The sequence below is a fragment of the Cohaesibacter marisflavi genome (assembly GCF_900115225.1).
GTDB classification, from domain to species: Bacteria; Pseudomonadota; Alphaproteobacteria; order Rhizobiales; family Cohaesibacteraceae; genus Cohaesibacter; species Cohaesibacter marisflavi.
Genome location: NZ_FOVR01000001.1, coordinates 688,487 through 769,667, shown reverse-complemented (window position 1 = coordinate 769,667; position 81,181 = coordinate 688,487). Strand labels below are relative to the sequence as shown.

The window sequence follows — 81,181 nt, the reverse complement described above, 5'->3', positions numbered from 1 at the left end:
AACGCGGTCTGAAAAGGCCGCGTTAAACAGCTAAAGGGTGGGGCAATTTTAAATGCTGAAGGCGGGTCAGTTTTGAATGATTATTGACAAGCTTGGTCTGACCGATGACTGGCAACATATGGCAGACAGCACGATCATCCGGGGCCATTCACAGGCTGCTGGCGCAAAAGGGGGACTCGCAAGGAGGGTTTTGGTCGATCGCGCGGTGGTTTTACGAGCAAGATCCATGCACGATCTGACGGTCAGGGCCGCCCTCTTGGCTTCCTGCTGACAGGAGGCGAGGTGTCCGACTACAAGATGTTCGAACCGCTGTTGGATCTGCCTCTTGCCAGGCCGAGACGGTTTCTCGCCGACAAGGGGTATGATGGCGACAGCGTCAGAGAGGCTCGGCTGTTCAAGGGCGTCAACCCGGTCATTCCGCCGAAGGCCGATGATCAAATGCAATTTCAACGCCTATCGGCAGAGGAACCGGATCGAGCGCATGTTCAACAGGCTCAAGCAATTCCGCCGCATCGCAACCCGCTATGACAAGACGGCCATATCCTTCATGGGATTTCTATGCCTCGCGGCCGTCAAGCTCTGGCTGCCCTCTTTTGTCATCACTGCCTAGAAGCCATGTATTTCACTCACAGTTCGTTGCGGATGGAGTGAAATTGTCTCCAACGCTGCCTTATTACGCGAAAGCAGAGAGCTAAACGGGGAAAGCGGCTTTTTCTCTTCGAAAGAGCGGTTACTCACAAAGCCCGGAGATTCAGCTGTTTTATAGGGGGACAAAAAGGGGTAAAGGAATTACACAATTCCAAAAGATACAATATTTTCAATCACTTAAAAGGAAAAATGGCGGAGAGGAAGGGATTCGAACCCTCGAGACAGTTACCCGCCTACGCCCTTAGCAGGGGCGCGCCTTCAGCCACTCGGCCACCTCTCCGCGGACCTGTTTAAAGATCATGGGGTGTTGAATCAATGGCTATTTTGTCATGAGAATGACATTTCCACATAAGCCTCGAAAAGTTTCCGGCTTGCTAGGCACAAGAGCACGGTACAATCGCTTTTGCGTTTTCTCTCGATTGATCAATCATTTGAACAATATGCGATTTGTGCGCAGCTTCAGCTCGCCCCGCTCCTCTTATGAAAAATTCTAATCAATGGAGTGCCTTAATCCATCAGAACGCTGTTGAGATAGTGTTCAAACACCGGATATCCATCACGCTCATAATCGAAGTCGCCAAAAGGCAACAGAGCCATATTTATCATGCCAATGAGAATATAGAGAAAGCCCATGGCGGCGTGGTCCGGATTAACACCTTGCTTCAAGTTGCCCGCTTCGCCCAGCTTTTTATAGGCACAGCAAAGCACCTGCTCATAGAGTTTGTATTTATCAGACAGGAACTCGACCAATTCCTTGTCCTTATCCGATATCTCCATGTTGTGCATGATGATGAAGAACGCGCGACCAACAATGTTGTTGTCTTCGAACAGTTCAAGCAGGCTGTTGATTTGTTGGCGGAATGCCTCAGCAGGTTTGTCTTGGGGCAAATTGAGCAAGGTATCCTTAATGGGCTCGAAGAAGGGCAAGGCCTGCTCTTCCCAAATTGCCTGAATGACTTCAGACTTACTCGAGAAATGCCCGTAGAAAGCCCCGCGTGTTACCCCTGCCCTCTCTGCAATTTCATTTAATGTCGTCGCCGTAAAGCCTTGGCTCCGGAACAACTCTGCTGCCGCTTCTATCAGGGCTTGATAGGTCTTTTCCTTGTCAGCTTTTGTTTTTCTCGCCACTCTCTTTATCCACCAGCAATAGAATATTTATCATGTCACCTCCCTTCTCGGGGGAGATAGCAGGTATCTCATAATATTTCTACTTTACATTTATTCATACACGTATGTATGTTTACTGCGAACAAACGCGCTCGATCAATGCGCAATAAGTTGCCATTCACACTTTCTCGGTTCGGCTCATGTCAAAACACTTCATGCTGATTGGCCTGATGGCTCTTTTGCTATCCGGATGTAATGAATCCTTCTTCAATTCTGCAGATGCCAATGAAAATGGCACTGAAGATCCTTCCGCACGTCCGGCCAAGATTGCAACAGCGCAGCGTGTTGCCCTTAGTTTGCCCAAATCATTCCCAGGTGTGACCACGGCGTCGCGCAAGGCGATCCTTTCCTTTCGTGTCGACGGGCAGATCGAGGATTTTCCCGTGCATGCCGGGCAGACCTTGAAAAAGGGAGAGCTCATTGCCCGGCTTGATGATGAGCCTTATCGGACAGTGGTTGACTCACGACAAGCGGCTTTCGATCTGGCCAAGATCAATCTGGAGCGGACAAAGAAGCTTTTCGAGCAGAAGCATGTAGCCAAGTCTACGCTTGATTCCGCAGAGACAAATTTCAAATCGGCACGATCTGCCCTCAAGGCAGCAAGGGACAATGTGAAATACACCCGACTTGAAGCGCCCTTCGAAGGCCTTGTCGCCAAGACATATGTCGAGCGCTATCAAACCATTGCGGCAGGCACACAGATTGCTCAGTTCCTTGGTACCAAGAATATCGATGTCGAATTCAATGTTCCTGAAAAGCTGTTTTTGCGGTTCAACCCTCGCAAGCTCGAGGTGAAGCCAACGCTGCAGATCGAGTTTGACGCCCTTCCGGGCAAGAACTTTACCGCGACCTACAAGGAAATCGATACAATTCCTGATCCTGTGACCCGCTCCTATCAGGTAACTGTCACCATGCCACGCCCCGATGACCTGACCGTCTTTCCCGGCATGAGCGTAACAGCAAGTCTCAATCTGGCGAGCCTGCTGGCCCATAGTGATGATGGCGGTGTTCTGGTGCCACTCGAATCTGTATTTGATGAAGATGGCAAGCGCTGGGTCTGGAAGCTGAACGATCAAAACGAAGCCCACAAGAGCGAAGTCAAAGTCTATGGCATTCAGGATGGACAATTGCGCATCTCTGAAGGGCTTGAAGACGGAGACCGCGTCATAGCTATTGGTGTCTCCTATGTCTCCGAGGGCATGAAGGTTAGAAAATTCAAGAAAGAAGGCGGGCTGTAAGCCCCTCTCCTTTTCGGAACGCGAACGGGTGTGCCGCATGCCCCCGTTCAGGCTGAACGCCTAATTTTTGCAGGTATGAGGGGAAGCCCATTTCCCGACGTGCGCATTGTTTGCAGGACGAGAGTAATGACACTCACAGACTACGCCATCAAGAATAAGGTTGTCAGTTGGATGATGACCATCCTGCTTCTCGCTGGGGGAATTTATGCCTATATGCATCTTGGGCGCCTTGAAGACCCTGAATTCACGATCAAGGAAGCCGTTATTGCAACGGCCTATCCCGGCGCGTCTTCGTATGAAGTAGAAGAGGAAATAACGCTGCCGATCGAAACGGCCCTGCAACAGTTGCCTTATGTCGATCATATCACCTCCATCTCATCTGCGGGCCTTAGTCAGGTGACCGTTGAAATGAAGGACAAATATCGGGACGCCGCACTGAAGCAAATCTGGGATGAAATGCGGCGTAAAATCAACGATATGAGTGCTGACTTGCCAACGGGCTCCTACCCCCCTGTCATCAACGATGATTTCGGCGATGTCTATGGCATCTATATGGCTGTGACCGGTGATGGATATAGCCATCAGGAGCTGAGCGACTATGTCGACTTCCTGCGGCGCGAGCTGGTGTTGGTTGATGGTGTGGGCAAGGTTGTCATCGGCGGCACCTTGCAGAAACAGATCATTCTGGAGATCAGCAGGTCCAAGCTCGCGGCACACAATCTCTCGGTTGCCTCGCTTCAGGCCCTTTTACAAAACCAGAATGTGGTCACCAATGCAGGGAGCATTAAAGTCGGTAGCGAATATATCCGCATCAGTTCGACCGGCGACTACAGCACCGTGGATCAAATGAAGGATATCCTTCTGGGACAGGCCGGAGACGATGTTGTCTATCTCTCAGACATTGCAGATGTGAAGGTCGACTATGCCGACCCGCCGTCTCATGTTTACCGTTTCAATGGCAGTCCGGCCATGACGATCGGCATTTCGTTTGCCGAAGGGGTGAATGTGACGGAAGTTGGCGACAATGTTTCCCAAAGGCTTAAAGAGCTGGAAAACAGCCAGCCTCTGGGCGTCGACCTTCATATGATCTACAATCAGCCGCAACAGGTGACGACATCCATTGATGACTTCCTGGTCAATCTGGGCATGTCGATTGTCATCGTTATCGTTGTTCTTCTCGTGACGATGGGGTTGCGGTCCGGCATTCTGATGAGCGCGATCCTGCTCTTGACCATCTGCGGCACCCTGATGGTCATGGAGCTGATCGGTATGCCGTTGCATCGCGTGTCTCTTGGCTCAATGATCCTCGCCCTCGGCATGCTGGTAGATAACGCCATTGTCATTACAGACGGCATTCTCGTCGGGCTCAAGCAGGGCCTTAGCAAGGTCAAGGCGTCTCACCGGATTGTCACTCAAACCGTTTGGCCCCTGTTTGGTGCCACAGCCATTTCCATCGTCGCCTTTGCCCCGATCGGGCTTTCGCCAGATAAGACGGGAGAATATGCAGGCTCCCTTTTCTGGGTGCTGATGATATCGCTCACCATCTCTTGGATTCTGGCCATGACGCTTACGCCGTTCCTTGCGTCCGTCATGTTTTCGGAGACCAAGGTTCGCCAAGAAAGCAACGAGAATGGTGAGCGCGAAGAGATTGATCCTTACAAAGGCTTTATCTACCAGATCTATAAATCCTTCCTCCTTTTATCCTTGCGTTGGCGATGGGGCACCATGGCCGTCATGGTCGGCTGTATGGCCGCCGCGATCTATGGATTCGGATTTGTCGGGCATTCTTTCTTCCCGACATCCAAACTCCCCATGCTCACGGTGGACTACTGGTTGCCGCAAGGGTCAGATATCCGCGCAACGATCAAAGACATGGATCGTCTTGAAGGGATTTTGCAGAAGAATGACAAGATCAAACAGGTAACCACCACCATTGGTGGCGGCGCAGAGCGTTTCATGCTGACCTACAGGGCGGAACGCACCTATGCCAACTATGGCCAATTCATTATCGAAGTGAAGAATTTTGAGGAGCTGCCCGATCTGCGCCGTTGGGTCGACAAGACCTTGAAGGAAAACGCCCCTTATGCCTTCGTCAAAACGGGACGCTTTGAACTGGGAACGGCAGCGGGGTCTAAAATCGAGGCACGCATAACAGGCTCTGATCCTGCGGTCTTGCGCGAATTGGCGAGCAAGGTCATCAATGTCTATCGCTCTGACCCGGACGCCATCAATATCCGGCAAGACTGGCAGGAGCGCACCAAGGTTCTGCGACCTCAATTTGCAGAAGCCGAGGCGCGCCGTCTGGGCATTACCAAGGCGGACATAGACCGCGCAATCCTCTTGAATGTTCATGGCTTGCCCATTGCTCAGGTGCGCAATGGTTCAGACATCCTGCCTGTTGTCTTGCGCCCGCCGCTTAATGAACGCAACAGCGTTGATCAGCTTGGGGATATTCAGGTTTACAGCTCGGTGCTGCAAAAATATGTAAGCATTGATCAGGTGGTCCATTCAATCGATCTGGACTGGGAAGATCCGCTTGTCATGCGCCGCAACCGCAAGCGCACCATTCAGGTTTGGGCAGATGCAGATCCATACTCGGAGACGTCCAGCCTTGATCTTTTTGATCGTATGGATGGTAAAGTGGAAGCCATTGAAATGCCCCAAGGCTATGAGCTGACATGGGGTGGTGAATATGAAAACCAATCCAAGGCAACCAGCGCTGTCTTTGCCAATGTACCATTAGGCGTGCTGGTGATGTTTGCCATCACTGTCATGCTCTTTAATTCATTCAAGCAGACGCTCGTGGTGTGGCTCACTGTACCCCTTGCCATTATCGGGGTAACTGCAGGCCTCTTGATCTTCAATCTGCCTTTCAGTTTCACCGCCCTCATCGGTTTCCTCTCCCTCTCGGGTATGTTGCTGAAAAATGGCATTGTGCTGATTGAGGAGATCAAGCGACTAAACGAAGAGGACGAAATCAGCATCCATGACGCAATAACGCGTGCTGCCGTTTCGCGCCTGCGCCCTGTGACCATGGCGGCGCTCACAACCGTTCTTGGCCTTATCCCGTTGGTTACAGACATCTTTTTCAATTCTCTCGCCGTCACCATCATGTTCGGTTTGGCAACTGCAACGGTTCTGACATTGATCGTGGTACCTGTGTTGTTTGCGATCTTCTATGGTATCAAATTCAAGCGAGGTGAGACGATCTAGGGCCTTGTGCCCTGCCACTCTTTTTGCACCACAAGTCCGGCGCTAATAGCCGAAAAACCCCATTCAAGACTGGTTCTCCAGTCTTGAAATAACCCGGACCCCACCAGACCCACAAAGCCGGGTTATTCCAGACGGAACACCCATTCCGCCAGGAGAAATCGCCCCCGTGATGCTATTGCGTTATTGGGGGCGACGGTCTGTCTTCCATTACCTTTTGTAAATAGCATCCCTGCAAAGTCGAGCCATGCAATTTTGAGTGGTCTGCTGAAGCAACTATCCCGGTGCATTTTCATGCCTTGATGGGTTAGTCAGTGGCCGTCCTCGCAAAGGTCCAGCATGTGATACAATACGAGAACACAGACAGCATTCGAATTCAAATTTCTATTATATGCCCAATTAACCGTTGGGTTTGGCTCGCGGCATTCACCCGGCTCTGATCGATTAAGCTTTGCCAGAGTGGCCAAACACATTTATTGCAACAGGCACCAAGCAGAGACCAGACATGATCGACAGCCCCTCCTCACAAGACCATATTCGGCTCAGACACCGGCATCTGGAAAAAATTGCCATGGCAGCGCTCAATGTCGGCTGCATGCTCATGGAATCAGGCGCCAAGGCCGAGGTTGTGCGCAACGGCATCGAAATGGTGGTCAAGGGGCTGGGCGCAGAAACCATAGCGGTGCGTATCGGGTATGCCTCCATCAGCCTGACGGTCCGTGATGGCGGCGATGTTGGAAACACCATCTCACGGCTGTTGCAAGTGGGCCATCATGGCGTCAACCTTCAACTCAACAACGCTGCCCGCGCCCTCGCCGTGCGCGCCTCACAGGGTTCTCTTACGCCCGAGGCAATTGTTGAGGAAGTGGCGGGACTGAGGAAAAAGACTCCCAAGCATCATTGGGTGACTGTTGCACTTGCCACCGGCCTTGCCTGCGCTTCCTTTGGTCAATTACTCGGAACAGACGCGACGGCGTTTCTGCCCATTTGGTTTGCGGGCTTCATCGGCCAGACGATCCGGCATTTCATGGTGCTTAACAAGCAGAATGTGTTTGCCATGGTCACGATCGTCGCCTTTGTGTCTTCGGCAATTGGTGGCCTGATATCGCAGCTGGTTGGCAGCGTAACACCAGAGATGGCGATGTTTTCTTCGGTGCTGTTGCTCGTCCCCGGCGTTCCGTCAATGAATGCGCAAACCGACATCATGGAAGGCTCGCCAACGCTGGGGAGCGCGCGCGCACTGACAGTCTTCATGGTTCTCATTTTTCTGACGGTAGGCGTCGCCCTCTCCCGCTATATTCTCATGCGGTTCGGTGCCTATGACCAGTTGCTCAACCACGGTATTGTGCATCATATCCTGTTTGGTGGCATTGCCGCTGCAGGATTCGGTATTCTGTTCAACTTCAGTTGGCGGACCGTTGGCTGGACGGCAATTGGCGGCGGCATAGCCCTTGCTGTGCGCACATTGGGACTGGATGCGCAATGGGGATTGGCCATGTCCTCCACGATGGCTGCAGCGGCCGTTACGGTCTATGTGCGCCTGCTGTATCTATTGCCGGTCTATGTGCCTACCGGGGGCAGCATGCTCGCCATCGCTGGCTGCATTCCGATGATTCCGGGAAGCGGAGCAGCCCACGGGATCGTCGGCCTGATGACCTTTGCCAGCCAACACGACAATTATGACGTTGCACTGCTTGGCAGCTCAGTCGCTTCCATGCTGAGTGTTGTTTTCACCATTGGCGGCATTGCGGCAGCGATTACCCTGATCAACGAAATCATCAAACGCCCAAGTTTCCCGACGCTCTAGGGGAAGCCCGCCCGCCTGTCTACAAGTCCAATCCATGAGAGGAAGCGCAAAGTCTGGTTTGTCTTTGCGCTTTTTCTTTATCTGGCTTCAGAGAGGATTCTAGCAAAAGTCGACATTGCCCTTCTGATCGCCCTTCACGCATCCAATACAAAAAAGGCCCGCTCGAAGCGGGCCTTTTCGAATAGCAAAGCGAAACGCGGTATTAGCGTTTGGAGAACTGGAAGGAACGGCGAGCTTTTGCACGACCGTATTTCTTACGTTCAACAACACGGGAGTCGCGAGTAAGGAAGCCACCTTTTTTCAGGACACCGCGAAGCTCTGGTTCGTAGTAGGTCAGAGCCTTGGAGATGCCGTGGCGGATAGCGCCAGCCTGACCGGACAGACCACCACCGGAAACGGTGCAGATGATGTCATACTGACCATCACGGTCAGCAGCAACGATTGGCTGCTTGAGAACCATCTGCAGAACCGGACGACCAAAATAGACGTTGAAGTCTTTTTTGTTTACGGTGATTTTGCCAGAGCCTGGTTTAACCCAAACACGAGCAACTGCGTCTTTACGTTTACCGGTAGCATAGGCACGGCCATGAGCGTCGAGCTTCTGGACATGAACCGGAGCGGTTTCTTCAGCTTCTACGCCAACAGCGGAGCCGAGGTCTTCAAGAGACTGTACTGTATCGCTCATTTATTGACCCTCACATTCTTGGCGCTCAGTGCCTTAACATCCAGCACTTCTGGAGACTGGGCTTCATGGGGATGTGCTGCTCCTGCATAAACACGCAGGTTAGACAGCTGTACGCGAGACAGCGGGCCGCCTGGCAGCATGCGCTGCACGGCTTTCTGGATCACACGCTCAGGGAATTTCCCCTCGATGATCTGGCGAGCGGTACGCTCTTTGATGCCGCCCGGATGACCGGTGTGCCAGTAGTATTTTTTGTTTTCGTATTTACGGCCGGTCAGCTTAACCTTCTCGGCGTTGATTACGATAACATTATCACCGCAATCCATATGCGGGGTGAAGGTTGCTTTGTGCTTGCCGCGCAGACGCATTGCGATCAGCGCTGCAAGGCGACCAAGCACCAGGTCTTCCGCATCGATCAGAATCCATTTCTTTTCGATGTTGGAAGGATTTGCAGAAAAAGTTTTCATTGCACTTCCGTATTTCGGTGTCATGTGACAACGTGAAACGGCGACCGTTCTCAGGCCGCCGCAATGTCTGGCGCTCCTTTTATAGCAACCCTTGTTTTTGTCAAGCCAATTTGTTTAAAATTCATTAATAAAAACAATGCGATATTTTTGCGGTATATAATTACCACAAAAAATACATCTATTTTTGGCACCCAAGGTCCGCTTTTCACCTTGGCCGCCCTTTCACCAATGACTGTCCAAATAAAACCGCCCAACAAAGCCAATTGCGGGCGGTTTGTCGATTACACCTTAACTGCATGCAGCGTTGGGCCAAGATGGCCTGTTTGCCTACAGCGTGCAAACCGTGTCATGCAAGCCAGTATCTTCATGGTGATAGTCTGGCCGGGGTGTTTTGGCGGCGCCATTGATGGTTCCGACAAATTTGGCGTCGGCCACCTTCATGCGCTTCCAGCCCAAGTCGCCAGTACGCGATCCTCCGGATGTCTGATAGACATACATCAGTTCATTGCCGCGCAAGGTTTTGCCAACAGCATGAACCTCAACATTTCTGTCATAGCCATGATAGTTGATTTTGAGGACATCGTGATTCTTGAGGGCTTCGCATGCATATTTGCTTTCCATAACGTACCTCCTCGCTGACCATTGCGTTACGCCTTCATTATTCCGAATCTGAGAATTCCTGTAAATTCTCAAATAGTTCGTCATAGCCTTTAAAGCCTCCAATCTGCCAGCTATGCGCTCTATTGACCCTCGCTTGCCGGTTATACGCCTTCTAAGGGCCACTTCATCCAATTGTCAGTTTCGCGCAAAAGACGACGCATACCGGCCAAGCTTGACTTGCTGTTCAAATAGCGGGCATGGTCGCAGAAGCAAATAAAATCAAGTGAGTCCCGGGAGGCCAAAATGACCACAGGAGCCACCAATCAGGAAGATGCGCTATTGACCGAACAGGTCGGCCCTGTGCGACGCCTGATCATGAATCGTCCCAAAAGCCGCAATGCGCTTTCGGAAGAGATGATCGCTGCATTGAGCGCAGCGCTTGATGAAGCAGACTCCGACACTCAAACACGTGTCATCGTTCTTGCCGCCAACGGACCGGTATACTCCGCCGGACACGATCTCAAAGAACTTAATTCCCATCGTAATGATGCGGATAAAGGCGAAGCCTTTTTCAGCCGGATTTTCACGGACTGCTCAGCGTTGATGCAGAAAATCCAGACAGTCTCAAAAATCGTCATCGCAGAAATCCAGGGCACCGCCACAGCGGCTGGCTGCCAGCTGGTTGCCAGTTGCGACCTAGCCATCACTGTCAACGAAGCCGATTTCGGTACGCCGGGCATTAATATCGGATTATTCTGCACCGGTCCTGGGGTTGCCCTCACCCGCTCTGTTCCACGCAAACAGGCAATGGAGCTTCTGGTGACGGGTGAAATGATCGACGCCCACACCGCCAAAGCCTATGGCATTGTCAATCGCGTTGTACCGAAGGACTATTTGCGGATCGTCGTCGACAAATATGCGATAGAGATTGCAGGCAAATCTGCCGAAGCCCTGACCTTTGGCAAGCAAGCTGTCTATCGGCAAGACGAAATGCCCCTGGCCGATGCCTATACACTCGCGACGGATGTGATGACGAATAATCTGCTCGCAGATGATGCGATAGAAGGCGTCAATGCCTTTATTGAAAAGCGAAAGCCCGACTGGCCCAGCCTTAAATAGGAGCATTCCATGGACCATAGCGACTATACCGCAGACTATCTCAAGGACATCCTCTCTTCGGTCAAGCGCATCGCCCTAGTTGGCGCCAGCGACAAACCGGAACGTGCCAGCTATCGGGTTATGAGCTTTCTGCTTGATCATGACTATGACGTAATTCCGGTTAATCCGGGCAAGGAAGGTCAGGAAATTCTGGGCCAACGCGTGGTCGCCCGTCTTTCCGATATAGACGGCCCGATCGACATGGTGGATGTGTTCCGCAATTCCGAGGCAGCAGGCGGAGTAACGGATGAAGCCATTGCCGTTGGAGCCAAGGTAGTCTGGATGCAACTCAATGTGTTCAACGCCGCGGCTGCCAAGCGAGCAGAGGATGCCGGGCTCAAGGTGGTCATGGATCGCTGCCCGAAAATTGAACATCCAAGCGTGATGTTCAATTAGCCAGCACATGAACTGCGATAATTGAATTTGAGCGACGGAGCAATCTGTCGCTCTTCCTATTTGTGCGCTCAATTTTACGCACTCGCCGCACATTTTGACGCCCGGCGGAAGGTCGGACAGCTCAACTACAAATTAGCAAATAAAATCAAGCATATAAAATCCCTGATTGGTTCCCTTTCATATTTCATTTTTACCGCCATCATTAGAAACCTCGTTCAACAATCGAGCAAAATTTAAAACGATATTTTCCACTTTCAAATGGCGCGGCGGGTTGTGCTGGTCTAGAGTTGCCACACACTTCAATCTTGAAGATACATTGACTTTTTATTGGCAAAGCACGTCGCGAGATAAGCCCGCACGCTCTGCACTGATTTATGAAGAGGACGATTATGAGCGAAGAAACAGCCCTCGGCTTTTCCACTCTTGCCATTCACGCTGGCGCTGACGCCGACCCGACCACTGGCGCACGCACCACGCCGATCTACCAGACGACATCCTATCAGTTTCGCGATACCGAGCATGCAGCCAATCTGTTTGCGCTGAAGGAATTCGGCAATATTTATACGCGTCTGACCAACCCGACGACCGCTGTGCTTGATGAACGCATCGCTGCGCTGGAAGGCGGCTCAGCGGGTGTTGCCGTTGCTTCGGGCCATGCAGCGCAGTTTGTTACATTCCATTCCCTGATGGGACCAGGTGACAACATTGTCGCTGCCAACAAGCTCTATGGCGGTACGTTCAACCAGTTCAACCACACCTTCAAAAGTTTTGACTGGCATGCCAAATGGTCTGATGCACTTGATCCGGAAGCAGCGCGCGGCCTGATTGATGAAAAGACCAAAGCCATTTATATCGAAAGCCTCGCCAACCCTGGTGGGGTGATCTGCGATATCGAGGGCTTTGCCAAAGTCGCCAAGGATGCCGGCATTCCGCTGATTGTTGATAACACGATGGCAACTCCTTATCTGTGCCGGCCTATTGAACATGGTGCCAACATTGTTCTGCACTCCATGACCAAATTCATTGGTGGTCACGGTAACTCCATGGGCGGGATGATCGTCGATGGCGGTAACTTCGACTGGTCGCAGTCTCACAAGTTCCCGATGGTCAACACCCCGCGCGCGGAATATAACGGCGTCAATTTCTACGAATCCTTTGGCCCGATGGCTTTCGCCATCACCTGCCGCGCTCTTGGTTTGCGCGATCTGGGCCCGACCCTGTCGCCATTCAACGCCTTCCAGATCCTGACTGGTGTTGAAACCCTGCCCCTGCGCATGGATCGCCACTGCGAAAACGCTCTCACCGTCGCCAAATGGCTTGAGAGCAACGACAAGGTGAGCTGGGTTTCCTATGCAGGTCTTGAGTCCAGCCCGCATAAGGCTGCACAAGAGAAATATCTGCCAAAGGGTGCAGGGTCCGTCTTCACATTCGGCCTCAAGGGCGGCTATGATGCAGGTGTGAAGTTCATCACCAGCCTCAAACTGCTCAGCCATGTTGCCAATATCGGCGATACGCGTTCTCTAGCCATCCACCCGGCATCGACCACTCACAGTCAGTTGACCGATGAGCAGAAGACCGCAGCGGGTGCGGCTCCGGATACAGTCCGCCTGTCAATCGGCATTGAAGATGTAAAAGACATCATCGCCGATCTCGAACAGGCAATGGCTTGAATGTGAATTGAAATCATCTCGAAAGGCCGGGACAGTCCCGGCCTTTTTTGTGTCCGCCATGCTCTGACCATATCAACCCGTTTATCCTCTCTGATAGTCCTTGCCAGCCTCAAGAGGTGTGCATAGGTTTGATATTTGGAATATATCCATTGCTAGGTCAGACGAATGAATTTTGATGAACGTTACACACTCGCCATTGCTGAACTGAAACGCACAACCATTGTGGAAGGAAACTATGCGCCGCCGCTGCATCGGTTTTTGCGCGGCCGTGGTGTCAGAATAAAGCCGCCACACTATAACAGTATCGGCATGAATATAATCACCACCGGAGCCCCTTTTGCCGTGCTCTGGGGCGCGATCATGTGGTTCATTCTCTGGCAAAGCCAAAAACTGACACCCTTCATGGCCATCGGCGCTGCGCTTGTTGCGGGCACCATCTTCGGGCTATTCATGGCGCTCTATTATCGCTGGTCATTCAACCAGAATGCGCTGACCAAATGGGACCAGTTGGAGCCTACGCCGGAACTGGTGGCGCCAAAGGAAGAGGACAAGGAGGACGCACCGGAAGCGCCCTCACCCAAGCCTGAAACGGATGGCACTCCGTAAAGAAGGGCGCCAGTGCTGCCGCCCGTTCATTTCACAGCCAATGCTTTGATCGGGTCAATATTTCCGGGCATTATCGTATAAATCGCGCATTACAAGGGTCGCAGACCCCAATACAAGCATTGCTCCGGCCTGATGTAACAAGGCAAGAGAGAAAGGCACGGCAAACAGCAAGGTGGTGATGCCGATGATAACCTGAAATGCCAGCAGAACCGCAAGAATGTTGACTGGCAGCATTATGTCGCCTTTGAAGGGATCGCGCCTGAGACGGAACCATAGCAAGAGACATATCACAGCGACCAGATAGGCCATCATGCGGTGATTGAACTGGATGGTGGCATGATCCTCAAATATGGAATGCCAGACGGACCCCGTGTCATAGATCTTCTCGGGTATGATACCGCCATCCATCAATGGCCATGTGTTGTAAATCAAGCCTGCATGAGTGCCTGCCACCAGCGCGCCAAGAAAGATCTGCACCATGATGCAGACGGTCAATATCCCCATCAACCAGACGTGACGATCCGCACTGACACATTCGGGCATCTTCTGTCCGGTTCTATAGCCGCGTGCGACCCATAACAGCGCAAAGAATATGATTGATGCGAGGATCAGATGGGTAGCGAGACGATATTGGCTGACGTCGACGCGATCCACCAGCCCTGACGCAACCATCCACCAGCCGACAAAGCCCTGCAATCCGCCCAAGCCAAGCAACACGAGCAACCGTGGCTTAAGTGATGCGGTCACCCTTCCGGAAAGCCAGAAATAGAGCATGGGAACAAAAAAAGCCACGCCGATAAAGCGCCCCAGCTGGCGATGCCCCCATTCCCACCAGAAAATATTCTTGAAATCATCCAGCGTCATTCCCTTGTTAACATGCTCATATTCAGGAATCTGCTGATATTTGAGAAACTCCTCGTTCCATTCTTCAACTGACATGGGCGGGATGGCGCCATGGATGGGTTTCCATTCGGTAATGGAAAGCCCCGAGTCTGTGAGACGAGTAATACCGCCCACCACGACCATAAGGAAAACGAGAAAGGCGACACAATAGAGCCAGAACCGCACCATATGCCGAGATCTGCTGGCCTTGTCTTCCTCCTTGTCGACATAATAGATTGCGCTTTCCAAAGCCGCTTCATTCCTCACCATCGGATGCCTCAATTCTCTCTAGATAGTCCACCTCGAGACATAAGCATCTCTGCTTGCGCACGTCGGGTCAAGGCAACTGAGGGCTAAACTGTTTGAAATTTGCGCTTCTCTACCAAGATAAGGGCCGTTCTAATTCCATAGTCGGATCAAGGAGATGGCTTTTTTGCTTTTCACGGACCAATTGCTAAGCTATTAGGACACAAAACCGCAGACCAATGGAGCAACCATGAGCCAACGCACTCGGAAATTCTTCGGCATGATCATGCTTGTTGCCTGGGTTATTCTCTATGCCGCAGTTGGCATGACCATTGGCGCGGCAGTTGTCGCCAACGCCACGCCCCTCGCTCAAATCCTGTTTTTCCTGATTACCGGCCTTATCTGGATTGTGCCCGCAGGGTTGATCATACGCTGGATGGAAAAACAGGTCTAAAAACCGGCATGTAAGAGGCCTATGGCTGAACCAACACGCTATTCAGCCGCTTGCAACAAATTATCCGGCTCATCTGCATTGTCATCGCTATCGCTAAACTCAAGATCCGTCACGATGAGGCTGTCAGCGAAGCCAAGATGTCCAACGGCCTCATGCAGCTGGGCAACTTCGCTTTCGGCGATTTCGGGCACGATAACAAAGGCTAGTGCATCGGGAACAGACGCAAAACCGCGAAGAATACTGACATCTTCGCACGCAGTTCCCAAGTCGAGCATGACGATGTCATAAGCAGCCTCAAGTGCAATTAGCAGCGCATGAAACTCCGAAGAGAGCAAATCACTGCGATTGAGAGTACGACTACCCGCATGGATGCATTTTGCCTTCCCGGTCCATTCTTCATCGATAAAATCTGAAAAACTGCCATTGCCATCCAGTAGATCGGCAATCCCGCAAGCCTTCGGCCCGTCGCCGTCGATTGCTTGCGACTGAGCGGATATCAGATCGACATAAGCAACGGAGCGTTCTTTAACCAGTCGATTGGCCAGAGCCGATCCCCTCGCTCCCCAGGCTTGATCCTGCGCCATCAGAACGATGCGTGCGTGGGTGACATCACTGAGCTGTTCAGCAACCAGATCGAAGATGATGGCTGCGCGGCGGCCGGTCCCCTGCTCTACTGACAAGGTATCAAGCTTATTGGCAACTTGCCTTGTCTGAACCATGTGGATGTCAGCGCTTGGCATAATGGGCAAATCGGCTGGGGCCGGAAATGACAGACGGATTTCTTGTGGTAAGTCAGCCCCATCAGCCAAACGGGCCGAACCTCTTTCCGTATTCTTTTTAAAGCGTGAGAAGACAGCGCTTCCTATCAAGCCAAACAGAAACACCGTAGCAGCCCCAAATAGAGCCCAAAGGAAGGCTGCCTTTGAAACAGGTGTGTAGGCTGTTGTCGCCCTGACCAGAACGCGCGCCGCGGGGGGCAGCAAATCGAGCGTAGACAGGGTTTTCAGCTCGGCCTGCCTCACACGAAGCCGCTCGACCATCTGTTTGCGACCCTTTTGCTCCATGCTGGACAAATCACCGGCATTTGCCTTTTGCTCCCCCTCACTCTTTCCGGTTTGTTTCAAACGGGACGACAGGGCCTCGATCTGTCCGTTCAGCTTATCAATTGAAACATTGAGTTCCTGATGACGCTTTTTCGAGAGCAAATCAATATAGGCTTCAGCAAGGCTGTTGGCGATTTTGGCAGCGGCGTCGGCTCTTGGCGCTTTCATGGAAATTGTAATTACACGTCTAGGGGCCAAACGCTCGACACTAAGAGACTGTTGAACACGGTCTATAACGGCCTCTCTGGCAGAAACCGAGAAAGAGCCAACACGAAGCATCATCCCGAGTGTCTGCAATGTTCCACTGGCAGCAAAGCTCTTGTCTTCGGTCAGATGCAATTGATCGACGATGGTCGACAAAATTTGTGGGCTTTTCAGATCTCTAATCAGCTTGTCAGCCAATTCGGTTTGGCTGTCCGTTCCCTTATAAAGAGATGCAGAATCGACCACAGAGGGGAAATACTGTTCTTGTGGCGCCAGCAGCAGAATGCGCGCTTCGGACTGGTATTCTTCAGGCTGGTAAGCTTTATAGGCGAATAAAACCGCTCCAATGGCGAGGGAAGCCAGCGTCAATCGTAAAAAGACCCGTGGAGATAATCTCAATGCCGCAATAGATTTGCGGGCGTTGCTCCCTGCTCTTTTATCGCCAATGCGGTTCTCACATTCCATCGCCATATCAGCCCCCTTATGCTGAGCCTATTGGGACAAATTATAGTAACCACTTTATTAACGAGAGACGTTTTACCTTTTCCCTTGATGCAATCTGAGCTGGCGCGCATAAACATCGGGCACAATTACCGGAAATTTACGCGACATTAACCATAACAACATTTGAATAAAACCGAGTTAGTCAAGCGAGTCGAACCATGTTTCGTTTTTTGGTCATTCTGGTTATAGCCCTGACGGTCAGTAGCTGTTCAAGCTATCGGCCCGCCGGTGATGCATTTCATAAATCCCTCGTCGGGCCATATGAGCTTGATGCCGGCGACCGGATACGCGTAACCGTGTTCAATCAGGAAGATCTCAATAAAGAATATCTTGTCGATCAGGCTGGCTATGTTTCCATCCCACTCATCGGCAATGTGGCGGCTCGCGGAAAGCAAACCAGTGAACTCGCCAAGATCATCGCAGGCAAGCTCGCCAACGGCTATGTACGCAACCCCGACGTTTCGGTAGAAATCGCGCAGTATCGACCCTTTTTCATCATGGGCGAAGTCAATTCTGCTGGTCAGTATTCCTATGTGAGTGGCATGACAGTACAGACCGCGATCGCCATCGCAGGCGGCTTCACGCCAAGAGCCCAGCAGCGTTATGTCGACATTACCCGCCAATTGAACGGAAAGATCCTGACTGGACATGTGCGCCTGACGTCCCCTGTTCGCCCGGGAGATACAATTTACATTCGAGAGCGCATCTTCTGATTTTTAATTCCAGCCTTAAAGTTGCGTTATACTTCTAGGTTTCATTTGCTATAAAGCACTTCTTTAACGATAATATCCAAAACCAACTGGCAAAGTTTTTCTCGGTTCAACCATTAAAACTTAGTCAGACTTTGTTTGCTATATCCTTGGTTGGGACAATAATTTTAAATGTGGGTGACCCAGAATGCAGCCTCTTGATCCGAGGACAGCCTTCACTTCACGCGCCGTACTAGATGCCAATGAGCCAATTGTCGACAAGAACAAAGATGCTCATATTACGGATCTGGCTCGCGAAGTGGCTGCCGAGTTCTCTGAAACCACTTACGCACCAGGAATCGTTCGTGGTCTGTTTCAGCTAGCAGATTTTGTCGTTCTGGCTCTTCTCGGCATCATATCGACCTCTATGATGGGCGGTGCGATTGTCGCTGGCATGAGTTTTCCTGTACTGCTCTCAGTGGCAGGCGCAATCATGTTTAGCCTGTTTCTGCTTTCGGTTGATGGCTATTCCATTCTCGATATGAATCATCTGGCGCCCCAAATTGGCCGAACCATCGGTGCGTGGACGATGGTGATTGTGTTGTTCCTTCTTATTTTCTACCTCTCGGAAACTCCCATCGACGCCAATCGTGGCTGGCTGGGTGTCTGGTTCATTTCAGGCATCGCGACCGTGTCAGTGATGCGTGCGGTTGAGTCCCTACTTGTGCGCATATGGCAACAGGATGGACGATTGGAACGCCGTGCGGTGATCGTTGGCGGGGGGGATCCAGCTGCTGAGATCATTACCTCACTGGAAACGCAGGAAAATAACGATATCCGCATCTGCGGTATTTTTGATGATCGGGATGATGAGCGTTCGCCCCCCATAGTTGCCGGTTATCCGAAACTTGGTACGGTGGACGATCTTGTCGAGTTTTCGCGCCTTTGCAAAATCGACATGTTAATCGTTACCATTCCGGTTTCTGCCGAGAAGCGCGTTTTGCAGATGTTGCACAAACTCTGGATATTGCCGCTTGATATCCATCTTAGCGCCCATATGAACAAGATGCAGTTTCGCCGGCGCACCTACTCCTATGTGGGCAATCTGCCTACGGTTCCGGTATTCGCCAAACCCATAGCCAACTGGGGCGGCCTTCTGAAAAGAGTGAGCGATGTAGTGATCGCCGGAATTTCGATTGCCCTTCTTTCTCCGATTTTGATTGGCACGGCCATCGCCATCAAGCTGGACAGCGAAGGCCCCATCATTTTTCGCCAAAAGCGCCTCGGATTCAACAATGAAGAGGTCGTGATTTTCAAGTTCCGCTCCCTCTACCATTCACAGAGTGATCAGAACGCACAGAAATCTGTAACCAAGAATGATAGCCGCGTTACCAAGGTAGGGCGTTTCATTCGGAAGACCTCCATTGATGAGTTGCCACAATTGTTCAATGTGATTCTTGGATCATTGTCTTTGGTGGGCCCTCGCCCTCATGTGCCACGGCAACAAACCAATGAACGCCTGTTTGAGGAAGTGGCCGATGGATACATGGCGCGCCATAAGGTCAAGCCCGGCATTACAGGCTGGGCACAGATCCATGGCTGGCGCGGGGAAATCGATGACGATGAAAAGCTCAAGCAACGCGTCGAGCATGACATCTATTATATCGAGAACTGGTCTCTTGCCCTTGATCTCTACATTCTGGCTGTCACGCCCCTCAAGCTGTTCAATCAAGAGGGCGCCTATTAGGACACAAGACAGGTTGGCGCCCTCACCAGTGCCAACGGCAACAAACTAATCTATCGGTAAATCAGCGCTTTATCCGCTTTCTTACCCTTAAGACATATTTTGTGAACGCTCTTTTTCTCGAAAGCTTGAGGATAATGTGCATCTGGCGATCTCAAACATTGCAAGATGATGACAGAGCCATTATAAAGCCTCTTGTCGGAGCGTAGCGCAGCCTGGTAGCGCACTTCGCTGGGGGTGAAGGGGTCGTAGGTTCGAATCCTATCGCTCCGACCAATTATCCTTCCCCACAGTATTTCCCAAACGATAATTCTATCTGCTTTTTGAATGCAGCAATAAGCCCCGTCGGCTTTCATACCGCGGCTTTGCTGATGTTTGGTATTCAGTCCTTATTGCAGGGCAACTGATTGTCATATTCATGCAATACGGCCTTTATAGAAATCTCCATAACTGACACAGAGGAATCACTCACCTCTTCTGCTACGCTTGTTAACAGAACGTGAGAGAGTGATAAAATGTTGTCGACCGAATTTGTTGCATGATTACACCAGAACGTCGTGACCACTGACCGTGCATGACGTATTTGATGGCCCTGTCGGATGGTGGGGCCATTTTTTTATCTAGCATACAGCCACACGCAAAACTCGTTACAATTTTAGCTTTTCAAGTAGCACTACATTAAAAGCTGACAGATATAATCACGTTATGATTCCAGCTTTGAACATATCAACTGCCGGCATGCTTGCCGCTTCTGACCGTCTTGAGGATATCGCATACGGGATAGCCAATCCTGTTGCTGATAACGCAGCTCAACCGGCGACGCCGACGAGTCGGCAAGTCAGACCAGAAGAGTCCATAGCACCGGTGTCAGCAGCACCAGAGCTGGATCCGGCGCGTCTTGTAGAGTTGATAGAAACAGAGGCGGCATTCAACGCCAGCGCTTTGGCCACAAAGTCGGTAGCCAGTGCCTCGCAAGAGCTGATGGACGCACTGCGTTAGACTTTCCTAAAATTACAATTTTGCGAGCATAATCAGATCAGTCTGACAATGCCTGATCCAAGATCCGTTTGCACTCCAGCAGCTCAAAGAGCGTTGATTGCAAGCGTCTTATTTCGTCTCGGGATAAGGATTGCTGTGTCATAGCAGCCAGTTCTTGATCACTTGCCTCTGAACGCCCCCCCATGAAGCGCGAAAAGAAGCCCGACTTCTGCTCTTCTTGCAATGCCCTTAAACGCGCTTCCTCTACTGAGAGACTGGCGCTCCTCCCACCTTGCAAAAATTGAGGATCGCCAGAACGAAGATCTGGCGGCAAAGGCTGATTGTCTTCTTGAGCATTCACCCCAGGAGCCATGGCTGGCGCAACAGGCTGGCGACCGACGGTTCTGTCTTCTGGAGCCGCGACTGGTTGCATGTGTGGAATGTCCTGTCCGTGCGCTGAAGTCTGCCGTGGCGCGGAGCTTGGCATGGAGTGCGGCGCAACGCGGCCTTGGCCTTGACGGCCTTGCGCACCTTGAGGAGCGGGGTTGCTATAGGCAGCGGCTCCTGGTGCGGGTGCGGGGTCAGGGGTGACGCCCCTTTCGCTACGAGGCACCATTTTTGCCGCCTGCGGCATCTGAGATGGATGGGGCGCGGCCACACGGGGACCTGCTGCAGTATGCTCGCTTCCGGTAACATCAGAATTTACATCGCCCAAATTGTTCCTAGCCAACGCTTCTGGAGTTGCCTGATACCCTCCCGCCGTAGCCCGATCAATCGCCTGAGCCGATTGCTGAGGCTGCATGGCCTGAGCATGATCAATAGGATGAGCAATCGGCTGGGGTTTGCTAGAGGCTGCTGGTGGCTGATTTTGCAGTGGCACTTGAGTTGCAGGATGCGGCGGCTGATACATATCCTGCGCAGGATAGACATCCGGCTTTAGTACTTGCTGGGGCGCTTGTTGAGGCGCTTGCGTGGGCACCCGATTTTGCGGCTGAGCGGTAGGTTCCGGAGAGCCAGTTTCTGCAGGGTTTGCAGCTTGCTGTTCTGTGGTTGCTTGAGAAGTTTGAGCTTCTTCCGCGGCGGCGTCGACCGTGTCGATAACGTGGCGCACCCCCTGCTCTTTCAGGATCTTCTGCACGCCTTTAATGGTATAGCCCTCATCATAAAGCAGATGACGGATACCACGAAGCAGGTCAATGTCGTCGGGGCGATAATAGCGGCGACCACCACCGCGTTTCATAGGCTTTATCTGGGAAAAGCGCGTTTCCCAAAAACGCAAGACATGCTGAGGCAAATCGAGATCCTGAGCGACCTCGCTAATTGTTCTGAAAGCGTCAGCACTCTTCCGCAAGACATCCACCTGTCACACATTTCGCCTCGATATGCCGAAAAGCATAAAACAGCCGGGCCCGAGTGCATATAAGACTCGAGCCTGTTTCCATCAGCCATTTGCCGAGACGATTTTATCAGCTACACACCAGCTCGCACGAGAAAGCGATCTTTTTAAGATGCCTCAGGAGCCAAAGAGTCGTTGATTTTCTTTTTCAGAACGTTGGATGGTTTGAACACCATCACGCGCCGAGGAGAAATCGGAACTTCCTGTCCGGTTTTCGGATTACGACCGATGCGCTCGTTCTTATCTCTTACGAAAAAGGTTCCGAAAGAAGAAAGCTTGACCTGTTGTCCTTCAACAAGGCAATTGCTCATTTCATCCAGTACCATCTCGACAAGCTCTGCAGATTCCGTGCGCGACAGTCCTACCTTCTGATAGACCGCTTCGCACAAATCTGCGCGCGTTACCGTTTTGCCCCCCATGTCGCAAACCTCTCTCTGAAAAGATCTATATGACTCATACCGTTGAAGCAGGGTATTTCCGTAATTGACTTCCGTCAACTGTAAGACTGCGCATTAATTTTCTCATTTGCCGAATAAATCAAAACAATCATATGCGCGTTGAATGCCACTCATACAGAATCATAAGTCAAAGGCCCTTTGAAGCAACTTATTATCAAAGCTATCTACAAAAAAACGCCCCTAACATAGTCTAGTTGTTGGAAAAATCGCTAATAAGGTGTTGTCGCATAGTAAAGCGCTGACACTTTTAGCAAAAACAAGCAAAGCATTGTCAAAAATACGAACTCAGCGCAAAATCCGCCCAATTGGTGAATGTTGCGCCGATCCGTTGAAACAAAAGCAGACTACCAGCGCAGCAGGACAGAGCCCCAGGTAAAGCCTCCGCCCATTGCTTCGAGCAAGATCACATCCCCCTTTTTGAGGCGGCCATCCTTGGCTGCGGTATCAAGCGCCAGAGGAATGGAGGCAGCTGACGTATTGCCATGAAGATTAACTGTCATCACGACCTTTTCCGGCGCGATATTCAGTTTACGGGCACTGGCATCAATAATACGCTTGTTTGCCTGATGAGGCACGAACCAGTCCAGATCATCAGCGGTCATACCGGTTGCCTTGAACGCATCAGTGATGACGTCCGTGATCATGCCAACCGCATGTTTGAAGACTTCCTTGCCTTCCATGCGCAAGTGACCGGTGGTCTGAGTGGTCGATGGTCCACCATCAACAAAGAGCTTTTCCTTGTGACGACCATCAGAGCGCAGATGGCTGGTCAGAATGCCGCGATCAGAAATTTCGCCTTCCCCTTCTTCGGCTTTGAGAATGACGGCGCCAGCGCCGTCACCAAAGAGCACGCAGGTCGTGCGATCTTCAAAGTCGAGAATGCGAGAGAAAGTTTCGGCACCGATCACCAGAGCCGTTTTGGCTTTGCCACAGCGCAGATACATGTCGGCGGTCGATAGTGCAAAGACGAAACCCGAACACACGGCCTGCAGATCAAAAGCGGCACCATGATGGATCTCCAGCATATTCTGGATCGCAACCGATGTTGCCGGGAAAGTATTATCCGGAGTGGCCGTTGCACAGATGATCAAGTCAATTTCTTGCGCATCGATACCGGCGCTCTTGATCGCTTCTATAGCGGCCTTGTAGCCCAGCTCAGAGGTAAACTCCCCCTCTTCAGCGATGTGGCGCTGTTCAATGCCTGTCCTTTGCCGAATCCATTCGTCAGACGTATCAACGAACTTGGCCAGATCTTCATTGGTTACGATTTTCTTGGGCAGATAGGATCCGGATCCTACGATAACAGACCTTGTGACGCTCACTTATGCGTTCTCCTCGTCAGGCACTACTCGGTTCTTGTGATAAACAGACAGATCCTGTTCGATTTTTTCGGTCAAACCATTTTTGACCATGTCATAGCCAAGGCTGATGGCTGAGGCGAAGCCTTCACCATCCGTCCCCCCGTGGCTCTTGATGACAATGCCATTGAGGCCGAGAAATACGCCGCCGTTGACTTTGCGCGGGTCCATTTTCTCACGCAAGCGCTGAAAAGCGGAGCGGGCAAACAGATAGCCGATCTTGGCCATCAGAGTACGGCTCATGGCGGAATGCAAATATTCAGCCAGCTGCTTGGCAGTGCCTTCTGCAGTTTTCAGGGCAATATTGCCAGCAAAGCCCTCGGTCACCACCACATCCACTGCGCCGGTACCAAGGTCGTTGCCTTCAACAAAGCCTTTATATTTGAATTGCGGGAATTCGAAATCGCGCAGCATGCGGCCAGCTTCCTTGACTTCATCAAGGCCTTTGACATCTTCTTCGCCGATATTGAGCAAACCGATGGTTGGCTGTTCGATACCGAACAAAGCGCGGGCCATGGCGCCACCCAAAAGGGCAAAATCCACCAGCTGCTGAGCATCGGCGCCAATCGTGGCCCCCACATCCAGAACGACGCTTTCGCCGCGCAATGTGGGCCAGATGGCCGCAATGGCCGGCCGCTCGATATCGGCCATGGTGCGCAGACAGAATTTGGACATTGCCATCAGAGCACCGGTGTTGCCGGCAGAAATGCAAACCTGAGACTGGTTATCCCGCGCGGCCTCGATTGACCGCCACATGCTGGATTTGCCACGTCCGCGGCGCAAAGCCTGACTGGGGCGTTCGTCCATCTGAATAACGACTTCACAATGATGCAGCGTGCTTGCTTGCTTTACGCGAGGATAATCATCCAGCAAACTTTCCATAATTTCCTGATCACCATAAAGATGATAGCGCACGTCAGGATGACGTACCAATGCAAGGTCTGCACCTTCAAGGATGACAGCAGGACCATTGTCCCCGCCCATGACATCCAGCGAAATGTTAATGACTTCAGACATTACAGATATCTCTATCCCGCCTTCTTCTTCATCCAGTCTGTTAATTTGTAACCGGATTTGGTCCAGCCCAATAAGCGACTACAGAGTTTGGCTCGACTATTATTGTTGTTGGGACAATATCCAAATTCTGCCAAGAAACAACCGCATTATTTGGAAATCGCCCTCATCAAGCCCGCTCTACTCGTCTTTTGGCTTAGGTTCTTTGAGAACAGCCAGAGCAGCGAAGGGGTTTTCAGATCCATCAAAGGCGGCTTTGTCCTCTATATGCCCGGAAAATTCGACACCGGGCGCACGAGGATAGTCGTCAAGACTCAGAGCAAAAAACTCCTCGGCATATTCGCCGACGTCGATTTCCTCACCTTCGAACTCTTCTGGCGGGTCTTCCCCTTCCGGATCAATCACCATTTCGCTCATTGTGGCATTTTCAATCGCGCGTTTGGCAAATTCCGAGCCTTTGGGCACCAGCGTGATTCTGAAAGGTTCGTCGATCTGCTCCACGACAGGCGCCAGCGTCACGACACAGGACTGCTCCACCTCTCCGCGCACGTGCCCTTCGATCTGCACTCCGCGCTTTTTCCATGGCGAAACCTTTGCTTCAATAGAAAAGGCATTGACGGCCAGAATACCGAGACGGGTGCGCAATTCATTGAGGGCTTCTGCGTCGGCGGATCCCTTGACCATTTCGCCAAGGCTTTTCAACCGAGCGACATTTATTGGCAGGGAGATCACTGGGGCGCGCGGGGCCAGTACAGGATCAGTAGATTTTTTCGACATAATGGCGTTTTCTTCTTTGTGCTCGAACGCGCGATCATGCGTTCGATTGAATGTGCAGTGAGCGATCGCCAAAAACGTGGGTCGAGTGGCCAGTATTTGCGACACGCTTCGTCCAGCTCCGAAACAAAGCCCTTTGCAAACTGACTGGTCAGTGCGCTTGAAATGGCCCGATTTCGGGAAAATTCAGCTCACCTTTACTGAAATCTTCCATAGACTGCAATTTTAATTTTTCATCGCAGGCAAGGATATAACGGGCCAATCCGGCAGCTTCTGGGCAAGGCTTGCTTTCTTCACCGTATATGTTGCGTGAGAGAGCAATTGCGAGGGCTTCCACTCCTTGGTCTCGTGCCTTGTCATAGGCTTCAGCATGCCCATAGAAAGACTGGGCCATCTTCTTGATCTTCTTGGGCACGGAAAGGTCGCCCACCCCCTGCTCCCTCAGGGAATCATCCATATCTTGGAAGAAACGCCCAAAAACGGCCTGAGACAGCTCCCTATTCTCCGCTGTTTCGCTTTTCATGCGATAGAAAAACACATAAGCGTGCAAAACAATCATTTCAAACCGGCCTGTGACGGAATCCTCGACAGCATAGCTAAGATAGAATTCTGGCTGCCTCGCCGCCGCCACGATTTGCCGATAAAGATCATCGGCGATTTCTTCTCTCTTTTGGGCTTTGCTTTTGAACAGGTTGAAGATCATCGGGTCATTTCCGTTGGCGGTTTTGCGATTGGCGAGATGAAGCATTCTATAAGGGAAGACAAGTTATCCGGCCAAAAGAGCGGACAGACTGTTTGCACAATGCTTTAAATCACTCTTGAGCATTTCACAATGATTGCATTTTTTGTGTAAACGAGATACCGACTAAAGGAAATATGGTTGAAAAGGCAGAGATACTTTCGTGTGATTTGAAATGTATCTCGACTTGGTTCTTTTGGTACCGCGCGGGTGATTACGCCTGCAGCAGTGTGTGGACCATCAATTACGAGGAGTAGCACCTTCAATGCGCAATGATCGCCCAGTTTCGAATGGCCACAATACTCATCTGGTTAAAACCCTGCTTTCTCCGGCAAGAGCAGCAGGAATGGCTGCTTGCCTCTGCACGGTCCTGCTATCAGGCTGCTTTACCGAAACGACGTCCATTCACGGATTTGTTCCCACCGAATACACTCTGGATCAGATTGCCGAAGGCGCCAGCCGTGAGCAGGTTCTGCTGACCTTGGGCACCCCTTCCACGACGGCTGATTTCGGCGGTGAGGTATTCTACTATATTTCCCAAACGCGCAAGCAGCCGGTTGCCTTCATGCGTTCGCGCCCTGTCGACCAGACTGTGGTTGCCGTTTATTTCGACGACGAACAGCGCGTTGCGCGCACGGCTCGCTATGGTCTGAAAGATGGCAAGTTGTTCGACTTCTCCCGTCAGGTCACGCCAACAGGTGGCAAGGATACCCAGTTCCTCAGCCGTCTTGTTGAAGGCATTGGCGCTGGTATCGGCGAATAGGAAAGCATTTTACGCAAAATAGGTTCCAAAGGGTCTGGCCTCACAAGGTCAGGCCTTTTCTTTTGCCTTGTTGCGGTTTGGGTTCCTTAAGGTGGATACCTTAAAAATGCTCGTAAGAAGCACCTTTGGAGAGAGCCATTTCATGTCCACTCTCATCGAGCAGACACACGCCCTTCCCTTCTGCAACCCTGCCAATTCTGGTGACAGGCACATCCAGTGCAGAGGCCGCCGCCCGGATGGCCTCTCGATCTTTACGACGTGCGCAAAAGAGAAGTTCGTAATCATCGCCCCCCGTCAGAGCCACATCTCTGGAAGCCGAGGTTACATCCAGCATCGCTTTGGCAGACAGAGAGAGTGGCACGGCTGCATCGTCCAGATGCAACGCGCAATCGGCCGCGGACGCCATTTTCGCAGCGTCTCCCATCAAGCCATCGGAGATATCCATAGATGCCGTGGCGAACTGGCGTATCAGGGCGAGACCTTGCAAGCGTGGTTGAGGCAGTAGGAAGCGGTTGATGAGAACAGCTTTGTCCTCTTCACCGATTTCAGGATAGTCCTCAGGCTCGCGGCGCAGCAACAACCCCAGAGCGCTATCCCCTATGGTGCCGGTGACATAGACATCCTCGTCAGGCTTGGCATTGCGGCGCAAGATGGTGCGCCCCTTGGGCACTTCGCCAAAAGCGGTGATGGAAAGGGTCAGCCGTTCAGGGCTCTTGACCGTATCCCCGCCAATCAGCGGAAAATCAAAGGCCTGCTGGTCTTCACCAAGCCCTTTACAAAAGCGGGAAAGCCAGTCTTCCGTCCAGTCTGAAGGCAAACCAAGTCCCAGCAGGTATCCGACAGGTTTGGCCCCTTTCGAAGCCAGGTCGGAAAGATTGACACGCAATGCCTTTTTGGCAATCAGCTCTGGTGCGTCATCGGCAAAAAAATGCACATTTGCGACCAGCATGTCCTTTGTAAGAACAAGCTGCTGATCGGACGCCAGATTGAGAAAAGCGGCATCATCACTGAGACCAAAAGACATATCCGGGTGACACAAGGGCGCAAAATACTGTTTGATCAGCGCGCTCTCACCAAGGCGCACCTGTCCTTCGGCATTGGCCATTGATCACTCCCGGAATGCTTACTGGGTCTTTGCCCTGACTTCATCCTTGCGGATATTGCGCGCCAGAGCATCAAGCACACCGTTGACCATGCGCGGCTCATCCCCTTCAAAGAAGGCTTTGGCCACGTCGATATATTCTGACAGGATCACCGGTGCAGGAACATCCTTGCGGAACATGACCTCATAAAGACCACAGCGCAGGATCGCGCGCATGGTTTGATCGATGCGCGCCAAGGGCCAGCCCTTTTGCAAGGCGCTGTTGATGAGTGGATCCAGTGTTCTCTGTTCGCGCACAACACCACTCACGATATCCCTGAAATAGGCATAGTCCGCTGGCAGATAGAGTTCTTCATCGACTTCTTTACCAAGACGGTAAAGCTCGAACTCCTGCAAAACTTCGGTCAAAGGTGTCCCACCGACATCCATCTGGTAGAGGGCCTGAACGGCCCCCAGCCTGGCAGAGCCACGCTTGTTTGCGGTACGGACAGATTTTTCCTGTTCACTCATTCTTCTATTCCGAATTTCTCGCGTAGCTCAATCATGGTCAATGCAGCACGAGCTGCAGCACCACCTTTATCTTTTTCTTCAACACGCGCACGCGCCCAAGCCTGCTGGCCATTTTCGACGGTCTGGATGCCGTTACCGACGGCCACGCAGCCCTCAACAGCCAACCCCATGATAGCGCGAGCGCTCTCATTGGCGACGATATCGTAATGGGTCGTTTCACCTCGGATCACGACGCCAAGAGCAACATACCCGTCATAATCGGAATAGCCATCTTCAACAGCGGCCATCGCCATTGACAAAGCGGCAGGAATTTCCAGCACGCCGGGAACTGCAACGCGCTCGTAAGTCGCACCAGCTTCCTCTAGAGCCTCGACAGCTCCGCGGACCAGTTCATCGGCAAGATCTTCGTAAAACCGGGCCTCGATGATTAGAATATTGGGGGTTTCCTTAGTCATGATTTCCATCCGAAGTCTTGGGGCATGGGGCGGCATAAGCCGAAGGGTTGCCTGTCAAACCATGTCCGCTCGCAGTTGTCCAGCATTTTGTGCAGAATTCACCGGCCAACATCGGACCAGACGCATCATACGTCAAGCCTATATCGTATTGACCTCGAATTTTTTTCGATAATTGCTGAAAAGGCAGAAATCCAACAGACAGACATTGCGGGTCCAGCGCTAAAGCGCTGGTCCAAGAAGCATTGGCGAGCCATCAGTGAATCGCTCAAATCTGAAGCGCGAGATGTCGTGGGTCGGCTTGTTGCCCAGCACCAGATCCTTGACGACCATCGCCGCCCCCGGCCCGAAACCGAACCCGTGGCCGCTAAAGCCTGTCGCAATCACAAGGCCGGGCAGTTTCTCGATCGTGTCGATCAACGGAACGACATCCGGCAGGGCATCCACCATGCCTGCCCAGGCATCTATGATCTGGGGTGATCCGACACCCGGAAAGCGGTTCTCAAAGGCATAGACGGCCCTCTGAACATATTTCATGTTAGGTTGAGGCTCCAGCACACGACATCTCTCAAACGGTGTCTGCTGGTCTGCTGACCAAGACCGCTTGGTGGTCCATGCATCGGGGAAACCTTTGGGCGCCCAGGGAGTGAGGAATGTATGGTCCCAACTTTCCTTCAGAAGCGGAATATATTTAAAGAAATTCCTGAAGGCGTCCGGCCCAACGAAGAAATCATTGCCATCACATACAGCTAGCGTATAACCGCCATCCTTGCGGCGGCGCAGAGCAAAATCTTCATCGGCACTGTTATGCTCAGTGAAGTTGGGCATCGGCGCCGTTTGCATGGCCGTGAGACTCACCGACAGCTGCGGAAAACTTATCCCGTGATTGCGCGCAAACAGCAAAGACCATGCGCCAGCAGCCAGCACGACATGATCGCATTTTACAAGACCCTGCTCGGTATGCAATCCGGTCACGCGCCCCGCTTCAATCTCAAGCGAACGCGCGGCGCAATTCTCGATGATGGTTACGCCTTCCTGATGGGCCAATTTGGCGATAGCCGGTATGGCTTCCCATGGCTCAGCGCGGGCGTCATCAAGCGTAGACGTACCGCCAACCCATTGGTTATTGGATACACCGCCAAAGATATTGGAAACCTCTTTGCTGCCGAGACGCACGGAATTTACCCCATACTTCTCGGCAATGGACATCCAGTCTTCCAGACCCTTCAACTCCTCCTGACTGGAGGCGAGATAATTGATCGGAGTGGTGACGAAACCGGTTGCGCCATCTACCTCGGCATCGGCTTCTTTCCAGAGCCGCAAGGCCTCTATTGCGATGGGAACCTCGGCCTCATCGCGCTCATGCTGACGAATCCAGCCCCAGTTACGGGACGACTGCTCGCCCGATACTCGCCCCTTTTCGAGCACGCAAACTTTCTTGCCAGCACGCGCCAGATATAGAGCCGCAAAGATACCCACGACACCTGCCCCGATGATGGCGACATCAACAGCTTCAGGTAGCGGATCAGAAAAAAGAATTGGCGTGGTGATGCTGATTTTCTCGACCATGATTGTTTCCTTTATGTGGCGAGAAGGGAGCCCAGACAGGCTCCCCAATTAGACTCAGCAATCTAATATCAGAATTCTAGGATGGCGTATATTCATTCAGTCGTGCGACATAACGAGCCATCATATCCACCTCAAGATTGATCTTGTCGCCCACTGTTTTCTCTTTCCATGCTGTGTTGGAAAGCGTGTGGGGAATAAGGAAGATTGTGAAGTCATCCCCTTCCACATCATTGACCGTCAGAGAGGTACCATCAAGGCAAACAGACCCTTTAGGCGGAATAAAGCGAGCCAATTGACCTGGTGCCCTGAGCTTAAAGAAAACGCTGTCTGGATGCTCTTGCCGTTCTACCACTTCAGCCACACCATCAACATGACCGAGCACAAGATGACCGCCCAGTTCATCTCCCATTTTAAGGGACCGCTCCAGATTGATTGCAGACCCTTCTGACCAGCTGGACGCATTGGTCAGATCAAGGGTTTCACGGGCCGACTCGACCGAAAAATAGTTGCGCGCTTCGTCCAGAGAACCAGCTTCAACAACAGTATGGCATACACCGTTGCAAGCGATGGAAGCACCCAGAGCGATTGTCTCGGGGTCAAAATGAGTCGCAATCTTCACCCGCTGCCCCGCAGGAATAGTCTCCTGCTTCATTACTTCGCCAACGTCCGTGATAATGCCGGTAAACATAGCTGCTAATCTCCGTATAAAGCGTCCAAACTTTGAGGGCGAACAAACCTCTTCAGCTTATCCTGCCCCATATTGCAATTCTCTTCCAGAATGAAACCGGCCGATGACAAAGCTTTTTCCGGCAAACCATGCAGCGCTTCAAGGCCATTCAGGCCGATCAACTCAGAGCCTTGGTAGAGGAAAAATTCATCGACGAACCCGGATTTGAGCATTTCATCTGCGAGTTTTGCGCCGCATTCAGCAAAAACTGTATTGATGCCCCGCTCCGCTATGGCTTCAAGGGCCATCTTCAGATCAACATGACCCTCTGGCGTGGCATCGACGCGGAGAATGACGCAGCCTCGGGCCTCTAGCACCTTTGCTTTATCACTGGGCATTTGCCCGGTCGTCACGATCCAGACGGGCGTCTCTTTAGCCGATTGCACAAGAATCGTTTCAACGGGCAAACGCCCCTTGCTATCCAGAACGACGCGCACGGGGGATCGCTTCTCCAACCCCGGTAAGCGCACCGTTAAAGCGGGATTGTCAATCAGCACGGTATCGCAACCAACCAATATTGCATCAGCCCGCGCGCGCAAAGCGTAGGTACGGGATTTGGCCTGCGGCCCGGTAACAGGATAGTTCCCCTGCCCCTTGATGCCGATCATGCCATCACGAGAAAAAGCCATCTTGGCCTGCAGCCATGGCCTATTGCGGACGGTGCGAGAGAGAAAACCGGTCAGGTCGCGATGCGCCCGATCCTGCATGAGCCCAACATCGACAGCGATTCCGGCATTGCGTAGTTTCTCAAAGCCACGGCCAGCCACACGCCTATCCGGATCGGGATGTGCACAGACAACGCGTGCAATACCGGCTTCAATCAAGGCATCAGCGCATGGGCTGGATTTTCCGGTGTGAGAGCATGGCTCCAGAGTGACATAGGCCGTGGCCTCCCTTGCGCGTTCTCCTGCCTCGGCCAAAGCCACACGCTCCGCATGAGGACGCCCGCCTTCTTGCGTCCATCCGCGCCCGACAATTTCCATGCGCCCAGAATTATTGCGGGCAATCACGCACCCAACGGCCGGATTTTCGGCAGTCGCTCCGGCACAGCGGCGCCCAAGACGCAAAGCCAGATCCATCAGTTGTTCATCAGAGAATGTGTGCAAGAGAGTGTGCATACAATGCCGATCGGTTTGAGGTGGCACAAACGATCCAGACCGCGTCATCCCGTTATTCTGCTACTCGGAGAGATCATCATCCTCGGGGCGAGCGGACGACATTTCGGTCAGCATATCAGAAAAGTCTTTTGCTTCACGGAAATTCTTATAGACGGAAGCAAAGCGAATATAAGCGATTTCATCCAGTCCCTTAAGGCCTACCATCACCAGATTGCCGATATGTTCTGCCGGGACTTCTGCATCGCCCGCGCTTTCAAGCTGCCGCACGATGCCAGAGACCATACGCTCGACCTTTTCGTCTTCTACCGGACGTTTACGAAGGGAAACCTGAACAGAGCGCATCAGCTTGTCACGATCAAAGGGCACTTTACGCCCCGTGCGTTTGATAACAGACAGTTCACGAAGCTGGATACGCTCGAAGGTAGTGAAGCGTCCGCCGCAGCCTGCGCAAAAGCGTCGACGGCGGATCGCCGTATTGTCTTCTGTAGGACGAGAATCCTTGACCTGGGTATCTTCATAACCGCAATAGGGACATTTCATATCTCGACCTCACAATTCATTTATGGGATCACGGCGGGCAGCCAATGGCTTACCAGACTGCCCTGCCGATATGATCAAAGGTCAGGGTAGATCGGGAAGCGATCGGTCAGGGCGATGACCTTTTCCTTCACAGCCGATTCTACGGCGCTATTGCCTTCTTCCCCATTCGCAACGAGACCGTCAAGCACTTCGATAATCAATTTACCGATTTCCTTGAACTCCTCGGTGCCGAAACCACGGGACGTACCAGCTGGTGTACCAAGACGGATACCGGAGGTAATTGCCGGTTTTTCCGGATCGAACGGCACGCCATTCTTGTTACAGGTGATATAGGCACGACCAAGAGCGGCTTCAACAATTTTACCGGTCAGGCCCTTCGGACGCAGGTCGACGAGCAGAAGATGGTTATCCGTACCACCAGCGGCCAGTTCAACACCACCTTCATAGAGGGTATCGGCAAGAGCTTGCGCATTGTCTTTGACAGCCTTTGCATAGACCTTGAAGTCATCGGTGAGCGCTTCACCAAAGGCAACGGCCTTGGCAGCAATAACATGCATCAAAGGACCACCCTGCAGACCCGGGAAGACAGCCGAATTGACCTTCTTGGCGATGTCGGCATCGTTGGTCAGGATCAAGCCACCGCGCGGTCCGCGCAGGGTTTTATGGGTCGTGGAAGTCACGATATCGGCATGCGGGAATGGATTCTCATGCAAGCCAGCAGCGACGAGACCTGCGAAGTGGGCCATGTCCACCATAAGATATGCGCCAACGGAATCAGCGATTTCACGGAATTTCTTGAAGTCGAATTCACGGCTATAGGCAGACCCACCGGCGATGATCAGTTTTGGCTGATGCTCTTTTGCCAGTTCTTCGATCTGGTCAAAGTCAATGCGGCCGTCCTGCTTGCGTACGCCATACTGGATGGAATTAAACCACTTGCCAGACTGGTTCGGCTTAGCACCGTGGGTCAGGTGACCACCGGCATCAAGGCTCATACCCAGGATGGTGTCGCCCGGTTTGATGAGCGCCATGAAGGCAGCCTGGTTGGCCTGCGAGCCGGAATTGGGCTGTACGTTGGCGAACTCGCAACCAAACAGTTTGGTTACACGTTCGATCGCAAGGTTTTCAGCCACGTCAACATGCTGGCAACCACCATAGTAACGACGACCCGAATAACCTTCTGCATATTTGTTTGTCATGACAGAGCCCTGCGCCTGCAGGACTGCTTTGGACACGATATTCTCAGAAGCGATCAGTTCGATCTCGTGTTTTTGACGACCAAGCTCGCTGTTAATCGCAGCGGCAACTGCCGGGTCGGAATTTTCGAGATCGCGGGTGAAGAATTCTGGGAAAATCGCTCCCGAATTGGCACCTTCGTTTGCTGACATGGAACAATACCCCTTCGCGTTTGTTGGGCGATCATAGATCAGAACTAGAGGCAATTGGCTATCACAAATGCCCCTTTGAGTCTGCCTTTAATATTTGACTGAAGGCCACAACATTGTGCGCATTTCGGCAACACCATGTACACCAAATTGCGCCACCATTGTCTTTGTTTCGAGGATTTAGCACACTCCACAGCCAAACCCAAGATGGATTTGCAGCTCTTACATGTAGATCATGAAAGGAATTGTGGGCACAAGGGGCAGAACGCCCCTCACCCATTGCCCAACTGCTCGAGCCTGCGCTTCAATTTGCGGACTGCAAGGTTCTGCAAATCCTGTTTTGATACGCTGGTAGGACCGAAAACACTCACCTCGACACCTGTCGTGGCATCGACAGCCACGGCCTTCACCTGCTGTCCTATAACCGTAAATTCAATATAGATTTCACCGGGTTTAGGCTGGCTCATGAAGATTTATCCCTGAACAGGTGTGCTGGCCGGCGCCATGGCACTCAGACCGTCGCGATCATAAATGTCCTCACGGAAATGAACCATACCTTCACTGGTTGCCCAAGCCGTAATGTAGGTCATGTAAATCGGAACCTTACCGCGGACCGATACATCTTCACGCTCGCCTGAACGGATCACCTCATCAATGGCGAAACGATCCCAGCCCGGGGTGTCTTCAAGAACCCAGACAACAAATTCACGCACATTCTGAACACGCACGCAGCCCGAAGAATGGAACCGGTAGCTGTTGCCAAACAGGGTTTTGGATGGCGTGTCATGCAGGTAAACCGCATATTTATTGTGGAAGTTGATCTTGATGGAACCCATCGAGTTTTTGGCGCCCGGTTCTTGACGGAACTGGTAGTTCAGCGCTTCGTCAGTCGTCCAGTCGACCTGTGAGGCATCCAGCTCAACATTGTTCTTCAGGTCGCGAATATGGATCTTGTTGTCCCGCAAATAGTTGGGGTCCTTGAGCATTTTCGGGATCAAGTCCTTACGAATGATGCTTGCAGGAACATGCCAATAGGGGTTGAAGTTGATTTCATGAATCGTGCTTTTGAGAACCGGTGTCTGACGATCAATCTTGCCAACAACAGCTGTATGGCGGGAATGCACCTGGCCTTCTTCAACAGTTTCGATCTCGGCAGCAGGAATATTGACCATAACATAGCGCTTGCCAAGGAAGCCAGACATTGAGCGCACCCGCACAAGGTTTGTCTCCAACTGACGCAAACGCACCTGCACCGGCACATTCATGGCTGCGAAGGTTTCCTTGCCGATGACACCATCGGGATGAATGCCATGACGCGACTGGAAGCGGCGCACGGCAGCATCAACATAGGAATCGAACACATCGTTGACACCGATATTCTGTATCAGGTCACCGGACATACCCAGACGTTCACGCAGGATAACCACTGCGGGCGATTTATGGCCGAGGCGCAGCACCTGATCATCAGGAACAATCGGCCAACCACCACGCTGCACGATGCCGTAATAAATCTGCATCGCATTTTCAATATTGGATACGGTTGATGGCGAAAGGGTTGGCTCTGCGGTACGGACAGCAGCAACCGTCTGGCCCGGTGTATCAAAACGGTCACCCCATTCGACCGGGCTCTGATTGAGCACTTCATCGATAGGGTTTACCGCTTGTGCAAAAGCCGGGGTTGAAAGGGCTGTCGCAAAACCCGCCACCATTTGAGACCCGGAAGTCAGGAATGTACGGCGATTTATCTTTTGCTTAGTCACGATTTCACTATATCCCGGTTTTGAATTTGTCATGGTCACTTTCGCCATTCTTTTCGCAGAATCCACCTGTGCCAACAGGTTGTATCACATATTCAATTATATCGGCGCCCGAATAAGTTGGGCCGCTCAGAATCACATCAAACAGGAATATTTTCCCAATTGCGATCAGTCTAGAACCCTGACTCGCATGTTTGAAGACCCTAAAGAGCTTTGCTGAACACTTATTACCGCATTCTTAATGAATACTTTTCGGCAACCTGAAAGCAATTGGCAACAGAATGTGGCAAATTCTGGATGTAATGATCACGTTTTTGAAAACTGTTGCAGGAATACCAGACCGGACAAACCAAAAAACCTCGCAAGGACAAGCCTTGCGAGGGAAACTGATACTGGTCAGATTATGAACATCATTGAAACGAGCAGGATATGTCGCTTGCGCTCGCTTTGGCCATCGTTTCAGAAGGAACAGTGCACTCAAGGCTCACTGCAATCGCCCTCTTCTGCCGTTTCTTGCGGGACAGCATGTCAGGGCAATCCGTTAAAGACGATACAGGATTTGGTCGGTCCAGAAGCGTTCCAGACGCTGTAGGGATTTGTTCAGAAGAGCAAAGTCCTCTGTAGCAATTCCACCGACCTGCTCGATCGTCGCGATGTGACGTTCATAGAGCTCGCTCACGATCTGACGCACTTCCAGGCCCTTATCCGATAGGGAGATACGAACAGAACGGCGGTCAACGCGGGAGCGTTCGTGATTGACATATCCCATATCAACCAATTTTTTCAGGTTGTAGGAGACGTTTGACCCTTGATAGTAGCCGCGAGAGCGCAGCTCACCGGCAGTCACTTCAGAATCGCCGATATTGAACAAAAGCAAAGCTTGCACGCTGTTAACATCGGTTCTGCCGCGACGTTCGAATTCATCCTTGATAACATCCAGGAGTCTGCGGTGCAGGCGTTCTACGAGCCTGAGTGCGTCCATGTAGAGTGGTTTAAGCTCTACGTCGCCCTCAGCTTCACTAACTGTTTCCACTGCGCGTTGTGACGTAATCATGTGTTTGAGCCTCGTTTTTGTTTTAACTTGAGCGACGGTTTGTCCGCCTTTGAACTCACAGTAGCCGTCGCTAAATAAAATCTGCTTAAGCAACAGCCTTAACAAAGCCCTAATCGCGCTAATTCTACATAATTTGCGTCGAGTTCTGCATCCGTGGTAAATAACAGGTTATCAATTTTATTAAACACTCTGGTTCTTGGGTATATTTACTTCACAAAAGCCGCTTGTATCTCTTTAAAACATCGGAATACGCCATTTCTTCATCATCTATTTACAAATGCACTAACAAAACCTTTCCCAAATGGTTCACATCCTAGCAAGTTATTCCCAACAAACCGCAGCTCTAAAGAAAAAACGTAAGCACGCCCCGCTGGTCGGATAATTTACCCGGCCTTCCAAAAATGAATGGATGATGGAAATGGATTCAGATTTCCTGCTGCCTTGAAGATCGGTAGACAAGCCAGGCACAACAGATTGATAACGCAATCAACCCCAAAGTATGCGCAATGGTAATGAGGCCGGAATATAAGGTAAAGTCCTCAACCAGCAAGATGGCCAGTGCCTGGGTTACTGCGCTCAGAACCCACATGACAACACCCCAGAATGCCAACTGCCATACACCAACAGACGCGATGAGGAAGGAGCAGGCCAGAATGACCCGACCGACAGGAGCGAGCCAAATTCCGCGCTGAAGTCCGCTCTCTCCGAACACACCAAGAATATCAACCCAATAGAATAAGCCACTCAACATCAGGGCGATGCTCCCGACACGCGCCAGAACAATCAGCCAATAAGGCAAATTCTCACCCCAGTATTTCGGGGAAACATCGGTCAATCTGAGCGTCATGGCAGTTTCTATTCAGTCTTTGCATACGCGGAAGCAGGATCGCATCCGCATGAGTAGTGTCCCTCTGACGCCCATAAATATGCAACGCCAGTGAGTCAGATCATAGGTTCTTATGAGCCATTGAACAATTCGCGATCCGGATCAAGAGGCAAGAAATAGGACAGCACCTTTTCCTCTGAAACATCATCAAAAGAAGCAGGCTCCCACTTGGGCGCCCCATCCTTATCGACAATCGTGGCCCTCACTCCCTCATAAAAGTCATTATCATTGAGAATACGCTCAAGGATTCGATATTCCATGGCCATGCAGTCTTCAAAACTCAACGTCGCTCCGCGGCGCATTTGTTCAAAGGCAACATACACCGACATTGGAGAACGGGAGAGCATCAAATCAAGCGTCTCTTTTGCAAAAGGGTGCGGATTGGCATTCAGATTCGCAATAATTTCCGAAACCGAGCTTCCAGAAAACGCATTTTCAATCACGCTCAGCTTCCCTTCCTCAAGCCCCTCTCCTTTTGCCTCTCCTGCATATTGGGCCAAGCAGGTTTCCGGATCGGCACCATTGGAAATTTCTTCCAGAATGGATGCAAATTGATCCAGTTTGATAGCGTGGGTCACCAGCCCAAATTTCAAACAGTCTGCCTGCCCCAACCGCGCACCAGTCATGCCGCAATAAAGGCCCACATTACGGGGCATGCGCGGAAGGAAATACGCTCCGCCGACATCGGGGAAAAAGCCGATTCCCGTTTCGGGCATGGCAAAGAGGGTCTTGCTACCCGCTGCAATATAGCGCCCATGGAAGGATAGACCTACCCCTCCCCCCATGACTATGCCATCAACCAGTGAAATATAGGGCTTTGGATAGCGGAACATCGCGCAATTCATCAGATATTCAACGCGGAAGAAATCGTAAGGCGGGTTTGCGCGATTATTATAGACGAAACGGATATCAGCCCCGGCGGAAAAAGCGCGCTCACTGGCAGATGTGAGAATGACGGCCTTGACGGCATCATCACTTTCCCAATGTTTGAGCTGGTTTGAAAGCGCGTTGATCATGTCTATGGTCAGGGCATTGAGCGCTTTTGTCCTGTTGAGGGTAACAAGTCCTACGCATCCACGTTTCTCAAATAAAATGTCATCCATGATCTTGCCCTGCGCACTGAGCGCTCATCTTCATTGTTTGATCCAAATTTTGCTGACTTTTCAATATAGCGTCCGCCTGACGCGATCAAGTAAGACAATGAAGCGACCGGGATGATGCTCCAGCATGGACCATGGTTTCAACAGGCCGGCCATCATTACCAATTGGTCAGTTTTGTTCTGCTTGCAAGTTGATTAGCATTGGGAACGACTTTCCCAAGACAGCCTTCAGTTTGCAGCGCCTTGACTGAAAGGGAGCGCAACGGGCTGGCCAAGTTTCAAGGACCTATAATGCAATGACAAACTCTTCCAAATCCACCATGGACACGCCACTTTCTGCCATGACCGATGTCGGCAGCATCACAGGGGGACGTCGGATGCGCAGGAATCGTCGTAGCGATTGGTCCCGTCGTCTGATCCGCGAAAATGCCCTGACCATCAATGACCTGATCTGGCCAATCTTTGTGATGGATGGCGACAATGAAGCCCAACCGATTGGTGCCATGCCCGGCGTGGACCGCTTGAGCATCGATAACGCTGTGCGAGCTGCCGAAAAAGCTGCCACACTTGGTATTCCCGTCATCGCCCTCTTCCCCTATACCAATCCGGATTTGCGCGATGATGAGGGCAGCGAAGCCCTTAATGAGAACAATCTCATCTGCCGCGCCCTCCGAGCCATCAAAAAGGAAGTGCCCGAAGTAGGGCTGATGACGGATGTGGCGCTAGACCCTTACACAAGCCATGGCCACGATGGTTTGCTGCGTGATGGCATCATCCTCAATGACGAAACCGTGGAGCAACTGACGCGTCAGGCTCTCGTGCAGGCAGAAGCTGGCTCGGACATCATCGGTCCATCAGACATGATGGATGGCCGCATCGGGGCCATTCGCGCCGTGCTCGACAATCAGGGTTACACCGACACACAGATCATGGCCTATACGGCCAAATATGCGTCAGCCTTCTACGGTCCGTTCCGTGAAGCAGTCGGTGCCAATTCGACCCTTAAAGGCGACAAACAAACCTATCAGATGGACCCTTCCAACACGGATGAAGCCCTCATGGAAGCCCAGCTGGATATCAATGAAGGCGCAGACATGCTGATGGTCAAACCCGGCATGCCTTATCTGGACGTTCTTCGTCGATTGAAAGACGAATTCGCCATGCCAACCTTTGCCTATCAGGTTTCAGGCGAATATGCGATGCTCTGCGCGGCTGGCCAGAATGGCTGGCTTGATCAGGAACGCGTCATGTGGGAAAGCTTGCTGGCATTCAAGCGCGCTGGTGCAGACGGCATTCTGACCTATTTTGCACCAACGATTGCCGAAACCCTCAAACGCTAAGTTCCAGCTTGACCATTTTCTTGTGAGACCGGCCTTACAGGTCGGTCTGCTCAAGGATCTTGTACATATAGGTCGTAGAATCCAGACGATCACAATCTGCAGCTCTGGCAAAATTGGGGATGCGTCCAGCGATCTTGTAATCAAGAAGAATATAGAGCGGCTCAGCCTGATCACCCGAGCGGGTATCAAGCGTGATGAGGCTCTTGCCCAAGGCTCTTGCCTCTTCCTCGAGATTTTCCATCAAAGTCGTGGCAATGCCCCGCTTGCGATAGTCGGGATGCACCAACAGTTTGGCCACCTCACATCGATGGGTCTGGTTGGGCGGGAGGTTCGTCTGCAGTTGGACGGTTCCGACAAGGCGGTCATCAGCCCGCGCAACCAACAAGACGGTTTCGCCCTTTTCCACCTTGGGGAAGACATCTTTAAGCCAAAAGCTGCGTGCATCTTCTTTGCTAAACGGATGAATGAAGCTGACACTGGCACCATTTTGAACGCACCCGTGCAGGATAGAGGCCAGATCATCAAGGGTTTCATTAAGCTTTTCAGCCTTCAATGTCTGATAGACAATTTCTGACACTCGACCATTCCTTCACTATTCTCATTCATTTTAGGCCTCCGGCAAAATAAAAGCAGACCTTGTTTTGAGCAGTCTTCTGCCGCTTTCAGCTTTCGTATGAAACTAGCGCACGGGAAATGGTCAAAACAGTTCTTTATCTCTTCATCAACGAAAAAAGGCGAGGTTCGACAACCACCAGCACTCTTCCCGACTGGTTTTTCCGATCCGGATACCACCTTCGCTTTAAGTGGTGCAAAATCATTTGAATGCGCGGCGATGTTAAGGCATTGTCTCTGAACCATTTCCTACCAAAGCGAGCCAATGTGATGTCTGATCGTTCTTCCGCCTCAAACCGCCCAACTCTCTCTGACATCATGCAGGCTGCCGACAAGATCAAGGGCGCGGTCCTGCGTACTCCGACGCTACCCGCCAAACAGCTCTCCGACATTCTGGGCGCGAACATCTACGTCAAATATGACAATATGCAGGTGACCAACGCCTTCAAGGAACGGGGCGCGCTTAACAAGCTGCTGTCTCTGAGCGAAGAAGAGCGTAAGCATGGCGTTATTGCCATGTCTGCAGGCAACCATGCACAGGCCGTGGCGCTTCATGCGACGAGACTGGGTATTCCTTCTCTCATCGTCATGCCGGAATTTACGCCCTTTGTAAAAGTCGCGGCCACGAAAGGCTTTGGTGCTGAAGTTATTCTGGAGGGCGAAACTGTCGCCGAAGCCGGGGACGCGGCCATGCGCCTTGCCAAAAACAGAGGCCTCACCTTCGTTCACCCCTATGATGACTATAAGATCATCGCCGGACAGGGCACCATCGCTTTGGAAATGCTCGCCGACGTGCCGGATCTCGAGACATTGATCGTGCCCATCGGCGGAGGTGGCATGATTTCCGGCATAGCCATTGCCGCTAAGAGCATCAACCCAGAGATTGAAGTGATTGGGGTTGAGAGTGAACTCTATCCAACCATGTATAATGAGCTCAAGCACAAGGACCTGTTCTGCGGGGGGCAGTCTCTGGCCGAAGGCATTGCCGTCAAGAAAGCGGGCAAATTGACCGCTGAAATCGCCTCAGAGCTTCTGGACGACATCATATTGGTGACAGAACGCGACATAGAGCGCGCCATCAACGCCTACGCGACCTATCTCAAGACGATGGCAGAAGGCGCCGGAGCGGTGCCATTGGCTGCCGTTATCGCCGAGCCGGCCCGTTTCAAGGATAAGAAAGTTGGTCTGGTTCTGGGGGGTGGCAATATCGACCCTCGCCTACTCTCCTCGATTATCGTGCGCCAGCTTGGCAGAAAGCAGCAGATCGTCGGACTGCGGATCACCATTCCGGATCGCCCGGGTATTCTCGCCGAACTTTCCAGCATCATCGGAGACCTTGGTGGCAATATTCTGGAGGTCGATCATCACCGCACATTCCTGAATGTTCCGGTCAAGGGAGCCTCCATAGATATTACCATCGAAACCCGCGATGCGGCTCACGCCAATGAGATCATCATGGCCATCGAATCAGCGGGACACAGTGTGGAATATCTCAACAAACCGGACATTTCTGACTAAAATTTTATCGTAAAAACAGGTAATTTTACTATGAGATGCAGAAATTTTTCTTGTGATTACAGGTTTTTTTGGCACCTTGAATTATTTCGTTAACCATTTTCAAGTGCATCTGCATTGATAATTTTCTCATGTGTCCTTTTAACTAGAAGAACCTTGAGACCGATGTCGCAGCATAGCCAACAAAACAACCTTTCAGAGCTGGAACAAACCTTCTCCTTTATTTCCGCAGGAACCGCAACCAACGGCATTCAGGCGGTAACCCCGAAGCTGGAAAAAGACCTTCCTTCTGTGTCCAAGACGATTCGTTCTTGCATTGACCAGCAAACGGATTTGGCGCGCATGTTCCAACCTTCAATGGGGAGCCAGACCACGGCAACGTTGGGTCAACCCGCACACCTTGCCAGGATGCTGAAGGCTTCCAGCCCCTCCGAGATTGTGCGCAACAGCAATGAGAACGGCGCAGCACTCAAGGCATCAGGTGCAAGCGCCAATGCTGTCATGGCGCTCTATGCCAGATCACTCCTTGAACTGGTGCCGTCCATTGCAAAATCCCATCGGGGTGGCAGCAAGGCTCTGGTTGCTGAGATGCAAAATGTTATATCTCTTATCTTCTCTGATATGATAGGCACCTTATCGGCTCTTGGCGACGCATCGGGCTTTGCCTCTCAGGGTGACAGCGGCTGCCATCAAGGCAACTTGCGCGCGCTTTCCAATGCTGCCGTAGAAATCAACGAAATCTGCGCTGACATGGCCATTCTCACGCGCAACACCCACACCGCCACGAGCAATGTACAGGCAATCTCGGCTGCGGTTTCCGAGTTGGCTGGATCAATCGGCCAGATTTCCGAAACATCGGATCTAACGGCTGATGGCGCCAAAGAGACACATCAAACGGTCACGCAGGGGCTCGCCACAATGCAGGCCGTATCCTCGGCCATGACCAACATTGCAACCGCTTCATCACAAACGGAGACGAGCCTCAATGACCTTGTACAAGCGTCTGAGCAGATCGGCTCGTTCCTTACGGTCATCGACAAAATCGCCAACCAGACCAATCTGCTGGCGCTCAACGCCACAATAGAAGCTGCTCGCGCGGGTGAAGCTGGTAAAGGCTTTGCCGTGGTTGCTAACGAGGTCAAAGCGCTCGCCGGACAAACAACCAAGGCGACGGAAGACATCACCAACCGTATCAACGCGCTCAGCGGCGGCATGCGCACCATTCAAACGGCTGTTTCAACCTCTCGTGAAGCGATTGGTGATGGTGAAAACGCGATTCATGGTGCGAACCAGTTGATGGAGCAGATCGGTTCGCAGGTGGGTGAGGTCAACCGCAACATGCAGGAAGTCTCCCAGATTATCCAACAGCAAACCGTTGCGACGCAGGAGATTTCTGAATCGGTCACAGGCGTGGCCGAACTGAATGCCGAAAATGAAAAAATGCTCATCGGCATGTCTGACACGCTCCAGAACAGCAACGACCATTTTGCAGAGAATGCCAGCACCCTGTTCCAGGATGGTGATGCATTGTCCCTTTGCGAAATGGCCAAGATCGATCATGTGCTGTTCACCAAGCGCATCGTCAATATTCTCACAGGTCGTGAAAATGCCAAAACTGCCAAGCTGGCCGATCACCACGGCTGCCGTTTGGGGCAATGGTATGACGGTATCAACGATCCGGAAATCCGGCGTCTCCCGGCCTTCACCGCATTGGAGGCTCCGCACAAGAAAGTTCATGATGTAGCAATCCAAATCGTCAAGGCCTGCGCAGAAGACAAAAAGGATGAAGGTTTTGGTCTTTTGCGTGATCTGGAAAAAGCCAGTTCTGACGTCATTGACAGCATTTCACGCCTTGTAGCGACACTGGAACAGAAAAGCTCCCTGCGGGCCGTTTCCTGACGTCGTCTCAACTGACAAACAAAGAGGCATATCAAAGAGCGTGATATGCCCCTTTTGTTTGCCTCTATATCGGACAGCCCACACGGGCAAATATCCGCTCGACGATTGCCAATATTCTCCTGCGCATGCTGTAAAAAACAGTCTAATATCCGTCACGTCGCCACGAATTTTATTCGACGGTTATTGACGCTAGATTTTCAAGAGCCGTTTTTCACTATATTTTCTCACCAAAAACCGAAATATCCTTGAAAAGTCCTCTCAAGATACGCACCTCATCTATATCAATTGCGCACTCCGCCCGACACGGGCAAACAGACAGGACCAGAAAGGATCCTCTTTTCGATGAACAACGCCAATGCGGCTTACGAACCAAACGCGGAACGCAGGAATGCATTCAACCCGGACATGCATCCAGCCCTATTTGATGGCATTCTCTCCCGCCGCATTCTGGCCTTTCTCATCGACTCTTTTCTGATCATGCTTTTGATGATCGCGGCATCGCTGGTTATTGCCGTGGTGGGCGTTATCACTTTCGGGATAGGTTGGCTGCTCTATGCTGCGTTGCTCCCCATCGTGGCCCTGCCCTATATCGGTTTGACACTGGGCGGCTATAAAGCGGCGACACCGGGAATGCGTGTGATGGGGCTAGAGATGCGGCTGTGGTATGGTGCCAAACCCTATGCGCTGTTGGCCATCATGCACAGTCTACTATTCTGGTTTGGCAACACGATCCTGACGCCCCTCATCATTCTCGTCGGGCTTTTCACCCGCCGCAAGCAACTGCTGCACGACATGATTCTCGGCACCATGATCATGGATCGCGATGCCCTTCGGGATCTTGAATCCTTGCATTAAGTTGCCGTTTTCATGATTTGTTTTATTTCAAGTGCCCGCTTTTGGCGGGCATTTGCATTTTGATGCTAGCTTTTAGGCTCGTCAGTGGGCTTTGTGTCTAATTCCATACGGATATCAGCAGATTGCCTTTGCAAATAAGTCAATAATCTGATTTTCTTATGCCCTGAAGGCCATTTTAGGTCCTTCCAAATCTATAATTTATTTGGTCATGCGTTTTCTTGGGAGACACCGTCTGCGCTCTTTGTCAGGCTGGTAAGGACTGTCTTACTTATGTACCTAACTGCTGAAGTGCAAATGTGGCTCACGTTTGCCGTTATTCTTTTCTCGATTGTTTCCTACAGTCTCGAATATTTTTCGATCGAAATTACAGCTTTAGGCTCATTGCTGCTTCTGATGCTGGTATTTGTCGGATTGCCCGCAACCAGCGAAGCTTCGGATCTTGTTTCTCTTGACGATCTTCTGGCGGGGTTTGCCAACCCGGCACTCATTGCCGTCTTGGCTCTTCTCATAATCGGTCAGGGTCTGTTTCAAACAGACGCTCTGGATAAACCGGCGCAACATATCACGAAGCTAGCCAAGAGACATCGATATATAGCCTTTGTCGGCGTCTATATTTCCGCGGCTTTCATCAGTGCCTTTATCAATAACACCCCAGTGGTTGTGATGTTCATTCCCATCATGACGGTTGTGGCTGGCAACTTGCGTCTGTCGTCTTCCAAAGTGCTGATGCCCTTGTCCTTCATCTCTATTCTGGGAGGTATGACAACGCTGATCGGCTCATCGACCAACCTTCTGGTCGCCGATGCAGCCCGCAAGGCGGGAGTGCTTGATCTCAATTTCTTCGACTTCACCGAAATCGGGCTGATGGTATCGAGCATCGGTGCCATTTATGCGCTTTTGGTGATGCCGAAAATCTTGCAGAATCGCAAGAGCATGGCGGATCAGCTCAGCCAAACGACCGGCAAGCAATTCATTGCCCAGATCCCCTTGAGCGAAGGCGACGCACTTGTCGGAAAAAAGGCCGTTGCTGGCATGTTCCCCGATCTCAAGGACATGACCGTCAGGCTCGTGCAGCGGGGCGAGACGCCCCATTTGCCCCCTTTTGACAATGTTACCCTGCAGGCGGGAGACACGGTTGTCGTGGCGGCAACCCGTCAGGCCCTGACGACCGCCCTTAAGGGTGGACACAAAATGGCGAAAGTGGCCGACAATCAGCGTTTGAAGGAAATTTCGCCCAAGACAGACGTCACGCTCGCGGAGGTCATCGTACCACCGGCCTCGCGCATGTCCGGACAGACCATCGCGCAAGCTTCTTTCCGTTCCAAAACCAATTGTATCGTGCTCGGTGTTCAGAGACGCTCTCGTATGCCACGCATGGCCATGAGTGACATTCGCCTGGAGGCGGGCGACGTATTGCTCGTAGGCGGAGCCCGTGACGATGTGGAGGCATTGCGTCTCAACAAGGATCTGTTGCTCATCGAGCTTTCCAGCACCGATGTGCCACGCCGACGTTACGCTCCCCGCGCGATCCTCATTTTTCTGGCGACAGCCTTGGCGACAGCTTCGGGTTTACTGCCCATTGCCACGGCGGCGCTGGCAGGTGCCTTTTGCATGATCGTCTTCAAGTGCCTCAACCTGCGGCAGGCTGTGCGCTCGCTTGATAGCAGAATCTATATGCTGGTGGGGTCATCGCTCGCCAGTGCTGTCGCGCTTCAGAATACGGGTGGGGCGAAATTCATCGCTGGCGCGGTCGTTGACGCCATGCAGGGTCAAGACGGCTGGGTGCTGCTCTCAGGCCTGTTCTTGCTCGTTGCCGTGTTGACGAATATCCTGTCAAATAACGCAACGGCTGTGCTGTTTGCGCCCATCGCAATCTCCATTGCAAACCAGACCGGCCTCCCGGTTGAACCCTTTGTCGTCTGCGTCATACTGGCTGCCAACTGCTCGTTTGCCACCCCTATCGGCTATCAGACCAATCTGCTTGTCATGGGCCCCGGCCACTATCGATTTGCAGATTTCCTGTGGGCTGGCATTCCGCTCATGATCATCATCTGGCTGAGCTTTACCTTCATTGCTCCGTGGTACTATGGGCTATGAGGCTTTAGGTGAATCCTTTATAGACCTCAGTTGTACTTTTCTTGACGTTGCAAATCTGTTTTGATGGATTCTGACAAGGAACTATTGCAACAAATGACAAGACACGCCCTAGAGAATCCGCAATTCTATTTGACCTCACCACAAGACTGTCCCTATCTCGACGATAGGCAGGAGAGGAAGATTTTTACCTATCTCGTGGGTGCAGAAGCCAAGAATCTCAATGATCTCTTGTCCGTAGGTGGCTTTCGCAGAAGCCAGACGATTGCTTATCGCCCCGCTTGCGCGGACTGCAATGCCTGCAAGTCCGTGCGCGTTTTGGTTCCCCAGTTTGAATTCTCCAAGAATCAGCGAAAGATCCTCAAGCGCAACAGTGATCTTGTCCGCATAGTAAAACCCGCTCTGGCAACGTCCGAACAATATGCCCTGTTCCACCGCTATTTACGATCCCGCCATGATGATGGAGGCATGGTGGAAATGACCGAAGCGGACTATATCGCCATGATAGAAGAGACCCACATTGAGACGATTGTCGTCGAATATCGACGCCGTGTAGAGGGCCATGCAATCACCGGCAGCGCTCACGGTGAGCTTATCGCTGTTGCTCTCACCGATGTGCTGGATGATGCAACATCCATGGTCTACAGCTTCTTTGCGCCAGATATGGATCGCCGCAGCCTTGGCACCTACATCATTCTGGACCACATCCGGCAGGCCATCGAAAATGGCCTCTCCTATGTCTATCTGGGCTACTGGGTGGCCGAGTCTGCCAAGATGTCCTACAAGACGCGTTTCAAGCCGCTGGAAGTTTTAAGTTCTGAGGGCTGGACGTGCCTTGATTAAATCTCATTTTTGATGTTTTTCACCCACAACCACGATTTCCCTTGAAACTTAGGGAGGGTGATTCACGACAATCATGAGGGTCGCATGCCAAGGCGCATCAGATTAATTCTGGATATCTGCATATTCGCTGGGTTGGCCACGGGGGCCATCATCTCTTCCCTTGCGCTATTGGGGGCTTTCGTCCCGATTCTGGATGTCATCAATCATTTCCAACTCGTCATCATGACCCTTGGGCTCATTGCGCTGGCAATGAGTTTTGTCTGGCCGAGCACCCTGTTGGCTCTCAAGCGCTTCGGGCGTTGGCTCGTGCTCTTTATTCTCTGCTGTTCAGCGATCATTTTGCTACCGGAATATTTTCACAGGCAGTCGTTTTTCCAAGCTGACGCGGCCCTGTCCGAGAGCCGTTCTGTGACGCCCCTGAAGCTTATGAGTTTTAACATCTATATGGGCACGCGCGACAAGCAGGCTCTGGCAGATACGATACTCTCGGCCAATCCCGATGTTGCCGCATTGCAGGAGTACGCGCCCAAGCGCTTCCGTAATCAGCCAGACCTGAAAAAGGCCTATCCCTTTCAGGCGCGTTGTCAGTCATGGCGCATCTGCACCCTTGCCATCTATTCAAAGCACAAGCTCACCGATATCAAATCCTACAATATCGGCACCCAAGCCCAGAGAAACCCCATGCATGGCAAGCTTCTGGCAGCAACGGTTCATCCAGCAGGGGCGCGTGCCTTCCGGCTCTATAGCGTACATCTGGCTTGGCCGCTGCCTCTTGCCGAGAAGCAAGGGCAATTGGCAACCCTATCGCGCATCATTGACGAAGAGAGAAAGCAATGGACGCTACAGGTCATCGCTGGGGATTTCAATTCAACAGGTTGGGCCTTCCGTGTGGATGCCTTTGCCGAACAAGCAGGCCTTGAGCGGCGCGATCATTTCGTTCCGACCTTCCCCTCGCCCAATTCGGTTATCAAGCATCTGCGTCTGCCGGCCTTTCTGAGCCTTGATCATATCCTGACCAGCGCCACAATTGAGTCGACCTCTGTCGAACGCTTTTCAGCGCCCATCGGCGACCACTGGCCCATCATGACGACGCTCTATATGCCTCACTGACACCTGCGCATATAAAAACACCGGAGCAAGCTCCGGTGTTGATGATCAATTCTCGAATTTGTTGCTCCGCGGAAAGCCATTGGGCGGCAAGCGCCCGGCCTGTCCGCGTTCACCGAGCCATTCAGCCAAGTCATCCAAAGTTCGATGATAGCTGCGTCCGGAGCTGTCTTTCCATGTCAGGCCTTCCTCGCCAGAGAAAGTGATCACGTCTGAAATGCCGCCGTCCTTGTAGCGCTGAAGCATAACACCGCGACCCCGGTTCATTTCGGGCAGCTGTTCCAGCGGGAAGATCAGCATCTTGCGGTTTTCGCCGATGACGGCAATACGATCGCCCTTGGCAACCTTGCAGAGCTTGGCCTCGACCGGAGCGCTCACATTAAGCACCTGTTTGCCCTTGCGGGTGTTGGCGATGAGGCTTTCTTCCTTGGTTATGAATCCTCGACCATCTGTCGCCGTCACGAGCAGCTTGCGATCGGGCACATGCACAAACATGTCGACCACATCGACGCCGGGCTCCATGTCAATCATCACGCGGATCGGTTCGCCATGGCCGCGCCCACCTGGCAGCTTGTCAGCCTGCATGGTGAAGAAACGCCCATTCGTGCCCATAAGCAGCAGCTTGTCTGTGGTCTCGGCCTGAACAGCAAATTTGAGTTTGTCGCCATCCTTGAAGTTGAGGCTGCTAAGATCAGAGATATGCCCCTTCATGGCGCGGATCCAGCCTTTTTCAGAGAGAACCAGCGTAACCGGTTCGCGCTCGACCATGGCCAGATTGATATCTTCGATATCACGCTCGCTGGCTTCGCCAAACTGCGACCGACGACGCCCCAGTTCGGTATCCGGCCCGAAAATCTTGTAGATCTCACGAATTTCCTTGGAAATGCGCTTCCACTGCAACTCTTCGGAACCCAGCATCTCAATCAGTTCGGCCCGTTCCTTGCTGAGACTATCATGCTCGGTGCGGATCTCGATTTCTTCAAGTTTGCGCAAGGAGCGCAAGCGCATGTTGAGGATTGCCTCAGCCTGAATTTCAGACAGGCTGAAGGATTTCATCAACTGGGCTTTGGGCTCATCCTCATAGCGAATGATGCGGATCACTTCATCCAGATTGAGATAGGCAATCAGATAGCCATCGAGCACTTCGAGGCGATGCTCGATCTTGCCAAGGCGGTAACGCGACCGACGCTGCAACACATCACGACGATGATCAAGCCACTGCCGCAACACTTCGCGCAGGCCCAGCACCCTTGGCACGTTATGCTCATTGAGCACGTTCATGTTGAGGGAGATGCGGCTTTCAAGATCGGTCAACTTGAATAGCGCTTCCATCATCAGGTCAGGATCAACCGTGCGGTTCTTCGGCTCCAGCACAACGCGGATATCTTCAGCCGACTCATCACGCACATCGACCAACAGGGGCAATTTGCGGTTCTGGATGAGATCGGCGATCCGCTCGATCAAGCGCGACTTCTGAACCTGATAAGGAATTTCTGTGACAATGATCTGCCAGGCCCCGCGGTTCAGCTGTTCGATTTCCCATTTGGCTCGCACGCGGAAGCCACCGCGCCCGGTCTGATAGGCTTCAAGGATATGCTCCTTGGGCTCGACAATAATGCCGCCGGTTGGGAAATCCGGCCCGGGCATCAGATCGAGCAGCTTTTCATCTGTACAATTGGGATATTTGATGAGGTGAAGGGATGCTTCACACAGCTCGGAAACGTTATGCGGCGGAATGGAGGTCGCCATGCCCACGGCAATGCCGCTTGAACCATTCGCCAGCAAATTGGGAAAGTTCGCAGGCATGACAACGGGCTCTTTGTCCTCGTTGTCATAGGTCTCGCGAAAATCCACAGCGTCTTCGTCAAGCCCCTGCATCATGAGGCGAGCGACCTCGGTCATGCGGGCTTCGGTGTAACGCATCGCAGCAGCACTGTCGCCGTCGATGTTGCCGAAGTTGCCCTGCCCGTCCACCATGGGGTAGCGCGAGGCGAAGCCCTGCGCCAGACGCACCATGGCATCATAGACAGCGGTATCACCATGCGGGTGATATTTACCAATCACATCGCCCACAACACGGGCAGACTTCTTGAAGCCACCCGTAGGGTCCATCTTGAGCTGGCGCATTGCATAGAGAATGCGGCGATGCACCGGCTTGAGGCCGTCGCGCACATCTGGCAGCGCACGCTGTGTGATCGTTGACAAGGCGTAAGCAAGATATCGCTCTTCCAACGCTTCGCGCAGGTTGATGCTCTCAAACTCGCCGGACTTTACAATTTCGTTTCCCATGCAGGTTGGTTATAGAAAAAGGGCGATTCGTGCAATTGTTTGCATCGCGAATCAACCATATTCCAGCAGAATAGCCCCCAGTTTGCACGCCGGCGACATATCCGCTTAGGTTCGAAGGTCACCATCCGTAACCACGATGTCTAGTCTTCCAGCGTCAAATCCTTGCGCACGGCGGCTATGAAGCTCTTTCTAAGGTCCGGTGCGTTTCGCTCCAAGGGGCGGTAGACATGGCGATCCAGAAAAAAGGATGTCAGCTCAAAACCCTGGGACAATTCCTCAAAGGAAACACGGTTTGACGACGCTTTACCGCGCAGAAAGGCTGGCAGTGGCAGCATGCGGTCATGATAGGGTTTGCCAGCTTCAGCGCAAACAGCCCTGCCCGATTTGGGCGAAACATAGATGAGATCGTCTGTTCGGCCTGTGGCTGCGCATTGCTCCAGATCGAGCCCATAGCCAAGCTCGGAGAGCATGGCCAACTCATAACGCACCATGAGCTCACCGGCGACATCGCCTTCTTCGAACTCATCCACGATCACCTTGAGCGCCTGAAACAGATATGGATGCGCATCCCGCTCGGGCAAGAGACGGGTCAGCTCCGATATGAACTGCATCCCATAGGTGCCAAGCGGCAGGGCCATCAATCTTGCGGCACGGGAGGTCAAAAGCTCTGTTGTCATTTGACCCAGATGGTTTTCCAGCCGTGCGCGCCAAACAACCGTGAGACTGTTGCCCGGTTGCAAGACGGGTTGCTGACGGCGCGAGCGCCCCCCTTTGACGAGCCCCATCACGCGCCCATGGCTACGGGTCATCACCTCCAGCAAAACAGAGGTTTCACCGTGCCTTTTCGTGCCAAGAACAATCGCTTCGTCAGTCCATTCCATATGGCAAAGATGCTTTGGTTCGACGAAAAAGGGAAGAACCAAATGAGGTTCTTCCCTTTTCATTCATTCACATTTATCGCGTAGCAGGCGTTAGATAGGGAAATCGATACCCATTTCACGATAGCGTTCCGGATCATCAACCCAGCGCTCACGCACTTTAACAAACAGGAACAGATGCACCTTGGTTTCCAACAGCTCCATCAGCTCTTTACGAGCTGCGGTGGAAATGGCCTTGATGGTGGCGCCGCCCTTGCCCAGAACGATCATTTTCTGGTTGTCACGTTCCACATAGATCACCTGCTCGATCCTGACCGAACCATCTTTCTTCTGCTCCCATTTTTCGGTTTCCACCGTTGAAGCATAGGGCAGTTCCTGATGCAGGCGCAGAAAAACCTTTTCTCGGGTAATCTCGGCTGCCAGCTGACGCATGGGCAAATCCGAAATCATGTCTTCTGGATAAAGCCAAGGCCCTTTCGGCATATGATCTGCGAAATAAACCATCAGATCATCCGTGCGATCACCGTTAAGAGCCGACACCATGAAGGTTTCGTCAAAGGCGATACGATCATTGAGCTGCTGAGCCAGAGCCAACAGGCTATCGCGTTTCACAAGGTCGATCTTGTTCAGGATCAGAACCTTGGGCAGTTTGATATCCTTGAGGCGATCGAGAATATCCTCGATCTGCTCGGTTACCCCTTTGCGCGCATCCACGATCATGCCGATGACGTCGGCATCCTTGGCTCCCCCCCATGCGGTATTGACCATCGCCGTTTCAAGACGGCGTTTGGGGGCAAAGATACCCGGGGTATCAACGAAAATAACCTGCTTTTCGTCCTTCAGTGCAATGCCCCGAATAAGCGAACGGGTGGTCTGCACCTTGTGTGTGACGATGGACACCTTGGAGCCGACCAATTCATTGACAAGGGTCGACTTACCCGCGTTTGGTGCGCCGATCAGGGCGACATATCCGCATTTGGTTTCTGTTTCCGGCATGTCACCAGACATTGGAGAGGATGTATCTGACATAAACGTCCTTATGTTTCAGGGCCTTTGTTTCAAAGCCCTTGTGAGGTAATCGAAGGGGACGTCACTTGACGTCCGCACTCCACTGTCCTTCTCTTATAAGCATCGTCCGGGCAGCATCCTGCTCGGCAATGCGTTTTGACGGGCCCTTGCCCTGTGCCGACTTGAGGGTCGGCACTTCGACATTCAATGTGAATTCCGGTTCGTGGTCGGGGCCTGTGCGTTCCACCAGCCGATAGGTTGGCGGTGGCAGCTTGTTGCCCTGCACCCATTCCTGCAATGTGGTTTTGGCATCGCGCAACGGACCGGTCCAGTCCAGCATGCGCCTCTCCCAATAATGCTTGACGATATCGCGGGCTTTCTCGAAACCGCCATCTATATAGATGGCTCCGATGATTGCTTCGCATACATCACCTAGGATCGCTTCCTTTTTGCGACCACCAGCCTGCGCTTCTCCCTCGCCGAGGCGGATATAGGGGCCAAGGCCGATTTCTCTGGCCACTTCTGCGCAGGTTTCATTGCGCACAAGACCATTGAAACGACGGGCCAATTCCCCTTCATCTGCCTTGGGAAAGGCTTTCAGCAACATATCGGCTATCGTGACAGCCAAGACGCGATCACCAAGAAATTCATGCCGTTGGTAGGTTTGATCTACCTGCAAGCGTGGTGACGCAACAGTACTGGAGTGGCTCAAAGCGCGTTCCAGCTGTGATCTGTCCTTGAATTTATAGCCGAGATGCTCTTCTAGTTTTGCCACATCTCTTTTCTTCATGTAACCCTAACCTGTTTCCTTCCTTTTGTATTTTCTAACATCAGTATTTTATTGCAGAGCCTTATATAGAGAATGCCACACAGAGAGTTTCTGCGCGGCATATTTCTTGATATATGAGGTCTCTTCTTTGCCAATCAAGACGGTCTTATGTGTAGCAAACCGCACTTTTTAGCAAGTCTCCTGTTACATTTATACAGACAATCGGGAGTGAAGCAACTGGCGGCCAGCGTCCACTCCCAAACTGACTTATTCATGCAACTCTGTTTCTAGTCATTGGTATCCGGCTTGAGGCTTGTGAACCAACGTTCCCAGCGGGCTGCACTTGGCCAACTCCAGATCTCCCAAGGGGCCTTGCCATCGCCAATGGAGAAGAAGATCACCTGAGCCTTGCCGACCAGATTTTCAAACGGCACATAGCCGACGTTGCTCAAGACACGGCTGTCCGAGGAATTGTCCCGGTTGTCACCCATCATGAAGTAATGGCCTGCGGGCACTTCATAAACCGGCGTGTTATCGAGATAGTTGTTGTCAGTCAGGTTGAGCGTGGTGTAGCTGACGCCATTTGGCAGGGTTTCGCGGAAGCGTTCAACCCGCGTCTTGCGCCCCTGCGCGTCCGTATCGATGAAGTCTTCAATCCGCTCATGCTGAACCGCGGTACCATTGATATAGAGCTGACCGCCAATCATCTGGATCTTGTCGCCGGGTAACCCGATGACGCGTTTGATATAGTCAACCGACGGATCGCGCGGCAATTTGAACACGACAATGTCACCGCGCGTGGGTTCGCTGGCCAAAATGCGCCCGGAGAAAAGAGGCAAACCGAACGGCATCGAATAACGCGAATAGCCATAGCTATATTTTGAAACGAACAGATAGTCGCCAATCAGAAGTGTCGACTTCATGGAACCGGAGGGTATCGAGAAGGGCTGAAATAGAAGCGTTCTCACCACGAGCGCTAGAAGCAGCGCCTGAATAATGACCTTGATGGTTTCCCCAAGGCCACCCTCATTTTCTTTCATGCTATCGTCTGACACACTGAATTCTCTTTTTTAAATCATGACCGGCAGGTCTTTGTAAAAAACTGGCCGATGGCCTTGTCGGTCATATCCATTCAAATTGGTTCATGTTTGGTAATAGCGGTAGCGTACCGCCGATACAATCAAGAAAACACAATGGCAGAAAAGTCTGGCATTCCTGTGTACATATGACCGTATAAGTGAACAAAAAAGCAGTTCGAAGGGTCTTTGTACCCTGATTGTGGCGCTATTGTGCTGACGGCCAGTTTTCCGGGATTGCCGAAATGATGACATAGGCCTGAGCGATGGGATATTCATCCGTGATGGTCAGATCAATCTGAGGCACGAAACCGGGCGGGATCATAGACTGCATTCGCTTCAGCGCGCCGTTGGTTAGCACCATGGTCGGCTTGCCGGTCCAAAGGTTGCTAACACCCATATCACGCCAGAAGACACCATGAGAAAGCCCGGTTCCCAATGCCTTTGAACAGGCTTCCTTGGCAGCGAACCGTTTGGCATAGGAGGCTGCCCTCTGAGCCTTGCGCTCCGAGCGTGCAATTTCCTTTTCGGTAAAGACACGCTGGATGAAGCGTTCGCCAAAACGATCAAGAGATTTTTCAATGCGTCTGATGTCGATCAGATCATTCCCGGTGCCGATAATCATGCGTTTGTTTCTTCCTTTCTCTTCATGCCTCGCCCCGGTCAGGCTTTTGTTTAACTGCGCCTCTGACTGGTCTGTCAAACACCTTCAATCAGTTGACTCGCCATGCCTTGGACACTGTTTTCTTGCTACGGATCTGTTCGATAATCCGGTTGAGATGATTGAGGTTCCAGACTGACAAATCGATAGTCATTTCATGGAAATCACTCATCTGATGCTCCATCTTGATATTCTCGATATTGCCGTCATTCTCGGCAATGACATTGGCGATAGACGCAAGACTGCCCGGTTCATTGAGGATGGAAACCTCGATCCTTGCCGGAAACCGCTCTGTATTCTCCTCATCGATATCCCAACGGACATCAAGCCACCGCTCCGGCGTGTCTTCAAACTGACTAAGAGCCGGAGAATGAATAGGGTAGATGGTAACCCCCTTACCCGGAGTGTGGATACCAACGATCCTGTCGCCTGGCACGGCTCCTCCTTCAGGGGCGAAGGTAACGGGAATATCGGCAGAAAGGCCACGGATCGGGATAGACCGCTGACCGGACTGATGGGCGTTCTTGCCATTTTGCTTTCGGCCAGAACCGGGAATGCGGAATTTCATGGCCGAGGCATGAGGCAGGCCGAACCACCCTTCCCCGCGCTCGCCTTCGCTCTGGGCTGCCCGCTGGTCCTGATAATCCGGGAACACCGCCTCGATCACCATACGGGACTGGAGTTCCCCTCGTCCGACGGCCGCCAGCGCGTCGTCCAATGTCTGAAAACCAAGCCGCGACAAGGCGACCTTGATCTGTTCGGTGGAATATTCCTGATCAGCCCGTTTGAAGGCATTCTGCAAGATCTGCTCACCAAGGCCGGCATATTGCTTGCGCACAGCTGCTCGCGTAGCCTTGCGAATGGCAGCCCGCGCCTTGCCTGTGGCCGCAATATTCTCCCATGCTGGCGGTGGCGTCTGCGCCTTGGAGCAGATAATTTCAACCTCGTCACCATTGTTCAGCTCGGTCACCAGCGGCATGACGGCGCCATTGATCTTACAGCCGATGCAGGTATCCCCGATATCGGTATGAACCGCATAGGCAAAATCAATGGGAACGGCACCACGTGGCAAGGCAATGACGCGCCCTTTTGGCGTGAAACAGAAGACCTGATCCTGAAACAACTCCAGCTTTGTATGCTCGAGGAACTCTTCAGCCGAGTTACCCGACGAGAGCAGCTCAACTGTCTGTCGCAGCCATGAATAGGCGTTGCTGTCGCGGGCCAGACGCCCCAAAGACCGCCCCCCCTTGGTCTTGCCGCTAACATCTTTATACAGTGCGTGGGCCGCGACACCATATTCAGCGAACTGGTGCATTTTATGCGTGCGGATCTGCAACTCAACGCGCTGCCGCCCGGGGCCGATCACCGTGGTGTGGATGGAGCGATAATCGTTGGGTTTGGGGGTTGATACATAATCCTTGAAGCGACCGGGTACGCACGGCCAGATGGTGTGCACGATGCCGAGCGTTCGGTAACAGGCTTCAACATCTTCCACCAGCACGCGGAAGGCATAAATATCGGACAATTGCTCAAAGCCGATATTCTGTCGCTGCATCTTGCGGAAAATGGAATAGGCCTTTTTTTCACGACCACGAACGGATGCCTTCAAGCCCTTCTCAGCGAAAGTCTTTTCCAACTCCCCTTCAATTTCGGAGATGATGGTCTTGTTGCGCTGACGCACCTCTTCAAGACGTGCATTGATGGCTTCGTAAGCTTCAGGATTGACATATTTGAAGGAAAGACCTTCCAACTCTTCGCGAATATCCTGCATGCCCATACGCTCGGCGAGCGGCGCGTAGATATCGATGGTTTCCTGTGCGATACGATGGCGCTTGTGCTCGGGCACATAGTGCAAGGTGCGCATATTGTGCAAACGGTCTGCCAGTTTGACGATCAACACGCGCACATCATCGGAGATGGCGAGCAACAGCTTGCGGATATTTTCCGCCTGCTTGGTGCGGCGGGACACCAGATCAAGCTGGCTGATCTTGGTCAGCCCCTCAACGAGCTTGCCGATTTCTTCGCCGAACATGGAATCAAGTTCTGTGCGTGTTGCGTCTGTATCTTCCAGCGTGTCATGCAACAACCCGACGGCGATCGTTCCATCATCCAGCCGCAAATCCGTCAGGATGCCGGCAACCTCGAGAGGATGCACGAAATAAGGGTCACCGGACGCACGCTTCTGTTTGCCATGTTTGCGCATGGAATAGACATAAGCCTTGTTCAACAGGGCTTCGTCAGCATTGGGATTATAGCTTACAACTCTCTCGACGAGTTCGTACTGACGCATCATGGCGAAGAAGAGACCTCAATTGTTAAGCGCCCGAAACCACTCGAGCCCATACGGTTTGTTTCCAAACCAGAAACCGGAACGCTAAAAACTAGAAACTGAAGACGATGTTCTGCTGGCGGAGACTCGCCAGACTGGGCAAAACCGACTCCAGACCATGCCGGACAGCCAGAATTGCAGAACAAAGTAAAAAAGCCAATAAAAAAGGCGGACTTATGACGCCCGCCTTTTCAAACTCAAGTCTGATACCTTGCTGCGCTCAGTCGTCGTTACGATCTGGCGGCACTAGGCTTTCCAATCCGCGCAGAAGCTCTTCTTCAGACATCTGGTCGAAGACGACTTCATTCTTGTTCTCAGAAGCAACACCTTCATATTCGGTGGTTGCAGCTTCGTCAGCGGTGATCAGCTGAACTTCTTCAGTCTCGGGCTCATCAACCTCAACATATTTCTGAAGCGAATGGATCAGATCTTCTTTCAGGTCTCCCGGGGATACAGTTTCATCTGCAATTTCCCGCAGGGCAACAACCGGATTTTTGTCATTGTCGCGATCAACCGTAATCGAAGAGCCACTAGAAATCATGCGCGCACGATGACCGGAAAGCAGCACGAGCTCGAAACGATTCTCAACCTTATCAACGCAGTCCTCAACAGTGACGCGTGCCATAGACGATCTCCTTAATGGGGGATTTTCCCCCTAGATAAAGCGATTTTTTTTATTTGACAAGGGCGAACCTTTGCAAAACTGGGCCTGAAACCGATTTCATACGCTTTTGTCAAAATTTTGGATACCATATACATGATTATCATGTTGTGATTTCGTTTATAATCTGTTTTTCTTGGTGGTTATTGAATATAAATTTGTATAGACTAAGAATCGATTTGATTTCGCGAGATTGCAATTCATTGTTTCGAATAATTTAAAGATTCAATAACGCATTTTTAAATCTTGCATTCACTTACAAGGCTTAGAGCAGACGTGTTTGTATACGACACTCATCCTGAAATTGAATCCAACGAAAAACCAGCATAAAGGGTGACTCCGTGTTTGATCCTAGAGAAAAAGTTGCGCTATTTATCGACGGGGCCAATCTGTACGCAACGACCAAGACTCTTGGTTTCGATATTGACTACAAAAGGCTTCTGAGAGAATTCCGCGGCAAAGGGTATCTTCTGCGAACTTACTACTACACTGCCCTGGCCGAAGATCAGGAATATTCATCCATTCGTCCTTTGATCGACTGGCTTGATTATAACGGTTATCATGTTGTTACCAAGCCGACCAAAGAATTCACGGATTCTGCCGGACGCCGAAAAATCAAAGGCAACATGGACATCGAGCTAACCATTGATGCGATGGAGCTTGTGGAGCATGTTGATCACTTCGTGATTTTCTCTGGTGACGGAGATTTCCGCAAACTTGTAGAAGCCTTGCAGCGCAAGGGTCGCAAAGTCAGCGTTGTTTCAACGATGTCAACCCAGCCGCCAATGATCGCTGATGAGCTTCGCCGACAGGCAGATCATTTCATTGATCTGGCCCATATCGCAGACCGCATTGGTCGCGACGCGAGTGAGCGCCCACAGCGGATGCCTGTACAGAATGACTATGAAGATGGAGACTATGACGATTGATCGTCAGTCCGTCTGCCCCCAATTGAAAAAGCCCCGTTTTCATACGGGGCTTTTTTTGTTCGCCATTCAAGCTGTGTCTGGACCGTTCCAAAAAGAACAGCCAAATGCCCGAATAGCATCGGCCTGCCCAAAAATCAAAGGCCAGAACGCTCCAGCATGGAAAGCCAGTTCTTGTAGGCAATCTTGGCAATCAGCTCATCACCAAAGCCACGCGCCTGCATCCGCTCTATCAGAGCTGGGTTTCCGGCTGCGGAGCCAATCCGACGCGGCACTGTCGTTCCGTCAAAGTCCGAGCCGAGACCTACGCCCTCTTCTCCCAGTTTCTCGACGAGATAGGCCAGATGGTCGACCATGATATCGAGGTCCATATCCAGCTGGGACTTGTCTCCATCCGAGCGCAGAAAGCCGATTGAGTAATTCAGCCCTACCAGCCCCTTGCTTTCAGCGATGGCCGAAAGCTGTTTGTCCGTCAGGTTTCGACGCGATTTGCAAAGGGCATGCACGTTGGAATGGGTTGCAAGCAGCGGCTTGTCGGATACCGCATGGACATCCCAGAACCCTTTTTCATTGAGGTGAGACAGGTCGATAAGGATGTTGAGCGCATTGCATCGCTTGACCAGTTCCTTGCCAAGCTCAGTCAATCCCGGGCCAGAATCAGGACTTCCGGGGAAATCAAACGGCACGCCATGACCAAAGATATTACTGCGGCTCCAAACCGGACCAATGGACCGCAAACCAGCTTCATGTAAAATGGACAAAGCATTGAAATCTGCATCAATCGCTTCAGCCCCTTCGATATGGAGCATGATCGCAAGAGCATTGTCTTCCATCGCCTTTCGAATGTCCTGACTGGAAAGACAGATACGAATGCGATCACTAGATTCCCGCGCCAGAAGCATTGCGCGCGCCATCATGGCGTCGGTCAAGTCGAACGCGTAGGTCTGCTCAATCGGCTTTACCATGGACTGGAAGTCCGGCTTGCTGCCCAATTCCTGCACTGGCGGCACGAACATGGCAAACAGCCCTCCGGCAAAGCCGCCTTCCTGCGCCTTGGGAAAATCGATATGCAGGCGTTCATCCCCTTCCATAAAGGACATGGGAGAGCCCTCACGCGCGGCCATTTCAAGCCTTAGCAACGTGTCATTGTGGCCATCGAAAATTGGCAGGGAAGCATTGTCCATTTTAATCTCGTTTTTCTTTTTGTTTCGTTGCGCCACTTACGGCATCGATTCAATCGCAGGACCGGCGCTCAAACTGGTTTGCGATCCCACGACTGATGAAAGAACAGCATCATCCATTGCGCCACTCGGTCCGCATCGACCGGGTCATTCACATGGGATAAAGCTACATCTGCATCTTGTTCTGTCATGGCAGTGCCGCGTCTCTTGTGAAGCATGGTTTCCACGATACCGCTGGATAACTCGGGATGGAGTTGCAGGGAAAGCCCAGCCTTTCCATAAGCGATCATGCCATTGGGGCAGAATTCGTTGCCCGCGATCAGACAACCGCTTTCAGGCAAAACTGTGACTTGATCCTGATGACTCGCCTGTAGCGCAAAAGTTTCGCCATCGCCATTCATCCATGCGGGGCGTTCCCTGTCGTTCAGGGAAATTTTATAGGTGTGGACAGCCGCTCCCCATTTGCCCGAAGGCGCTTTTTCAACCACGCCCCCCATAGCTGTTGCCATGATCTGATGGCCAAAGCAGATGCCAATGGTTGGCTGGTCGGCCTTGATCGCCTCTCTGATGAAGGCTTCAAGACGGATCATCCAGGGCAGTTTTTCATAAGCGCTGTGCAGTGATCCAGTTACAATCCAACCGTCACAATCCTTTGTGTCTTCAGGGAAATTGTCCTCATAGACATCATAGCTGGCAAAGGTCAGGCTCGGCTCCTGCTTTAAGAGCAACGCCTTGAACATATCATCAAACGTACCAAACTGTTTGACGAGCTCCTCAGGCAGCGGACCAGCAACAAGCAAACCAATTTTCATACCATCAAAGCTCCAGACAAAAGACTTTCCCGGCTGATGCCGGACAAATTATCCTAAAACTTGTCGCAAAAGCGCTACGGCAACGGCTCCTATGATGACCATGGGAATCGTGGAAACCCGCACCCCTGCGACAACAGCAATTGCAAAAGCGGCCCATTCGCTAGGGCCCCCATCGACCACAGCCGGTGCGACCAACGTTGTCAACACGGCCGCTGGCACGGCATCCAGCCCCGCTTGAACGCGAGGATGGATCCGATCAAAGCGCGTGAGGATGAGGTGGCCGCCGATGCGCGTTAGATAGGTAACGATTGCGCCGCCAATGATAATCCAGAAAGTGGCTGTCATCACCGCGCCCCTTCCTGTTTATCACCGGTTTCTTCATCCGACACTGGGGCGAAAATTGCCGCAGTCAGAATACCAACGGCCGCACCGATGGAAACATGCCAGGGAGATCCAACCGTTTTGGCGGCAATAATCGAAGAGGCTGCACTGACAAAGACAATCGGGTACCAGAAGGGCCGTTTTCGAAATCCCATGAGCAAAGCCATGAAATAGATCGGCAAGATGAAATCGATGCCCCAGGTATGAGAATCCTCAAGAAAATTGCCGAATATGGTGCCCAGCCAGGTCATCCCGACCCATCCGACATAGACCACAAACACCAGCCCCATATACCATGAGAACTGCACATCCTCCCCCTGCTCTGCGCGTCTTTCCGTTTCAGCATAGGCCGGATCAACCAGAAAGAAAAAGCCGAACATCTGGCGAACCCATGACCAGTTGGCTACATGTTGCCCAAGCGAAGCAGAATAGAGGATGTGCCGGAAATTGACGGCGAAAATGGAAAGAATAACGATCCAAGCGGGGATATGCTGCCCAAAGAGTTCAAGCCCCACCAACTGACTGGCGCCTGCAAAAATAGTCGCACTCATCAGAACCGCATCAAAGGCAGACATGCCATTGTCAATGGCGAGGGCTCCGAACAGTGCACCGAAGGGTCCAGCCGTTATTACTACGGGAATGCCGCGCCGCATTCCTTCAAGAAACAGACGGCCGGGAGTCATGCTGTCATCAGCTAATCGTTTTCCAGTCATAGATCTTCTATAGGGCATTGCCCGCCCGCGGTCTTATCAATTGTTTTACAAAAACCATAACGGGAACTGATTAGTTGCATGTTCTGCTCGTCTCTCGGCAAAGGATCGGAGCATTAAGCGAGTTTGCCTTCCATGACATACCGCAGGATCTGCACGACTTCTTGTGGCGTTTCGGTCACGGCAAGCGCTGCGGCATCCACTTCCTTTAGCGCATGCTGATGATCTTTACCGTGCATGACAATCATGGGCTTACCCAATGCTGCGGCGAAACCTGCATCGAAGGCTGCGTTCCATTGCTTGTATTTTTCACCAAAGCGCACCACGACAATATCAGCGGCTTCCAGCAATGTGCGGGTTCTGATGGCGTTGAGCTTTGCCCCTTTGTGATCGTGCCAGAATTTATTCTCTTCCTGCCCCAGAATTACGACACCGCAATCATCCGAAGCAGCGTGGTCCGTAACCGGACCAGAAAAGCATACGGGCAAATCCAATGCCTTTGCGCCTTCTTCGATCTGGTCGCGCCAATCGGTGTGAATTTCTCCCGAAAGATAGATCGTCCAAGTCATAAACGTGTCCCCTGCGCTTAGATGATAGATAGATGAGTTCGTCAGTGCTCATAAAGGCAATGACTGTGATCGGCAAGGCTTTCGATAACGGAACATTCCGCAACGCATTCCCCCTCGCAATGAGACATACGCTCAAGCTCGGCTTCAAGGCGCTGTAAACGGCTGATCCGGTTGCGCACATCAGACAGATGGCGTGTCAGAATTTCATCAGCCCCCGAGCATGGGCATGACGTGTCTTCTTTAAGGGTCAACAGGGACTTGATGTCATCGAGATGGAAACCGAGGTCACGGGCATGCTTGATAAATATCAGGCGCTTCAAATCGTCTGCCTCATAGCGACGCTGATTGCCTTGGCTGCGATCCGCCGGCGCTATCAGACCGATCTTTTCATAATAACGTATGGTGGGAACCTTCACGCCACTCGTCTTGGACAGATTACCGATCGAGAGCATATCAACATTTCCTTCCTGATTTTGTCCTTCAGGCCTTGAAGCTATAGTGACTAGAGCTATTATACTGGTGCTCATCGCACGCTTTCAATAGAAAAAGGAGCACATGATGAGCCAGGCATATTCGGGCACAACCGATCATGACAGCTGCGGATGCAGCGCTTCTGCACAGCCTATACCCTCAAAAAGCCTCACAAGCGAGACGTGTTGCGGCACCTGTAGCAGCCATGATGCGCATTCCCATGATCATGAGCATGAGCATACTCATGCTCACGCACAACCACAGCAAGACTCCTGTGGCGATTCCTGCGGATGTCACGGCAATCCGGTGTTCGATGGCGTAGACAAACGCTACAAGGCCGTACTCTGGACCGTGATCGCTCTGAATGGCGGTATGTTCCTTGTTGAAATCATCGCAGGGCGGATGGCCGGATCACAAGCCTTGCAGGCAGACGCTCTGGACTTTCTTGGTGACTTTCTGACCTACGGCATCAGCCTTGCTGTGATCGGCATGAGCCTCAAGGTGCGTTCAACAGCGGCTCTAGTCAAGGGCTTCAGCCTTCTGGCTATGGGCCTCTGGATTTTTGGGTCCACTCTGTATCAAGTGCTGTTTCTGGATGTACCAAGCGCAGAAATCATGGGTGTCATCGGCTTCATGGCGCTGGCAGCCAATGTAAGCTCCGTCCTCCTACTCTTGCGGTACAAGGATGGTGACGCCAATGTGCGGTCCGTGTGGCTTTGTTCGCGCAATGATGCCATTGGCAACATCGCCGTAATGGGCGCCAGTGTCGTGGTCTTTTACACCAATTCAGCTCTGCCGGATATCGCTGTGGCGCTGGTGATGGCCGGCCTGTTTTTGCGATCGGCGCAATTGATCATCACGCAATCTGTCCAGGAATTTCGACAAAGTCATACAATATCTGTTTGAATCACCCGAGATTGTGGCAAAAATGTGCAATTTTTCAAGCAAATGAATGGATTTATAGCCATCCAGTATGTAGAAGATCATGCTAAAGAAAAGCATTTATCGAAGCTGGAAGGATTGGAAAGATGCGCAACCTTCAGACCATGGCCATGTTGCTTGCCCTGACATTGATACCTTCATACGCACAGGCAGACGCTCTGTCAGATCAATTCGAAGAAGCCAGAAGCCTTCTGGCCGAAGGGCAACCAGCCCCTGCCTTTGAAGCGCTCGACAAGATCATAGACAGCTTCTGGCAGCGCTCTCCCATGTTTGTTCGCAAGGCCCTGTTTGTTGACGAAATCAATGGCTATGGCAACTTCACAGCCAAGGAACCGGTCTTCAAACCCGATGAAGCACAGATGATCTATGTTGAGCCTGTGGCCTTTTCCTATGGCAAAACAGAAGATGGCAGCAGCGTTGCCAGTTGGAGCGTTGACTATTCACTGGAAGGCCCCAAGGGGACCACGCTCTTCGAGCAAGAGGATTTTGTCAATCTTGGCGTGCCTCTCATTCGCCATAACCGCGAAATTCACCTGAAGATGACGATCAATCTAAGCGGATTAAAGCCAGGCGATTATGTGTCCCACTATCTTCTCAAGGACAAGAATTCCGATAAGACGGCGGACTTCTCACTTCCATTCAAAGTGGAAGAATAAAAGCTAGCTGGCCTCACGGGGGCTCTGTGGTACAGATGCGCAGATAGCAACAGGGCGCGCCTATTGCCGAATTGTCGAGCGGATGCTGGCGGTTTCTACTTCTACAGGCAGATGAGTAAAGGCAACTTCAGCCCCCATTTCGCTCATTTCATGGTGAATGAGTCCAAACATGATTTTGCTTCCCATGGATGTGAACCCGACAGCCAAACCAATGACAAGGCAATAGGTTCCTGTTTGCAAAACAAGTTGCCTCAGCTTGATGGCAGCTCCATAACGTAACGCACGCTTTCCTGTTTGGCGGAGCACGTTGGTCGCGCTGAGCAGTGTTTCTGTGCCCAGTGCGAACCCCTGTGCCCACGCCGTAGCCAGCCTCTCGTCTGGCCGCAGATTTTCGACAATCCGGTCCTTATGTTGCTGCAATTCCCTTAAGAACATGATGTGCCCCATATCACCCAGTTTCGGTTTCCGCTTATGGTTTGCGGATCCACGCCAAATCTTGCGAAAAAGGGTGACAAAGAAGCCTATCTCAAAAATAAACAGGCCGACGAATTGAAGGAAATCCGCCAAAATCCGAGATTTAAGGTTTTCAAACCGTTAATTTGTTGGCGCAATTCTTATGGATTGGTTTAACCATCACGCAGAAAGAGTGGCCGACTCCTGATCTTGGTTAATAGTGTCTTGGACTTTGTGGGATCTGATTGCAAAACATGCCCGGGCATGTCACATTTAGTCATTCGTGTTTGGAATCTTGCAATGACATCTATATCCCCCTCCCCGAACAGTCCTTCAACGTCTGCTTCGACCAATCTCACCTTACGTCCGATAGGCCCCAATGATGCAGCTGCCATTCTGCAAATCTATCAGGAAGGCATTGACACAGGAAACGCAACATTTACCGCACAGGCACCCGATTGGACCGGTTGGGACCAGGGGCACTTGCAAAGTTGCCGCATCGCTGCGCTCTTGTCGGGAGAAATTGTTGGCTGGGCTGCGCTGTCAGCCTATTCGAGCCGCGATGTCTATCGCGGAGTTGCTGAACTCAGCATCTATATCACCTCAAGTGCCAAGGGCCAGCATGTCGGATCCCAGCTTATGGGCAGGCTCGTAGAAGCGTCCGAGCAAGAAGGCTTCTGGACGCTACAAGCTGGCATCTTTACCGACAATGCGGCCAGTATTCGTTTGCATGAGAAATTTGGGTTTCGCTGCGTTGGTGTCCGCGAGAAGATAGCAAAGATGTCAAACGGCCCTCAAAAGGGATGTTGGCGGGACGTTGCCCTCTATGAGAGGCGCAGCAGCACCATCGGGCAATAGCACCGCTAGTTATCATCCTTGGGCAGGCTCATAACCGCCGCGCCCATGGCCACGCTGCAGATGGTGATCAACAGACCGAAAAACAGCAGCGCGATGGGGACGAGCGGATTTTCGCTATTAAAGATCAGATCCTGCAATCCGGCAGCATTTGTGGCGATAAGCCCAAATACGATGAGCACAGTGACCACGAAACCGATTAGCCAATTGATAGCGAGCAACCGGATCAAGGGATTCTGAATAATACCCTTAAAGCCTTTTTCCTGTTTTCGTGAGGCTGGCACCAGATCGGTAATTGGCATGCATGTCCTATTCTGCTTTTCAGCTCCCAGATAGAAGCGGGATCAAATCCCCTCCTGCGCTTTCGCTGCTACATTCACCTGTTCGCAATTATAGTTACTTTCCCTCATCTGTAAATGACACCTTGCGTCAATATCTCGTCAATTATGAGGAGCAAGCGCAGTGGAAATACATATACTCGTTCGATATATCCTCTAGACACATATATCGGTTCGTTATATAGACTTTAGATATATGCTGGCGCATTACACTCATAAGCTGGCATCACCTAATTGTCTGGATCACCTTATGAACGTTCGCAGTATCTGCCTCGCCATTCTTTTCTGTTCGGATCGGACCGGATATGACATCCGCAAATTTTCGACAGAAGGCAATTTCAGCTTTTTTATCGATGCCTCTTACGGCTCGATCTATCCGGCTCTCAATAAAATGGAAGCGGAAGGGCTGGTAACCGGCAGGCATGTGTCTGAAGAAGGAAAACCGGCGCGCAAGGTCTATTCGATCACGGATGCCGGTCGCGATGTCTTTTTTCAGGAACTTTTGCAACCACACAGGCCAGATATTTTTAAGTCCGAGTTCCTACTTATATCGATCTTTGCCCGATTGGTGGGGCCGGATGCTATCGAGGCAGCAATCGAACGGCAACTTGCCCATTTGCATGAGGAACTTGACGTAATCACTTCATGTAATGATTCAGAGCTGGAAGACCGCCCGCAGGACGGCAAATATGCGCTCACAGAAGAGGACAAAAAGGCTGCCGACTGGGCTCGCAACTACGGCCTCTATTGTGTTCAGGCCAGCATTGACTATCTCAGGATGCATGGTAGCGCGCTGGTCGAAATTGCGAGAAACGGCCAGTTGTCTCAGCCGGAAGCCAAATTGAGGGCAATCAACTCATAAGTAAATCAGGTGTCGCGGGGCACTTCATCAGTCTGCGACAATTTGTTGGTATTTGTATAGCTGCTCAGCAAGCAGGAGCTACTATAGCGAGGGACTATTTCATGGCGTTGCGACTCAAAGGCTCTTATGGCCTTGCGCTGCTGTGTACGGCAGGTATTGTCGGGTGGATGGCAACCGGTAAAGCCGTTTTTAGCGGGCAGGAAACAGGGGACACCACCCCTCCTCCCGCCGTTCGCAATCAGGCACAGGAAGCAGAGGCCTTTCGGGTGGCCGTTCAACATTTCAATGCCAAGCCTAGACAGTCCAGTCTTACCATTCGTGGCAGGACCGAGGCTGATGCCAAAGTTACGGTCCGCGCGGAAACTTCCGCGATTGTTCGGTCAATCGAAGTTGAAAAGGGCCAGTGGGTTCACAAAGACGATTTGCTTTGTGAACTCGATGTGGGGTCTCGCGAAGCCAATCTGGCCAAGGCCAAAGCCGCTCTGGAGCAGGCAGAATTTGACCTGTCCGCAAAAGAGCAACTGGCAACAAAGGGCTTTGCGTCCAAAACCCAACTCGCCGCTTTGCGCGCTGCACGTGATGCCGCAATTGCTGGCGTCAAGGAAGCCCGTCTCGAGTTGGAGAGAACCCGTATTCTGGCGCCAATTGATGGCCTGGTGCAGAGCGATCTGGCTGAAGTGGGCGATCAACTCAGCTCCGGCGGAGCATGTGCCGTTCTGATGGATCCCGATCCCATGCTTGTGGTCGGTCAGGTCTCGGAACGAGACATCGCTGCGGTCAAAGTTGGAAACAAGGCGGAGGTTACGCTCGTTACCGGCGAGAAGACTGATGGGAGCGTTCGCTTTGTAAGCGCCGCGTCTGATGTGGAAACCCGCACCTTCCTTGTCGAGATCGAGATCCCCAATCCGGATCGTCAATTGCGAGACGGGGTAACGGCTGTTGCCAACCTCAAACTGCCGCCCATCAAGGCCCATCTGATGAGCCCGGCTTACCTGACCCTTTCGGATGAAGGTATTGTGGGCGCTATGCAGGTAATTGATAGCAAAGCGCAATTCACCCCTGTTCATATCATTTCCAACGATGAAACGGGAATATGGGTCACAGGTCTGCCCGAGAAAGTGGATCTGATTACCGTTGGTCAGGAATATGTCAAATCCGGGCAACCGGTGATCGCAGTTCCAGCAGACAAGCTGACCACAGCAGACGCTTCAGGGGAGTAGCAGGGATGCATAACGCTCTTGAAACCATTCTGCGCGCCAGGCGGGTCGTCATGACCCTCATGGTCGTTCTTCTGTTCGGCGGCATCATCAGCTACATCAATGTGCCAAAGGAAGCCAACCCGGACATCGATATCCCAATTTTCTATATCTCGGTTACGCAGCAAGGCATCTCGCCGGAAGATTCCGTGAGGCTTCTTATCAAGCCGATGGAAAACAAGCTGCAAAGCCTTGATGGCCTCAAGGAAATGACCAGCTTTGCCTCCGAAGGACATGGCGGGGTTCTGCTGGAATTTACCGTCGACTTTGACAAGGAGTCGGCTTTGGCGGATGTCCGCGACAAGGTAGATCAGGCCAAGGCGGAAATGCCTACGGACGCAGATGAGCCGACCATTTCTGAAATGAACATGTCGCAGCAGCCCACCCTGTATGTGACCCTTTCCGGTGCGGTTCCAGAAAGGACGCTCTATCAGCATGCACGTCAGCTCAAGGACGAGATTGAAGGGATTTCTTCTGTTCTTGAAGCCAATCTATCGGGCAACCGCGATGAGCTTCTGGAAGTGGAGATCGACCAGCTACGCCTTGAATCCTATAATGTTACGCAGACAGAGCTGATCAATGCGGTAACCCTCAACAACCAGTTGGTGCCAGCGGGTTTTCTCGATAACGGTAAGGGACGCTTCAACTTGAAGGTTCCCGGCCTCATCGAGAGTGCCGAGGATGTCTACTCCATCCCCATCAAGCAAAATGGCGAGGGTGTGGTAACACTGGGCGATATCGCCACCATCAAGCGCACATTCAAAGATCCGACAACCATTACGCGGGTGAATGGCAAGACAGCGATTACGGTTGAGATTTCCAAACGCCTCGGCACAAACATCATTGAAAATAATGATGCGGTTCGCAAGGTGGTTCATGATGTAACCACTGACTGGAACCCGGCCATCAAGGTCAGTTTCCTGCTCGATCAGGCGGAGCCAGTCAACGAGACTTTGGGGTCTCTGGAATCCTCCATCATGACGGCCATCGCACTTGTGATGATGCTGGTGCTGGCTGCACTCGGGTTCCGGTCTGCCCTTATGATCGGCATCGCGATCCCGACGTCCTTCATGATGGGCTTTCTAATCCTGTCGCTTCTCGACATGACGCTCAACACGATGGTGATGTATGGGCTCGTACTCACAGTGGGCATGCTCGTTGATGGCGCAATCGTGATTGTGGAATATGCAGACCGCAAGGTGGCCGAGGGTATGTCGCGACAGGAAGCCTATATCAGGGCTGCCCGACTGATGTTCTGGCCGATTGCAGCTTCAACCGGAACCACGCTGGCCGCCTTTTTGCCCATGCTTCTATGGCCGGGCATAATCGGCGAGTTCATGAGCTATCTACCGATCATGGTGATCATCGTTTTGTCTTCAGCGTTGTTGACGGCCATGGTGTTCCTGCCGGTAGTCGGCGGTTTCATCGGCAAGACATCTGCGTCTCAGGAAGAAATCGAAAACGCCAAGCATCTGTCTGGTGGCCACCATTTCAACCCCAAGGAAGTCACGGGAATGACCGGGGTTTATGCCCGTTTCCTGCATGTGCTGGTGCGGCATCCGCTGGGCAATATTGCCGCGATCCTTGGCGTTATTGCCATCATGATTGCCATCATCAGTCCCTTCCTATTCTTTGGCAAAGAGTTCAAGGCCGAACTCTTCGTCAACGAAGAACCACGCTATGCGATGGTTTATGTTTCGGCGCGCGGCAACATGTCCGCTCTGGAGAGCCGAGCCATCGTCAAGAGTGTCGAGGACGAGGTTTTGCAGGTCAAAGGCGTCAAGGATGTCGTGGCCACGTCAGCGCCGTCCGGCACGAGTAGCGGCGGCAACAGCCTCAGCTCGGACAGTAGCCGCCCGTCAGACGCAATAGGGTCTCTTGCATTGGAACTCTCGGACTTCTGCTGTCGCAGACCGGCGGAAGAGATTTTCACCGAGATCCGCGATAGGACCGAGAAATATCCGGGCATTCTGGTAGCCGTTGCCAAGACCGAAGAAGGTCCTCCGACGGGTAAGGACATCAACCTTGAAATCACCTCGAACAATTATGATCAGGTCTCCAAGGTTACCGGCATTGTGCGTGACCATGTTGATGGTATCACCAATCTGGTAGACATCGAAGACGGGCGCCCCCTGCCCGGCATCGAATGGGAACTCAAGATCGACCGCGAGCAAGCCGGACGTTATAACGCCTCCATTGCGACCGTCGGCTCCATGGTTCAGCTTCTCACCAACGGGGTCATGATCGGCAAATATCGACCGGACGATTCCGAGGATGAAGTGGATATTCGCGTTCGCTTGCCCAGAGATCAGCGCAATCTGGATCATCTGGATGAGCTGAAACTGCCAACCAACAACGGGCTCGTTCCCATCAGCAACTTCGTCAAGGTGGAAGCCCGACAGAAAGTGTCGTCCATCACGCGTAAGGATGGCTTCTACGCGATGAGCGTCAAGGCAACCGTCGACCAAAGCGATGGCACGACTGTCGACGCCAAAGTTCGCGAGATCGATGATTGGATAAAGGCTCAGGATTGGCCCAAAGGCGTGACCTTCAAATTCCGCGGCGCGGATGAAGACCAGAAAGAGTCCGGCCAGTTCCTTGCCAAAGCTGCGGTCGCGGCACTGTTCATCATGGCGATGATCCTCATCACCCAGTTCAACAGCTTCTATCAGACCGCCCTTACGCTGATGACCGTCGTCTTCTCGATCTTCGGCGTGCTTCTGGGCATCGTCGTGACGGGACAAACCTTCTCGATCATCATGACGGGTACGGGCGTTATGGCGCTTGCAGGGATCGTGGTGAACAACGCGATTGTTCTCATCGATACCTATAACCGCTTCCGGTCCGAGAAGGTCGAGGTCGTGGAGGCTGTCATCAAGACGGCGGCGCAGCGTATTCGGCCTATCCTACTGACAACCATTACGACGATTGCGGGTCTTATTCCCATGGCGACAGGGATCAATCTGGACTTCTTCAATCGTGTGATTGCTGTGGGCTCCATTACAGCAGCATGGTGGATCCAGCTCTCAACGGCGGTTATCGCCGGTTTGGGTTTCTCGACCATCCTGACGCTGATCCTGATACCGGTACTGCTTGCCTTCCCGACAGTTACGCTGAAGCCGATGATGCGCCGTACAGGCCGCCTGTTTGGCTTCAAACGCAAAGCCCATCAGGCACCACAGGCTGCGGAATAGTCGGACAGAGACGACCAAGCCAAGGCACTAGAACATGACAAAACCCATCGGCAATTCAGCCGGTGGGTTTTCTTTTAAAATATATTTTAGATATATCTTGATGAAACCCAATCGCTCGCCTATATAAGATATATCTTAGTTATATCTAAAAAGGAGAATTAAAATGATTACAGAAGAATTTTCTCCCTCAGGTCGCAGACAGGGACGGCGCAGAGATTGCGACGCCAGTGGGCCTCATGGTCGCCAATTTCCAGAACAAGCCATGATGCAGCGCGGAAGAGGACGCAAGGGACGCGGAACCGATGGTTGGCCCGAGGGCTTTGCAGCTTCCGGAGATCCATCCGGTCGTGGCGGCTTCATGGGCGGTCGTGGGGCTGGCCGTGGTGGTCACTCTGGCGGTCGAGGCTTTGGCAATGGTGGGGGCGGTCGACGTCGTGGCCGTTTCCTGAACCATGGCGACATTCGCCTGTTGGCTCTGGCCCTTATCGAACATGAGCCACGCCATGGCTATGACATCATCAAGGAAGTGGAAGCACTCACCGACAGCTTCTATGCGCCAAGCCCGGGGGTTATATACCCTACCCTCACCTATCTTGAAGAAGCCGGCTATTGCGCGGTTGAGAGTGATGGCAACAAAAAGCGGTACGCCATCACACCAGAAGGGCTGGCTTTTCTTGATGAACATCGAGCCGAGGCCAATCGCATCATCGAAAAGCTTAAGGCATTGGCTGCACGCGCAAAGCAAGAAGACCCAAGTCATGGGGCCAACGCAACGTCTCTGCCGCTCAGCGTAGAGACCGCTTTGTTGAACCTGCGGGAAACAGCAGCACAAAAGCTAAAGGATGACCCGTCGGCCTCAATGACGATTGTTCAGAAGCTTCTGACGGTTGCCGAAGAGCTTTAGCCGCACTATTAGTGCGCCTCATTAGGCCGAGGCGATAGAAAGTAACTGGCGCTTTCCCAGCTTTATCCAGGCGGGCAAGCGCCTTTTTTAGTTCCAGAATTTCTCAAGACTTGCGGGACTGAGGGTCAGTCGTCGTCGTCATCCATGTCATCTGCGTCTGCGACCATACCGTCCGTGATCGGATTGTCTTCCGGCATCTGTCTGTCATGGCGATACCAAGCGCGACGGGCAAACGGAATCGAAGCCAGATAGATCAGAACGAGCACCGTCATGGTCATCCACGGATAGGAAAAGAGGATGGCAACAAACGCCACTACGCCAAGGATGAGCGGCAACACATTGGCACGAGGAATGCGCAGGCCGACGGTTTTGCCTGAATAGCTTGGCACCGTCGAGACAACCAGCATGGCAATGAAAAGTGTATAGACAAGCACAATAGGCGCCGCAAGATCGGAGTGCGGCAAGCCGGACAGTTCCAGATAAATCGGGGCTAGAACACAAAGTGCGCCGGCTGGAGCAGGCACGCCAACGAAGAAATTCTTCTTCCAAGCAGGCTGGTTTTTGTCATCCAGAGCGACGTTGAAACGCGCAAGCCTTAAAACCATGGCTATGGCAAACAGCAAAGATCCGATCCAGCCGATGGACTGGAATGCATGAAGGATCCAAACATGCAGGATGAGAGCCGGTGCGACACCGAAATTGACGAAATCTGTCAGAGAATCCAACTCGGCACCGAAGCGGGACTGCCCCTTGAGCATGCGAGCCACGCGCCCATCGATACCATCAAGAAAGGCTGCGGCCGCAATTGACACCAGCGCGGTTTCAAAGCGCCCGTCAATTGCCATGCGAATACCCGTCAGGCCCGCGCATAGCGCCATAAGGGTAACAAGGTTAGGAGCGATCAAGCGAAAAGGAACGGCCTTGAAGCCCTGTTTAGGCCGATTTTCATCCGGATCAAACGCTTGAAACGGATTGTTGATGCCGTGATCTTGATCGTCTGCCATTAGCTTCTCGCGTTATGCCTCTTGTTGTGAGCACCTTGCTCTTTGGCTTGTTGAGCGTCATGCCGTGTTAGAAATTCAGTCTGCGAGCCTTATTGCTCTCTATGGGCGCCGATGCTCTCTTGCACGCCTTCCATATTGGCGAGAATGGTTTCACCGGCAATCATTGTTTGCCCTTCCACAACAATCGGCACGATGTGAGAAGGCAAATAAACATCCACGCGGCTGCCAAAACGGATAAGACCGAAGCGTTCTCCTGTAGGCAGGTTTTCGCCCTCCTCGGACCAGCAAACAATACGACGTGCCACAAGCCCTGCAATCTGGGTCACTCCGACCGGACCATATTCCGTATCAAGAATCAAGCTGTTACGCTCGTTGTCTTCGCTGGCCTTGTCGAGTTCTGCATTGAGAAACTTGCCCGGCTTGTAAGCCACCTTCATGACCTTGCCCTTGATGGGAGCCCGGTTCACATGGACATTGAACACATTCATGAAAACGGAAACACGCATCATCGGCTCGTTGCTCAACCCCAATTCCTTGGGAGGTGTGGCAAGGCCAACTCCGGAAACAATGCCATCTGCCGGGGAAATGACGAGCCCCTTTTTGAGAGGCGTCACACGCGCAGGATCGCGGAAGAAATAGCAGCACCAGAGGGTCAAAAACAGGCCGATCCAGAACAAGGCAGACACGAACCATCCAAGAATGACCGTTGCCACGGCGAAGATCGCAATGAACTTGTGCCCCTCAGGGTGAATGGGAACCACGCTCTTGCGGATGGAATCGATGATCGTCACTGGCTTTTACCTTTCTTTTCCGGCAAATGCCGCTCGGCTGGAAAACTGGCCCAGACCAAAGCAATTGCGTCAAAGGGTGCATATCGTCAAAGAGCTTTCAAAGCCCGATTTAGAAACAGCTTTTAACGTACCTTTCCAGCCACGCCAAGTCACGATACGCTTTCTGTGCAAGTTCAGTGCCTCAAAATCCGGATTACTCGATTAGAGACAGAGCCGCATCCCTTTCCAGTCAGACAATCTGCTCCATGCCGACCATTGGCGCACCACTGATAGACACATAGCGATCAATCATCGCTTCTTCCTCGGGTTGCAATGTTACACTGCGCGGATAGATAGGACGATGGCGGTCTGCAAGAACCGGAATATGCCAGCCCTCGGTTTCTTCAACGAATCTTTTAATACCTGCCTCGCCGAATTTATCGAAAAAGCCTTGCATCACGGCATCGATGTAGGACTGCAAAATCGGGAATTTCGGATCGGATGCATTGGTCAGCGCCGGTTGGCCAACATAGATGTAATAATCGACGAGATCGGTCAGAGCCAGTTCACTCTGCATATCATATGTCTTGATCCGGACGCGGGTATAGTGCGCTTCACGCAGATCCACCTGCGGGAGATGCTCTTTGCGATCAAAGACAAGCAACCCGTCGCAATAGGCGTCCGCACAAGGCGTCACAGATAGGGCCACGGCCCCGTGCAGCCCGAGAGCCTTGCGTTCCGGGCTTGCTTCCCAGACGGACCAGTGGCGCTTATAGCCCTTCAGCCTTACAGCAACGCCGAAGCTTTCAGCATTTCTTGTTTTGTCATTGACGAGAGAGCCATAGCCGAAATAGGCCACCCATTCTTCGGGGTTGTCGAGGACATCTTGCAAAGTCACGATTTTCTTCCAGATTGCGGACAATGAAGCAGGATTGGCGGCTCCCCAGCGGCATAGCGCCAGTCACAGCCTCTGCATCATCCATATTTTCATGAGTCTTCTTTTCAAGACAGGATCATATTTCACGCGCCGTTTTGTTTCAACAAAGCCCTGTTTTTTGTAGAAGGCAAAGGCGCGATGATTTTGGGCGAGGACTTCCAATGTGAGAAAGCGGCGCCCTTGGTCTAGCATCGTGCTGCGCGCCTCATCCATAAGTGCCTGCGCAACCCCTTTACCCTGCCAGACAGGTGACACCCAGAGATCTGAAAGATAGCCCTTGTGGTTATCATAGCCACAAAACCCGAGGACCGCGCCGTCCAACTCTGCGACGATGATTCGCTCCCCGGCCTCCACAGCACCGGAAGCAAAAGAACAGAGGTAGAGCCGGAAGGCTTCTTGCAATGCTATAAACTGATCGTGGGAGAAAGCCTCCAGACACACCCTTATGGTGCTCTGCCAGGCTTCAAGGCCGCACAGGGTGGCGGCCTCGACATCGTGGGGCAAGATGGGTCTTATCGAAAGCGGCAACGCATCCAGAGCTTGTTCCCCCTGACTTGCGCCTTTCGCTTTCTTATCGTTTCCCATCTCACCGCTGGCCACTTTATTTGCGTAGGCGGCGGGTCGGCTCTTTCATGGTGACCAGCTCTTCCGCAGCTGTCGGATGGACAGCAACGGTTGCATCGAAGTCCGCCTTGGTGGCGCCCATCTTGATGGCAATACCGAGCAATTGGGACATCTCACCAGCATCCGGCCCAAGTATGTGACAGCCAACCACCTTATCACTATCGGCCGCGACAATGACCTTCATGAGCATTTTCTCATCATTGCCAGCAAGAGTGTTTTTCATGGGCCGGAATTTGGCTACATAGACATCCAGATTGCCATAGACCTTCACGGCTTCGGCTTCTGTCAGACCGACCGTGCCAATTTCTGGCTGAGTGAAGACCGCCGTTGCGATATTGTCGTAGTCCGTGGTGGTTGGATTGTCATTAAAGAGGGTCTCGGCCAAAGCGGCACCCTCGCGAATGGCCACCGGCGTGAGATTGACCCGATCGGTCACATCCCCCACTGCGAAGATGTGATCAATGTTGGTCCGGTTATACTCGTCAACCTTGACCGCACCGTTGCTGGCAAGGTCTACGCCGACAGTTTCAAGACCAAGGCCGGTGGTATAAGGCGAACGCCCGATGGCGCAAAGAACCTGATCGGCCTGAAGGGTTCGGCCGGAGGTTGTTGTTACCGTCAGGCCTTCATCATGGCGCTCGACAGAAGCGAGATTGTCATGTGTCAGAATTTGAACGCCGCGATTTTCCATTTCTTCATGCAAGGTCGCGCGGACGTCATCATCAAAGCCGCGCAAGATTTCCTCGCCACGGTAAAGTACAGTTGTCTCGGCGCCGAGACCATTAAAAATACCGGCAAATTCAAGCGCGATATAGCCCGCACCGACAACAACAACCCGCTCGGGCATTTTATCAAGATTGAACACCTCATTGGAGGTGATGAGATTTTCCACGCCAGAAAGATCCATCGGCATATTCGGGCGACCACCTGTTGCAACCAGAATATATTTGGCCGTCACGTGACGTTCTTCACCAGCCAGCCAAATGCGGTGCGGAGCCTGAATTTCTGCACGTGACTGGATAACTTCCACATCATGGCGCTCAAGATTCTTGATATAGAGACCATTGAGGCGCGTGATCTCGGCATCCTTGCGCTCGATGAGCGTTTTCCAGTCGAAGGATGTTTCCCCAACGGTCCAGCCAAAGCCTGCGGCATCTTCAAATTCATGAGCGAATTTGGACGCATAAACCATCAGTTTTTTGGGAACACACCCCCGAATAACGCACGTGCCGCCGACCCGATATTCCTCGGCGACCGCAACCTTCGCACCATAGGTAGCAGCCATACGGGCGGCACGTACGCCACCGGAGCCCGCCCCAATCACAAACAGATCATAATCAAATTCACTCATTTCCATGCCTCATAACAAAATGGCCACCCTGCGCGTTTGGTGCGGATATGGGTGGCAGCTTTTCTCTACCCGGTGCGATATAGTCATCTGGTTTTGAAGATAAGCAGACACGCCAAGATTGAAAGAGTGAATTTGAAAATAATTCGCATTTCACCGCATCAAAAAAATGTTGATCATGCGTGATGCCATCGCCGTCCCCTCGCGATGCGAGAGAAAACAAAAAAGGCGCAAACCCAACGGATTTGCACCTTTTGATTTCAAGGGCCGAATTTCCGAACATCCTATTCGGAGAATTTATAGCCTTTCTTGTTCAGTTCTTCCTTGGCAGATTTGACGATAATATTCGTCAGGATTGCCGAAAATTCCTGAACACCGCGTACGGATTCACCGAGAATACGTGGCTGATAGTTCGCAAATTTCTGTCCAGCTGGCGTTTTAAAGAAGGCCAGAACTTCATTCAGTTCGTCTTCTTTCAAATAACGTGTCCATGCAACAGCGATGGACCGCACCAATTGAGGGCGTTGATCTTCATACTGCTTGGAAATCTCGTCGACCGTTGCAATGACGTCCTTTTCAGCAGACGGATTTTCGCGGATCAGCCAACGTTTGGAATTCAGCACGATTTGCTTCAGGGTGTCTTCGAACGGAGGAACTGTACCGGTCTGTTCGACGACGTCGATTGCGGCCTGCATATGGGTATCAACCACCTGTGTTGACTGTTCCGTTGTGCTTTCAGCCTGCGCGTTGGCATCCTGGGCGAAAGCCGAAGCAGACATGCCTGCGCAAATCACAGCAGCAGAGAGCATGGTAGCAAGGGCAGTTTTTTTCATGTTTCAGTCCTTTTGCGAAAATCCTATGATAATCAAATTCGTGTGCTTTAACTAACGGGGTCTATGATCGACACACCGTCTTCGCCAGCAACAACTGCTTTAGAGGCTATACCAACGAACAATCCGGTTTCTACCACACCCGGGATCGCACGCAATGCCGTGTCCAGTCCCTCTACATCGGAAATACGGCCAAATGTTGCATCAATAATGAAATGCTGACCATCTGTGACGAAATTCGTGCCGTCTGCGGCTTTCCGCTGGGTCAGTGAGCCCTGCATGCCAAACCGCTTACAGACATCTTCCAGCGCAATCATGGTAGAACCAAGCCCGAATGGCATGACTTCGATAGGCAGCGGAAAGACGCCAAGCGCATCGACAATCTTGGTTTTGTCGGCGATGACGATCATGTTTTTGGAAGCCGAAGCAACGATCTTCTCACGCAGGAGAGCTCCGCCGCCGCCTTTGATGAGGCGCATCTTCGGGTCGATTTCATCGGCGCCATCAACCGTAAGATCTAGCTGCGGGGTTTCTTCCAGCGTGGTGAGTGGTACGCCGTTTTTCTTGCACAATTCAGCGGTGCGTTCAGATGTGGGCACTCCGATGATTTTCATACCGGCAGCCACTTTCTCCCCCAAAAGCTCAACAAAGTGAAGAGCGGTCGAGCCGGTACCGATACCAAGCTTCATGCCATCTTCAACAAATTCCAATGCAGCAGCCGCTGCCTGTCTTTTCAGCTGTTCACTCATGATTTTACTGTCTTATCTCTAAGGTAATCGGGCCCACTGCCATAAATCTCCCAAACAGCGGCTTGGCTCCACCCGGGGTAGTTGAGCAAGTGGCCCTGCCCAATGAATATTTTACCCTGCCCCGCTCATATCATGCCGCCAGCATCACGCCAAGTGCCCCAAAGGGGCTTGCAGCTATGTCATGGAAGGGATTTGAAGTCTATTCTAGTCTCGCTCGCATTTTTTGACTATTTGATTCGATCCGACAGATCCAATATGTCACTTGAAATTAAGGCGGAATATCCGGCCGCCGACGTCAACCTGTTGTACGAAAGATAGATAATGACTGATAGCCGTTTTTCCTGCGTTTTGTTTGATCTCGATGGGACACTTGTCGACACGGCTCCTGATCTCACGGGAGCCCTCAATCATGTTCTTTCCCAGCATAATCTGGCGCCCTTCTCTGTTCAAAAGGTAAGGAACACCGTTGGTTTTGGCGCAAGGATTACCATCGAACGCAGCTTTGCCCATTATGGAAAGACGCTCTCAGAGGACGCTCTGGATTTGGCGCATGCACAGTTCCTTGCCCATTACAGCGAGAATATCTGCAAGAACAGCACCCTTTTTCCCGGCGTTGACACTGTGCTGGAAGACTTCAAGAGCAATGGCATACGCATGAGCGTGTGCACCAACAAAACCGAAAATCTGTCTTTGGATCTGCTGGAACAGATCGGAGTTTCCCACTATTTCAGTTCCATTTGTGGCTCTGACACCGTGCCCAACAAGAAACCGCATCCCGATCACATTTTTTCTGCCATCAACCGCGCTGGAGGCATTACCGAGGAATCCATCCTGATTGGTGATAGCATGGCAGATGTGGAATCAGCGCGCGCGGCAGGAATCCCTGTCATAGTCATGCGCTATGGCTACACGGCAATCCCGTCAGACGAGCTGGGAGCAGATCTGGTGCTGGACGCCTTTTCCCAAATCCCGCAGGCTTTGCGGGACTTGTCTCATTAAGAGCGTCTGGTTGACCGGATCGCCTTCTCCTACTCCCGCATAGCCGCAACCGTGGCAATGATCTGTCCCTTCACATTGTTTATGTGATCGGACAACAATCGGCCAGCAAGATAGGTGTCTTTCATGTGGGCAGCATCTATCATAGCTTGGTGCTGTTGATGCGCCCGCTCCTGAGCATCCTTTGAGAGCGTTAGCTGAAGGCGTACATATCGATCAGCATTGTCATGCACGCGCTTAAGAAGCTTGAGCGTGGTGGGCTTGTTGGCGGCCCTGTAAAGGGAACTGTGAAACTGCCAATTGAGCGGCCCCCACTCCTTGA

General features: G+C 52.1%; 78 protein-coding genes, 2 tRNA genes and 2 pseudogenes (1 of these 82 only partly in view). 31 read left to right on the top strand and 51 right to left on the bottom strand.

The features are described 5' to 3' along the window. Window positions 1–88: 88 nt before the first annotated feature. Window positions 89–610 (top strand): annotated as a pseudogene (locus tag BM258_RS25160) (IS5 family transposase); the annotation flags it as partial. 228 nt (window positions 611–838) lie between these two features. Here BM258_RS25160 and BM258_RS03540 read toward each other — a convergent pair. Next, window positions 839–928: transfer RNA gene (locus tag BM258_RS03540), tRNA-Ser, on the bottom strand. Between the two features lie 227 nt (window positions 929–1,155). Further along, on the bottom strand, window positions 1,156–1,776 hold the full coding sequence (locus BM258_RS03535; RefSeq protein WP_175527897.1) for a TetR family transcriptional regulator: 621 nt from the start codon (window positions 1,774–1,776) through the stop codon (window positions 1,156–1,158). Window positions 1,777–1,955: 179 nt separating this feature from the next. On the opposite strand from BM258_RS03535, the gene BM258_RS03530 reads away from it, so the two are divergent. The 3 genes from BM258_RS03530 to BM258_RS03520 all read left to right on the top strand — a co-directional run bounded on the left by BM258_RS03530 (window position 1,956) and on the right by BM258_RS03520 (window position 8,070). Beyond that, on the top strand, window positions 1,956–3,053 hold the full coding sequence (locus BM258_RS03530; protein WP_090068855.1) for an efflux RND transporter periplasmic adaptor subunit: 1,098 nt from the start codon (window positions 1,956–1,958) through the stop codon (window positions 3,051–3,053). Between the two features lie 126 nt (window positions 3,054–3,179). Further along, a complete protein-coding gene (locus BM258_RS03525; RefSeq protein WP_090068852.1) occupies window positions 3,180–6,266 on the top strand; it encodes an efflux RND transporter permease subunit in 3,087 nt (1,028 codons plus the stop codon). Window positions 6,267–6,768: 502 nt separating this feature from the next. After that, a complete protein-coding gene (locus BM258_RS03520; RefSeq protein WP_090068850.1) occupies window positions 6,769–8,070 on the top strand; it encodes a threonine/serine exporter family protein in 1,302 nt (433 codons plus the stop codon). A 202-nt stretch (window positions 8,071–8,272) separates the two neighbouring features. On the opposite strand, the gene rpsI is transcribed toward BM258_RS03520, so the two are convergent. The 3 genes from rpsI to BM258_RS03500 form a co-directional block, all read right to left on the bottom strand. Next, entirely contained in the window at window positions 8,273–8,755 is a 483-nt protein-coding gene (gene rpsI / locus BM258_RS03515) for a 30S ribosomal protein S9 (RefSeq protein WP_090068847.1), read from the bottom strand. Then, a complete protein-coding gene (rplM, locus tag BM258_RS03510; RefSeq protein WP_090068846.1) occupies window positions 8,752–9,219 on the bottom strand; it encodes a 50S ribosomal protein L13 in 468 nt (155 codons plus the stop codon). Before rplM ends, rpsI begins: the two co-directional genes overlap by 4 nt. A gap of 327 nt (window positions 9,220–9,546) precedes the next feature. Next, window positions 9,547–9,840, bottom strand: coding sequence for a hypothetical protein (locus tag BM258_RS03500; RefSeq protein WP_090068842.1), 294 nt, complete (start codon window positions 9,838–9,840; stop codon window positions 9,547–9,549). Between the two features lie 282 nt (window positions 9,841–10,122). Here BM258_RS03500 and BM258_RS03495 point away from each other — a divergent pair, with 282 nt between their 5' ends. The 4 genes from BM258_RS03495 to BM258_RS03480 all read left to right on the top strand — a co-directional run bounded on the left by BM258_RS03495 (window position 10,123) and on the right by BM258_RS03480 (window position 13,649). After that, window positions 10,123–10,938 carry an enoyl-CoA hydratase gene (locus BM258_RS03495; protein ID WP_090068840.1) on the top strand — a complete coding sequence of 272 codons (816 nt, stop codon included), beginning with the start codon at window positions 10,123–10,125 and terminating at the stop codon, window positions 10,936–10,938. Window positions 10,939–10,947: 9 nt separating this feature from the next. Next, complete coding sequence (locus BM258_RS03490) at window positions 10,948–11,373, top strand: CoA-binding protein (protein WP_090068838.1); 426 nt, start codon at window positions 10,948–10,950, stop codon at window positions 11,371–11,373. Window positions 11,374–11,762: 389 nt separating this feature from the next. Then, window positions 11,763–13,043, top strand: a complete 1,281-nt coding sequence (locus tag BM258_RS03485; protein WP_090068837.1) for an O-acetylhomoserine aminocarboxypropyltransferase — start codon at window positions 11,763–11,765, stop codon at window positions 13,041–13,043. Window positions 13,044–13,208: 165 nt separating this feature from the next. Continuing rightward, a complete protein-coding gene (locus BM258_RS03480; RefSeq protein ID WP_090068835.1) occupies window positions 13,209–13,649 on the top strand; it encodes a DUF6404 family protein in 441 nt (146 codons plus the stop codon). Window positions 13,650–13,703: 54 nt separating this feature from the next. Here BM258_RS03480 and BM258_RS03475 read toward each other — a convergent pair whose 3' ends face one another. Further along, the gene (locus tag BM258_RS03475) at window positions 13,704–14,801 is read right to left on the bottom strand and encodes a COX15/CtaA family protein (RefSeq protein ID WP_090068833.1); all 1,098 of its coding nucleotides are present in this window, start codon (window positions 14,799–14,801) and stop codon (window positions 13,704–13,706) included. Between the two features lie 226 nt (window positions 14,802–15,027). On the opposite strand from BM258_RS03475, the gene BM258_RS03470 reads away from it, so the two are divergent. Beyond that, entirely contained in the window at window positions 15,028–15,231 is a 204-nt protein-coding gene (locus BM258_RS03470; protein WP_090068831.1) for a DUF2842 domain-containing protein, read from the top strand. Between the two features lie 38 nt (window positions 15,232–15,269). On the opposite strand, the gene BM258_RS03465 is transcribed toward BM258_RS03470, so the two are convergent. After that, the gene (locus tag BM258_RS03465) at window positions 15,270–17,009 is read right to left on the bottom strand and encodes a GumC domain-containing protein (RefSeq protein WP_090068829.1); all 1,740 of its coding nucleotides are present in this window, start codon (window positions 17,007–17,009) and stop codon (window positions 15,270–15,272) included. Between the two features lie 191 nt (window positions 17,010–17,200). On the opposite strand from BM258_RS03465, the gene BM258_RS03460 reads away from it, so the two are divergent. The 4 genes from BM258_RS03460 to BM258_RS03445 all read left to right on the top strand — a co-directional run bounded on the left by BM258_RS03460 (window position 17,201) and on the right by BM258_RS03445 (window position 20,474). After that, window positions 17,201–17,755, top strand: a complete 555-nt coding sequence (locus BM258_RS03460; protein WP_090068827.1) for a polysaccharide biosynthesis/export family protein — start codon at window positions 17,201–17,203, stop codon at window positions 17,753–17,755. A gap of 184 nt (window positions 17,756–17,939) precedes the next feature. Continuing rightward, window positions 17,940–19,478, top strand: a complete 1,539-nt coding sequence (locus tag BM258_RS03455) for an undecaprenyl-phosphate glucose phosphotransferase (RefSeq protein WP_090068825.1) — start codon at window positions 17,940–17,942, stop codon at window positions 19,476–19,478. Between the two features lie 196 nt (window positions 19,479–19,674). Then, window positions 19,675–19,751 (top strand) — tRNA-Pro (locus BM258_RS03450). A 441-nt stretch (window positions 19,752–20,192) separates the two neighbouring features. After that, window positions 20,193–20,474, top strand: coding sequence for a hypothetical protein (locus tag BM258_RS03445; protein ID WP_139229191.1), 282 nt, complete (start codon window positions 20,193–20,195; stop codon window positions 20,472–20,474). A gap of 1,072 nt (window positions 20,475–21,546) precedes the next feature. On the opposite strand, the pseudogene BM258_RS03440 reads toward BM258_RS03445, so the two are convergent. The 6 genes and pseudogenes from BM258_RS03440 to BM258_RS03415 form a co-directional block, all read right to left on the bottom strand. Then, window positions 21,547–21,804, bottom strand: a pseudogene (locus BM258_RS03440) (MerR family transcriptional regulator); the annotation flags it as partial. 152 nt (window positions 21,805–21,956) lie between these two features. Next, window positions 21,957–22,268: an integration host factor subunit alpha gene (locus BM258_RS03435; protein ID WP_090068821.1), complete on the bottom strand. Its 312-nt coding sequence runs from the start codon at window positions 22,266–22,268 to the stop codon at window positions 21,957–21,959. Between the two features lie 383 nt (window positions 22,269–22,651). Then, complete coding sequence (locus BM258_RS03430; RefSeq protein WP_090068819.1) at window positions 22,652–23,629, bottom strand: beta-ketoacyl-ACP synthase III; 978 nt, start codon at window positions 23,627–23,629, stop codon at window positions 22,652–22,654. After that, on the bottom strand, window positions 23,630–24,682 hold the full coding sequence (plsX, locus tag BM258_RS03425) for a phosphate acyltransferase PlsX (protein WP_090068817.1): 1,053 nt from the start codon (window positions 24,680–24,682) through the stop codon (window positions 23,630–23,632). A 177-nt stretch (window positions 24,683–24,859) separates the two neighbouring features. Next, entirely contained in the window at window positions 24,860–25,456 is a 597-nt protein-coding gene (locus tag BM258_RS03420; RefSeq protein ID WP_090068815.1) for a YceD family protein, read from the bottom strand. A 148-nt stretch (window positions 25,457–25,604) separates the two neighbouring features. Next, window positions 25,605–26,012, bottom strand: coding sequence for a ubiquinol-cytochrome C chaperone family protein (locus BM258_RS03415; protein ID WP_244544582.1), 408 nt, complete (start codon window positions 26,010–26,012; stop codon window positions 25,605–25,607). On the opposite strand from BM258_RS03415, the gene BM258_RS24705 reads away from it, so the two are divergent. Beyond that, window positions 25,914–26,264 carry a hypothetical protein gene (locus tag BM258_RS24705; protein ID WP_244544583.1) on the top strand — a complete coding sequence of 117 codons (351 nt, stop codon included), beginning with the start codon at window positions 25,914–25,916 and terminating at the stop codon, window positions 26,262–26,264. The genes BM258_RS03415 and BM258_RS24705 overlap by 99 nt on opposite strands. Before the next feature lie 274 nt (window positions 26,265–26,538). Further along, window positions 26,539–26,955, top strand: coding sequence for an outer membrane protein assembly factor BamE (locus BM258_RS03410; protein WP_090068811.1), 417 nt, complete (start codon window positions 26,539–26,541; stop codon window positions 26,953–26,955). A gap of 100 nt (window positions 26,956–27,055) precedes the next feature. Here the strand turns inward: BM258_RS03410 and thiL are convergent, their stop codons facing one another. The 13 genes from thiL to BM258_RS03345 form a co-directional block, all read right to left on the bottom strand. Continuing rightward, complete coding sequence (thiL, locus tag BM258_RS03405; RefSeq protein ID WP_090068809.1) at window positions 27,056–28,060, bottom strand: thiamine-phosphate kinase; 1,005 nt, start codon at window positions 28,058–28,060, stop codon at window positions 27,056–27,058. Window positions 28,061–28,078: 18 nt separating this feature from the next. Beyond that, window positions 28,079–28,567 carry a transcription antitermination factor NusB gene (gene nusB / locus BM258_RS03400; protein WP_090068807.1) on the bottom strand — a complete coding sequence of 163 codons (489 nt, stop codon included), beginning with the start codon at window positions 28,565–28,567 and terminating at the stop codon, window positions 28,079–28,081. After that, complete coding sequence (gene ribH, locus BM258_RS03395) at window positions 28,564–29,022, bottom strand: 6,7-dimethyl-8-ribityllumazine synthase (protein WP_090069001.1); 459 nt, start codon at window positions 29,020–29,022, stop codon at window positions 28,564–28,566. Before ribH ends, nusB begins: the two co-directional genes overlap by 4 nt. 219 nt (window positions 29,023–29,241) lie before the next feature. Then, complete coding sequence (locus BM258_RS03390) at window positions 29,242–30,588, bottom strand: NAD(P)/FAD-dependent oxidoreductase (protein WP_090068805.1); 1,347 nt, start codon at window positions 30,586–30,588, stop codon at window positions 29,242–29,244. A gap of 76 nt (window positions 30,589–30,664) precedes the next feature. After that, window positions 30,665–31,276 carry a riboflavin synthase gene (locus tag BM258_RS03385; RefSeq protein WP_090068803.1) on the bottom strand — a complete coding sequence of 204 codons (612 nt, stop codon included), beginning with the start codon at window positions 31,274–31,276 and terminating at the stop codon, window positions 30,665–30,667. Between the two features lie 5 nt (window positions 31,277–31,281). Next, window positions 31,282–32,394 carry a bifunctional diaminohydroxyphosphoribosylaminopyrimidine deaminase/5-amino-6-(5-phosphoribosylamino)uracil reductase RibD gene (gene ribD, locus BM258_RS03380; RefSeq protein ID WP_175527893.1) on the bottom strand — a complete coding sequence of 371 codons (1,113 nt, stop codon included), beginning with the start codon at window positions 32,392–32,394 and terminating at the stop codon, window positions 31,282–31,284. A 99-nt stretch (window positions 32,395–32,493) separates the two neighbouring features. Continuing rightward, window positions 32,494–32,973 carry a transcriptional regulator NrdR gene (nrdR, locus tag BM258_RS03375; RefSeq protein ID WP_090068799.1) on the bottom strand — a complete coding sequence of 160 codons (480 nt, stop codon included), beginning with the start codon at window positions 32,971–32,973 and terminating at the stop codon, window positions 32,494–32,496. Window positions 32,974–33,047: 74 nt separating this feature from the next. Further along, on the bottom strand, window positions 33,048–34,361 hold the full coding sequence (gene glyA, locus BM258_RS03370) for a serine hydroxymethyltransferase (RefSeq protein WP_090068797.1): 1,314 nt from the start codon (window positions 34,359–34,361) through the stop codon (window positions 33,048–33,050). Window positions 34,362–34,630: 269 nt separating this feature from the next. After that, window positions 34,631–34,825: a DUF6898 family protein gene (locus BM258_RS03365; protein ID WP_090068796.1), complete on the bottom strand. Its 195-nt coding sequence runs from the start codon at window positions 34,823–34,825 to the stop codon at window positions 34,631–34,633. 6 nt (window positions 34,826–34,831) lie between these two features. Beyond that, window positions 34,832–36,118: a L,D-transpeptidase family protein gene (locus BM258_RS03360; RefSeq protein ID WP_244544571.1), complete on the bottom strand. Its 1,287-nt coding sequence runs from the start codon at window positions 36,116–36,118 to the stop codon at window positions 34,832–34,834. Between the two features lie 538 nt (window positions 36,119–36,656). Then, on the bottom strand, window positions 36,657–37,169 hold the full coding sequence (gene ldtR, locus BM258_RS03355; protein ID WP_090068792.1) for a transcriptional regulator LdtR: 513 nt from the start codon (window positions 37,167–37,169) through the stop codon (window positions 36,657–36,659). Between the two features lie 424 nt (window positions 37,170–37,593). Then, window positions 37,594–38,016, bottom strand: a complete 423-nt coding sequence (locus tag BM258_RS03350) for a DUF6163 family protein (protein ID WP_090068790.1) — start codon at window positions 38,014–38,016, stop codon at window positions 37,594–37,596. Between the two features lie 110 nt (window positions 38,017–38,126). Next, window positions 38,127–39,158 (bottom strand): enoyl-CoA hydratase/isomerase family protein, encoded by a 1,032-nt coding sequence (locus tag BM258_RS03345; RefSeq protein ID WP_090068788.1) that lies wholly within the window; start codon window positions 39,156–39,158, stop codon window positions 38,127–38,129. Between the two features lie 317 nt (window positions 39,159–39,475). Here BM258_RS03345 and hemB point away from each other — a divergent pair, with 317 nt between their 5' ends. Next, on the top strand, window positions 39,476–40,495 hold the full coding sequence (gene hemB / locus BM258_RS03340) for a porphobilinogen synthase (RefSeq protein ID WP_090069000.1): 1,020 nt from the start codon (window positions 39,476–39,478) through the stop codon (window positions 40,493–40,495). Between the two features lie 34 nt (window positions 40,496–40,529). Here the strand turns inward: hemB and BM258_RS03335 are convergent, their stop codons facing one another. Beyond that, complete coding sequence (locus BM258_RS03335; RefSeq protein ID WP_244544570.1) at window positions 40,530–41,072, bottom strand: GNAT family N-acetyltransferase; 543 nt, start codon at window positions 41,070–41,072, stop codon at window positions 40,530–40,532. 305 nt (window positions 41,073–41,377) lie between these two features. On the opposite strand from BM258_RS03335, the gene BM258_RS03330 reads away from it, so the two are divergent. The 6 genes from BM258_RS03330 (at window position 41,378) to BM258_RS03305 (ending at window position 49,423) form a co-directional block, all read left to right on the top strand. Continuing rightward, window positions 41,378–42,625, top strand: coding sequence for a threonine ammonia-lyase (locus tag BM258_RS03330; protein ID WP_090068996.1), 1,248 nt, complete (start codon window positions 41,378–41,380; stop codon window positions 42,623–42,625). 162 nt (window positions 42,626–42,787) lie between these two features. Next, window positions 42,788–44,521, top strand: coding sequence for a methyl-accepting chemotaxis protein (locus tag BM258_RS03325; protein WP_090068786.1), 1,734 nt, complete (start codon window positions 42,788–42,790; stop codon window positions 44,519–44,521). A gap of 342 nt (window positions 44,522–44,863) precedes the next feature. Further along, window positions 44,864–45,376, top strand: a complete 513-nt coding sequence (locus tag BM258_RS03320; RefSeq protein WP_090068784.1) for an RDD family protein — start codon at window positions 44,864–44,866, stop codon at window positions 45,374–45,376. A gap of 270 nt (window positions 45,377–45,646) precedes the next feature. Beyond that, a complete protein-coding gene (locus tag BM258_RS03315; protein WP_210186632.1) occupies window positions 45,647–47,473 on the top strand; it encodes an SLC13 family permease in 1,827 nt (608 codons plus the stop codon). Between the two features lie 93 nt (window positions 47,474–47,566). Beyond that, window positions 47,567–48,313 (top strand): arginyltransferase, encoded by a 747-nt coding sequence (locus tag BM258_RS03310; protein WP_090068994.1) that lies wholly within the window; start codon window positions 47,567–47,569, stop codon window positions 48,311–48,313. Window positions 48,314–48,397: 84 nt separating this feature from the next. Beyond that, window positions 48,398–49,423, top strand: a complete 1,026-nt coding sequence (locus BM258_RS03305) for an endonuclease/exonuclease/phosphatase family protein (protein WP_090068780.1) — start codon at window positions 48,398–48,400, stop codon at window positions 49,421–49,423. 45 nt (window positions 49,424–49,468) lie between these two features. Here the strand turns inward: BM258_RS03305 and parC are convergent, their stop codons facing one another. From parC to rpoZ, 8 genes are all read right to left on the bottom strand, one after another. Next, window positions 49,469–51,709, bottom strand: a complete 2,241-nt coding sequence (parC, locus tag BM258_RS03300; protein ID WP_090068778.1) for a DNA topoisomerase IV subunit A — start codon at window positions 51,707–51,709, stop codon at window positions 49,469–49,471. Between the two features lie 140 nt (window positions 51,710–51,849). Then, complete coding sequence (recO, locus tag BM258_RS03295) at window positions 51,850–52,590, bottom strand: DNA repair protein RecO (protein WP_090068992.1); 741 nt, start codon at window positions 52,588–52,590, stop codon at window positions 51,850–51,852. 90 nt (window positions 52,591–52,680) lie between these two features. Further along, window positions 52,681–53,616: a GTPase Era gene (era, locus tag BM258_RS03290; RefSeq protein WP_090068776.1), complete on the bottom strand. Its 936-nt coding sequence runs from the start codon at window positions 53,614–53,616 to the stop codon at window positions 52,681–52,683. Between the two features lie 61 nt (window positions 53,617–53,677). Beyond that, window positions 53,678–54,370, bottom strand: coding sequence for a ribonuclease III (gene rnc / locus BM258_RS03285; protein ID WP_342029347.1), 693 nt, complete (start codon window positions 54,368–54,370; stop codon window positions 53,678–53,680). A 281-nt stretch (window positions 54,371–54,651) separates the two neighbouring features. Continuing rightward, window positions 54,652–55,404 (bottom strand): signal peptidase I, encoded by a 753-nt coding sequence (gene lepB, locus BM258_RS03280; RefSeq protein ID WP_090068772.1) that lies wholly within the window; start codon window positions 55,402–55,404, stop codon window positions 54,652–54,654. Window positions 55,405–55,648: 244 nt separating this feature from the next. After that, window positions 55,649–56,065 (bottom strand): holo-ACP synthase, encoded by a 417-nt coding sequence (gene acpS / locus BM258_RS03275; protein ID WP_090068770.1) that lies wholly within the window; start codon window positions 56,063–56,065, stop codon window positions 55,649–55,651. Between the two features lie 88 nt (window positions 56,066–56,153). Next, window positions 56,154–58,394, bottom strand: coding sequence for a RelA/SpoT family protein (locus BM258_RS03270; RefSeq protein ID WP_090068768.1), 2,241 nt, complete (start codon window positions 58,392–58,394; stop codon window positions 56,154–56,156). A gap of 256 nt (window positions 58,395–58,650) precedes the next feature. After that, window positions 58,651–59,055 (bottom strand): DNA-directed RNA polymerase subunit omega, encoded by a 405-nt coding sequence (rpoZ, locus tag BM258_RS03265; protein ID WP_090068766.1) that lies wholly within the window; start codon window positions 59,053–59,055, stop codon window positions 58,651–58,653. 377 nt (window positions 59,056–59,432) lie between these two features. On the opposite strand from rpoZ, the gene BM258_RS03260 reads away from it, so the two are divergent. Continuing rightward, window positions 59,433–60,020 (top strand): LabA-like NYN domain-containing protein, encoded by a 588-nt coding sequence (locus BM258_RS03260; protein ID WP_090068764.1) that lies wholly within the window; start codon window positions 59,433–59,435, stop codon window positions 60,018–60,020. 134 nt (window positions 60,021–60,154) lie between these two features. Here the strand turns inward: BM258_RS03260 and BM258_RS03255 are convergent, their stop codons facing one another. The 6 genes from BM258_RS03255 to BM258_RS03230 all read right to left on the bottom strand — a co-directional run bounded on the left by BM258_RS03255 (window position 60,155) and on the right by BM258_RS03230 (window position 64,122). Then, on the bottom strand, window positions 60,155–61,201 hold the full coding sequence (locus BM258_RS03255; RefSeq protein ID WP_090068762.1) for a dipeptidase: 1,047 nt from the start codon (window positions 61,199–61,201) through the stop codon (window positions 60,155–60,157). Window positions 61,202–61,269: 68 nt separating this feature from the next. Continuing rightward, window positions 61,270–62,010 carry a glutamine amidotransferase-related protein gene (locus tag BM258_RS03250; protein ID WP_090068760.1) on the bottom strand — a complete coding sequence of 247 codons (741 nt, stop codon included), beginning with the start codon at window positions 62,008–62,010 and terminating at the stop codon, window positions 61,270–61,272. Window positions 62,011–62,058: 48 nt separating this feature from the next. Further along, complete coding sequence (locus tag BM258_RS03245; RefSeq protein WP_090068758.1) at window positions 62,059–62,355, bottom strand: AzlD family protein; 297 nt, start codon at window positions 62,353–62,355, stop codon at window positions 62,059–62,061. Next, window positions 62,355–63,104 (bottom strand): AzlC family ABC transporter permease, encoded by a 750-nt coding sequence (locus BM258_RS03240; protein WP_090068756.1) that lies wholly within the window; start codon window positions 63,102–63,104, stop codon window positions 62,355–62,357. The genes BM258_RS03245 and BM258_RS03240 overlap by 1 nt, the downstream gene beginning before the upstream one ends. A 113-nt stretch (window positions 63,105–63,217) precedes the next feature. Next, on the bottom strand, window positions 63,218–63,670 hold the full coding sequence (locus tag BM258_RS03235; RefSeq protein WP_090068754.1) for a YtoQ family protein: 453 nt from the start codon (window positions 63,668–63,670) through the stop codon (window positions 63,218–63,220). A 41-nt stretch (window positions 63,671–63,711) separates the two neighbouring features. Continuing rightward, complete coding sequence (locus BM258_RS03230) at window positions 63,712–64,122, bottom strand: MerR family transcriptional regulator (RefSeq protein ID WP_090068752.1); 411 nt, start codon at window positions 64,120–64,122, stop codon at window positions 63,712–63,714. 103 nt (window positions 64,123–64,225) lie between these two features. Here BM258_RS03230 and BM258_RS03225 point away from each other — a divergent pair, with 103 nt between their 5' ends. Together BM258_RS03225 and BM258_RS03220 are read left to right on the top strand one after the other, a co-directional pair. Then, window positions 64,226–65,047 carry a cation efflux transmembrane domain-containing protein gene (locus BM258_RS03225; RefSeq protein ID WP_342029346.1) on the top strand — a complete coding sequence of 274 codons (822 nt, stop codon included), beginning with the start codon at window positions 64,226–64,228 and terminating at the stop codon, window positions 65,045–65,047. Between the two features lie 122 nt (window positions 65,048–65,169). Next, on the top strand, window positions 65,170–65,739 hold the full coding sequence (locus tag BM258_RS03220; protein ID WP_090068750.1) for a hypothetical protein: 570 nt from the start codon (window positions 65,170–65,172) through the stop codon (window positions 65,737–65,739). Between the two features lie 60 nt (window positions 65,740–65,799). On the opposite strand, the gene BM258_RS03215 is transcribed toward BM258_RS03220, so the two are convergent. Further along, the gene (locus BM258_RS03215; protein WP_139229190.1) at window positions 65,800–66,174 is read right to left on the bottom strand and encodes a hypothetical protein; all 375 of its coding nucleotides are present in this window, start codon (window positions 66,172–66,174) and stop codon (window positions 65,800–65,802) included. Between the two features lie 318 nt (window positions 66,175–66,492). Here BM258_RS03215 and BM258_RS03210 point away from each other — a divergent pair, with 318 nt between their 5' ends. Next, window positions 66,493–67,050 (top strand): GNAT family N-acetyltransferase, encoded by a 558-nt coding sequence (locus tag BM258_RS03210; RefSeq protein ID WP_090068988.1) that lies wholly within the window; start codon window positions 66,493–66,495, stop codon window positions 67,048–67,050. 5 nt (window positions 67,051–67,055) lie between these two features. Here BM258_RS03210 and BM258_RS03205 read toward each other — a convergent pair whose 3' ends face one another. Beyond that, a complete protein-coding gene (locus tag BM258_RS03205; protein ID WP_090068746.1) occupies window positions 67,056–67,349 on the bottom strand; it encodes a hypothetical protein in 294 nt (97 codons plus the stop codon). A 286-nt stretch (window positions 67,350–67,635) separates the two neighbouring features. Between BM258_RS03205 and BM258_RS03200 the strand changes: the two genes are divergently transcribed. The 4 genes from BM258_RS03200 (at window position 67,636) to BM258_RS03185 (ending at window position 73,601) form a co-directional block, all read left to right on the top strand. Beyond that, window positions 67,636–68,247 carry a PadR family transcriptional regulator gene (locus tag BM258_RS03200; RefSeq protein ID WP_090068744.1) on the top strand — a complete coding sequence of 204 codons (612 nt, stop codon included), beginning with the start codon at window positions 67,636–67,638 and terminating at the stop codon, window positions 68,245–68,247. 101 nt (window positions 68,248–68,348) lie between these two features. Beyond that, window positions 68,349–69,467 carry an efflux RND transporter periplasmic adaptor subunit gene (locus tag BM258_RS03195; protein ID WP_090068742.1) on the top strand — a complete coding sequence of 373 codons (1,119 nt, stop codon included), beginning with the start codon at window positions 68,349–68,351 and terminating at the stop codon, window positions 69,465–69,467. 5 nt (window positions 69,468–69,472) lie between these two features. Continuing rightward, complete coding sequence (locus BM258_RS03190; protein WP_090068740.1) at window positions 69,473–72,697, top strand: efflux RND transporter permease subunit; 3,225 nt, start codon at window positions 69,473–69,475, stop codon at window positions 72,695–72,697. 163 nt (window positions 72,698–72,860) lie between these two features. Then, window positions 72,861–73,601, top strand: coding sequence for a PadR family transcriptional regulator (locus tag BM258_RS03185; RefSeq protein WP_244544569.1), 741 nt, complete (start codon window positions 72,861–72,863; stop codon window positions 73,599–73,601). Between the two features lie 125 nt (window positions 73,602–73,726). Here BM258_RS03185 and BM258_RS03180 read toward each other — a convergent pair whose 3' ends face one another. The 7 genes from BM258_RS03180 to rpiA all read right to left on the bottom strand — a co-directional run bounded on the left by BM258_RS03180 (window position 73,727) and on the right by rpiA (window position 79,863). Then, the gene (locus BM258_RS03180; protein WP_175527891.1) at window positions 73,727–74,605 is read right to left on the bottom strand and encodes a CDP-alcohol phosphatidyltransferase family protein; all 879 of its coding nucleotides are present in this window, start codon (window positions 74,603–74,605) and stop codon (window positions 73,727–73,729) included. A gap of 89 nt (window positions 74,606–74,694) precedes the next feature. Continuing rightward, window positions 74,695–75,396, bottom strand: coding sequence for a phosphatidylserine decarboxylase (locus BM258_RS03175; protein WP_090068736.1), 702 nt, complete (start codon window positions 75,394–75,396; stop codon window positions 74,695–74,697). 229 nt (window positions 75,397–75,625) lie between these two features. Further along, window positions 75,626–76,273 (bottom strand): gamma-glutamylcyclotransferase family protein, encoded by a 648-nt coding sequence (locus BM258_RS03170; RefSeq protein ID WP_139229189.1) that lies wholly within the window; start codon window positions 76,271–76,273, stop codon window positions 75,626–75,628. A gap of 63 nt (window positions 76,274–76,336) precedes the next feature. Then, on the bottom strand, window positions 76,337–76,912 hold the full coding sequence (locus BM258_RS03165; protein WP_090068731.1) for a GNAT family N-acetyltransferase: 576 nt from the start codon (window positions 76,910–76,912) through the stop codon (window positions 76,337–76,339). A 1-nt stretch (window position 76,913) separates the two neighbouring features. Beyond that, window positions 76,914–78,287 carry a glutathione-disulfide reductase gene (gene gor, locus BM258_RS03160; RefSeq protein WP_090068729.1) on the bottom strand — a complete coding sequence of 458 codons (1,374 nt, stop codon included), beginning with the start codon at window positions 78,285–78,287 and terminating at the stop codon, window positions 76,914–76,916. A 281-nt stretch (window positions 78,288–78,568) separates the two neighbouring features. Continuing rightward, complete coding sequence (locus tag BM258_RS03150; protein ID WP_090068725.1) at window positions 78,569–79,117, bottom strand: DUF2059 domain-containing protein; 549 nt, start codon at window positions 79,115–79,117, stop codon at window positions 78,569–78,571. Window positions 79,118–79,164: 47 nt separating this feature from the next. Continuing rightward, the gene (gene rpiA / locus BM258_RS03145) at window positions 79,165–79,863 is read right to left on the bottom strand and encodes a ribose-5-phosphate isomerase RpiA (protein WP_407062694.1); all 699 of its coding nucleotides are present in this window, start codon (window positions 79,861–79,863) and stop codon (window positions 79,165–79,167) included. A gap of 321 nt (window positions 79,864–80,184) precedes the next feature. Between rpiA and gph the strand changes: the two genes are divergently transcribed. Beyond that, window positions 80,185–80,862 (top strand): phosphoglycolate phosphatase, encoded by a 678-nt coding sequence (gph, locus tag BM258_RS03140; protein WP_090068721.1) that lies wholly within the window; start codon window positions 80,185–80,187, stop codon window positions 80,860–80,862. Between the two features lie 29 nt (window positions 80,863–80,891). Here gph and BM258_RS03135 read toward each other — a convergent pair whose 3' ends face one another. Beyond that, on the bottom strand, window positions 80,892–81,181 hold the end of the coding sequence (locus BM258_RS03135; RefSeq protein WP_090068719.1) for a GntR family transcriptional regulator. 361 nt of this gene lie beyond the right edge of the window; 290 of the gene's 651 nt are visible here — the last part of the coding sequence; its start codon lies beyond the right edge, outside the window; the stop codon is at window positions 80,892–80,894.

Bases quoted from the DNA above. Each gene is read 5' to 3' on its own strand.
- BM258_RS03530 (WP_090068855.1), top strand. From the start codon at position 1,956: ATGTCAAAACACTTCATGCTGATTGGCCTGATGGCTCTTTTGCTATCC.
- BM258_RS03525 (WP_090068852.1), top strand. From the start codon at position 3,180: ATGACACTCACAGACTACGCCATCAAGAATAAGGTTGTCAGTTGGATG.
- BM258_RS03520 (WP_090068850.1), top strand. From the start codon at position 6,769: ATGATCGACAGCCCCTCCTCACAAGACCATATTCGGCTCAGACACCGG.
- rpsI (WP_090068847.1), bottom strand. From the start codon at position 8,755: ATGAGCGATACAGTACAGTCTCTTGAAGACCTCGGCTCCGCTGTTGGC.
- rplM (WP_090068846.1), bottom strand. From the start codon at position 9,219: ATGAAAACTTTTTCTGCAAATCCTTCCAACATCGAAAAGAAATGGATT.
- BM258_RS03500 (WP_090068842.1), bottom strand. From the start codon at position 9,840: ATGGAAAGCAAATATGCATGCGAAGCCCTCAAGAATCACGATGTCCTC.
- BM258_RS03495 (WP_090068840.1), top strand. From the start codon at position 10,123: ATGACCACAGGAGCCACCAATCAGGAAGATGCGCTATTGACCGAACAG.
- BM258_RS03490 (WP_090068838.1), top strand. From the start codon at position 10,948: ATGGACCATAGCGACTATACCGCAGACTATCTCAAGGACATCCTCTCT.
- BM258_RS03485 (WP_090068837.1), top strand. From the start codon at position 11,763: ATGAGCGAAGAAACAGCCCTCGGCTTTTCCACTCTTGCCATTCACGCT.
- BM258_RS03480 (WP_090068835.1), top strand. From the start codon at position 13,209: ATGAATTTTGATGAACGTTACACACTCGCCATTGCTGAACTGAAACGC.
- BM258_RS03475 (WP_090068833.1), bottom strand. From the start codon at position 14,801: ATGGTGAGGAATGAAGCGGCTTTGGAAAGCGCAATCTATTATGTCGAC.
- BM258_RS03470 (WP_090068831.1), top strand. From the start codon at position 15,028: ATGAGCCAACGCACTCGGAAATTCTTCGGCATGATCATGCTTGTTGCC.
- BM258_RS03465 (WP_090068829.1), bottom strand. From the start codon at position 17,009: ATGGCGATGGAATGTGAGAACCGCATTGGCGATAAAAGAGCAGGGAGC.
- BM258_RS03460 (WP_090068827.1), top strand. From the start codon at position 17,201: ATGTTTCGTTTTTTGGTCATTCTGGTTATAGCCCTGACGGTCAGTAGC.
- BM258_RS03455 (WP_090068825.1), top strand. From the start codon at position 17,940: ATGCAGCCTCTTGATCCGAGGACAGCCTTCACTTCACGCGCCGTACTA.
- BM258_RS03435 (WP_090068821.1), bottom strand. From the start codon at position 22,268: ATGGGGGGCAAAACGGTAACGCGCGCAGATTTGTGCGAAGCGGTCTAT.
- plsX (WP_090068817.1), bottom strand. From the start codon at position 24,682: ATGTCTGAAGTCATTAACATTTCGCTGGATGTCATGGGCGGGGACAAT.
- BM258_RS03420 (WP_090068815.1), bottom strand. From the start codon at position 25,456: ATGTCGAAAAAATCTACTGATCCTGTACTGGCCCCGCGCGCCCCAGTG.
- BM258_RS03415 (WP_244544582.1), bottom strand. From the start codon at position 26,012: ATGATTGTTTTGCACGCTTATGTGTTTTTCTATCGCATGAAAAGCGAA.
- BM258_RS03410 (WP_090068811.1), top strand. From the start codon at position 26,539: ATGGCTGCTTGCCTCTGCACGGTCCTGCTATCAGGCTGCTTTACCGAA.
- thiL (WP_090068809.1), bottom strand. From the start codon at position 28,060: ATGGCCAATGCCGAAGGACAGGTGCGCCTTGGTGAGAGCGCGCTGATC.
- nusB (WP_090068807.1), bottom strand. From the start codon at position 28,567: ATGAGTGAACAGGAAAAATCTGTCCGTACCGCAAACAAGCGTGGCTCT.
- ribH (WP_090069001.1), bottom strand. From the start codon at position 29,022: ATGACTAAGGAAACCCCCAATATTCTAATCATCGAGGCCCGGTTTTAC.
- BM258_RS03390 (WP_090068805.1), bottom strand. From the start codon at position 30,588: ATGGTCGAGAAAATCAGCATCACCACGCCAATTCTTTTTTCTGATCCG.
- BM258_RS03385 (WP_090068803.1), bottom strand. From the start codon at position 31,276: ATGTTTACCGGCATTATCACGGACGTTGGCGAAGTAATGAAGCAGGAG.
- ribD (WP_175527893.1), bottom strand. From the start codon at position 32,394: ATGGATCTGGCTTTGCGTCTTGGGCGCCGCTGTGCCGGAGCGACTGCC.
- nrdR (WP_090068799.1), bottom strand. From the start codon at position 32,973: ATGAAATGTCCCTATTGCGGTTATGAAGATACCCAGGTCAAGGATTCT.
- glyA (WP_090068797.1), bottom strand. From the start codon at position 34,361: ATGTCAGCAAACGAAGGTGCCAATTCGGGAGCGATTTTCCCAGAATTC.
- BM258_RS03365 (WP_090068796.1), bottom strand. From the start codon at position 34,825: ATGAGCCAGCCTAAACCCGGTGAAATCTATATTGAATTTACGGTTATA.
- ldtR (WP_090068792.1), bottom strand. From the start codon at position 37,169: ATGATTACGTCACAACGCGCAGTGGAAACAGTTAGTGAAGCTGAGGGC.
- BM258_RS03350 (WP_090068790.1), bottom strand. From the start codon at position 38,016: ATGACGCTCAGATTGACCGATGTTTCCCCGAAATACTGGGGTGAGAAT.
- BM258_RS03345 (WP_090068788.1), bottom strand. From the start codon at position 39,158: ATGGATGACATTTTATTTGAGAAACGTGGATGCGTAGGACTTGTTACC.
- hemB (WP_090069000.1), top strand. From the start codon at position 39,476: ATGGACACGCCACTTTCTGCCATGACCGATGTCGGCAGCATCACAGGG.
- BM258_RS03330 (WP_090068996.1), top strand. From the start codon at position 41,378: ATGTCTGATCGTTCTTCCGCCTCAAACCGCCCAACTCTCTCTGACATC.
- BM258_RS03325 (WP_090068786.1), top strand. From the start codon at position 42,788: ATGTCGCAGCATAGCCAACAAAACAACCTTTCAGAGCTGGAACAAACC.
- BM258_RS03320 (WP_090068784.1), top strand. From the start codon at position 44,864: ATGAACAACGCCAATGCGGCTTACGAACCAAACGCGGAACGCAGGAAT.
- BM258_RS03315 (WP_210186632.1), top strand. From the start codon at position 45,647: ATGTACCTAACTGCTGAAGTGCAAATGTGGCTCACGTTTGCCGTTATT.
- BM258_RS03310 (WP_090068994.1), top strand. From the start codon at position 47,567: ATGACAAGACACGCCCTAGAGAATCCGCAATTCTATTTGACCTCACCA.
- BM258_RS03305 (WP_090068780.1), top strand. From the start codon at position 48,398: ATGCCAAGGCGCATCAGATTAATTCTGGATATCTGCATATTCGCTGGG.
- parC (WP_090068778.1), bottom strand. From the start codon at position 51,709: ATGGGAAACGAAATTGTAAAGTCCGGCGAGTTTGAGAGCATCAACCTG.
- recO (WP_090068992.1), bottom strand. From the start codon at position 52,590: ATGGAATGGACTGACGAAGCGATTGTTCTTGGCACGAAAAGGCACGGT.
- era (WP_090068776.1), bottom strand. From the start codon at position 53,616: ATGTCAGATACATCCTCTCCAATGTCTGGTGACATGCCGGAAACAGAA.
- lepB (WP_090068772.1), bottom strand. From the start codon at position 55,404: ATGAAAGAAAATGAGGGTGGCCTTGGGGAAACCATCAAGGTCATTATT.
- acpS (WP_090068770.1), bottom strand. From the start codon at position 56,065: ATGATTATCGGCACCGGGAATGATCTGATCGACATCAGACGCATTGAA.
- BM258_RS03270 (WP_090068768.1), bottom strand. From the start codon at position 58,394: ATGATGCGTCAGTACGAACTCGTCGAGAGAGTTGTAAGCTATAATCCC.
- rpoZ (WP_090068766.1), bottom strand. From the start codon at position 59,055: ATGGCACGCGTCACTGTTGAGGACTGCGTTGATAAGGTTGAGAATCGT.
- BM258_RS03255 (WP_090068762.1), bottom strand. From the start codon at position 61,201: ATGGACAATGCTTCCCTGCCAATTTTCGATGGCCACAATGACACGTTG.
- BM258_RS03250 (WP_090068760.1), bottom strand. From the start codon at position 62,010: ATGAAAATTGGTTTGCTTGTTGCTGGTCCGCTGCCTGAGGAGCTCGTC.
- BM258_RS03245 (WP_090068758.1), bottom strand. From the start codon at position 62,355: ATGACAGCCACTTTCTGGATTATCATTGGCGGCGCAATCGTTACCTAT.
- BM258_RS03240 (WP_090068756.1), bottom strand. From the start codon at position 63,104: ATGACTGGAAAACGATTAGCTGATGACAGCATGACTCCCGGCCGTCTG.
- BM258_RS03235 (WP_090068754.1), bottom strand. From the start codon at position 63,670: ATGACTTGGACGATCTATCTTTCGGGAGAAATTCACACCGATTGGCGC.
- BM258_RS03230 (WP_090068752.1), bottom strand. From the start codon at position 64,122: ATGCTCTCGATCGGTAATCTGTCCAAGACGAGTGGCGTGAAGGTTCCC.
- BM258_RS03225 (WP_342029346.1), top strand. From the start codon at position 64,226: ATGATGAGCCAGGCATATTCGGGCACAACCGATCATGACAGCTGCGGA.
- BM258_RS03220 (WP_090068750.1), top strand. From the start codon at position 65,170: ATGCGCAACCTTCAGACCATGGCCATGTTGCTTGCCCTGACATTGATA.
- BM258_RS03215 (WP_139229190.1), bottom strand. From the start codon at position 66,174: ATGTTCTTAAGGGAATTGCAGCAACATAAGGACCGGATTGTCGAAAAT.
- BM258_RS03210 (WP_090068988.1), top strand. From the start codon at position 66,493: ATGACATCTATATCCCCCTCCCCGAACAGTCCTTCAACGTCTGCTTCG.
- BM258_RS03205 (WP_090068746.1), bottom strand. From the start codon at position 67,349: ATGCCAATTACCGATCTGGTGCCAGCCTCACGAAAACAGGAAAAAGGC.
- BM258_RS03200 (WP_090068744.1), top strand. From the start codon at position 67,636: ATGAACGTTCGCAGTATCTGCCTCGCCATTCTTTTCTGTTCGGATCGG.
- BM258_RS03195 (WP_090068742.1), top strand. From the start codon at position 68,349: ATGGCGTTGCGACTCAAAGGCTCTTATGGCCTTGCGCTGCTGTGTACG.
- BM258_RS03190 (WP_090068740.1), top strand. From the start codon at position 69,473: ATGCATAACGCTCTTGAAACCATTCTGCGCGCCAGGCGGGTCGTCATG.
- BM258_RS03185 (WP_244544569.1), top strand. From the start codon at position 72,861: ATGATTACAGAAGAATTTTCTCCCTCAGGTCGCAGACAGGGACGGCGC.
- BM258_RS03180 (WP_175527891.1), bottom strand. From the start codon at position 74,605: ATGGCAGACGATCAAGATCACGGCATCAACAATCCGTTTCAAGCGTTT.
- gor (WP_090068729.1), bottom strand. From the start codon at position 78,287: ATGAGTGAATTTGATTATGATCTGTTTGTGATTGGGGCGGGCTCCGGT.
- BM258_RS03150 (WP_090068725.1), bottom strand. From the start codon at position 79,117: ATGAAAAAAACTGCCCTTGCTACCATGCTCTCTGCTGCTGTGATTTGC.
- rpiA (WP_407062694.1), bottom strand. From the start codon at position 79,863: ATGAGTGAACAGCTGAAAAGACAGGCAGCGGCTGCTGCATTGGAATTT.
- gph (WP_090068721.1), top strand. From the start codon at position 80,185: ATGACTGATAGCCGTTTTTCCTGCGTTTTGTTTGATCTCGATGGGACA.